Annotated in this window: 118 protein-coding genes and 1 pseudogene (2 of these 119 only partly in view); 75 read left to right on the top strand and 44 right to left on the bottom strand. The window is 60.6% G+C overall.

The window, feature by feature from the left end:
* On the bottom strand, window positions 1–762 hold the 5' portion of the coding sequence (sppA, locus tag HGP17_RS18185) for a signal peptide peptidase SppA (RefSeq protein ID WP_168811504.1). 195 nt of this gene lie to the left of the window's left edge; the window shows 762 of its 957 coding nt (coding positions 1–762); its start codon is at window positions 760–762; its stop codon lies off the left edge, out of view.
* Window positions 763–1,088: 326 nt separating this feature from the next.
* Here sppA and lptC point away from each other — a divergent pair, with 326 nt between their 5' ends.
* The 6 genes from lptC to ptsN all read left to right on the top strand — a co-directional run bounded on the left by lptC (window position 1,089) and on the right by ptsN (window position 6,386).
* The gene (lptC, locus tag HGP17_RS18180) at window positions 1,089–1,775 is read left to right on the top strand and encodes an LPS export ABC transporter periplasmic protein LptC (RefSeq protein ID WP_168811502.1); all 687 of its coding nucleotides are present in this window, start codon (window positions 1,089–1,091) and stop codon (window positions 1,773–1,775) included.
* Window positions 1,772–2,431 (top strand): LptA/OstA family protein, encoded by a 660-nt coding sequence (locus tag HGP17_RS18175; protein WP_168811500.1) that lies wholly within the window; start codon window positions 1,772–1,774, stop codon window positions 2,429–2,431. Before lptC ends, HGP17_RS18175 begins: the two co-directional genes overlap by 4 nt.
* A gap of 46 nt (window positions 2,432–2,477) precedes the next feature.
* Window positions 2,478–3,257, top strand: coding sequence for an LPS export ABC transporter ATP-binding protein (gene lptB, locus HGP17_RS18170; protein WP_168811982.1), 780 nt, complete (start codon window positions 2,478–2,480; stop codon window positions 3,255–3,257).
* A gap of 195 nt (window positions 3,258–3,452) precedes the next feature.
* Window positions 3,453–5,009, top strand: coding sequence for an RNA polymerase factor sigma-54 (gene rpoN, locus HGP17_RS18165; protein ID WP_168811498.1), 1,557 nt, complete (start codon window positions 3,453–3,455; stop codon window positions 5,007–5,009).
* A gap of 249 nt (window positions 5,010–5,258) precedes the next feature.
* Window positions 5,259–5,834, top strand: coding sequence for a ribosome-associated translation inhibitor RaiA (gene raiA, locus HGP17_RS18160; protein WP_168811496.1), 576 nt, complete (start codon window positions 5,259–5,261; stop codon window positions 5,832–5,834).
* Between the two features lie 87 nt (window positions 5,835–5,921).
* Window positions 5,922–6,386 (top strand): PTS IIA-like nitrogen regulatory protein PtsN, encoded by a 465-nt coding sequence (ptsN, locus tag HGP17_RS18155; RefSeq protein ID WP_068397686.1) that lies wholly within the window; start codon window positions 5,922–5,924, stop codon window positions 6,384–6,386.
* 190 nt (window positions 6,387–6,576) lie between these two features.
* Here the strand turns inward: ptsN and grpE are convergent, their stop codons facing one another.
* Window positions 6,577–7,218: a nucleotide exchange factor GrpE gene (gene grpE / locus HGP17_RS18150; RefSeq protein ID WP_168811494.1), complete on the bottom strand. Its 642-nt coding sequence runs from the start codon at window positions 7,216–7,218 to the stop codon at window positions 6,577–6,579.
* Between the two features lie 125 nt (window positions 7,219–7,343).
* Window positions 7,344–8,432 carry a heat-inducible transcriptional repressor HrcA gene (hrcA, locus tag HGP17_RS18145; protein ID WP_168811492.1) on the bottom strand — a complete coding sequence of 363 codons (1,089 nt, stop codon included), beginning with the start codon at window positions 8,430–8,432 and terminating at the stop codon, window positions 7,344–7,346.
* Window positions 8,433–8,603: 171 nt separating this feature from the next.
* On the opposite strand from hrcA, the gene rph reads away from it, so the two are divergent.
* Genes rph through hemW form a run of 4 tightly spaced genes read left to right on the top strand, consistent with a single transcriptional unit; the run spans window position 8,604 to window position 11,617 of the window.
* Window positions 8,604–9,320: a ribonuclease PH gene (gene rph / locus HGP17_RS18140; protein ID WP_168811490.1), complete on the top strand. Its 717-nt coding sequence runs from the start codon at window positions 8,604–8,606 to the stop codon at window positions 9,318–9,320.
* 12 nt (window positions 9,321–9,332) lie between these two features.
* Window positions 9,333–9,749: a VOC family protein gene (locus HGP17_RS18135; protein ID WP_168811488.1), complete on the top strand. Its 417-nt coding sequence runs from the start codon at window positions 9,333–9,335 to the stop codon at window positions 9,747–9,749.
* A gap of 11 nt (window positions 9,750–9,760) precedes the next feature.
* Window positions 9,761–10,405, top strand: a complete 645-nt coding sequence (gene rdgB / locus HGP17_RS18130) for an RdgB/HAM1 family non-canonical purine NTP pyrophosphatase (RefSeq protein ID WP_168811486.1) — start codon at window positions 9,761–9,763, stop codon at window positions 10,403–10,405.
* 36 nt (window positions 10,406–10,441) lie between these two features.
* Window positions 10,442–11,617: a radical SAM family heme chaperone HemW gene (gene hemW / locus HGP17_RS18125; protein ID WP_168811980.1), complete on the top strand. Its 1,176-nt coding sequence runs from the start codon at window positions 10,442–10,444 to the stop codon at window positions 11,615–11,617.
* 225 nt (window positions 11,618–11,842) lie between these two features.
* Here the strand turns inward: hemW and dnaA are convergent, their stop codons facing one another.
* From dnaA to mutM, 4 genes are all read right to left on the bottom strand, one after another.
* Window positions 11,843–13,393 carry a chromosomal replication initiator protein DnaA gene (dnaA, locus tag HGP17_RS18120; RefSeq protein WP_168811484.1) on the bottom strand — a complete coding sequence of 517 codons (1,551 nt, stop codon included), beginning with the start codon at window positions 13,391–13,393 and terminating at the stop codon, window positions 11,843–11,845.
* 876 nt (window positions 13,394–14,269) lie between these two features.
* Window positions 14,270–14,545: a 30S ribosomal protein S20 gene (gene rpsT, locus HGP17_RS18115; RefSeq protein WP_168811482.1), complete on the bottom strand. Its 276-nt coding sequence runs from the start codon at window positions 14,543–14,545 to the stop codon at window positions 14,270–14,272.
* Window positions 14,546–14,737: 192 nt separating this feature from the next.
* The gene (locus HGP17_RS18110; protein ID WP_168811479.1) at window positions 14,738–15,511 is read right to left on the bottom strand and encodes an enoyl-CoA hydratase; all 774 of its coding nucleotides are present in this window, start codon (window positions 15,509–15,511) and stop codon (window positions 14,738–14,740) included.
* Between the two features lie 16 nt (window positions 15,512–15,527).
* Window positions 15,528–16,418 (bottom strand): bifunctional DNA-formamidopyrimidine glycosylase/DNA-(apurinic or apyrimidinic site) lyase, encoded by an 891-nt coding sequence (gene mutM, locus HGP17_RS18105; protein WP_168811477.1) that lies wholly within the window; start codon window positions 16,416–16,418, stop codon window positions 15,528–15,530.
* Window positions 16,419–16,663: 245 nt separating this feature from the next.
* Here mutM and ubiE point away from each other — a divergent pair, with 245 nt between their 5' ends.
* From ubiE to HGP17_RS18055, 10 genes and pseudogenes are all read left to right on the top strand, one after another.
* Window positions 16,664–17,440 carry a bifunctional demethylmenaquinone methyltransferase/2-methoxy-6-polyprenyl-1,4-benzoquinol methylase UbiE gene (ubiE, locus tag HGP17_RS18100; protein ID WP_168811475.1) on the top strand — a complete coding sequence of 259 codons (777 nt, stop codon included), beginning with the start codon at window positions 16,664–16,666 and terminating at the stop codon, window positions 17,438–17,440.
* Between the two features lie 113 nt (window positions 17,441–17,553).
* Window positions 17,554–19,128: a 2-polyprenylphenol 6-hydroxylase gene (gene ubiB / locus HGP17_RS18095; RefSeq protein ID WP_168811473.1), complete on the top strand. Its 1,575-nt coding sequence runs from the start codon at window positions 17,554–17,556 to the stop codon at window positions 19,126–19,128.
* Window positions 19,129–19,342: 214 nt separating this feature from the next.
* The gene (locus tag HGP17_RS18090) at window positions 19,343–20,926 is read left to right on the top strand and encodes an aromatic amino acid lyase (protein WP_168811471.1); all 1,584 of its coding nucleotides are present in this window, start codon (window positions 19,343–19,345) and stop codon (window positions 20,924–20,926) included.
* Window positions 20,927–20,969: 43 nt separating this feature from the next.
* Window positions 20,970–22,355, top strand: a complete 1,386-nt coding sequence (locus tag HGP17_RS18085) for an amidohydrolase family protein (protein WP_047628384.1) — start codon at window positions 20,970–20,972, stop codon at window positions 22,353–22,355.
* Window positions 22,352–23,646, top strand: a pseudogene (locus HGP17_RS18080) (Zn-dependent hydrolase); the annotation flags it as partial. The gene HGP17_RS18085 and the pseudogene HGP17_RS18080, both read left to right, overlap by 4 nt.
* Window positions 23,630–24,730, top strand: coding sequence for a DUF917 domain-containing protein (locus HGP17_RS18075; RefSeq protein ID WP_168811467.1), 1,101 nt, complete (start codon window positions 23,630–23,632; stop codon window positions 24,728–24,730). The pseudogene HGP17_RS18080 and the gene HGP17_RS18075, both read left to right, overlap by 17 nt.
* 18 nt (window positions 24,731–24,748) lie before the next feature.
* On the top strand, window positions 24,749–25,078 hold the full coding sequence (locus HGP17_RS18070) for a TfoX/Sxy family protein (protein WP_168811465.1): 330 nt from the start codon (window positions 24,749–24,751) through the stop codon (window positions 25,076–25,078).
* A gap of 42 nt (window positions 25,079–25,120) precedes the next feature.
* Entirely contained in the window at window positions 25,121–26,782 is a 1,662-nt protein-coding gene (locus HGP17_RS18065) for a urocanate hydratase (RefSeq protein ID WP_168811463.1), read from the top strand.
* Between the two features lie 90 nt (window positions 26,783–26,872).
* Window positions 26,873–27,577: a DUF2185 domain-containing protein gene (locus HGP17_RS18060; RefSeq protein WP_168811461.1), complete on the top strand. Its 705-nt coding sequence runs from the start codon at window positions 26,873–26,875 to the stop codon at window positions 27,575–27,577.
* Between the two features lie 101 nt (window positions 27,578–27,678).
* Window positions 27,679–28,347 carry a hypothetical protein gene (locus HGP17_RS18055; protein ID WP_168811459.1) on the top strand — a complete coding sequence of 223 codons (669 nt, stop codon included), beginning with the start codon at window positions 27,679–27,681 and terminating at the stop codon, window positions 28,345–28,347.
* An 8-nt stretch (window positions 28,348–28,355) separates the two neighbouring features.
* Here HGP17_RS18055 and HGP17_RS18050 read toward each other — a convergent pair whose 3' ends face one another.
* The 5 genes from HGP17_RS18050 to HGP17_RS18030 form a co-directional block, all read right to left on the bottom strand.
* Window positions 28,356–28,760 (bottom strand): GFA family protein, encoded by a 405-nt coding sequence (locus HGP17_RS18050; RefSeq protein WP_168811456.1) that lies wholly within the window; start codon window positions 28,758–28,760, stop codon window positions 28,356–28,358.
* A 5-nt stretch (window positions 28,761–28,765) separates the two neighbouring features.
* A complete protein-coding gene (locus HGP17_RS18045) occupies window positions 28,766–29,248 on the bottom strand; it encodes an SRPBCC domain-containing protein (protein ID WP_168811454.1) in 483 nt (160 codons plus the stop codon).
* Window positions 29,232–29,573, bottom strand: a complete 342-nt coding sequence (locus tag HGP17_RS18040) for a metalloregulator ArsR/SmtB family transcription factor (protein ID WP_168811452.1) — start codon at window positions 29,571–29,573, stop codon at window positions 29,232–29,234. Before HGP17_RS18040 ends, HGP17_RS18045 begins: the two co-directional genes overlap by 17 nt.
* Before the next feature lie 91 nt (window positions 29,574–29,664).
* Entirely contained in the window at window positions 29,665–30,051 is a 387-nt protein-coding gene (locus tag HGP17_RS18035; protein WP_168811450.1) for a VOC family protein, read from the bottom strand.
* Window positions 30,052–30,065: 14 nt separating this feature from the next.
* Window positions 30,066–31,349 (bottom strand): MFS transporter, encoded by a 1,284-nt coding sequence (locus tag HGP17_RS18030; protein ID WP_168811448.1) that lies wholly within the window; start codon window positions 31,347–31,349, stop codon window positions 30,066–30,068.
* A gap of 95 nt (window positions 31,350–31,444) precedes the next feature.
* Here HGP17_RS18030 and HGP17_RS18025 point away from each other — a divergent pair, with 95 nt between their 5' ends.
* A complete protein-coding gene (locus tag HGP17_RS18025; RefSeq protein ID WP_168811446.1) occupies window positions 31,445–32,320 on the top strand; it encodes a LysR family transcriptional regulator in 876 nt (291 codons plus the stop codon).
* On the opposite strand, the gene HGP17_RS18020 is transcribed toward HGP17_RS18025, so the two are convergent.
* Complete coding sequence (locus tag HGP17_RS18020; RefSeq protein ID WP_168811444.1) at window positions 32,321–33,223, bottom strand: LysR family transcriptional regulator; 903 nt, start codon at window positions 33,221–33,223, stop codon at window positions 32,321–32,323. It lies immediately after the preceding gene.
* 119 nt (window positions 33,224–33,342) lie between these two features.
* Here HGP17_RS18020 and HGP17_RS18015 point away from each other — a divergent pair, with 119 nt between their 5' ends.
* Window positions 33,343–34,107, top strand: a complete 765-nt coding sequence (locus tag HGP17_RS18015; protein WP_168811442.1) for an SDR family oxidoreductase — start codon at window positions 33,343–33,345, stop codon at window positions 34,105–34,107.
* Between the two features lie 146 nt (window positions 34,108–34,253).
* Here the strand turns inward: HGP17_RS18015 and HGP17_RS18010 are convergent, their stop codons facing one another.
* Window positions 34,254–34,700: an ester cyclase gene (locus tag HGP17_RS18010; protein ID WP_205926041.1), complete on the bottom strand. Its 447-nt coding sequence runs from the start codon at window positions 34,698–34,700 to the stop codon at window positions 34,254–34,256.
* 213 nt (window positions 34,701–34,913) lie between these two features.
* Here HGP17_RS18010 and coaBC point away from each other — a divergent pair, with 213 nt between their 5' ends.
* Window positions 34,914–36,125, top strand: a complete 1,212-nt coding sequence (gene coaBC / locus HGP17_RS18005; protein ID WP_168811438.1) for a bifunctional phosphopantothenoylcysteine decarboxylase/phosphopantothenate--cysteine ligase CoaBC — start codon at window positions 34,914–34,916, stop codon at window positions 36,123–36,125.
* Here the strand turns inward: coaBC and HGP17_RS18000 are convergent.
* Complete coding sequence (locus HGP17_RS18000; protein WP_168811436.1) at window positions 36,112–36,927, bottom strand: class II glutamine amidotransferase; 816 nt, start codon at window positions 36,925–36,927, stop codon at window positions 36,112–36,114. The two genes, coaBC and HGP17_RS18000, sit on opposite strands and share 14 nt — an antisense overlap.
* Window positions 36,928–37,516: 589 nt before the next feature.
* On the opposite strand from HGP17_RS18000, the gene otsB reads away from it, so the two are divergent.
* Window positions 37,517–38,311 carry a trehalose-phosphatase gene (gene otsB / locus HGP17_RS17995; protein ID WP_168811413.1) on the top strand — a complete coding sequence of 265 codons (795 nt, stop codon included), beginning with the start codon at window positions 37,517–37,519 and terminating at the stop codon, window positions 38,309–38,311.
* Window positions 38,312–38,360: 49 nt separating this feature from the next.
* Window positions 38,361–39,737 (top strand): alpha,alpha-trehalose-phosphate synthase (UDP-forming), encoded by a 1,377-nt coding sequence (gene otsA, locus HGP17_RS17990; protein WP_168811411.1) that lies wholly within the window; start codon window positions 38,361–38,363, stop codon window positions 39,735–39,737.
* 10 nt (window positions 39,738–39,747) lie between these two features.
* Here otsA and HGP17_RS17985 read toward each other — a convergent pair whose 3' ends face one another.
* Window positions 39,748–40,650: a LysR family transcriptional regulator gene (locus HGP17_RS17985; RefSeq protein WP_168811409.1), complete on the bottom strand. Its 903-nt coding sequence runs from the start codon at window positions 40,648–40,650 to the stop codon at window positions 39,748–39,750.
* A 113-nt stretch (window positions 40,651–40,763) separates the two neighbouring features.
* Between HGP17_RS17985 and HGP17_RS17980 the strand changes: the two genes are divergently transcribed.
* The 3 genes from HGP17_RS17980 (at window position 40,764) to HGP17_RS17970 (ending at window position 43,607) form a co-directional block, all read left to right on the top strand.
* Window positions 40,764–41,696, top strand: coding sequence for a choline ABC transporter substrate-binding protein (locus HGP17_RS17980; protein ID WP_168811979.1), 933 nt, complete (start codon window positions 40,764–40,766; stop codon window positions 41,694–41,696).
* A 20-nt stretch (window positions 41,697–41,716) separates the two neighbouring features.
* On the top strand, window positions 41,717–43,231 hold the full coding sequence (betC, locus tag HGP17_RS17975; RefSeq protein WP_168811406.1) for a choline-sulfatase: 1,515 nt from the start codon (window positions 41,717–41,719) through the stop codon (window positions 43,229–43,231).
* 166 nt (window positions 43,232–43,397) lie between these two features.
* Window positions 43,398–43,607, top strand: coding sequence for a molybdopterin-binding protein (locus HGP17_RS17970; protein ID WP_168811404.1), 210 nt, complete (start codon window positions 43,398–43,400; stop codon window positions 43,605–43,607).
* Window positions 43,608–43,660: 53 nt separating this feature from the next.
* On the opposite strand, the gene tsaA is transcribed toward HGP17_RS17970, so the two are convergent.
* Window positions 43,661–44,191 (bottom strand): tRNA (N6-threonylcarbamoyladenosine(37)-N6)-methyltransferase TrmO, encoded by a 531-nt coding sequence (tsaA, locus tag HGP17_RS17965; RefSeq protein ID WP_168811401.1) that lies wholly within the window; start codon window positions 44,189–44,191, stop codon window positions 43,661–43,663.
* Window positions 44,192–44,213: 22 nt separating this feature from the next.
* Window positions 44,214–45,239, bottom strand: a complete 1,026-nt coding sequence (locus HGP17_RS17960; protein WP_168811399.1) for an ABC transporter substrate-binding protein — start codon at window positions 45,237–45,239, stop codon at window positions 44,214–44,216.
* A 303-nt stretch (window positions 45,240–45,542) separates the two neighbouring features.
* Between HGP17_RS17960 and HGP17_RS17955 the strand changes: the two genes are divergently transcribed.
* Both HGP17_RS17955 and HGP17_RS17950 read left to right on the top strand, forming a co-directional pair.
* Window positions 45,543–45,935: a nuclear transport factor 2 family protein gene (locus HGP17_RS17955; protein WP_168811397.1), complete on the top strand. Its 393-nt coding sequence runs from the start codon at window positions 45,543–45,545 to the stop codon at window positions 45,933–45,935.
* Between the two features lie 69 nt (window positions 45,936–46,004).
* Complete coding sequence (locus HGP17_RS17950) at window positions 46,005–46,832, top strand: helix-turn-helix transcriptional regulator (protein ID WP_168811395.1); 828 nt, start codon at window positions 46,005–46,007, stop codon at window positions 46,830–46,832.
* Between the two features lie 42 nt (window positions 46,833–46,874).
* On the opposite strand, the gene HGP17_RS17945 is transcribed toward HGP17_RS17950, so the two are convergent.
* The gene (locus tag HGP17_RS17945; protein ID WP_168811393.1) at window positions 46,875–48,458 is read right to left on the bottom strand and encodes a peptide chain release factor 3; all 1,584 of its coding nucleotides are present in this window, start codon (window positions 48,456–48,458) and stop codon (window positions 46,875–46,877) included.
* A 91-nt stretch (window positions 48,459–48,549) separates the two neighbouring features.
* Here HGP17_RS17945 and dut point away from each other — a divergent pair, with 91 nt between their 5' ends.
* Both dut and HGP17_RS17935 read left to right on the top strand, forming a co-directional pair.
* Complete coding sequence (gene dut, locus HGP17_RS17940) at window positions 48,550–49,020, top strand: dUTP diphosphatase (protein ID WP_168811391.1); 471 nt, start codon at window positions 48,550–48,552, stop codon at window positions 49,018–49,020.
* Window positions 49,020–49,916 carry a GNAT family N-acetyltransferase gene (locus HGP17_RS17935; protein WP_168811389.1) on the top strand — a complete coding sequence of 299 codons (897 nt, stop codon included), beginning with the start codon at window positions 49,020–49,022 and terminating at the stop codon, window positions 49,914–49,916. The genes dut and HGP17_RS17935 overlap by 1 nt, the downstream gene beginning before the upstream one ends.
* A gap of 31 nt (window positions 49,917–49,947) precedes the next feature.
* On the opposite strand, the gene HGP17_RS17930 is transcribed toward HGP17_RS17935, so the two are convergent.
* Window positions 49,948–50,412: an Lrp/AsnC family transcriptional regulator gene (locus HGP17_RS17930; RefSeq protein WP_168811387.1), complete on the bottom strand. Its 465-nt coding sequence runs from the start codon at window positions 50,410–50,412 to the stop codon at window positions 49,948–49,950.
* A gap of 109 nt (window positions 50,413–50,521) precedes the next feature.
* Here HGP17_RS17930 and HGP17_RS17925 point away from each other — a divergent pair, with 109 nt between their 5' ends.
* Together HGP17_RS17925 and HGP17_RS17920 are read left to right on the top strand one after the other, a co-directional pair.
* Entirely contained in the window at window positions 50,522–51,436 is a 915-nt protein-coding gene (locus HGP17_RS17925; RefSeq protein ID WP_168811385.1) for a DMT family transporter, read from the top strand.
* Window positions 51,433–51,735, top strand: coding sequence for an NIPSNAP family protein (locus HGP17_RS17920; protein ID WP_168811383.1), 303 nt, complete (start codon window positions 51,433–51,435; stop codon window positions 51,733–51,735). Before HGP17_RS17925 ends, HGP17_RS17920 begins: the two co-directional genes overlap by 4 nt.
* Before the next feature lie 2 nt (window positions 51,736–51,737).
* Here the strand turns inward: HGP17_RS17920 and HGP17_RS17915 are convergent, their stop codons facing one another.
* The 3 genes from HGP17_RS17915 to HGP17_RS17905 are packed head-to-tail and all read right to left on the bottom strand — an operon-like array spanning window position 51,738 to window position 53,584.
* Window positions 51,738–52,373: a hypothetical protein gene (locus HGP17_RS17915; RefSeq protein ID WP_246704138.1), complete on the bottom strand. Its 636-nt coding sequence runs from the start codon at window positions 52,371–52,373 to the stop codon at window positions 51,738–51,740.
* Window positions 52,370–53,002 (bottom strand): LysE family translocator, encoded by a 633-nt coding sequence (locus HGP17_RS17910; protein WP_168811381.1) that lies wholly within the window; start codon window positions 53,000–53,002, stop codon window positions 52,370–52,372. The genes HGP17_RS17915 and HGP17_RS17910 overlap by 4 nt, the downstream gene beginning before the upstream one ends.
* Window positions 53,003–53,026: 24 nt before the next feature.
* Entirely contained in the window at window positions 53,027–53,584 is a 558-nt protein-coding gene (locus HGP17_RS17905) for a cysteine hydrolase family protein (RefSeq protein ID WP_168811379.1), read from the bottom strand.
* 129 nt (window positions 53,585–53,713) lie between these two features.
* On the opposite strand from HGP17_RS17905, the gene HGP17_RS17900 reads away from it, so the two are divergent.
* The gene (locus HGP17_RS17900) at window positions 53,714–54,331 is read left to right on the top strand and encodes a LysE family translocator (RefSeq protein ID WP_168811377.1); all 618 of its coding nucleotides are present in this window, start codon (window positions 53,714–53,716) and stop codon (window positions 54,329–54,331) included.
* Between the two features lie 136 nt (window positions 54,332–54,467).
* On the top strand, window positions 54,468–55,436 hold the full coding sequence (cysK, locus tag HGP17_RS17895; protein WP_168811375.1) for a cysteine synthase A: 969 nt from the start codon (window positions 54,468–54,470) through the stop codon (window positions 55,434–55,436).
* 63 nt (window positions 55,437–55,499) lie between these two features.
* On the opposite strand, the gene HGP17_RS17890 is transcribed toward cysK, so the two are convergent.
* The 8 genes from HGP17_RS17890 to rsmI all read right to left on the bottom strand — a co-directional run bounded on the left by HGP17_RS17890 (window position 55,500) and on the right by rsmI (window position 62,475).
* A complete protein-coding gene (locus HGP17_RS17890) occupies window positions 55,500–55,952 on the bottom strand; it encodes a hypothetical protein (RefSeq protein WP_168811373.1) in 453 nt (150 codons plus the stop codon).
* Between the two features lie 103 nt (window positions 55,953–56,055).
* Complete coding sequence (locus tag HGP17_RS17885) at window positions 56,056–57,588, bottom strand: YifB family Mg chelatase-like AAA ATPase (protein ID WP_168811371.1); 1,533 nt, start codon at window positions 57,586–57,588, stop codon at window positions 56,056–56,058.
* 192 nt (window positions 57,589–57,780) lie between these two features.
* The gene (gshB, locus tag HGP17_RS17880; RefSeq protein WP_168811369.1) at window positions 57,781–58,728 is read right to left on the bottom strand and encodes a glutathione synthase; all 948 of its coding nucleotides are present in this window, start codon (window positions 58,726–58,728) and stop codon (window positions 57,781–57,783) included.
* Between the two features lie 124 nt (window positions 58,729–58,852).
* Window positions 58,853–59,356 carry a cupin domain-containing protein gene (locus HGP17_RS17875; protein ID WP_205926023.1) on the bottom strand — a complete coding sequence of 168 codons (504 nt, stop codon included), beginning with the start codon at window positions 59,354–59,356 and terminating at the stop codon, window positions 58,853–58,855.
* A gap of 200 nt (window positions 59,357–59,556) precedes the next feature.
* Entirely contained in the window at window positions 59,557–60,552 is a 996-nt protein-coding gene (locus HGP17_RS17870) for an endonuclease/exonuclease/phosphatase family protein (RefSeq protein WP_168811365.1), read from the bottom strand.
* 139 nt (window positions 60,553–60,691) lie between these two features.
* On the bottom strand, window positions 60,692–61,006 hold the full coding sequence (locus tag HGP17_RS17865) for a hypothetical protein (protein WP_168811363.1): 315 nt from the start codon (window positions 61,004–61,006) through the stop codon (window positions 60,692–60,694).
* A gap of 187 nt (window positions 61,007–61,193) precedes the next feature.
* Window positions 61,194–61,574: a YraN family protein gene (locus HGP17_RS17860; protein WP_168811361.1), complete on the bottom strand. Its 381-nt coding sequence runs from the start codon at window positions 61,572–61,574 to the stop codon at window positions 61,194–61,196.
* The gene (gene rsmI / locus HGP17_RS17855) at window positions 61,567–62,475 is read right to left on the bottom strand and encodes a 16S rRNA (cytidine(1402)-2'-O)-methyltransferase (RefSeq protein ID WP_168811359.1); all 909 of its coding nucleotides are present in this window, start codon (window positions 62,473–62,475) and stop codon (window positions 61,567–61,569) included. Before rsmI ends, HGP17_RS17860 begins: the two co-directional genes overlap by 8 nt.
* Window positions 62,476–62,727: 252 nt before the next feature.
* Here rsmI and dnaN point away from each other — a divergent pair, with 252 nt between their 5' ends.
* The 7 genes from dnaN to HGP17_RS17820 all read left to right on the top strand — a co-directional run bounded on the left by dnaN (window position 62,728) and on the right by HGP17_RS17820 (window position 67,750).
* Window positions 62,728–63,846, top strand: a complete 1,119-nt coding sequence (gene dnaN / locus HGP17_RS17850) for a DNA polymerase III subunit beta (RefSeq protein WP_168811358.1) — start codon at window positions 62,728–62,730, stop codon at window positions 63,844–63,846.
* A gap of 158 nt (window positions 63,847–64,004) precedes the next feature.
* On the top strand, window positions 64,005–64,598 hold the full coding sequence (gene pmtA, locus HGP17_RS17845) for a phospholipid N-methyltransferase PmtA (RefSeq protein WP_168811356.1): 594 nt from the start codon (window positions 64,005–64,007) through the stop codon (window positions 64,596–64,598).
* An 8-nt stretch (window positions 64,599–64,606) separates the two neighbouring features.
* Entirely contained in the window at window positions 64,607–65,194 is a 588-nt protein-coding gene (locus HGP17_RS17840; protein WP_168811354.1) for a histidine phosphatase family protein, read from the top strand.
* A gap of 1 nt (window position 65,195) precedes the next feature.
* Window positions 65,196–65,888, top strand: coding sequence for an orotidine-5'-phosphate decarboxylase (gene pyrF / locus HGP17_RS17835; RefSeq protein ID WP_168811352.1), 693 nt, complete (start codon window positions 65,196–65,198; stop codon window positions 65,886–65,888).
* A 28-nt stretch (window positions 65,889–65,916) separates the two neighbouring features.
* Complete coding sequence (locus HGP17_RS17830) at window positions 65,917–66,204, top strand: DUF1330 domain-containing protein (RefSeq protein WP_168811351.1); 288 nt, start codon at window positions 65,917–65,919, stop codon at window positions 66,202–66,204.
* Between the two features lie 112 nt (window positions 66,205–66,316).
* On the top strand, window positions 66,317–67,297 hold the full coding sequence (locus tag HGP17_RS17825) for a complex I NDUFA9 subunit family protein (RefSeq protein WP_168811349.1): 981 nt from the start codon (window positions 66,317–66,319) through the stop codon (window positions 67,295–67,297).
* A 288-nt stretch (window positions 67,298–67,585) separates the two neighbouring features.
* Window positions 67,586–67,750: a hypothetical protein gene (locus HGP17_RS17820; protein ID WP_168811347.1), complete on the top strand. Its 165-nt coding sequence runs from the start codon at window positions 67,586–67,588 to the stop codon at window positions 67,748–67,750.
* An 85-nt stretch (window positions 67,751–67,835) separates the two neighbouring features.
* Here the strand turns inward: HGP17_RS17820 and HGP17_RS17815 are convergent, their stop codons facing one another.
* The gene (locus tag HGP17_RS17815; protein WP_168811345.1) at window positions 67,836–68,633 is read right to left on the bottom strand and encodes an undecaprenyl-diphosphate phosphatase; all 798 of its coding nucleotides are present in this window, start codon (window positions 68,631–68,633) and stop codon (window positions 67,836–67,838) included.
* A gap of 151 nt (window positions 68,634–68,784) precedes the next feature.
* Between HGP17_RS17815 and HGP17_RS17810 the strand changes: the two genes are divergently transcribed.
* The 9 genes from HGP17_RS17810 to HGP17_RS17770 all read left to right on the top strand — a co-directional run bounded on the left by HGP17_RS17810 (window position 68,785) and on the right by HGP17_RS17770 (window position 79,282).
* Window positions 68,785–69,477, top strand: coding sequence for a glutathione S-transferase family protein (locus HGP17_RS17810; RefSeq protein WP_168811343.1), 693 nt, complete (start codon window positions 68,785–68,787; stop codon window positions 69,475–69,477).
* 86 nt (window positions 69,478–69,563) lie between these two features.
* The gene (queG, locus tag HGP17_RS17805; protein ID WP_168811341.1) at window positions 69,564–70,718 is read left to right on the top strand and encodes a tRNA epoxyqueuosine(34) reductase QueG; all 1,155 of its coding nucleotides are present in this window, start codon (window positions 69,564–69,566) and stop codon (window positions 70,716–70,718) included.
* A 2-nt stretch (window positions 70,719–70,720) separates the two neighbouring features.
* A complete protein-coding gene (locus HGP17_RS17800; protein ID WP_168811338.1) occupies window positions 70,721–71,593 on the top strand; it encodes an SDR family oxidoreductase in 873 nt (290 codons plus the stop codon).
* Window positions 71,594–71,991: 398 nt separating this feature from the next.
* Window positions 71,992–72,360 (top strand): septal ring lytic transglycosylase RlpA family protein, encoded by a 369-nt coding sequence (locus tag HGP17_RS17795; protein ID WP_168811337.1) that lies wholly within the window; start codon window positions 71,992–71,994, stop codon window positions 72,358–72,360.
* Between the two features lie 214 nt (window positions 72,361–72,574).
* Window positions 72,575–73,864 carry an RsmB/NOP family class I SAM-dependent RNA methyltransferase gene (locus tag HGP17_RS17790; RefSeq protein WP_168811334.1) on the top strand — a complete coding sequence of 430 codons (1,290 nt, stop codon included), beginning with the start codon at window positions 72,575–72,577 and terminating at the stop codon, window positions 73,862–73,864.
* A 327-nt stretch (window positions 73,865–74,191) separates the two neighbouring features.
* Window positions 74,192–75,478, top strand: coding sequence for an imelysin family protein (locus HGP17_RS17785; RefSeq protein ID WP_168811332.1), 1,287 nt, complete (start codon window positions 74,192–74,194; stop codon window positions 75,476–75,478).
* 45 nt (window positions 75,479–75,523) lie between these two features.
* Window positions 75,524–77,083: a di-heme oxidoredictase family protein gene (locus HGP17_RS17780; protein WP_168811974.1), complete on the top strand. Its 1,560-nt coding sequence runs from the start codon at window positions 75,524–75,526 to the stop codon at window positions 77,081–77,083.
* Between the two features lie 50 nt (window positions 77,084–77,133).
* Complete coding sequence (locus HGP17_RS17775) at window positions 77,134–78,192, top strand: imelysin family protein (RefSeq protein ID WP_246704150.1); 1,059 nt, start codon at window positions 77,134–77,136, stop codon at window positions 78,190–78,192.
* Between the two features lie 4 nt (window positions 78,193–78,196).
* Window positions 78,197–79,282: a DUF1513 domain-containing protein gene (locus HGP17_RS17770; protein WP_168811327.1), complete on the top strand. Its 1,086-nt coding sequence runs from the start codon at window positions 78,197–78,199 to the stop codon at window positions 79,280–79,282.
* A gap of 11 nt (window positions 79,283–79,293) precedes the next feature.
* Here HGP17_RS17770 and HGP17_RS17765 read toward each other — a convergent pair whose 3' ends face one another.
* Window positions 79,294–79,974 (bottom strand): GntR family transcriptional regulator, encoded by a 681-nt coding sequence (locus HGP17_RS17765; protein ID WP_168811325.1) that lies wholly within the window; start codon window positions 79,972–79,974, stop codon window positions 79,294–79,296.
* Window positions 79,975–80,236: 262 nt separating this feature from the next.
* On the opposite strand from HGP17_RS17765, the gene HGP17_RS17760 reads away from it, so the two are divergent.
* The gene (locus tag HGP17_RS17760) at window positions 80,237–81,034 is read left to right on the top strand and encodes an alpha/beta hydrolase (RefSeq protein ID WP_168811323.1); all 798 of its coding nucleotides are present in this window, start codon (window positions 80,237–80,239) and stop codon (window positions 81,032–81,034) included.
* A gap of 11 nt (window positions 81,035–81,045) precedes the next feature.
* Here the strand turns inward: HGP17_RS17760 and HGP17_RS17755 are convergent, their stop codons facing one another.
* Complete coding sequence (locus HGP17_RS17755) at window positions 81,046–82,122, bottom strand: DUF2252 family protein (protein ID WP_168811321.1); 1,077 nt, start codon at window positions 82,120–82,122, stop codon at window positions 81,046–81,048.
* A 161-nt stretch (window positions 82,123–82,283) separates the two neighbouring features.
* On the opposite strand from HGP17_RS17755, the gene HGP17_RS17750 reads away from it, so the two are divergent.
* The 6 genes from HGP17_RS17750 (at window position 82,284) to HGP17_RS17725 (ending at window position 87,109) form a co-directional block, all read left to right on the top strand.
* Window positions 82,284–82,733, top strand: coding sequence for a PaaI family thioesterase (locus HGP17_RS17750; RefSeq protein WP_168811319.1), 450 nt, complete (start codon window positions 82,284–82,286; stop codon window positions 82,731–82,733).
* Window positions 82,730–83,371 (top strand): 5'-methylthioadenosine/S-adenosylhomocysteine nucleosidase, encoded by a 642-nt coding sequence (locus HGP17_RS17745; RefSeq protein ID WP_168811317.1) that lies wholly within the window; start codon window positions 82,730–82,732, stop codon window positions 83,369–83,371. Before HGP17_RS17750 ends, HGP17_RS17745 begins: the two co-directional genes overlap by 4 nt.
* Window positions 83,372–83,488: 117 nt before the next feature.
* The gene (locus HGP17_RS17740; RefSeq protein ID WP_168811315.1) at window positions 83,489–83,839 is read left to right on the top strand and encodes a hypothetical protein; all 351 of its coding nucleotides are present in this window, start codon (window positions 83,489–83,491) and stop codon (window positions 83,837–83,839) included.
* A 131-nt stretch (window positions 83,840–83,970) separates the two neighbouring features.
* Window positions 83,971–85,533, top strand: coding sequence for a glutamine-hydrolyzing GMP synthase (gene guaA / locus HGP17_RS17735; protein WP_168811313.1), 1,563 nt, complete (start codon window positions 83,971–83,973; stop codon window positions 85,531–85,533).
* 63 nt (window positions 85,534–85,596) lie between these two features.
* On the top strand, window positions 85,597–86,313 hold the full coding sequence (locus HGP17_RS17730) for a hypothetical protein (protein ID WP_168811311.1): 717 nt from the start codon (window positions 85,597–85,599) through the stop codon (window positions 86,311–86,313).
* A 163-nt stretch (window positions 86,314–86,476) separates the two neighbouring features.
* On the top strand, window positions 86,477–87,109 hold the full coding sequence (locus HGP17_RS17725; RefSeq protein WP_168811309.1) for a dihydrofolate reductase family protein: 633 nt from the start codon (window positions 86,477–86,479) through the stop codon (window positions 87,107–87,109).
* Window positions 87,110–87,255: 146 nt separating this feature from the next.
* On the opposite strand, the gene HGP17_RS17720 is transcribed toward HGP17_RS17725, so the two are convergent.
* Window positions 87,256–87,696, bottom strand: a complete 441-nt coding sequence (locus HGP17_RS17720; protein WP_168811307.1) for a hypothetical protein — start codon at window positions 87,694–87,696, stop codon at window positions 87,256–87,258.
* Window positions 87,697–87,908: 212 nt separating this feature from the next.
* A complete protein-coding gene (locus tag HGP17_RS17715) occupies window positions 87,909–88,889 on the bottom strand; it encodes an AraC family transcriptional regulator (protein ID WP_348648965.1) in 981 nt (326 codons plus the stop codon).
* Between the two features lie 145 nt (window positions 88,890–89,034).
* Between HGP17_RS17715 and HGP17_RS17710 the strand changes: the two genes are divergently transcribed.
* The 4 genes from HGP17_RS17710 (at window position 89,035) to mug (ending at window position 93,430) form a co-directional block, all read left to right on the top strand.
* Window positions 89,035–90,033 carry an aldo/keto reductase gene (locus tag HGP17_RS17710; protein WP_168811303.1) on the top strand — a complete coding sequence of 333 codons (999 nt, stop codon included), beginning with the start codon at window positions 89,035–89,037 and terminating at the stop codon, window positions 90,031–90,033.
* A gap of 19 nt (window positions 90,034–90,052) precedes the next feature.
* Window positions 90,053–91,099, top strand: coding sequence for an aldehyde reductase (locus HGP17_RS17705; RefSeq protein WP_168811301.1), 1,047 nt, complete (start codon window positions 90,053–90,055; stop codon window positions 91,097–91,099).
* A gap of 165 nt (window positions 91,100–91,264) precedes the next feature.
* Window positions 91,265–92,764, top strand: coding sequence for an FAD-dependent monooxygenase (locus HGP17_RS17700; RefSeq protein WP_168811972.1), 1,500 nt, complete (start codon window positions 91,265–91,267; stop codon window positions 92,762–92,764).
* Window positions 92,765–92,875: 111 nt separating this feature from the next.
* Window positions 92,876–93,430, top strand: coding sequence for a G/U mismatch-specific DNA glycosylase (gene mug, locus HGP17_RS17695; RefSeq protein WP_168811299.1), 555 nt, complete (start codon window positions 92,876–92,878; stop codon window positions 93,428–93,430).
* 11 nt (window positions 93,431–93,441) lie between these two features.
* Here mug and HGP17_RS17690 read toward each other — a convergent pair whose 3' ends face one another.
* Window positions 93,442–94,428 carry a zinc-dependent alcohol dehydrogenase family protein gene (locus HGP17_RS17690; RefSeq protein ID WP_168811297.1) on the bottom strand — a complete coding sequence of 329 codons (987 nt, stop codon included), beginning with the start codon at window positions 94,426–94,428 and terminating at the stop codon, window positions 93,442–93,444.
* Window positions 94,429–94,530: 102 nt separating this feature from the next.
* Between HGP17_RS17690 and HGP17_RS17685 the strand changes: the two genes are divergently transcribed.
* Window positions 94,531–95,382 (top strand): LysR family transcriptional regulator, encoded by an 852-nt coding sequence (locus HGP17_RS17685; protein ID WP_168811295.1) that lies wholly within the window; start codon window positions 94,531–94,533, stop codon window positions 95,380–95,382.
* Between the two features lie 6 nt (window positions 95,383–95,388).
* On the opposite strand, the gene HGP17_RS17680 is transcribed toward HGP17_RS17685, so the two are convergent.
* Complete coding sequence (locus HGP17_RS17680; RefSeq protein WP_168811293.1) at window positions 95,389–95,937, bottom strand: NAD(P)H-dependent oxidoreductase; 549 nt, start codon at window positions 95,935–95,937, stop codon at window positions 95,389–95,391.
* Between the two features lie 64 nt (window positions 95,938–96,001).
* Between HGP17_RS17680 and HGP17_RS17675 the strand changes: the two genes are divergently transcribed.
* Window positions 96,002–96,481, top strand: a complete 480-nt coding sequence (locus tag HGP17_RS17675; RefSeq protein WP_348648964.1) for a MarR family transcriptional regulator — start codon at window positions 96,002–96,004, stop codon at window positions 96,479–96,481.
* Here the strand turns inward: HGP17_RS17675 and HGP17_RS17670 are convergent.
* Window positions 96,478–97,014, bottom strand: coding sequence for a DUF6622 family protein (locus tag HGP17_RS17670; RefSeq protein WP_348648963.1), 537 nt, complete (start codon window positions 97,012–97,014; stop codon window positions 96,478–96,480). The two genes, HGP17_RS17675 and HGP17_RS17670, sit on opposite strands and share 4 nt — an antisense overlap.
* Window positions 97,015–97,067: 53 nt before the next feature.
* On the opposite strand from HGP17_RS17670, the gene HGP17_RS17665 reads away from it, so the two are divergent.
* The 3 genes from HGP17_RS17665 (at window position 97,068) to HGP17_RS17655 (ending at window position 98,720) form a co-directional block, all read left to right on the top strand.
* Complete coding sequence (locus tag HGP17_RS17665; protein WP_168811287.1) at window positions 97,068–97,679, top strand: TetR/AcrR family transcriptional regulator; 612 nt, start codon at window positions 97,068–97,070, stop codon at window positions 97,677–97,679.
* A 97-nt stretch (window positions 97,680–97,776) separates the two neighbouring features.
* Window positions 97,777–98,151 carry a DUF4180 domain-containing protein gene (locus tag HGP17_RS17660; RefSeq protein ID WP_168811285.1) on the top strand — a complete coding sequence of 125 codons (375 nt, stop codon included), beginning with the start codon at window positions 97,777–97,779 and terminating at the stop codon, window positions 98,149–98,151.
* 17 nt (window positions 98,152–98,168) lie between these two features.
* A complete protein-coding gene (locus HGP17_RS17655; protein ID WP_168811283.1) occupies window positions 98,169–98,720 on the top strand; it encodes a GNAT family N-acetyltransferase in 552 nt (183 codons plus the stop codon).
* 34 nt (window positions 98,721–98,754) lie between these two features.
* Here HGP17_RS17655 and HGP17_RS17650 read toward each other — a convergent pair whose 3' ends face one another.
* Entirely contained in the window at window positions 98,755–99,318 is a 564-nt protein-coding gene (locus HGP17_RS17650) for a methylated-DNA--[protein]-cysteine S-methyltransferase (RefSeq protein WP_168811281.1), read from the bottom strand.
* A 137-nt stretch (window positions 99,319–99,455) separates the two neighbouring features.
* The gene (locus HGP17_RS17645; RefSeq protein ID WP_168811279.1) at window positions 99,456–99,593 is read right to left on the bottom strand and encodes a hypothetical protein; all 138 of its coding nucleotides are present in this window, start codon (window positions 99,591–99,593) and stop codon (window positions 99,456–99,458) included.
* Window positions 99,594–99,819: 226 nt separating this feature from the next.
* Between HGP17_RS17645 and HGP17_RS17640 the strand changes: the two genes are divergently transcribed.
* Window positions 99,820–100,431, top strand: a complete 612-nt coding sequence (locus tag HGP17_RS17640) for a 2'-5' RNA ligase family protein (protein WP_168811277.1) — start codon at window positions 99,820–99,822, stop codon at window positions 100,429–100,431.
* Between the two features lie 9 nt (window positions 100,432–100,440).
* Here the strand turns inward: HGP17_RS17640 and HGP17_RS17635 are convergent, their stop codons facing one another.
* Both HGP17_RS17635 and HGP17_RS17630 read right to left on the bottom strand, forming a co-directional pair.
* Entirely contained in the window at window positions 100,441–102,096 is a 1,656-nt protein-coding gene (locus tag HGP17_RS17635) for a SulP family inorganic anion transporter (protein ID WP_168811275.1), read from the bottom strand.
* A 95-nt stretch (window positions 102,097–102,191) separates the two neighbouring features.
* Window positions 102,192–103,064: a LysR family transcriptional regulator gene (locus tag HGP17_RS17630; RefSeq protein ID WP_168811273.1), complete on the bottom strand. Its 873-nt coding sequence runs from the start codon at window positions 103,062–103,064 to the stop codon at window positions 102,192–102,194.
* A 91-nt stretch (window positions 103,065–103,155) separates the two neighbouring features.
* On the opposite strand from HGP17_RS17630, the gene HGP17_RS17625 reads away from it, so the two are divergent.
* The 6 genes from HGP17_RS17625 (at window position 103,156) to HGP17_RS17600 (ending at window position 108,934) form a co-directional block, all read left to right on the top strand.
* On the top strand, window positions 103,156–104,130 hold the full coding sequence (locus tag HGP17_RS17625) for a quinone oxidoreductase (protein ID WP_168811270.1): 975 nt from the start codon (window positions 103,156–103,158) through the stop codon (window positions 104,128–104,130).
* A 252-nt stretch (window positions 104,131–104,382) separates the two neighbouring features.
* The gene (locus tag HGP17_RS17620) at window positions 104,383–105,564 is read left to right on the top strand and encodes an MFS transporter (RefSeq protein WP_168811268.1); all 1,182 of its coding nucleotides are present in this window, start codon (window positions 104,383–104,385) and stop codon (window positions 105,562–105,564) included.
* Window positions 105,565–105,656: 92 nt separating this feature from the next.
* Window positions 105,657–106,718 carry a succinylglutamate desuccinylase/aspartoacylase family protein gene (locus HGP17_RS17615; protein ID WP_168811266.1) on the top strand — a complete coding sequence of 354 codons (1,062 nt, stop codon included), beginning with the start codon at window positions 105,657–105,659 and terminating at the stop codon, window positions 106,716–106,718.
* Window positions 106,719–106,744: 26 nt separating this feature from the next.
* Window positions 106,745–107,101: an ArsC family reductase gene (locus HGP17_RS17610; RefSeq protein WP_168811264.1), complete on the top strand. Its 357-nt coding sequence runs from the start codon at window positions 106,745–106,747 to the stop codon at window positions 107,099–107,101.
* Between the two features lie 10 nt (window positions 107,102–107,111).
* Window positions 107,112–107,585, top strand: coding sequence for a Cys-tRNA(Pro) deacylase (gene ybaK / locus HGP17_RS17605; RefSeq protein ID WP_168811262.1), 474 nt, complete (start codon window positions 107,112–107,114; stop codon window positions 107,583–107,585).
* Window positions 107,586–107,680: 95 nt separating this feature from the next.
* Window positions 107,681–108,934 (top strand): aminopeptidase, encoded by a 1,254-nt coding sequence (locus HGP17_RS17600; protein WP_168811259.1) that lies wholly within the window; start codon window positions 107,681–107,683, stop codon window positions 108,932–108,934.
* 76 nt (window positions 108,935–109,010) lie between these two features.
* Here HGP17_RS17600 and HGP17_RS17595 read toward each other — a convergent pair whose 3' ends face one another.
* Window positions 109,011–109,557: the 3' portion of an NAD(P)H-dependent oxidoreductase gene (locus tag HGP17_RS17595; protein ID WP_168811257.1), read on the bottom strand. It continues 44 nt past the right edge of the window; the window shows 547 of its 591 coding nt (coding positions 45–591); the start codon falls outside the window, past its right edge; it ends in the stop codon at window positions 109,011–109,013.

Raw genomic sequence — 109,557 nt, 5'->3', positions numbered from 1 at the left:
GACCTTGCGTGTTTCAAGATAAGCCAGAATTTCATCTTCGCCGCCAAGCGTATCGATCAGCTTGTTCTGGAGCGCCTGGCGACCCGTGAAGATGCTGCCGTCGGCAAGCTTCAACACCTGATCGCGCGGCAGCTTGCGGCGGTCGGCAACGAGATCGACGAACCAGGCATAGCTGTCCATGACCATGTTGCGGATCATGTTCTTGGCGTCTTCGCTGGCGGGATGGAACGGAGAAGGCTCGGCCTTCAGCGGCGCCGATTTAATCTCGTCGAGAGAAACGCCGACCTTATCGAGCAGATCCTTGACCTGCGGATACTGGAAAATCACGCCGATCGACCCGGTGATCGACGTATCGCCGGCCACGATGGTATCGCCGGCCGTGGCGATCATATAGCCGGCCGAGGCCGCAACGGTGCGAATATCCGACACCACCGGCTTTTTGGCAGCAACGGCACGAATCGCCTTGAAGATGCGCTCGCCGCCATAAGTCGTGCCGCCCGTCGAGGAAATGGAAACGATCAGCGCCTTGACCTGATCGTTGTCGCGAATCTTCTTCAGGCGCTCCAGCAGTTCCGGATCGTCCTGGATCAGGCCGGAAATCTTGACGCGGGCGATTTGCGGGCCGCGGGCGTCAGGCAGATCGCCGGCGACAAAGCGATAAAGCGCAAAACCGAGTGCTACGAGTAGCAAAACAGCAATAATGCGCCAGAAACCGAGCTTGCGGCGTAATTGTCGCCGATCCGCGATTGCAGAACTGTCCATCACGCCTTATTTCTCCCTGCAACAAATTGAATGCGCGTTGAATTGGATGTATCAGACCTTGAAACCGGCACAATCCTCAGAGAAAAACTGTCCCCGTCTTCGATGTCGTCGGCGGAAGGTCGCTCTGCAAGACTACCAGATAGGGCATCGCCTCATCGGGTGAAACCGGCTTATGGCATATTTTTCTGCCAAAATTCCTTGGCTTCGGAAAAAAATCCATATTGGCAAGCCTATGCAATAATGCGAAACGATCCGATGGGCTTTTGAAACAGCCCCGCATGGCGTGAATGCGGTTTTCCGGATCAGACCAACGACGGACCTGTTGCATGCTCAATACGATCGAGACCCCAGGCGATACGATCCGCTCATTGCCGGAGAAAAACGCCTACAAGGCCGCAACCTTCCACTCCTCCCGGGTGCGAAGGCTCAAGATCATATTGCCGTTAGCGGCCATGATCGTTTCGCTCATCTTCATCGCCGTCTCTCTGGTGCGTGCCTATATGCCGGCCGAAATCCAGATCGAAGGCGCCAAGATCGAGGACGGCAAGGTCGTGATGGAGCGCCCTGCGATCTCCGGTCGCAACAAGGACGGCATCAATTACTCCCTGCTCGCGGAAAAGGCGCTGCAGGACATCAAGAACCCGAACATGATCACGCTCAAGACCATCAAGGCATCCATGCCGGTCAATACTGACGTGATCGCCCACGTGACGGCCCAGAGCGCGGATTTCGATCGCCAGGCCGACACGCTGAAACTGACCGAGCCTTTCACCATCGTCATGGACAATGGCCTGCGTGCCGAGTTCAAGACTGCCTTCCTGGACGTCAAGAAAGGCGACCTGTCCAGCCAGGATCAGGTTGCAATCCAGCGAGGCGGTATGTCGGTTGTTGCGCGTTCGCTCAAGATGACGGATAAGGGTAGCGTAATCGAACTCGACGGACAGGTTCAAGTGCATATCGAACCGTCCGCTCTTCACAATTCAGCTAGCGAAAAGAAGCCGGGCGGTTCATGATAAACGATTGGCCACATTCAATTTTTAAGTCCAGCCGGCGTAAGGCCGGTCTTCTCTGTGCTTTCAGCGCAATTGCTCTTATGTCGGCTGTCGGAGCATACGCTCAGACGACGACAAGCAAGATGACGGGCCTGACCCTTTCCCAGGATCAGCCGATCCAGATCGAAAGCGACAAGCTGGAAATCCACGACCAGGAAAGCCAGGCCGTGTTCACAGGCAACGTCAAGGTTGTCCAGGGCACCACGACCATGCAGGCCGGCAAGATGACTGTCTTCTATAAAAAGAAGCAGGCTGGCGATGCTGCAAAGCCGGCTGAGGAAAACCCGGTGGCCAAGGCTGCCAAGGCGCAGAACGAGTCGCTTGTCTCGGGCAATGCCAATATCGACCACATTCTGGTTTCCGACCGCGTCTACCTCGTTTCGGGAACGCAGACGGCAACCGCCGACGACGGCTCCTTCGACATGACCAACCAGCTTGCCATCCTGAACGGCAAGAAGGTGGTGCTGACGGACGGCCCGAACGTCTTCACCGGTTGCAAGCTCACCGTGCACATGGCGACGGGCGAGGCGCAGCTGGATGCATGTGGGGGGCGCGTCCAGATCCAGCTCGATCCGAAGTCGCAGCAAGTGCAGCAGCAACAACAAAAGAAAAACTGATACCGGCCCCCTCGTGACGACATCGACAACCACCACCATTCCCGGCTTGCCCGGGCCGTCTTCCGCTACATCCGGCTCACCGGCCGCGGATAAGGCGCGCTATCAGGGCACCCTGATCGCGCGCGGCCTCACCAAGACCTACGGCAGACGCCGCGTCGTCAACGGCGTCTCGCTCGTCGTTCGCCGCGGTGAAGCGGTTGGTCTGCTTGGGCCGAACGGCGCAGGCAAGACGACCTGTTTCTACATGATTACCGGGCTGGTGCCGGTTGACGAAGGTACGATCGAGATCGACGGCAACAACGTCACGACGATGCCGATGTACCGCCGCGCGCGGCTCGGCGTCGGCTATCTGCCGCAGGAAGCCTCGATTTTTCGCGGCCTGACGGTGGAGCAGAACATTCGCGCCGTGCTCGAAGTCCATGAAAAGGACAAGACCAAGCGCGAGCGCAAGATCGACGAATTGCTGGAGGAATTCCACATTCGCAATCTGCGCACGGTGCCGGCGATCGCGCTTTCGGGCGGCGAACGCCGACGCCTCGAAATCGCCCGCGCATTGGCGACCGACCCGACCTTCATGCTGCTCGACGAGCCTTTCGCGGGTGTTGACCCGATCTCGGTTGCCGACATTCAGAACCTCGTCCATCACCTGACGGCACGCGGCATCGGTGTTCTGATCACCGACCATAACGTTCGCGAAACACTGGGCCTCATCGACCGCGCCTACATTATCCACGCGGGCGAAGTGCTGACCCATGGCAGAGCCAACGATATCGTCAGCAATCCGGAAGTTCGCAAGCTCTATCTCGGCGACAATTTCAGCCTCTAAAGGCTGAAATTCGAACCGGGTAGACTTTAATATTTGGCGCAATCCGCCGGATGGCGGAAATTTACCTTCCCACCATAGTTCCGCTTGACCAAATCTTATAAAAAAGCAATTTTTGGGCCAATTGGAATTTCGCGAAGATTTTAGTGACTGAGAACGCGAGATCCCGAGGAGTTCAAGGGGAGTCCCGCGTCCACCATGGCACTATCGGCCAATCTTTTCCTGCGCCAAAGCCAAAGCCTGGTGATGACACCGCAACTGATGCAGTCGATTCAGTTGCTGCAGATGACCCATTTCGAGCTTACCCAGTTCATTTCCCAGGAAGTCGAAAAGAACCCGCTGCTGGAATTTGCGTCAAATGACGAGGATGTAGGCAGCTATGGCGATCGTGACGGCAAGGACGAATCCTTCGAAGCGGCAGGGGATGCGCGCGGTGACGATGGCTTCGAGAGTGGCGGCGATCTTCAAAGCGACTGGTACGAGAGTGACAATACGGGCCATGCCGACAGGCTGAGCAACGAACTCGACACCAATTTCGACAATGTCTTCTCGGACGATACCAGTCCCCAGCGCGCCGACGCGCCGGAACTGCTCAGCCAATGGAAATCCATGCCCGGCGGAGAAGCCGGCGAAAGCTACGATCTCGACGATTTCGTTGCAGGCCAGACATCACTGCGCGATCACCTCAACGAACAGATCCCCTTTACTCTGCCCGCCATCGGTGATCGGCTGATCGCACAGCATCTGGTCGACCAGCTCGATGAGGCCGGTTATTTGCGATCCGATCTGAGCGAGACGGCGGACCGCCTCGGTTCGGGTATCGGCGAGATAGAGCGTGTCCTTGCGGCCTTGCAGCTGCTTGATCCGCCAGGTGTTTTCGCCCGCTCTCTCAGCGAATGCCTGGAAATCCAGCTTCGCCAGAAGGATCGCTTCGATCCTGCGATGGAGCGGCTGATCGGAAATCTCGACCTTCTTGCACGCCGCGACTTCGCAACGCTGAAGCGGCTCTGCGGCGTCGATGAGGAAGACCTGCTCGACATGATGGCGGAAATTCGCCAGCTCAACCCGAAGCCCGGCAGCGCCTTCGAAACCAGTGTTTCCGAAGCGATCATGCCCGACATCGTGGTTCGTCCGTCGTCCGACGGCAGCTGGCTGGTGGAGCTCAATCCGGATGCGCTTCCCCGTGTGCTGGTGAGCCAAACCTATTTCGCCTCCGTCTCCAAGACCAGCCAGGACCACGCGTTTCTGTCGGAGTGCCTGCAAAACGCCAACTGGCTGACCCGAAGCCTCGATCAACGAGCCAAGACGATCATGAAGGTCGCGAGCGAAATCGTGCGCCAGCAGGACGCCTTTCTGATGCATGGCGTCGATCATTTGCGGCCGCTCAATCTGAAAACCGTGGCCGATGCGATCAAGATGCATGAGTCGACCGTCAGCCGGGTAACGTCCAATAAGTACATGCTGACGCCGCGCGGGCTCTTCGAATTAAAATATTTCTTCACGGTTTCGATCAGCGCCGTGGAGGGTGGCGACAGCCATTCCGCCGAGGCTGTGCGCCACAAAATCCGTGCGCTGATCTCGGGTGAAAGCCCGGATGCAGTGCTGTCGGACGACGACATCGTCGATACGCTGAAGAAGGGTGGCATCGAGCTTGCTCGCCGAACGGTTGCAAAATATCGCGAGGCGATGAACATCCCTTCGTCCGTACAGCGTCGGCGCGAGAAGCGCGCACTGGCAAAAGTCGCCGGTTTCTGACAGTCGAGTCTCTTCAACCCTGAGATGCGGATCTCCTAACAGTCCGTTAAGGCCCAGTTGACTTTCTAATGTGGCAAGGCTAGAAGCCCGCCGCAATCGCTGCAGGACAGCACGACATGAGACTTATCCCCATCATCCCGAGGGCGGTCGATATACGCAATTTGTCTTTGACCGCGTGAAGTGCTTGGATGAGCTTGAGGCTTGGCGTAAACTGGTACGCGCAATAACCACTACAAGAAGGGAAACTCCATGAGTGTGCGTGTCTCCGGTAAACATATGGAAATTGGTGACTCCTTCCGTCAGCGGATAGAGGACCAGATCGGTATGGCCGTGACCAAATACTTCGACGGGGGGTATTCGGGTCAGGTAACGGTGCATAAATCCAGCTCGCGCTTTGCGGCTGATTGCAAGCTTCATCTCGACAGCGGCGTCGTGCTGCATGCCGCAGGGGAAGCGATGGATCCGCAGCTTGCGTTCGACGCCGCGTCAGAGCGCATCGAAAAGCGCCTGCGCCGCTACAAGCGGAAACTCAAGGACCACCAAGCCGGCAATCATGCAAACGGCCACGTCGAAGTCGCTTACACCGTCATGGACGGCGTACCCGATGACGATGAGGAAGTGCCGCACGATTTCGCGCCGGTCATCGTTGCTGAAAGCACGAAGCAATTGAAGACCATGTCGGTCGCGACCGCCGTGATGGCGCTCGATATGACCGATGAGCCGCTGCTGCTCTTCCGCAGCCCCGGCAATGACCACCTGAACATCGTTTACCGTCGTCAGGACGGTAACATTGGCTGGATAGACGCAGCCAATATCAAAGGCTGAGAATAGAAGATAAGCGGCGGCTGTGCGGAACGCACCTGGCCGCCGCTTGCCCGTTATCGGTTCTCGGCGACACGAAGGATAAAGAGAATGGCATTGGCAGATTTGCTACACCAAGATGCGATCATCCCCGCCTTGAGGGCAAATTCCAAAAAACAATTGCTTCAGGAGTTGGCCGCCAAAGCTTCCAAGCTGACCGGATTGCCGGAGCGTGAGATCTTTGACGTCGTGCTGCAGCGCGAGCGTCTGGGTTCCACCGGCGTCGGCAACGGCATCGCCATTCCGCATGGCAAGCTTGCCAGCATCAAATCCATCGCGGGCATCTTTGCGCGCCTGGAAGCGCCCGTCGATTTCGAGGCACTGGACGACCAGCCCGTCGATCTCGTCTTTCTTCTGCTCGCGCCTGAAGGCGCTGGAGCCGACCATTTGAAGGCGCTCTCGCGCATTGCCCGCGTTCTACGCGACCAGGATCTGGTCGCCAAGCTGAGGGCCACAGATTCCGCCTCCGCCATTTATGCATTCCTCAACGAAGAGCAGGCATCGAACGCCGCCTAAAGCGGTTCAGCTTTTCACGGAATCCCCGAACCGCTCTATCTCTTTGTTTCCGCGCAATTCCGGACGGAAAACCGCTGCGCACTTTTCCTGGAATTGCTCTAAGGATTGGATTGCATCGGACCAAGGCAAAAATAAGAGCCGGGTGATCTGAGATCACCCGGCTCTTATTTTTTATCGATGCCTGAAAAGATCAGGCGTCTTTTTCATCCAGCGGGCTGTTTGCGCCCTGCTCGGCGTTTTCGACGATCTTCGGGCCACCCTTGGCGACGCCGACCATGGCCGGGCGCAGAACGCGGTCGCCGATGACGAAACCGGCCTGGACGACCTGAACAACCGTGTTGTTCGGCACTTCAGGATTGGGCACTTCGAACATCGCCTGGTGGAAATTCGGATCGAACTTCTGGCCAACCGGCTCGAGCTGGCGCACGCCATGGCGTTCCAGCGCCGAGAGCATGGAGCGCTCGGTCATCTCGACACCTTCGATCAGTGTCTTCAGGCCGGCATCGGCGATCTCGCGCGCCTCGGCCGGAATGGCGTCCAGCGTACGGCGAAGATTGTCGGCCACGGCAAGCATGTCGCGGGCAAAGCTTGCCACGGAATAGGACTTCGCATCCTTCACGTCACGCTCGGTGCGGCGACGGAGGTTGTCCATCTCGGCAGCGAGACGCAGGTAGCGGTCGCGCAGTTCGCCGTTCTCGGCCTTCAGCAGCTCGACCGGGTCCGGCTGCGACGGTTCTGCCGCATCGACGGTTTCCGCAGCCTCTTGCGCGAATTCCGCAGCAGCATCGGCCGCCGTGGCGTCAGGTCCGGTTTTCGTTGTTTCGTCGGTCATGACGGTCTCCGAATTGCATTGTCTTTTGGATGTGCCCGATATCGAGGTTTAGCCGGAAAAAATCAAGGCTTTGTCGAGAAGAACAGCCAATTCCCGGCGTTTGAGCGACAGGAAGGTGTCTTGGCTCAGATACCCGAACGGGACAGCCGGGAAATAAGCTGAGCGGTGTAATCGACCATCGGTACGATGCGGGCATAGTTCAACCGCGTCGGTCCGATAACGCCGACAGCGCCGATGATGCGGTCATCGTCGTCGCGATAGGGCGCGACGATCAGCGACGAACCCGAGAGCGAGAAGAGCTTGTTCTCCGAGCCGATGAAGATGCGTACACCTGGGCCGCTTTCGGCGAGGTTGAGGATTTCGATCAGACTATCTTTCTTTTCGAGATCGTCGAAGAGCAGGCGTAGCCGGTCCAGATCCTCGGCCCCACCAATCTCGGTCAAGAGATTGGCGCGTCCGCGCACGATAAGCTGCGTCGGCTTGCCATCATCCTCACCACCCGACCAGACTGCAATCCCGCGCTCGACCAGTTCCCTCGAGAGCGTATCCAGCTCGTGGCGCACACTTTCCTTCATTGTCTGCAGCTGCCGGCGCAGATCGGGCAGGGTTTGGCCGGTCATATGGGCGTTGAGGAAATTGGCCGCCTCCGTCAGCTGCGACGACGTAACGCCGGCTGGCAGCTCGATGATGCGATTTTCCACCTGATCATGATCGCCCACGAGCACGGCAAGCGCCTTTGTCGGCTCCAGCCGGATGAACTCGACGTGCTTCAGCACGGGGTCGTTCTTCGAGGTAATGACCAGCCCGGCGCCACGCGAGATGCCCGAAAGCATGCGGCTCGCCTCGGTCATGACCGATTCCATCGGCTGATCGCGATTGCTGCCGCGGACCTGCCGGTCGATGGTGGCGCGATCTTCGGCCGAGAGATCGCCAACCTGCATGAAGGCGTCAACGAAGAAACGCAGGCCAACCTGCGTCGGCAGCCGGCCGGCGCTGATATGCGGCGAATAGATGAGACCGAGCTCTTCCAGATCGCTCATCACGTTTCGCACTGATGCAGGCGATAAAGACATGGGAAGCAGGCGCGAGAGATTGCGGGACCCCAAGGGTTCACCCGTCTCCAGATAGCCTTCGACGATACGGCGGAAAACTTCCTTGGAGCGTTCGTCCAGTGCAGCAATGACATCCGAAACCGACGATGTCGTGAATACCATGTTGCCGTCGAATCCGTTCCGTTGAGCCTTAGCGAAAATATAATCATTCAGTTAGCAATGGCAAAAGGGAAAATGTTGTCGTCGTCGCGCTGGCAGTCTCTGACCTGCTTTTCCTTTGCAAAAGCGGGCTGTGGGTCGTAGAAGCGGTCAACGAACTTTCAGGAGAGTGGAATGCGGCCTTCAGGCAGAAAAACCGACCAGATGCGCAAGGTGTCGTTCGAGCGCAATTTTTCCAAGCATGCGGAAGGCTCCTGCCTGGTAAAATTCGGCGATACCCATGTGCTCTGCACGGCAAGCCTGGAGGACAAGACACCGCCATGGCTGCGCAACAGCGGCAAGGGCTGGGTCACGGCCGAATACGGCATGCTGCCGCGCGCCACCGGCGAGCGCATGAAGCGCGAAGCCGCTGCCGGCAAGCAGGGCGGCCGCACACAGGAAATCCAGCGCCTCATCGGCCGGTCGCTGCGCGCTGTCGTTGACCTCAAGGAACTGGGCGAACGTCAGATCACCGTCGACTGCGATGTCATACAGGCCGATGGTGGCACGCGCACTGCCTCGATCACCGGCGGCTGGATTGCTCTCTACGACTGCCTGAAGTGGATGGAAAGCCGCAACATGGTCAAGGTGGAGCGTGTTCTGAAGGACCACATCGCCGCCATTTCCTGCGGCATCTTCGCCAATCAGCCCGTCATCGATCTCGACTACCTTGAGGATTCCTCAGCCGAAACCGACGCCAACTTCGTCATGACCGGCAAGGGCGGTATTGTTGAAATCCAGGGAACGGCTGAAGGCGCACCCTTCAGCGAAGAGGAATTCGCCACGCTGATGCATCTTGCCAAAAACGGCATTGCCGAACTGGTGAATCTGCAGAAGCAGGCTATCGCCTGAGGATTTTTCGGAATGGCTGACCCGGCCCTTACAGGTGTCTTGGAAACCGCTCTTTATGCGGACGATCTCGATGCGGCCGAGGCCTTCTATGGTGGTATCCTTGGATTGCAGAAAATATCGCGTGGCGGAGACCGCCACGTTTTCTATCGCTGCGGACCGGGTGTACTGCTGATCTTCAACAGTGAGGAAACGGTCAAGCCGCACGACCCTGGTGCCCTGCCCGTACCGCCACACGGCACGAAGGGACACGGCCACGTCTGTTTCCGCCTCGACAACGATGACATCGAGGGCATGGCGCGGAAACTGAAGGCTGCCGGCGTCGATATCGAAGCCGATTTTCACTGGCCGAATGGCGGCCGATCGATCTATTTCCGCGATCCGGCCGGCAACAGCCTGGAATGCGCCGAGCCCCGTATCTGGGGCCTTTGACGGGACAAGACATGCGTAAACTCGATACGAAGACCATCGTCGTCGCCAGCCACAATGCCGGCAAGATCCGCGAAATACAGGATCTGATCGGCCCCTTCGGCTTTACCGCCAAATCGGCGGCCGAACTCAATTTTATCGAGCCGGACGAGACGGGAACGACCTTCGAGGAGAATGCAAAGATCAAGGCGCTGGCCTCGTCCCAGGCCTCCGGCCTGCCGGCTCTCTCGGACGATTCCGGACTGGTGATCGATGCGCTTGGCGGCGATCCCGGCGTCTACACCGCCAACTGGGCTGAGACGGCTGACGGCACGCGCGATTTCGCGATGGCGATGCAAAAGGTCGAGACCGCCCTTGAGAAAGCCGGCGCCACATCACCGGAGAGCCGTACGGCGCGCTTCGTCAGCGTGCTCTGCCTTGCCTGGCCTGATGGTCATACCGAGCTTTTCCGCGGCGATGTCGAAGGGACCGTCGTCTGGCCGCCGCGCGGCACGCAGGGCTTCGGCTACGACCCGGTTTTCAAGCCTGAAGGGTACGAGACCACGTTTGGCGAGATGAGCGCCGAGGAAAAGCACGGCTGGAAGCCGGGTGATCCGGAGGCGCTTTCGCATCGTGCCCGCGCCTTCAAGATCTTTGTCGAAACCTGCCTGGAGGCGTAAGCTAACCCCGTGGAAATCGTAGACACCCAGGACTTGATGCGCGGGGCGCAATTGCTACCGGATACCGGCGAACCCGGTTTCGGCATCTATGTGCATTGGCCCTTTTGCGCGGCGAAGTGTCCTTACTGCGATTTCAACAGCCATGTCCGGCACCAGCCTGTCGATCAGGAGCGGTTCGCTGCCGCCTTCCTGAAGGAAATGGCGACGATGCGGATGATCAGCGGGCCGAAGACCGTCACCAGCGTTTTCCTCGGCGGCGGCACGCCTTCGCTGATGAAGCCGGAAACAGTCGGCGCCGTTCTCGATGGCATCGCCAAGACCTGGCATGTGCCTGACGGTATCGAGATCACCATGGAAGCCAATCCCTCGAGCGTCGAGGCGGAGCGGTTCCGCGGCTATCGCGCCGCCGGAGTCAACCGCGTCTCGATGGGCGTGCAGGCGCTGAACGACCGCGACCTGAAGTTCCTGGGCCGTCTGCACAATGTCGAGGATGCGCTGAAGGCGATCAGGCTGGCGCGCGAGATCTTCCCGCGCATGTCCTTCGATCTCATTTATGCTCGTCCGAACCAGACCGTCGAGGAATGGGAACGCGAGCTGAAGGAAGCCATCTCCTATGCGGTCGATCATCTGTCGCTCTATCAGCTGACGATCGAGGAAGGCACGCCGTTCTATGGCTTGCACAGGGCCGGCAAGCTGATCGTGCCCGATGGCGACCAGTCGGCGTTGCTCTACGAGGCGACGCAGGAGATTACCGCGCGTGAGGGCATGCCGGCTTACGAGGTTTCCAACCACGCACGCCCTGGCGCCGAGAGCCGGCATAATCTCACCTATTGGCGCTATGGCGACTATGCCGGCATCGGCCCTGGCGCCCACGGCCGCCTGACCCGAGGGCCACAGAAACTTGCGACAGCCACCGAACGCAAGCCTGAAAGCTGGCTCGAGATGGTCGAGCGCGACGGTCACGGCATGGTCGATCAGGAAATGCTTGGCTTCGACGAACAGGCCGACGAATTGCTGTTGATGGGCCTGCGCCTGCGCGAAGGTGTCGACCTCGCCCGCTGGCAGGAGCTTTCCGGCCGTGATCCCGATCCGCAGCGCGAGGCCTTTTTACTGGAACACGGTTTTATAGAGCGGATCGGCAATTCCCGCCTGCGCTGTACGCCGGCCGGAATGTTGGTTCTTGACTCGGTCGTTGCCGATCTCGCCTGCTGAATTGACACGACGCGTTACTGCGCCTTAACCCGCCCCCTGCAAACACAAGCAGTTTTGTATTGATCGCAAAGGCCGCGCGTCATGCCAACGCGAAAGGTTCGTCGAGCTTTTCGTCACGGCTCTCAACAGCCCTTCTTTGTCGGCATCCGTGACTGGTCATGCAAATGAAAAACGGCCGGCGATAAAGCCGGCCGTGAAAGATAGATCGAATGCCGATCGCGCGGCTTATTCGTTGATCAGGCGCTTAAGCAGCTCGATCTCATGCGACAGCTTGCTATCGCCGGAAATCAGCTCTTCGATCTTGCGCACGGCATGCAGCACCGTGGTGTGATCGCGACCACCGAAGCGACGGCCGATTTCCGGGAAGGACCGCGGCGTCAGCGTCTTCGACAGATACATGGCGATCTGGCGCGGCTTGACGATGACGCGCGTGCGGCGGTTCGAGACCAGCTCCTGGCGCGATACATTGTAGTGGCGGGCGACGATGCGCTGGATGTCCTCGATGCGAACACGGCGCGGCTCGCCGGAGCCCACCAGATGTGCCAGCAGCTCATCGACGCGCTCCACCGTCAGGTTCGGCTCAAAGGAGCGGCGGAAGATCAACTGGTTGAACGCGCCTTCCAGTTCACGGCCGCTTGCCGTGACGTTGCGGGCGACGTGCGACAGAAGCTCTGCCGGGATTTCCAAAGACGGATCGTCCTGGCGGGCGGCATCGAGACGGCGCTTGAGGATTTCAAGGCGCATCTCGTAGTCCGGTGCCTCGACCTCGATCGCCACACCACCCTGCAGGCGGGACCGTACACGCGGGTCGAGCGATTCCAGCTCCCAGGGCGCGCGGTCAGCGGCGACGACAACCTGCTTGGCGCTGTCGAGCAACATGTTCAGCAGATGGCAGAATTCATGCTGGATCATCTTACCCTGCAGGAACTGCATGTCATCGATGATGAGCAGGTCGATATTGCGCAGCGAGTCCTTCAGCGTCAGCGCGTCATTGTCGCGGATCGCCGTTGCAAAGCGCCACATGAAGTATTCCGCGGTCAGATAAACAACGCGAAGGCCGCGCGGGTTCTGGACGGCGGCATTGGCGATCGCCTGCAGCAGGTGCGTCTTGCCGAGACCGACCGTCGCATGAACGAACAGCGGGTTGAAGCGCACGGCGCCGGCGCCGGCTTCGGCAATGGTCTTGGCAGCGGCAAGGCTGACGCGATTGGAGCTGCCTTCGACGAAGGTGTCGAAGGTGAAACGGGAGTCGAGCGGCGAACCGAACAGCGGCGCACCGGCCGTTGCCGGCCGTGCGGCGGCAGCCGCGCTCACGGCTTGGGCCGCGGCCTGGCTTGCCGGCTGAGCAATAGCGCGGCGGATCGGCGCGAGAGCGGCCTGATCCGGCACAACAGCCTGTTCTTCGGCGCCCGGCTTGGCGCCCTGACGGGTCGCGGTGCGCACCAGGATCTCAACCTTCAAGATCTCGGCGTCCTCGGCCTTGAAGAGACCGGTGATCATGTCGAGATAGCGATTGTTGATCCAGGACTTCAGAAAAGTCGTGGGAACGGTAAGGCGAACAACACTCTTGGAGACCGAATGCAGCTTCAGCCGGGCGAACCAGCTGGCGTAAACATCAGGACCGACTTGGGCTTTCAGGCGTGCGCTGACACGATCAAACAAGACATTCTGCGCCACGTCGCCCTTTTCCCCTGCCGCGTCTAGGCAAACCGCACCGAACGCCTGCGCATTGTCCCCATTCTCCAACGCACCCGTCGCTCTCGTATGTATCTGCATATAATGCCGCCTTCCGCAGTCTCTATTATGGGGCGAAAACAGCATTTCACCGCCGCCCCTGAGTCTTCGCCATGGCGTGACGTTCGCGCTCTTTATTTAAAGCTGCGCCGCACACCGGTTCATCAGCCGAGCCCCGCCAATGGGCCTTACAGGAACACTGTGGCGAAAACCGATCTTCAAAACGGCTTTCGTCTTTGCTTCCGTAACCGGAACATCAATCGGCCCTCGTATTCCGACTGGCTGTTCCAACGACTGTCAGTTTTTCTCCCCTCCCCGCGGCTGCGCCATCGACGTAAGCTGCAAAGGACAGACAAGCATCCTCGTTCCGCGAACGTCACCGTTCCCGGTCATAACTCGTCAACTGTTTGAAAAAACGGAACTGAACTGCTCCGTCACAAGAGACAAAACCACCCTCGCCGCCGTTAGTGACGGTGTTCGCCGAAGCCGTTTAAGGTGAGATCCGCGCCCCTTGTTGAAAAGCATTTAGGCAGGATCGTGGGCAGATATCAACGATGAATTTTACACAAAATTAAGAGGCGGCCATTGACTCAGGAAGCCATTTTTGACTGTCACAAGGCCTTCAAAAAAGAATCGCTGTTGAATCAACGAGATTCCCGTTCGGCGCGATTCCCACAGCTTTCAAAACAAAAAAAATAAAAATTCCCTTGACTCAGTTGTGAGCCGGCAATGCGTCACGCAGATCACATTACGCTGAGATATCCTGCCGCAAGTCATTGTTTTAAAAGGTATATTTCTGTCACGTCAATGACATGATCAAGCACCCAATTTTGGCAATACGGCATTTTTTGGGCTGAATCCAAAAAGCCCGGCGCAAAGACCGGGCTTAAGACTAACGATTCAATCGTTAAGAGAAAGTTAGGCGGTCGGGGCCGACAGAGCCTTAACACGCTTGGCAAGACGCGAGACCTTGCGGGAAGCGGTGTTGGCGTGAAGCACGCCCTTGGTCGCTGCACGGGCCAGTTCCGGCTGTGCTGCGAGGAAAGCTGCCTTGGCGAGACCTGCATCACCGGACGCGATGGCTTCTTCGACCTGACGGACGAAAGTGCGAACGCGCGAGCGACGAGCCTTGTTGACATCGGTGCGGCGTGCGATCTTGCGGGTCGCTTTTTTCGCCGAGGTAGTATTGGCCATGTATGCCTCTCTTAGAATTCGAACATAACTCCATCGTTGCAGCGCGGGCCCAGCGGCCACTTCATCCAGCAATGCGGGAGCAATTGCGGAAAACCAGAGCGGCTTTCCAAACTGTGGCGGGCATATAGCCGGAATGAGCCGCGGCGTCAACGCGGATTCTATCAAACCCGCGTAATTCCGGAATTCCAGCCCTCACCGGTTCTTGAAGGACGGCTTGCGCTTTTCGACGAAGGCCGCCATGCCCTCCTTCTGATCCTCCGTGGAGAACAGGCTCTGGAACAGGCGGCGCTCGAAACGCAGTCCTTCCCCGAGGGTCGTCTCCAGCGCGCGGTTGACGGCCTCCTTCGCCATCAGCACCGAAGGGCGCGAAAGCGAGGCGATCTTGGCGGCGGCGGCCAGCGCCTCGTCCAGCAGCCTGTCTGCCGGCACGACGCGAGCAACGAGGCCGGAACGCTCAGCCTCCGCTGCGTCCATCATGCGGCCGGTCAGCACCAGATCCATTGCCTTCGCCTTGCCGACGGCACGCGTCAGGCGCTGCGAGCCGCCCATCCCTGGAATTATGCCCAGCGTGATTTCCGGCTGACCGAACTTCGCCGTGTCTGCCGCGATGATGAAATCGCACATCATGGCAAGCTCACAGCCGCCGCCCAGCGCAAAACCGCCGACGGCCGCAATCACCGGCTTTCGGGCCTTGGCGATTTCATCCCAGCCGCCCAGAAAGTCGCCCGTGTAGACATCGACGAATTCAAGCGACTGCATTTCCTTGATATCGGCGCCAGCCGCAAATGCCTTTTCGGAGCCGGTGAGCACGATCGCACCGACGGCATCGTCCTTATGGAAGGCGGCATAGGCCTGCTTCAGCTCAGCAAGTACGGTGGAATTCAGCGCGTTCAGCGCCTGAGGTCGGTTCAGCCGGATCAGGCCGACCGCCCCTTGAGTTTCGACGATGAGGGTTTCGTAGGCCATTTCTCTCTCCCTTCGATCAATCTTGGCAAGTCGCGCAATAGAAAGACGAGCGCCCCGCCTGGACGATGCGACTGACCGTACCGCTGCAACCCGGCGTGCTGCAAGGCTGCCCTTCACGATCGTAGACGGAAAAGGAATGCTGGAAGTAACCCAGCGAGCCATCCGTCTGAATATGATCGCGCAGCGACGAGCCGCCCGCTGCAATCGCATCGGCAATGACAGCGCGGATCGCGTCGACCAGCGTCAACAGGCCGTCCCCGGGCTTACCGTCATCCGTCACCAGTGTGCCGGCGGCGCGCAACGGCGACAGGTGCGAGCGCCAGAGCGCTTCACACACATATATATTGCCAAGACCGGCAATGTTCTTCTGGTCGAGCAGCGCGCTCTTCAGCGGCTGCGCCTTGCCCGCGAAACGCTTTGCCAGATAATCGGCATCAAGTTCATTGCCCGTGGGCTCGGGGCCAAGGTCTCGAAAGAAGGGATGGCTGGCCATGTCGGTGCGCCTGACGAGATCCATGAAGCCGAAGCGGCGCGGGTCATTATAGATGACGCGCGCATCGCCTTTGCCGCCCGCCAGATGAAAGACGACGTGATCGTGCTTCTCGTCTTTCGAGCGGGGGTGATGAAAGTTTCCCGGTGTCTCCGCCACGGCTCGCTCCTCCACGCGAAACGAACCGGACATGCCGAGATGCGAGACGATCGTATTGCCGTCCTCCAGATCGATCAGCAGATATTTGGCACGGCGCGACAGCGACGCGATGCCGCGCCCCGCAACCGAGCGGGCGAAATCGGCGGGGAACGGAAAGCGCAGATCGTTGCGGCGCAGCTCAAGCGCTTGCAGAACAGCACCTTCCATGGAAGGCGCCAGCCCTCGCCTGACTGTTTCGACCTCTGGTAATTCCGGCATGGCTATCCATCTTTATGTTTCAACCGCTTATGATCTGGGCTATAGCCCAAGGCATTGCGGCTGGTGATCAGTTGATGAGATAGCGTGGCAAACGCGATTTCGCTATGGTCCGCCGCCGAATACTGCGTAATTCCTGAGATCGGGATCGATTGAGGGATAGAATTGTGCAGCGAGTTTAAAGTGTTACAGCGGCCATGGCGCGCCATAGATGACGCGCAGCACTGTAATGTAACGGAGTTGAGCCGATGGCAGACAGCCGCACCTCCGCCGATGGCGGCATGGAAACGTCCTATGGCTTCCGCGAAGTGGCCGATGGCGAAAAGCAGGGCCTCGTCAACGAGGTGTTCCACAAGGTTGCCAAGCGCTACGACGTGATGAACGACGTGATGTCCATGGGCATGCATCGCGCCTGGAAGGATGCGATGGTTGCGGCGCTCAACCCGCGCAAGGATCCGACCTACAAGCTGCTCGACGTGGCCGGCGGCACCGGCGACATTGCCTTCCGTATCGTGGAAGCATCGAACCGACTGGCGCATGCGACCGTGCTCGACATCAACGGGTCGATGCTTGCCGTCGGCGCCGAACGCGCCGAAAAGAAGAAGCTCTCCGACAACCTCACCTTCGTCGAGGCCAATGCCGAGAAACTTCCGTTCGAGCCGAACTCCTTCGACGCCTATACGATTGCCTTCGGCATCCGCAACGTGCCGCATATCGATGTTGCGCTCAAGGAAGCCTATCGCGTGCTGAAGCGCGGCGGACGACTGCTCGTACTCGAATTCTCCGAAGTCGACCTGCCGCTGCTCGACCGGGTCTACGACGCCTGGTCCTTCAACGCCATCCCGAAGTTCGGCAAGGCGATCACCGGCGACGCCGAACCCTATCAGTATCTGGTGGAATCGATCCGGAAATTCCCGAACCAGCAGAACTTCGCCGCGATGATCCGCGAGGCCGGCTTCTCGCGCGTGACTTTCACCAACTACACGGGCGGCATCGCCGCGCTGCACTCCGGCTGGAAGCTCTGAAGCATGATGTCGAGCCATGTGATGCCGCCGATGGCTTCCGCTCGTCGGGACGTTGAGGCGCTATCTTTTTGTTTTGACGGAAAGCCGCTACGCACTTTTCCTGGAATTGCTCCATGAGTGCTTTCGGCGCATATTTCGGCCTGATCCGGGTCGGCTGGGTGCTGGTGCGGGAAGGCGTCGTCATGGCGCTGCCATCGGAAGGCCTGCCGCCCTCCGTCAGTCTCGCCAAATCCTTCGTCAGCATCTTCGCGCGCAGGAAGGCTAAGAGCCAGGCCCGCAGCGATCGGCTGGCGCAGGCGGTCGAACGGCTCGGCCCCTCCTATGTGAAGATCGGCCAGTTTCTGGCGACCCGGCCCGACGTCGTCGGCGTCGACATGGCAAACGACCTGTCGAAGCTCCAGGACCGGATGGCCTTCTTCCCGCACGGCACGGCAACCGCCGCGATCGAAGCATCGCTTGGCCGGCGGATCGACGATCTCTATGTCAAATTCGGCGAGCCCATTGCCGCCGCGTCGATAGCACAGGTCCATCCCGCCGAAGTCGAAACGGCGGAAGGACGCAAGCGTGTCGCCGTCAAGGTCGTCCGGCCGGGCGTGCGCCAGCGCTTCACCAACGATATCAAGGCGATGTATCTCGTCGCACGGCTGCAGGAGCGTTTCATGCCCTCCAGCCGGCGCCTTCGGCCGGTGGAAGTCACAAAGACGCTGGAGCAGACCACGAAGGTCGAGATGGATCTGCGGCTTGAGGCCGCGGCCCTTTCCGAAATCGCGGAGAACACCGATAAGGATCCGGGCTTCCGGGTTCCGAAGGTCGACTGGGAGCGCACCGGCCGCGACGTTATCACCATGGAGTGGATCGACGGCGTCAAGATGTCCGATGTCGAGGCATTGACGGCAGCCGGGCACGATCTCAACGCACTCGCCGATACGCTGATCCAATCCTTCCTTCGCCATACGCTGCGCGACGGCTTCTTCCATGCCGACATGCATCCCGGCAACCTCTTTGTCGACCCCGCCGGTATGATCGTCGCCGTCGACATGGGCATCGTCGGGCGTCTTGGAAGGAAGGAACGCCGCTTCCTGGCAGAAATCCTCTACGGCTTCATCACCCGCGATTACCTGCGCGTTGCCGAGGTACATTTCGAGGCGGGCTATGTGCCGTCTCATCATAATATGGAGAGTTTTGCGCAGGCGATCCGCGCCATCGGCGAGCCGATCCATGGGCAGCCGGCCGAGACCATCTCCATGGGCAAGCTTCTCACCCTGCTGTTCGAAGTGACCGAGCTCTTCGACATGGAGACGCGGCCGGAACTGGTGATGCTGCAGAAGACCATGGTCGTGGTCGAGGGCGTATCGCGCATGCTCAATCCGCGCTTCAACATGTGGAAGGCTTCGGAACCGGTCGTCGGTGATTGGATTCGCACGAATCTCGGCCCGAAGCGGATCATGACCGATCTCAAGGATGGTTTGAAAGCGGCCGTGAAGCTTGCCGAAGCGGCACCGGAAATCGCCGCCAAGACAGAGAAATTCCATCACGAATTGCTGCATATGAGCGAGAACGGCCTGCGCTTCGACCCGCAGACTGCAGAAGCGATCGGCAAGGCCGAGGCCAAGCACAGCCGCTCCGGCCGCTTGGCGCTATGGGTGATCGCGCTGACGCTTCTCTATATCGCCTGGCATCTGAGCTGATCCGCAACGCCTATCGGCGGACTTCGGCAGGCAATGCCCGGCTAAAGGTATTTTTGACTTACCAAAGCGATAGACCCGCGCAAACATGGAGTTGCGCGCCGCACGCGCTCGCCGCAAGATCAGGCTGCCCCGCATAGATCAAGGTGTTCGCCATTTGGGATATCCCATTGGCGATAGGGCTCGCATAGCCTTGCGAAAAAGGAGAACAAAAGACATGGAGCGTCAGAGAGCCGGCATCGAACTCTCGGGGCAACCCCTGGGATTCAGCGACCTGGTGCGGATCGGGGCGGGCGTTGCCCTGCCTTCGGCATCGGAAAACGGCATGGCGCGCGTACGCTTAGCGCGCAGCGTTCTCGAAAGCACGATTCAATCAGGCATGCCCGTCTACGGCTCGACGACAGGTGTCGGCGCCATGAAGGATGTCGAGTGGTCTCCGGAAGACCTCGATGCATTCAATCTCGGCCTCGTGCGCGCCCACCATTTCGGCACAGGTGCTCCCTTCTCCATGTCGGTCGTGCGCAATGCCATGGCGATCCGGGTCAATACCGCGCTCACGGGCCAGGTCGGTTGCTCGCGCGAGCTGATCGAAGCCTATCTGCAGCTGCTCAGCGCCGACGTCATCCCCGTCGTCCGCCGTACGGGCTCGATCGGCTGCGCCGATATCGGCCTGATGGGCCAGATCGGCGCTGTGCTGACCGGCGTCGGCGAAGCCGTCTATCGCGGCCGCCGCATGCAGGCAGCCGATGCCTTCGATGCAGCCGGGATTGCCCCTGTCAGAATGGCGCCGCGCGATAGCCTGGCGTCGCTCAGCGTCAATGCCGTCAGCTTCGCCGCCGCCGCAGAAACCACCCGCAACGCCGCCTCGGCGATCCGCGTGCTGCTTGCGACTGGCATGATGGCTGCCGGCGCGCTTGGCGCCTCGCGCGATCCATGGATTGCGGTGCGCCATGTCGGCACCGCTCGCGAGGCCCTCATCGGCGCCTGGCTCTGCAACGCGTCGGACGAGTGGCCCTGGCCGGTCGCGACCCATGTGCAGGACCCGCTGAGCCTGCGCATGATCGCCCAGGTCTTCGGCGCCGTCATCGAAAATCTTCTCACAGCCGGCCACAAGATCCTTGCCGCGACTGGCCGTTCGGACGACAACCCCGTTATCGTCGACGGTCGCGTAATGACGTCAGGCGGGTCTCTGCCGCTCGATGTCACCGTTCTCCTCGAGGCGGCGGTCATCTGCATGGCCCATGCCGCGCGCAACGCCTTCAATCGCTGCGTCCTGCTCGGCAACGGCCAGCGTCGCGGTTTGCCGGTCAATCTCGTTCCGGAAGGCAAGATCGCGACCGGCTTCGGCCCGATCATCAAGCTCGCCGGCGAAATCTTCTCGCGCGTTTTGTCCATGTCCAACCCAGTCTCGGCACAGTCGCTGGTGGTGGCGGGTGGCATGGAAGACGAGGCAGCCTTCCTGCCCCTGGTCATCGAGCGTTTCGAACGGCAGATGCGCGCGCTGAAGCGCCTCGCCGCTCTCGAAGCCCTGCTTTCGGCACAGGCCATGGATATTCTCGGCGACAAGCCGGAAGGCGTTGCGAAGATGCTTTACGATGTCGTTCGCAAGCATGCCGATTTCTACGTGGTCGATCGTCCGCTTTCGGCCGAAGTCGAAGCAATCGAAGAGGAACTCGCTTCCGAGGCGTTCATTTCGGAAATGATCGCTCACAAGCCGATCCTTGCCTATGATGACTTCTTCGCGCTCGGCTCGCTGGAGCGGGTCGAGGAGCGGCTTTATCGCGACAGCGTCGCTATCTGAACCAACCAACCGACTGCACCAACCGACCGGCGGAGAAAAGCACATGGCCGATTTCGATCTAGTTCTGCAAGGCACCGTGGTTTTGCCCGAACGCATCGTGGAAGCCGGCTATGTTGCCGTGCGAGACGGCAAGATCGCCGAAGTGGGCATCGGCGTGCCCCCGGCTGCGCGCGAACGGCATCTGTTGGGCAAGGCGCTGATCCTGCCCGGCGCGATCGACGCGCAAACCCACTCGCTGTCCCAGAAGGATCAGGAGGATTTCATCTGGTCGACGCGTTCGGCAGCCGCCGGCGGCGTCACCACCATCGTCGACATGCCCTACGACGAAGGCAATCTCGTCTGCTCGGCTGCATCGGTGAAGAAGAAGGTCGACCACGCCGCACCGCAGTCGCGCGTCGATTTCGCCCTCTATGGCACGATCGACCCGGAAGAAGGCCCGGCACGCATCGCCGAAATGGTCGAGGCCGGCGTCGCCGCCTTCAAATTCTCCACCTTCGGCACCGATCCAAAGCGTTTCCCGCGCATTCCGCCCGCCCTACTCGACGCCTGCTTTGCCGCGATCGCGCCAACGGGTCTCACCGCCGGCGTCCACAATGAAGACGACGAAGCGGTTCGCACCTATATGGAACAGGTGAAGGCGAGCGGCGTCACCGACTACCGCGCCCACGGCCTTTCCCGCCCGCCGATCACCGAGCTTCTCGCCATGCACACGATCTTCGAGACGGGTGCGGATACCGGCTGCCCGGCCCATGTCGTGCATTGCTCGCTCGGCCGCGGCTATGACATCGCCCGCGCCTATCGCCGCGACGGCTTCGAAGCGACGGTCGAATGCTGCATCCATTACCTGACGCTCGACGAAGAAAACGATGTGCGGCGTCTCGGCGGCAAGGCGAAAATTAATCCGCCGATCCGCCCGCGCGCCGAAGTGGAAACCTTGTGGCGCAAGGTGGCGGAAGGCAATGTCTGGCTCGTCTCGACCGACCACGTCAGCTGGTCGGAAAATCGCAAAACCAATCCGGACATGCTGGCGAACGCTTCCGGCGTGCCGGGACTGGAGGTCATGGTGCCGCTCTTCGTCAAGGGTGCTCTGGAACGCGGCGTGCCGCTCACCTGGGCCGCGAAGCTGATGGCGGAAAACCCTGCCAAGCATTTCCGCCTCGACCACATCAAGGGCGCGCTGACGCCGGGCAAGGACGCCGATATCGTCGTGCTGGAGCCACGCGAAATGGTTTATGACGCAGCAGCGAGCGGCAACAACGTCGTCGGCTGGAGCCCCTATAACGGCATCCGCCTCCCCTGGACTGTGTCGGCCGCCTACCTTAGAGGCAAGCAGATCACCGAGGGACAGAAGGTGCTGGCCGAACCCGGCTCCGGCAGCTTCGTGCGTCCCTTGCCTCGCCAAGTTCTTGCCGGAGATGCAGCCCGATGACCGACCCCAAGCGCCACAACCTGCCCGTCAACGCCGACCGCATCGCAGAGGATATCGATGCGCTGGCCGGCATTACCGAGCCGGATCATCCCTGGACGCGCCGCGCCTTTTCTCCGCTCTTCCTGGAAGGGCGCGCCTATATCGAGGCGCGCATGAAAGCCGCTGGCCTCACGACACGCATGGATGCCGCCGGCAATCTGATCGGCCGGCGCGAGGGCGCCAAGCCGGGCCTCGGCACGATCCTTCTGGGATCTCATTCAGACACCGTTCCCGATGGCGGCCGCTTCGACGGCATCGCCGGTACGATCGCCGCGCTTGAAGTCGCGCGCTCCTTGAAGGATCGTGGCATCGAACTCGACCATGATCTCGAGATCGTCGATTTTCTGGCCGAAGAAGTCAGCATTTTTGGCGTCTCCTGCATCGGCAGCCGCGGCATGACCGGGCAAATCCCCGAGGCATGGCTTAGCCGCACGAGCGGCGACCGCACGCTTTCGCAGGGCATTGCCGAGGTCGGCGGCGATCCCTCTGTGCTACTTTCCCAGAAGCGGCCGGATCTCGCCGGCTTCCTCGAGCTGCATATCGAGCAGGGCCCTGTGCTGGAAGCCGAGAACAAGGATATCGGCATCGTCACCGCGATCGCCGGCATCACCCGCATCGAAATCACCGTGGAAGGCCGCGCCGACCATGCCGGCACGACGCCGATGGACCGCCGCGCGGATGCGCTGGTGGCAGCCTCGCAGCTGGTCCTCGACATTCGCCGACGCGCGGCTGAACAGGCAAAGACGCCGGGCCATTTCGCAGCCACCGTCGGAGAATTCCGCATCGAGCCGAATGCCGCCAATGTCGTGCCCTCGAAGGTCGTGCTGCTGATCGACGGCCGCGCCGAGATCCGCAGCGACATGGAAGATTTCCTGGCCTGGATCGACGGCGAGGTGAAGACCATTGCCGCCGATTTTGGCGTCACGATCAATACGCCCGTGCGCGTCTCCGACAACATGCCGACCCCCGGCGCGCCGGTGCTGCTCGAAACGCTCGAGCGCGCCTGCGAGACTGTCGGCGCCAAGCATCGCCGCATGGCTTCCGGCGCCGGCCACGACACGGCCTGGATCGCCAAGGTCGCACCTGCCGCCATGATCTTCGTGCCCTGCAAAGAAGGCCGCAGCCACTGCGCCGAGGAGTGGGCAGAGAATGACGACATCGCCATGGGCGCCGCCGTTCTTTTCGAAGCGGTGCGCGACATGGACAAGAACCTCAAACAGAACCGGGAGTAGTCAATGGGACGCGTACTCGTTGCCAAGGATGTGGAAGCGGCCGTCAAGGGCGGCTCCGTTTACGCCGCAGGCGGTGGCGGCTGGGCCGATCACGGCCGCATGCTCGGCTATGCGGCCGTCAATGTCGGCAAGCCGGAGCTGGTGTCGATCGACGAACTTGATGATAACGACTGGATCGCGACGGCAGCCGCCATCGGCGCGCCGGCCTCCACGACCCCCTGGGAAATGCAGGGCATCGACTACGTGAAGGCCGCGCAGCTGCTGCAGGACGAACTTGGCGAAAAGCTTTCCGGCCTGATCATCGGCCAGAACGGCAAGTCCTCGACGCTGAACGGCTGGCTGCCATCGGCCATTCTAGGAACCAAAGTAGTGGACGCGGTCGGTGACATTCGCGCCCATCCGACGGGCGATATGGGCTCGATCGGAATGGCCGGCTCGCCGGAGCAGATGATCCAGACCGCCGTCGGCGGCAACCGCGCCGAAAACCGCTATATCGAGCTGGTCGTGAAGGGTGCGACGGCGAAGATTTCGCCGATCCTACGCGCGGCGTCCGACCAGTCCGGCGGCTTCATCGCCTCCTGCCGCAACCCCTTGCGCGCTTCTTACGTCCGCACGCATGCGGCGCTCGGCGGCATCTCCATGGCGCTTTCGCTCGGCGAAGCGATCATCGAGGCAGAAAAGAAGGGCGGCAGCGCCGTCATCGACGCCATCTGCAAGACGACCGGCGGCCATATCCTGGCCGAAGGTACGATCACGAAGAAGGATGTCGTCTACACGAAGGAAGCCTTCGATATCGGCACCGTCACGGTCGGCTCAGGCGACAAGGCTGTCGTCATGCACGTGATGAACGAGTACATGGCCGTCGAAGATACCGGTGGCAAGCGGCTCGCGACCTTCCCCTCCGTCATCACCACGCTGTCGCCGGAAGGCGAGCCCTTGAGCGTCGGCCAGCTGCACGAGGGCATGAAGGTTTTCATCCTGCATGTGCCGATGGATATCATTCCGCTGTCTGCCAGCGTGCTCGACCCCACGGTCTATCCCTCCGTCGAAAAGGCGATGGGGATCGAGATCGCGAAATACGCGCTGGCCAGCAAGAAAGGCTGAGAAGCGCAGGAGGCTTGAATGGCCCGCGACGCCGGTCTCGAAGAATTGCTGAGAGAAGAGCTCGGGGAACAACCCGGGCTCAGCGAAAAAGCGATGTTCGGCGGCTGGGCCTTTCTTCTCAACGGCCACCTATTCTGCGGCGCCCGTGTCGACGGGATGCTGATCCGTCTCGGCAAGGGCAACGATAGCTGGGCGCTGGAGCAGCATGACGTCAGAACCATGTTGATGGGCGGCCGCGAGATGAAGGGGTGGCTGCGTGCCGGGCCGGAAGCCTATGGCAACGACATGCTGCGCAAGCGGCTGCTTCTGGCCGCGTTGGACTTCGTCGAAGGCCTGCGGCCGAAATAGCCGGGCTACCGAAACAACAAGGAAAACAGGGAAGGGAAATCCATGCCGAAAGCCAATCCACGTCACCCGAAATTCCCCATTCCGGGCGGCCCGGAGCTGCGTGCCAAGGGCTGGCGGCAGGAGGCCCTGCTGCGCCTGCTCGAAAACGTGCTCTCGGTCGGCGAAGATCCCGACAATCTCATCGTCTACGCAGCGCTCGGCAAGGCTGCCCGCAACTGGGCGGCGCATAAGGGGATCGTCAAGGCGCTGATCGAAATGGATGAGAACCAGACCCTGCTCATCCAATCCGGCAAGCCGATCGGCCTCATCCGCACGCATGACAAGGCGCCGCTCGTCATCATGGCGAATTGCAACATCGTCGGGCAATGGGCAAAGGCCGAGGTGTTCTACGAACTGCAGCGCAAGGGCCTGATCTGCTGGGGCGGCCTGACGGCCGGCGCCTGGCAATATATCGGCAGCCAGGGCGTGATCCAGGGCACCTATGAAATCTTCATGCGCATCGCCGAACGTCGCTTCGGCGGCGATCTCTTCGGTCGTTTCGTGCTGACCGCCGGTCTCGGCGGCATGGGCGGCGCACAGCCGCTTGCCGGCCGTATGGCGGGTGCCGCAATCCTCTGCGTCGATATCGATGCGGAGCGCGCCAGAAAGCGCCAGGAAATCGGCTATCTGCAGGAAATCGCCCCGGACCTCGATTCCGCGCTGGCGATGATCGACGCTGCGGTCAAGGAAAAGCGGGCACTTTCCGTCGGCCTCGTCGGCAATGCGGCCGAGATTTATCCCAAGATTGCACGCCGCGGCATCGTACCCGATATCGTTACCGACCAGACCTCGGCCCACGATCTCGTCTATGGTTACGTGCCGAAGGGCATGAGCCTCAGCCAAGTCAAGGACCTCCGCGACGACGGTCAGGGCCAGCTGATGGCCGCAAGCCGCGCCTCGATCGTCGAGCATGTGAAGGCCATGCTGGATTTCCAGAAAAAGGGCTCCGAAGTCTTCGACAACGGCAACCTGATCCGCACGCAGGCGAAGGAAGGCGGCGTCGCGAACGCCTTCGATATCCCGATCTTCACCGAAGCCTATCTGCGGCCGCTCTTCTGCCGTGCCATCGGCCCCTTCCGCTGGATGGCGCTTTCGGGCGAGGAAAGCGATATCGCCCGCATCGACGATCTGCTTTTGGAAATGTTCCCGGACAACAAGATCATCACCAACTGGATCAAGCTTGCCCGCGAGCACGTGCCGTTCGAAGGCCTGCCGGCGCGTATCGCATGGCTCGGCCATGGTGAGCGCACCGCACTTGCCCGCCGCGTCAACGAGCTTGTCGCAAGCGGCGAGCTGAAGGGTCCGATCGCATTTTCGCGCGACCATCTGGACGCCGGCGCCATGGCGCATCCGAACATCATGACCGAGGGTATGAAGGACGGCTCCGACGCCATCGCCGACTGGCCGCTGATCGACGCCATGATGCTCTGCTCGTCGATGGCCGACCTCGTCGTCGTCCATTCCGGCGGCGGCGGCTATGCTGGCTACATGACGAGCTGCGGCGTCACCATCGTCGCAGACGGCACGGCGGCTGCCGACGAACGGCTCGACCATGCGCTGACCAACGACACGGCGCTCGGCGTCATGCGCTATGCCGATGCCGGCTATGAGGAAGCGCTGGACGAAGTTGCGAAAAAGGATGTGCCCTATATCAGCTTGAAGTAAATTTCCAAATCTGCGTCCGCAGCCGCTTGCATTGTCACCAAGTGGCTGCGTTGCTATTTTCGAAATGGCACGGACAGTTGGAGACAAAATTTGCCTGATTGCCGCCGCGGAACGCTGGATGGAATTTACACCGCGTTCCTCAAATCATGGCGGCGGCAGTTTGGGAGCATCGAACTCGATGACCCTCGACCGATAGCAGATGAGGCGCCCTACACATTCTTTTTGCCTCTCGACGAGGAACTGGACGCCCTGAAGCCCGGGGACTTTGCCAAGCTTATTGTACGAAGTATCCCACCTAGCCCCATTTGTAGTGCTGAGAGGTTATGGGCCAGGATATCATCGATATCGGGCCTATCGATGACTGGGATAATAGACAATCATCCTTACGACATCCCGCAATTGAGCATTGGTGCCCAAATTGCCTTTGAGCGAGATCACGTCGTGGCGGTCGATTTTCTCGGCGATGGCCCCGTCATCGCTCCGGAAAGATCTCGTTGTGGGTATTGGGAACATTGTCTCGTTGACAAGAGCGTGATCGAAAAACGATCGCGTGTTCAGTTTCTCTATCGCGAGGAGCCGGATCTTATCCGTGAAAATGACCGATTTCCCGACAGCGGCTGGCGTATTCGCGGAGATGAGGCTTTTGGAGAGGAAGCAATTGCCGACACTGTCTCTTATGTGGCGCTCGGTGTCGTCCTGAATGCCGATAGCAGCTGGTTGCATCTTATCGATGCGCCGATCGGGAGTGTTTTTACTCGCGATGCAGTTACCAACAGCTTTGTGCCGGCTCCCTAAGTGCCACGACGCCGAAAGCTACGACGGATGGCTTAACGGACTATTCCGAACCGCCGATAGCCGTTAAGGTCCGAGGTCAGAAATGACCCTGAGAGTTGCCCGTGATCCCCTGGACGTTACTTGATACTGCGAAAATCCCCGGTGGTGGTGAGCTGCGGCTGAAGCAGCGCGGCCAGGAATTTTCCATCATGCTAGGTACCAACGAGCTGATGAACAGCCGCCTGAGCGGCTCCGAGCGCGCGCTTGCGACGCTTTCCTGTGAGAAAATCAAGGGCCGGAAGGCACCGCACATACTGATCGGCGGCCTCGGCATGGGCTTTACCTTGCGCGCGGCTTTAGGCGAACTCGACACGGACGCCAAGGTTACGGTCGCGGAACTGGTTCCGGCCGTCGTGACCTGGGCACGCGGGCCGATGGCGACGGTCTTTGATGGCTGCCTCGATGATTCTCGTGTGGCCATTCATGAGGGCGACGTGCGCCCCCTTATCCGTGCCCGCAAGGCGGCCTACGATGCCATCCTGCTCGACGTCGATAATGGTCCCGATGGCATTACGTCGGAGGCCAATGACGGCCTATACGACTATCAGGGCCTGAAGGCGGCACGCGATGCGCTTCGCCCCGGCGGCATTCTTGCCGTCTGGTCTTCAGGACCCGATGAGCGCTTCACGAAGCGCCTGCGCGATAGCGGTTTTGTGGCCGAGGTGGTCAACACGCGCGCCAACGGCAAGACAGGCGCGCGTCACGTCATCTGGTTGGCCACCAAGAGCTAAGCCTCGCGCTAAAGATAGCGCGTTTCCTCCGGCGCGCGATCGTAGCGATCGTCGCGGCCGTCGAAATAGCCCACGGGAAGCGAGGCGAGTTCCTCGTCGGTGGTGTCGTCCAGACAGCTGACGCTGATCGCGTAAAATTTGCCGCCGAGTGCGGGATTTTCCCCCTGGTTGAAGGAGCTGATGCCGCAGGTCTTGCAGAAGAGGTGATGCAGGATGCGCGGGCCAAATTGATATTCGCTGATGTTGCCCTCCCCCGAGGTCAGGCGGAAATCGGCGGGCGTGGCGACAGCCAGCCAATTGCGCTTCTTCCTGCAGATCGAGCAGTTGCACTTGAAGGTGCCGCCCTGCAGATCGAGATCAGCTTCGTAAGCGACGGCGCCGCAATGGCAGCTTCCATGATAGGTCTTCTTCATCACTCTCATCCTTCCCTTGAGGTGGCTTCCGCGTAGGCGACATATTTGTCGAGGGCCTGCTCCCAGCCGCCGGTCTGCAATCTCAGTTCGGTATCATCGGGCAGTTCGACCTTGCGGAAGACGAGGCGTGTCTTCTCGCCGAGCTCTTGAAACTCCACAGTCACCTGCATCGGGTGGCCGGGTTTTCCATCCTGGTTCTCCCAGGCAAAGGTAAAGACGAGGCGCTCGGGCGGGACGATCTCCAGATAGCGACCGTGGCTCCAATACTCCTTGCCCTCCTGCGTCAGAATGCAATGCCGCCAGGCGCCGCCCTCCCTCAGATCGACGGAGACCGATGAGGCCTTCGTGGTCTGCGGTCCCCACCAGCGCATCAGATGTTCCGGCTCGGTCCAGAGACGAAACAACAGGGCGCGCGGCGCGGCAATATCGCGGGTCAGCACGATCTCGCGCGGCGGCCGCATGCTGCCGCCCTCAGTTGCTGGGGTCATTCTTTCCTCCCTTTTGCAATAGCGCTGCATAGGCTTCCAGGCGATCGAGATTGTCGTTCCAGAACTGCCGGTAGCCTTCCAGCCAGTCATCCACCTGTCGCAGCGGCTTCGGCTCCAGCCGGCAGGGCCGCCATTGCGCCTCCCTACCCTTCGAGATCAGGCCGGCCTTTTCCAGCACCTTGAGATGCTTGGAGACGGCGACCAGCGACATGTCGAAAGGCTCGGCTAGTTCGGAAACGGATGCCTCGCCGGTCGCCAACCGCGCGAGGATTGCCCGGCGGGTCGGATCGGCGAGGGCCGAGAGGGTCATGCTCAAAGTATCCATGCGGATCATTAAACCATAAAGTTAATTAACTTATAGGTTTAATATAGGCCGTAATCATGCTCTGTCAAGAAGCGGCGGCTGGCGAGCAATCTCAGGAAATGATGTTGGATACTTCGATCAGATTCTGATCCGGATCTCGGAAATAAACCGAGAGAATCGGACCGGTTGCGCCGGTCCGGCGCACGGGGCCTTCCTCAATCGCGACGCCCTCGGTCTGCAAGTGAGCGATGATATCATCGAGCGGCGTGGCGCTGATGAAGCAGAGATCGGCCGAGCCCGGCGTCGGCCGTTCAGCTTTCGGCTCGAATTCGTGGCCGGCGCGATGCAGGTTGATCTTCTGGTTGCCGAAGGTCAGAGCCTTGCGGCCCTCCCCGAAGGTTTCGACACCCATGCCGAGAACGCGTGCATAGAAATCGCAGCTCTCATCGATGCTCGCGACCGTGAGGACCAGATGATCGAGATGGTCGATGCGGATCATGGCAGCCTCCGGCCTCAGCGACGCGCCAGCCTGGCAACGGCCAGAGCGCTGACGAGGCATAGTGCAAGCATGATGAGGATGAAGGCAACCACGGCATTCCAGCCATCGGCAAGCCAGAAGTAACCGCCGAGCGAACCGGCGATACTGGAGCCGAGATAATAGGCCAGCAGGTAGAGCGAGGAGGCGTGTCCCTTGAAGCCGCGGGCAAGCCGACCCACCAGTGCACTGGCGACGGAATGAGCCATGAAGAAGCCGATCGTCACCAGGACGATGCCGAGAATGATCAGCGGCAGCGAACTGGAAAGCGTCACTGCCGCACCGACCGCTGCGATGAGCACACCGATCGGCAGCACGATGAAATGGCCGATGCGATCACCGAGGAGGCCTGCGGCCCAGGAAGCGACGATGCCGAAGAGATAGGCGGTGAAGATCAGGCCCAGCTCGGTCTGGCTGAGATTATAAGGCGCGGCGACGAGGCGGAAGCCGGCATAATTATAGACCGTGACGAAAGAACCCATGACCAGAAAGGCGATGGCAAAGAGAAATGGTAGCGCCGCATTGCCGAAGTGACCGCCCCAGGCCTTTACGTGAAAGCCGGCATCGAAGCCCTTGCGCGGGGTGAAATTGCGCGACGGCGGCAGCAGGTAAAGAAAGCCGACGGCGGCGACCAGACCGAGAATGCCGACCGTTGCCAGCGCCGGGCGCCAACTCAGATATTCCGCGATCGTCCCCGTCACGACGCGACCGGCCATGCCGCCAAAGGCGTTGCCGGCGATATAGAGACCCATGGCGCCGCCAAGGCCGCGCGGCTCGATTTCCTCAGCCAGATAGGTCATGGCGACAGCCGGCACGCCGCCCAGAAGAAAGCCTTCGAGCGCACGGACGGCCAGCAGCATATGCCAGCTCGGAGACACCGCGCAGATGATCGTACAGATGGCCGCGCCGAGCAGCGAGACGAACATCAGACTGCGGCGGCCGAGACTTTCGGAAACGGCGGCGGCGCCGAAGATCGCAAAAGCCAGGAAGCCGGTGGAAAGCGACAATGACAGCGAGCTTGCGGCGGGCGTGACACCGAAATCCTGAGAGAAGATCGGCATCAGCGGCTGCACGCAATAGAGCAGCGAGAAGGTGGCAAAGCCCGAGAGAAAAAGCGCGATGGTGGCGCGGCGGAAGGCAGGCGTGCCGCGTGTCAGGAACTGGCGAGGCTCCACCGGCGGCTCGCTCTTGACGAGCGTCAATTCGGGACCTGACGGAACTTCGGAAGCAGTGATTTCCTGCTTGCCAACGGCGCGAGACATGGGGCACCCAACCTTTCTTTGTCTCAATCTAGTCAGATCGCCTCCATTAGTCCAATATATGGAACAGGCAATCTCAATAGCTTTTGGAGATAGCGTTGGAGCTACGTCATATCCGCTATTTTCTGGCGCTTGCGGAAGTGGGGAACTTCACCCGCGCGGCCGCCAATCTCGGCATCGGCCAGCCGCCGCTCAGCCAGCAGATCCGGGATCTGGAAAACGAGGTGGGCGCACAACTGTTCCACCGTGTGCCGCATGGTGCGGAACTGACGGCCGCCGGAGAGGCCTTCCTCACTGAAGCGAGAGCGGCTGTCGATGCGGCGGAAAAGGCAAAACTTGCCGCACAGCGCGCCAATCGGGGTGAGATCGGACGTCTTTCACTTGGGTTCACCGCATCTTCGGCCTTCAACACCATTGTCACGGCGACCATCCGCGAGTTTCGGGGACACTGGCCGGAGGTGCGATTGTCGCTGACCGAGATGAACACCAATGCGCTGATGGAACGGCTGATGCGCGGAGAGATCGACGCGGCTTTCATTCGCCCCGGCTTCGAAGATCCCAGAGATGTCCGGCTGAAGCGCTTTGCCGACGAGCCGATGCTGATTGCACTGCCGGCCCATCATCCGCTGGCAAGTCAGGAACGCGTCCCGATCGCGGCGCTCGCGGGCGAGCCTTTCATTCTCTTCCCACGCATGGTGGGTCTTAGCCTCTACGACGATATTGTCGGGGCCTGCCGCGAAGCCGGCTTCGACCTCGTGGTGACGCAGGAGGCGCCTCAGATCCCTTCAGTCGTCAATCTCGTCGCCGCCAATCTCGGCGTTTCCATCGTCCCGGCCTCCATCTCGCAGATCAAGCTCGATGGCGTCGCCTACCGGCCGATCGACGGACCGTCCGTCGTGGCGCGTCTCGGCCTTGCCAGCCTCAAGGCGCAGCGATCGCCCGTTATTGCCAATCTCATGAGCCTGATAGCGTAACTAGCCCCTCTCCCAATAGGGCGGATCGCCAAAGGCCTTCTTCAGATGATCGGCCATCGCGCGGAGTTTGGCCGAGGGGTTACGCCCCTCCGGATGGGCCATGAAGATGAATTCCGGCTCGGGCCGGTAACCGACATCGATTTCAACAAGCCGCCCCTGCTTGACCGAGGGGTCAGCGATGAAGGCCGGCAGCAACGCAATGCCGAGCCCGGCGATCGCTGCATCGTGAAGGACATCGCCGTTGTTGACCCCGAGTGCCAGCTTCGCACGAATGACGACAGCGCCATCCGGCCCCTCGAAACGCCAGTCGGCGACGCCGCGATTGGTATAAAAAATACCGCGGTGATCTTCGAGATCGGAGAGCGACGCGGGTTTGCCCTGACAGCTGAGATAATCCGGCGATGCCACGAGAAGACGGCGGCTGCGGGCGAGTTTCCAAGCGATGAGACGCGAGTCGGCAATCAGACCATGACGGATGATCGCATCATAGCCATCCGAGGCGGCATCGACCCGGCGATCGTCGAGATCGAGCGTCAGCTCGATTTCAGGATGCTCGGCAAGAAACGGATAGAGGGCCGGCCCCAGATGCAGGCGCCCGAAGGTGACGGGCGCGGCGATGCGCAGAGGCCCCATCAATGTGCCGCGCCGTTCTGCAAGATCGGCGGCTGCCTCGCGAACCTCCTGCGCGATGCGGGTCGCGCGCTGAAGGAAGGCGGCGCCATCCTCCGTGAGAGTCAGTTTGCGGGTCGTGCGGTGAAGCAAGGTTGCCCCCAGCGCCTTCTCCATTTCCGAGAGGCGCTCGCTGACGACAGATTTCGACAGGCGCAGACGCCGCGCCGCCTCGCTGATCGAGCCGGCCTCTGCTACGGTCACAAACGTCGCAATCCCTTCGATTTTCAACATCGTTCGGCAATTCCGAATTCGAATTCCATTATCTACAGACTAATCCGAACGATCGGAAAAGGCCATCTTCCACGTATCGGACAAACCGAAACATATGTCCTCACACAGGAGATGGAACAATGAACCGCTTGAATGGAAAAGTCGCAATCGTTACCGGCGCAAGCTCCGGCATCGGCCGCACCACCGCGAAGCTGTTTGCCGCTGAAGGCGCCAAGATTATCGTCGGTGCTCGCCGGGCGGCAGAGCTGGAAAGCCTTGTCGACGAAATCAAGGCTGCCGGCGGCGAAGCTGCCGCACTGGCCGGCGACGTACGCTCGGAAGATTACCACAAGGCGCTGGTCGCCCTTGCCGTCGAGAAATACGGCAAGCTCGATATTGCCTTCAACAATGCCGGCACGCTCGGCGAGGCCGGCCCAAGCACAGAGGTTTCGGAAGCAGGCTTTGCCGACGCATTGACGATCAACCTTACCGCATCGTTCCTGGCCGCGAAGCACCAGATTGGTGAAATGGTCAAGCACGGCGGCGGTTCGGTGATCTTTACGTCGACCTTTGTCGGCTACACCGTCAGCTTCCCCGGCGTTGCCGCCTATGCCGCCAGCAAATCCGGCCTGATCGGCCTCACACAGACGCTGGCAGCCGAATTTGGCCCGCAGAATGTGCGCGTCAACGCCGTGCTGCCGGGTGCCGTCGATACCGATATGTATCGCGAAATGAACGATACCGCGGAGAAGCAGGCGTTCATCACCAATCTGCATGCGCTGAAGCGCGTTGCCGGTCCTGAAGAAGTTGCCCGCTCAGTCTTGTACCTCGCTTCCGATGACGCAAGCTTCGTCAGCGGCACGGCTTCGCTCGTCGATGGTGGCCTTTCGATTACGCGCACCTGATTGCGGCTTGCCGACGCAACGATCGCGCCGGCCACTTCGGAGGATGGACATGATCCCGCAAAACATGAACTGGTTGCGGGATCAACCTGCCGGAACGATGTGAAAGGACAAGGACGGGCCACAGAACTGACGTGCGGCCGTTACCATCAGAACATCGTGTTGCTGTTCTTCGACGTCTCGGGGATCGGTTGCACCGAATCCCAGTGTTCCTGGATCTTGTTGTCCTCGACCCGGAAGATATCGACGATAGCGCTGCCACGGTCGCCGGGCTGGCGCACGGTATGGACTCGCAGGATCACATAATCGCCATCGACCATCACGCGCTTGATCTCGCTCTTCGACTGCGGATAGTTCTTCTTCAGGTACTCGAGGAAACCACGCAAGCCTTCAGGACCATCGGCGGCCATCGGATTGTGCTGGATGTACTTTCCGAGATATTGGGAGGCCGCGTCGAAATCCTTGTCGTTCAGCGCCTTCTGATAGAAATCCAGAACGATCTCCTTGTTCTTCTGCTCTTGCGGCGAGTAGGCACGCTCGGCGAAGGCCGGCATGGCGGCGGCCAGGATTGGCAGGGCGATCATCGCGACTTTCATCAGTTTCAAGGCGTTGCTCCTTTGGTCGTTAACGTGTTCACCTTTGTCGAGGCCAAGGGTCCGCGCAAATGACAAGGGCGTGAGGCCATCGTGAACTCTGCCGGAAACAGCGCGAAAGGACGGCCAACAACCGTATTGAAAGAATGCCGCGATTGCCTATGACACACCAAAGGCTTAGGCTAATCGACAAAAGAACAGGCGACGGGTTCAGGCATGGTTCTCGCAGGAAAGCGCATCCTTCTCATCATCTCCGGCGGGATCGCGGCTTATAAGAGCCTCGACCTCATTCGCCGATTGCGAGAGCGCGGCGCAAGCGTGCGGCCCGTCATGACTTCGGGCGCACAAGAATTCATCACGCCGCTTGCTGTCGGCGCGCTGGCGGCTGATCATGTCTTCACCGATCTGTTTTCACGTCAGGACGAGCAGGATGTCGGCCACATAAGACTGGCACGCGACTGCGATCTCGTGCTGATCGCACCGGCGACTGCCGATCTGCTCGCCAAAATGGCCAACGGGCTTGCGGACGATCTCGCCTCCACGATCCTGCTCGCGACAGATCGACCCGTGCTTGCCGCCCCCGCCATGAACCCGAAGATGTGGGCACATGCGGCGACCAGGCGCAACGTCGACACCTTGCGCGGCGATGGCATCGTTTTTATCGGCCCCATGACCGGCGAGATGGCCGAAAGCGGAGAAGCCGGCGCTGGTCGGATGGCCGAGCCACTCGATATCGTCGCGGCCGCCGAGAGACGGCTGGATGACGGCGCCAAGCCGCTTGCCGGCAAGAAGGTGATCGTCACGTCCGGGCCGACGCATGAGCCGATCGACCCCGTGCGGTACATCGCCAACCGTTCGTCCGGACGACAAGGCCACGCCATTGCGGCAGCGCTTGCAGGCCTCGGCGCCGATGTCACTCTCGTCTCCGGCCCCGTCACCATACCCGATCCGGCCGGCGTCAATGTCGTGCATGTCGAACGGGCGGACGAAATGCGCGACGCCGTGCTTGCGGCTCTTCCCGCCGATGTCGCCGTGATGGTGGCGGCGGTGGCGGACTGGCGTGTCGCCTCGGCATCGGACCAGAAGATCAAGAAGCATCCGGGCGAGTCGATCCCGACGCTGGCGCTCACGGAAAACCCCGACATTCTGAAGACCGTCGGCCATCACACGCAGCGACCGAAACTCGTCATCGGCTTTGCCGCCGAAACACAGGATGTCGAGAGCAATGCCCGCGCCAAGCTGGAGCGCAAGGGCGCAGACTTCATCGTTGCCAACGACGTCTCGCCCGCAACCGGCATCATGGGCGGCACGCGAAACCGCGTGAAGATCATCAGCCATGCCGGCGTCGAACAGTGGCCCGATCTTGACAAGGATGAGGTGGCGACCAGGCTCGCGTCCCTCGTCGCCACACGATTCAAGCAGGGATAGCCGTCACCGCTTCTCGCTCAACGCGCGCACGCTCTTGCGGCTGGAAAGGTGTCACGTGGACGCCGGTATCGTCGATCACGACAGCGCTGCCGTCGGGGATTTCGTGCCAGGCATCGACATCGTCGTTCAAGGGCTCTGAAACGATGCAATTGCCGGACCCGACAGGCGAGGCATAGAGCGTCGGCGCCTTGCGGTCTGTCGCGTAACGGATGGCGTACAGCGACTTGCCGTCGGAGAAGGCCGCCGTAAAGCGCACCAGCACCGAGTCGATCAGCTGCAGGGAAAGATCCTCGACGAAGCCGATGGTTTCGGCCATCGCGGAGATCGGGTTTGAAGCCATGCCGAAATGCAGTGCCAGCAGGAACAGGAGCTCGGAATCCGTCGTGCCGCTGCGAGCATGAAACAGCCGGTCATCGAGGATGGCTTCCATCGGCCGGCGCAGGCGGTCGAAATTGGAAATCTGGCCATTGTGCTGGAAGGACCAGTTCTCGAAGACAAAGGGATGGCAATTGTCGCGCCGCGTGCCGCCACCGGTCGCGGCGCGGACATGAGCGAGAAAGAGCGGCGAGCGGATCTGTCGCGCCAGGCTCTTTAGATTGCAGTCGGACCAGGCCGGCAGGATATCGCGGTAGCGCCCGGGCTCCGGCCGATCCCCATACCAGGCAATGCCGAAACCATCGCCGTTGGTGGCCGTTTTGGCGCGCGTGGCGCAGTGCGATTGCTCGACCAGGGAGTGGGCAGGCGAAGACACCAGCTCCTCCAGATAGAGGGGGTCTCCACGATAGGCTGCCCAGCGACACATGCGTCTTCTACTCCGATTCCCGCCGTGTTTCCTGTCCCGCGGGAGAATGGCAAATCTTGGACGATTGTTTATGCGAAATGGGTAATAAACTCTTAATTTTCCCAGCCGACGCAGGCAAGATGACAGATATTTGACGCTTCGTCCGATCACGTTTTGCATCGCAACATTTTCTTCGTGAATCCCGGCGCCATAGGGCTTTTCGTCCAGCTGTGCCGAGATGAGGTCGTCGATGCGACAATAAGTGCGAAGCTCTTCGGAAGTTAAGCCCTTGCATCGGCTCAGATTTGAGCTACGTTTATCTTGTCTGAAACGTAACGAAAGGAAGGTGATCCAATGTCTAGTGAGATTTCGGTCTTTGTATACGGCATGGAAATGGTTGTGAGCTTTGCGAGGCAGCCCTCGCACTAATCAACACCTTCCCGAAGCGCTTGCCGCTTCAGGCCAGTTACGGGCCAAAGCTCATGGGGGGTCGCTAGCGCGGCCCCTTTTGCATTTCAAGTTATCGTGGCTATTGATCGCTGCCGTACAGAGCTGCGGCAAATTCGTTTTTTTCCTTGCCGAATGAGATCAGCGCCTTAGCTAATGCAGCATGTCTTCTCAGGAACAGCCCGAACAGGGTGACGCCAAACCGGGGCCGCTGAAAGAGCCTGCCCTTACCGCACTCTCATTGTATCCGCAGGACTGGGCTCTGTTCCTCGACATCGATGGAACCTTGCTGGATCTGGCCGAAAGGCCGGAGGCGATCGTCGTGCCAGACCATCTTCCCGGCGCGCTTCACGCCATCTCTCGCCAACTCGGCGGTGCGCTGGCATTGGTGACGGGACGCGCCATCGAATTCGTCGACCCATTGTTCGCCCCGTTCCGCTTTCCCGTTGCAGGCCTGCATGGCGCGGAGCGGCGTGATGCGGGCGGACGGCTGCGGCGCGCGCATATTCCACCGGCTTTTCAAGAGATGAAGCAGGTCATCCAGCATGAAGCCGCAGCTTGGCCCGGCTCCATCGTGGAGGACAAGGGGGCCGCCGTTGCGGTTCATTTCCGGCATGCTCCGGCCTATCAGGCCGAGATCAATGAGGCCATGCAGCACCATCTGGAGGAAGCCGGTCCGGACTGGAACCTGCAGCACGGCAAGATGGTGATTGAAATCTGCCCATCTCACGCCAGCAAGGGGCATGCCGTCGAAGCATTTCTGGCCGAATCTCCTTTCGAAGGACGCCGCCCGATCGCGATCGGCGACGATGTAACGGACGAAACGATGTTCGCCGTCGCCAATCGTCTTGGCGGCCAGTCCGTGCGGGTCGGAGAGAACGACCGAAAAACGCTGGCGCGTGCATCCATTGGCTCGCCTGCGCGTTTAAGGGACGTGCTGGGAACGCTCATCAAGTAATACACCGATCATCCCGGTGTCTCCCCGGCCTTCTCGAAAGGAAAAATTCGTGAGTCGACTCATCATCGTTTCCAACCGCGTGTCCGTGCCCGACCATAAGGGCGCAGCAGCTGCCGGCGGCCTTGCCGTGGCACTGCAGGCTGCACTTGCCGAACGCGGCGGGATCTGGATGGGCTGGTCCGGCAAATCGAGCGGCGAGGCCGAGCCGGAACCGCTGCAGATGACGCAGGACGGCAATATCACCTATGCCCTCACCGATCTCACACAGACCGATGTCGAGGAATATTATCAGGGCTTTGCCAACCGCGTGCTCTGGCCGATCTGCCATTACCGGCTGGACCTTGCCGAATATGCCCGCAAGGAAATGACCGGCTATTTCCGCGTCAACCGCTTTTTCGCCCATCGGCTTGCGCCGCTGATCGAGCCCGACGACATCATCTGGGTTCACGATTACCATCTCATTCCGCTCGCCGCAGAACTCAGACAGATGGGCTTGAAGAACCGCATCGGCTTCTTCCTGCACATTCCGTGGCCACCGGCCGACGTGGTGCTGGCCATGCCGGTGCATGCGGAAATCATGCGCGGTCTTTCCTCATACGATCTGCTCGGTTTCCAGACGGATCACGATCTCGAAAACTTCGCGGGCTGCCTGAAGCGCGAGGGTATCGGCATCGAAAAAAGCCCTGGTCACTTTAGCGCTCATGGCCACGATTTCCGCGGCGGCGCTTATGCCATCGGTATCGAAACGGCGGCTTTCGCCAACTTTGCCCGCAAGGCAGCGTCGCACAGCATGGTGCAGAAGATGCGACAGAGCATCGAGGGCCGTGACCTCATCCTTGGTGTCGACCGGCTGGACTACTCTAAAGGCATCACCCAGCGCATCGATGCCTTCGAGCGCTTCATCACCAACAATCCCGCCCATCAACGGACCGTCACCTATCTGCAGATCACCCCGAAATCACGCTCGGAGGTGCCCGAATATGAGGCGATGCAGAATGCCGTCGCCGAGCAGGCCGGACGGGTGAACGGAGCCATCGGCACTGTGGACTGGGTGCCGATCCGCTATATCAACCGCTCAATCAGCCGTCCGATCCTGGCCGGTCTCTACAGGCTCGCCAAAGTCGGCCTGGTGACACCGCTGCGAGATGGCATGAATCTGGTGGCAAAGGAATATGTCGCGGCACAGGACCCGGAAAACCCTGGCGTGCTCGTGCTGTCACGGTTTGCCGGTGCAGCGCGAAAGCTCGACGGCGCTCTGCTGGTTAATCCCTATGATGTCGACGGCACGGCCAATGCCTTGGCGCGTGCGGTCAACATGCCGCTGCAGGAACGGCAGGAGCGCTGGCGCGGCATGATGGATTACCTGCTGGAAAACGACGTGTTGCACTGGTGCGAAACATTTCTTGCCGATCTTACGGCCGAGTAGGCGTTGGCGGCTAAACGACCGCCGCCTCCGAAAGCAGCCATTGCGCCAATTGCTCCGCCTCCGGATTTGCGGAGGCCGGCGGCAACAGCCAGTAACCGCGCTCCGGCGCCTCCAAGATCGGGCCGGCCGTCACCAGCGTGCGAGCGGCCAGCAGGGAATCGACTAGGCCCATCCAGCCGATGGCAACACCTTGCTCGCTGAGCGCCGCCTGCACGACCAGCGAATAGGTATTGAAGCGCAGATCGCCGCGGCCGGCATAGGCATCACGGGCGATGCCGAAGCCCGCAAAATAGCTCTCCCAGTCGAACCAGGGCGATGGTGTCTCCGAATCGAGATGGACGAGCGTCGTGGCCGCAAGCTGCGAGGGGCCGGTGAAAGGGCCGTGTCGCTCGGCAAATCCCTTGGTGCAGATCGGCACAACCTTTTCCGGCAGAAGCAGGGTCGCCGCAGCACCGAACTCGTCACGCGTGCCGAAGAAGACGGCAATATCTCCGCTTGCCGGTGCGCCGCGATCCAGCCGCTGCGTGGCGACGATCTGAATATCGACTTCGGGATGGAGCAGGCGGAACGCATGCATGCGCGGGATCAGCCACAGCGCGGAAAAGGCATAATCCGTGCGCAGGCGAACGGACGGGCGCTCCGCCTCCAGACGGAAACTGCGCACCAGATTGTCGACGCCGCCGACGGATTTCTCGACGATCTCGAAGAGCCGCTGCCCTTCCGGCGAAAGCTCGACGCCGCGATGCTGACGGAGAAACAAGGAGACACCCATCTGCTCCTCGATGCGACGAATCTGGTAGCTGACGGCGGGTTGCGTCAGCCCAAGCACCGATGCGGCGGCGGACAGACTGCCCGAACGCCCGACTTCCAAAAATATCCGCAGCCAGCCAAGATCGACCAAACGCTCAGCCATAAAATTTCCTTTTGGGATCCATCGAAAAATGCCTGCTTCACAAGCTCAACTCTAGTGATGTTCAATAAAATAATCCAATAACAAGAGGGAACATCGTCATGCGCATGTCTGCAATGGGTCGGCTCACCGCCGGCGCTCTTCTTTCCGTCTTTTCCTTTGCCGGCATTGCCCGGGCCGATGGCGACAGCTGCAAGACCATCCATATGTCGGACCCCGGCTGGACCGACATCACGTCGACCAATGGCGTGACCGGCGTCCTGCTGACCGCGCTCGGCTACGAGCCCGACATCAAGACACTCTCGGTGCCGATCGGCTACCAGGCCATGAAGACGGGCGAGGTCGACGTGTTCCTCGGCAACTGGATGCCGGCGCAGAAGGCCTTCGTTGACGATCTCAACAAGGCGAAGGCAGCCGAGGTGCTGAACCGCAATCTGCAGGGCGCGAAGTTCACGCTCGCTGTCCCGACCTATGTTGCCGACAAGGGCATCAAGGACTTTGCCGACCTGCAGAAACATGGCGATGATTTCGGCCGCAAGATTTACGGCATCGAGCCGGGTGCGCCGGCCAATGCCAATATACAGAAGATGATCGACGCCAACGACTTTGGCCTGAAGGGCTGGGAGCTTGTCGAGTCGAGCGAACAGGCCATGCTGTCGCAAGTCGAGCGCGCGTCCAAGGACAAGCAAGCGATCGTCTTCCTCGCCTGGGCGCCGCACCCCATGAACGAGCGCTTCAAGATCGCCTATCTCTCCGGCGGCGACGCCTATTTCGGCGCGAATTACGGTGGCGCCGAAGTCTATACGCTGGCACGCACCGGCTGGGCCGCCCAATGCCCGAATGCCGCCAAGCTCTTCCATAACCTGACCTTCGACATCGGCATGGAAAATTCGCTGATGGGCTCCATCCTCGGTGGCGACAGCGCCAAGGACGCAGCCACGGCCTGGCTGAAGGCGCATCCGGATGCCTTGACGCCTTGGCTTTCCGGCGTCACCACTATGGACGGCAAGCCCGGCCTCGATGCCGTCAAAGCGGCCATCGGCCTCTAATTTCTGCGAAAGACGTTCAGATGTCCCGTCCGAATATCCTCATCCTCATGGTCGATCAGTTCAACGGGACATTCTTTCCCGACGGCCCGGCCGAATTTCTGCATGCTCCGGTCCTGAAAGCTTTGGCAAAGCGCTCCGTGCGCTTTGCCAACAGCTACACGGCAAGCCCGCTCTGCGCGCCGGCGCGCGCCTCCTTTATGTCCGGGCAGTTGCCGAGCCGCACGCGCGTCTACGACAACGCCGCCGAATTCTGCTCTGATATTCCGACCTTCGCGCATCACCTGCGTACAGCCGGCTATCAGACGGCGCTTTCGGGCAAGATGCACTTTGTCGGCCCCGACCAGATGCACGGCTTCGAAGAGCGACTGACGACAGACATCTATCCGGCCGATTTCGGCTGGACGCCGGACTACACGAAGCCCGGCGAGCGCATCGACTGGTGGTACCACAATCTCGGCTCGGTGACTGGCGCGGGCACGGCCGAGATCACCAACCAGATGGAATATGACGACGAGGTTGCCTATCACGCCAACCGCAAGCTTTACGATCTCTCCCGCCGCCAAGATGAAAGGCCCTGGTGCCTGACGGTCAGCTTCACCCATCCGCATGATCCCTACGTCGCGCGCCGTCGCTTCTGGGATCTTTACGAAGATTGCCCGGCGCTCGACCCGCAAGTCGGCGAAATTCCCTTTAATCAGCAGGATCCGCATTCGCAGCGGCTGATGAAGGCATGCGACCACACCGCCTTCGACATCACGCCGGAGCAAATCCGCCGGGCTCGGCGCGGCTATTTTGCCAATATCTCCTACGTCGACGAGAAGATTGGCGAGATCCTGGAAACGCTCGAGCGCGGCCGCATGGCCGACAATACCATCGTCGTGTTCGTCTCCGACCATGGCGATATGCTCGGCGAGCGCGGGCTCTGGTTCAAGATGAACTTCTTCGAGGGCTCGGCTCGCGTGCCGCTGATGATCGCAGCCCCCGGATGGCAACCGAAGCGGATCGACCAGCCTGTGTCGACGCTCGACGTGACGCCGACCCTGGCAGCTCTCGCCGGGATCGACATTGCCTCGCTGCGCCGCTGGACCGACGGCGAAGACCTGACGCCTCTTGCTCTGAACACCGGAAGCCGCAGCCCTGTGCCGATGGAATATGCGGCCGAAGGCTCCGAAGCGCCGCTCGTGGGGCTGCGTGACGGCCGCTACAAGCTGACCCTTTGCGAGCTGGATCCGCCGATGCTTTTCGACATCGACGCGGACCCGAAAGAATTGACCAATCTCGCGCGCGATCCTGCCTATGCCGAAACACTCAATCGGTTGACGGCGCAGGCCATGGAGCGCTGGAACCTCGCAAACTTCGATGCCGCCGTGCGTGAAAGCCAGGCACGTCGATGGGTTGTTTACACCGCGCTGCGCAACGGCGCCTATTATCCGTGGGATTATCAGCCACTGCAGAAAGCATCGGAGCGGTACATGCGCAATCACATGGACCTCAACGTGCTCGAAGAGAACCAGCGCTATCCGCGAGGCGAATAGGATTTCGGTAGCCCATCGCCAGTTGAGGCGGTATGGTCGCGCCGGTTAGAGCGGTTCAGTTTTTCACGGAAACTCTGAACCGCTCTATCTCTTTGCTTTCACGCAATTCCGGACGGAAAACCGCTACGCGCTTTTCCTGGAGTTGCTCTAAAAAGGGAGAATATCCATGAAAATCAGCGCGAGAAACCGCCTCAAGGGCAAGGTCGTCGAAGTCACCAAGGGTGCGACTACGGCGCATGTCCGCATCGATATCGGCAACGGCTCGATCGTCACCTCTTCGATCACCAATGAGGCCGTCGACGAACTGGGCCTGACGGTAGGCTCCTCCGCCTATGCCGTCATCAAGGCATCCGACGTGATGGTCGCCGTCGACTAAAGCAATTCCGGGAAAACTGCGAAACGGTTTCCGGCTGGAATTGCGCGAACACTCTAAGCATCGCGCTTCTGGCAGTAATGCGCCGTCTCGCCGTCGCCGGTCTGGAAATCACCGGACTGCGGCGGCGCGATCGGTTTGAACAGAGTGCGATCCGGCTTCAGGTCGAGTAGCGGCGTGCCATCGAGGCAATCGAGACCGCGCACCAGCAACACATTCCCCTCGACAGCTTCCAGTTTCACGATGGATGTGCCGATGGGGTTGGGCCGCACCGGCGAGCGTAGCGAGAAAGTGCCATGCACCTTGCCGTTTCTGGCCGGGCTTTGCAGCACCAGATCCCGTCGGGACCGGTCCAGCCAATAAAGAACTTCAAGCCGCTCGAAAGCATCGACCCCGGTCAGGGCCAGCACCCAGGGCTCGAAAATCTCGATCCGGCAGATCGGGCCGTCATGTCGCCCCTGGCGCGGCGTTTCCATGCGCGATGTCCATGGCGTCGAAATACGGCCGATGAAGGCGAGCCCGGCGTCGGATGCCTCTGGCGCCTCGACAACCACCTCGTTTTCACGAATTTCGTTCTCCCGAACCATGATACCCCCCCGATTCCAGCTGTTACTTCACGCTCTTCAGCAGCGCCGCCAACTGATCGTTGGTGAGATCGACCTGGTAGAACAGCTTGTAAAATTCCTTCACATCGTCACTGAAATCGCTGCGGAAGAGCTTCGGGTAGAGCAGCTTCTCCATCCAGCGCACACCGAGCAACCTGTTGACACCGGGTGGGGAATCGAACCAGCCGAAGGGCAACGACGGCGGCACGAAGATCTTCCCGTCCTTGACGGCCTTGATGCCTGCCCATTGCGGATCGCTTCTCACCGAAGCGGCAAAAGCCGGGCTCTCCGCGATGATGATATCCGGATTCCAGCTCACGACCTGCTGCACGGTGACCTTGGCAAGGCCGCCCTTGCCGGCAGCGGCGGCAACATTCATCGTGCCGACGGCATCGAGGATTTCGAGATTGATCGAGCCGGAAAGCCCCGTCTCCAGCCCATCGTCACCGCGACCGTAATAGACGCGCGGGCGCGGATCGTTCGGCAATGTGCCGAGCTTGTCGTTCAGATCCTTGATCGCCGAATCGGCATAATCCGCCAGCTTGTTGGCGCGGTCCTCGACCCCGATCAGCGCCCCGACATCGCGAAGCGTATCGGCCGTGCGGGCAAAGCTGCCGTCCACAAGGATATAGGGGATATGCGTTTCGGCCTGCACCTTGTCGGCCAGCGCCTTATAGGTGGGATCCACCGTGCCGGCATCCAGGATGATGTCGGGCTTAGCGTCCATGACCGCCTGCGAGCTGATGGTTCCGTCCTTGCCCGTCAAGCGCCCAACCGTCGGAAGCGACCGTACCAACGGCATCAGATAGGCCTTGGCGGCATCATCGGGCGCATGGACCCAACCCACCAGTTTTTCCGGCGCCAGCACATAGACCAGCGCGGTTGCCGGCGGGCCGGCGACGAGAATACGGTTGATCTTGTCCGGCACGGACACCGTGCGTCCCGCCGCATCGGTGATGATTCGCGCCTCGGCTGCGACCGGCATCAGGCCAACGAAGGCCAGAGCAAGAACCGCAAGAAATCTCATCATGAAAGCTGCTCGTTCTGATCGAGGGGACCCCGGGGCGGCACTATGGCATAGCGCTATATCGGATGGAACATCGCGGAGACACTATTCCAAAATGAAACGCATCCGAACCGATCACGTCGGCTTGAAGCGCCATGGAGCCACTTTCATTACATCACATGTAATTGAGGCCAGCATGCGCCGTGGCGTATCTAAAGACCATCTTCTTGCAGGAAGAGCTTTTAGCCCTTCAACGAAAGAGAGCCCTCACCCGGCATGACGTCGATGGCCACGACATCATTCCAACGGTCGGCTCAGGAGAACTCCATGACGACCCTGTCATTCACCAAGAAAGACGCCCCGCAATGGCTGCTCGCCTTCTGGCGGGAAATCGACGACAAGACCTTCGGCGAAGGCTTTGATTGCCTGGCGGAAGACGCCACATGCAATCTCGGCATTGCCGACTGGAAGGGGCGTGAGACCATTCGTCAGAACCTGCGCGCCTTCATCGACACCGGCTTCACGGCATTGCATGATGTCACCGAATATTGGGATGCGGGATCGCTGAAGGTGTTCCGCGGGACGGTGACCATGACCCCAAACGACCGCACCCAGCCGGTGGTCAAACCGGTCATGACGCATTTCTTCTACATGGACGAGGCAGACCCGACGAAAGTACGCCATTGGTACGGCTCGGTCGGGCCGGTCGCTTTCTCATAACAACTGACGCAGGCGGGGCTGCCAAATACGGCCCCGCCACACCAAACGAACGAAGCGAGGCTTTGCAGGATGAGTTCCCTTCGCGCCGAACCGAGATTGTCGAACGAGCTCGGACCGCAGCTGCGCGCATGGCGCGACACACGCGGCAAGAGCCAACTTGAGCTTTCCCTCGACACCGGCATTTCGCAGCGGCAGATCAGCTTTATCGAAAGCGGCAGGAGCACGCCCGGCCGCCAGAATGTCCTGCGGCTCGCCGATGCCCTGGACGTGCCGTTCCGCGAGCGCAATACGCTGCTGCTCGCCGCCGGCTATGCGCCGATCTATTCCGAGGGAAGCTTTGACGATCAGGAGATGAAGGGCGTCAGCAACGCGCTCAAGCGCATGCTGAGTCAGCACGAGCCGTTTCCGGCCATCGTGATGGACCGCTACTGGAATGTCCTGATGACCAACGATGCGACGCTTCGCTTCTTCGGCCAGTTCGTCGATATGGCCGCACGCCCGAAACCGCGCAATCTCCTGCATCTCATGTTCGATCCCTTGGGCATGCGGCCCTTCATTCCGGATTGGGAGAAGACAGCCGAAAGCCTGATGGGGCGTGTTTTCCGTGAGTCCGTCGGTCGCGTCATCGACGGACGGACGAAGGAACTGATCGACAGCCTGCTCGCCTACCCCGATGTGAATGCCGAATGGCAGACATCACCGGCGGTCGAGAATGCGCCGGTGATTCCCCTGTCCTTCGTGGAGGACGGGCATGTTCTGCAATTCTTCTCTCTGGTGACGACGGTCGGAACGCCGCAGATGATCACGACCCAGGAGTTGCGGGTCGAATGCATGTTTCCGCTGGATGATGCCACGGAAGCGCGTTACGCGGCGCTGATGAACGCAGCTGCAGGGTGATGCGCCACAGGCCGATCGCCTGTGGCTGTAATGTCTCCGATATCAGGCCGCCTTGACGGCGTGATATTCCTTGATGGCAACCATCTTGATAGCCGGGTAACGCTCCGCCTCATAACGCAGTGAGAAGCCGTCCTGTGCTAGGAAGACCGGATCGCCGTCCAGGTCGCGGGCGATATCGCCGCGACGTGCGGTGACGAACTTCTCGAGATCGGCGGACTGGTCGGCCGAGATCCAGCGGCAGACGGAGAAGCGCGACATTTCGAAGGAAACCGGCAGGCCGTATTCGGCCATCAGCCGCTCCTTCAGCACGTCGAGCTGCAGGGCGCCGACCACGCCGACGATGGCGGGAGAGCCGTCTTCCGGCGAGAAGAGCTGCACGACGCCTTCTTCGGCCATCTGCTGCAGCGCTTCCTTGAGCTTCTTTGCCTTCATCGCGTCTTCGAGACGAACACGGCGGAGGATTTCCGGCGAGAAGTTCGGCACGCCCTGGAAGACCAGGGATTCGCCTTCCGTCAGCGTATCGCCGATGCGCAGCGTTCCGTGGTTCGGAATGCCGACGACATCGCCGGCATAGGCTGTATCGGCGAGTTGGCGCTGCGAGGCGAAGAAGAATTGCGGCGCGGTGAGACCGAGCTGCTTGCCGGTGCGCGACAGCCGCGCCTTCATGCCGCGCTCCAGCTTGCCGGAGCAGATGCGGGCGAAGGCGATGCGGTCGCGGTGGTTCGGGTCCATGTTGGCCTGGATCTTGAAGACGAAGGCCGTCATCTTGTCGTCAGTCGCGTGCACCGTCCTGATATCGGCGACCTGGTCGCGCGGCGGCGGCGCGAATGCACCGAGTGCGTTGATGAGATCGCGAACACCGAAATTGCGCAGCGCCGAGCCGAAGAAGACCGGCGTCATATGACCTTCGAGGAAGGATTCCCGGTCGAACGGGCGGCATGCCTCGATCGCCAGTTCCGTCTCGTCGATGAAGGCCTGACGCTCGTTTTCTGGCAAGCGGTCGGCGACGGCCTGCGGGCCGTTTACCTTGGTCGCCTCGACTTCGGTATCGGAACCGCGCACGGTATTGTCGGCAATATGATAGGAGCCGCAGAAGGTCTTGGAGCGCCCGATCGGCCAGGTGATCGGCGCGGTATCCAGCGCCAGCTTCTCTTCGACTTCATCGAGGATTTCGAAGGGATCGCGGCTTTCGCGGTCCATCTTGTTGATGAAGGTGATGATCGGAATGTCGCGCATGCGGCAGACTTCGAACAGCTTCAGCGTCCGCGGCTCGATACCCTTGGCGGCATCGATGACCATGACGGCGGCGTCGACGGCCGTCAGCGTGCGGTAGGTGTCGTCGGCGAAGTCTTCGTGACCGGGCGTATCGAGAATGTTGAAGACATTGCCTTCGTATTCGAAGGTCATGACGGAGGTCACGACCGAGATGCCGCGTTCGCGCTCGATCTTCATCCAGTCGGAGCGCGTCTGCATCCGATCCTTCTTCGCCTTGACTTCACCGGCGAGCTGAATGGCGCCGCCGAAAAGCAGCAGCTTTTCGGTGAGCGTCGTCTTGCCCGCGTCCGGGTGGGCGATAATAGCGAATGTGCGGCGGCGGGAGACCGCCTCGGCGAGACTTTCGGCCATGCGTGTAAATCCTGTGAATTGCGGCCGTATCTAGCGACTCAAAGCCCCAAATGCAATTGACCTCGGGCGTTCGCGCGCAAACTAATGCGCCATGACCATTCACACCGACATCAGCCCGATCCTCAATCTTGTTCGCCTGCCACATGGCGAAGGCATCGACCTACCATCTTATGAGACCAAGGGTGCCGCCGGCATGGACCTGCGCGCTGCCGTCGACGATGGTGCGACGCTGACGATCGCGCCCGGCAAGCGCGCGCTTGTTCCCACCGGCTTCATCTTCGAAGTTCCCGAGGGTTTCGAGGCGCAGATACGCCCGCGCTCCGGCCTTGCCCTCAAGAACGGCATCACCTGCCTGAACTCGCCCGGTACTGTCGACAGCGACTATCGAGGCGAAGTGAAGGTGATCCTGGCGAACCTTGGCGACGAGCCGTTCGAGATCACGCGCGGCATGCGCATCGCGCAAATGGTCATCGCGCCCGTCACCCAAGTGCGTGTCGCCGAGATTTCCGAGATCAGCGAAACCGCGCGCGGCGCCGGCGGCTTCGGCTCCACCGGCGTGTGATGGCGGATTTCGGCCGCGAGCATGGCCTAATGCTGCGACAGGACTATTTCGGCGATCCCTCCGCGTGGCAGGCGCTGGTCGACCTGCTGCAGGATACGTTCTCTATTGACGTCAACCTGCAGGCTTCATTCGGCGATCCGGACCCGACAAGCATGCCCTTCGGCTATTTCGATAGCGATGGACGCTGCGTCGCGAATTTTACCGTTTTCTCCATGCCGATGATGATCAACGGCCGCACCGTGAAAGCGGCCGGATACCAATCCGGCGCCGTCCGGCCGGAATGGCGCGGACGCGGGCTTTATCGCGATCTCATGCAGCGCGCCTTCGCCTGGGCAATCGCCGAAGGTTTTGAGCTTGATATGCTGCTCACCAGCAAGCCGGTCCTTTACGAAGGCTACGGTTTCAAAACCGTGCCGCAGCACGTCTTCGTCGCGACCAAGCCGAAGCCGGTGACGTCCTCTACCGTCGCGCGCACGCTTTCCTTGCAGGCTACCGACGACCTGCGGCTGATGAAAGCGCTTCTGGAACGCCGCAAACCAGTATCACGGCAATTCGCCGTCGCGCGCCAAATGGAGATGTTTCATCTCAACGCGTGCTTCGATCCCGCGATCCAGCTAACGGCCATATCCGACGATGCGATCGTTGTATGGACGATCGATGGCAATGTGTTTCGCCTTCTCGATATTGCCGCAACGGCCATCCCATCGCTGCAAACGATCTTATCGGCGCTCGACGTCGAGCCCGCACGCATCGAGATCTGCTTCCCGCCGGATCTGCTTGATTGCGGCGACATCGAGCTTGAGCCTTATGAAAGCTCCATACCGCTAATGGTGCGCGGCAAGGCGGCGAACGAAATCACAGGGCCGCTGATGCTTTCGCCTATGGCGGAATTCTAGAGCTCAACGGCCCTCATTCACTGGAAGGCGTCTAGCGAGACAGCGGCGGCAAGCGGCGCTTGACGGGGGTTGCCTTGACCATGGACGTATTGGTCTCGGCCCGCTCGGTGATCTTATCCAGGATTCCGTCAAGCTCGCTCATGGAACGGACCACCAACCGCCCAATGAAACAATCATCGCCGGTTACCTTATCGCATTCGATAAACTCGGGCATCTCCTGAATGATGCGCTCGACGACATGTAGCTGACCAGGCAGAGGCCTGATGCGTACGATCGCCTGAAGCGGATAACCAACTGCCTCTGGTGCGATATCCACCGTGAAGGCGGAGATGATGCCGCGCTCCTCAAGCCGACGAAGCCTTTCGGCCGCGCTCGGTGAGGACAGCCCCGCGACCTCAGCCAATTCTTTCAGCGAGATTCGGGCATTGCGCGCCAACGCCTCCAGAATCCGCTGGTCCGTTCCATCGAGATCGATGACTGCATTAGGCATACTCATACTCAAGCCTCTTTTAATTAGGTCACATCGCTATATCACCTTACTAAACCTATATCAGCGACGCCATCTCCGCAATATTATCACCGCCAATACATTGGAGCCAAAGGCGATGAACGAGATCAAACGCGGCACTATTGAAATGACAACGGCGATGCTGATTTCAGGGACAATCGGCTGGTTTGTGCTGACATCAGGCCAAACCGTGACCGGCGTGGTCTTCTGGCGTTGCTTCTTCGGCGCACTAACGCTGCTTGTCATCTGTGCGGCGATGGGCCTCCTGCACCCGGGCATCCTCAACCTGAAGGCATTCTGCATCGCGGTCGGCGGCGGTATTGCCATCGTTCTCAATTGGCTACTGTTGTTCGCTGCCTATTCCCACGCCTCCATTTCCATCGCCACGACGGTCTACAACACGCAGCCCTTCATGCTGCTGGGGCTCGGTGCGCTGTTTCTTGGCGAGCGGATTACCTTCACCAAGCTCTTCTGGCTGGCGCTTGCCTTTGCCGGCATGGTGATCATCGTGGAAAGCAAACCAGCCGAGGCGGCAGGGGCGGGAAGCTATGCCACCGGCGTCCTGCTTTCGCTGGGGGCTGCATTTTTCTATGCGCTGGCCGCTATCGCAGCAAAATGGCTGAAGGGCACGCCGCCGCATCTGATTGCGCTGATCCAAGTTTCGACGGGTATTCTCATGCTTGCGCCCTTCACCGATTTCTCGGCAGTTCCGCGGGATGCCGGCGGATGGTCGACCCTCGTCACAATGGGTGTGATCCACACCGGTCTGATGTATGTGTTGCTCTACGGCGCAATCCAGAAGCTGCCGACGCATCTCACAGGCGCGCTGTCCTTCATCTACCCGATCGCCGCCATCGTGGTCGATCGCTTCGCGTTCGGCCATATGCTCGGCATCGCACAGATCCTCGGCGCGGTCATCATTCTGGGCGCGGCGGCAGGCATGAATCTCGGCTGGACGCTCCCCTTGCTCCGGCATAAGAACATCAATTCTTTCAAGGAGTCCGCCGAATGATTACCTGCTATCTGCGATATGTCATCGATCCCTACAAGCTTGCCGAATTCGAACATTACGCCAAGCTCTGGATCCCGTTGGTCAACCGGCTGGGCGGCACGCATCACGGCTATTTCCTGCCGCATGAAGGTGCCAACAACATTGCTTTGGCACTGTTCAGCTTCCCGAGCCTTGCTGCCTATGAAAACTATCGAAAGCAAATGGCGGATGATGCGGAATGCCGTGCCGCCTTCGCCTATGGCGAGGAGACGCGCTGCATCGTCAGCTACGAGCGCAGCTTCATGCGGCCCGTTTTCTGAGATTACTTAGCCGGCTGCGGGCATACCTGCGGCTGGCCATCGAGGCCTTCGGCCATTTGCTCGAAGGTCGCGGCCGGCTTTGTGCCTTTTGCGCTGATATGCAGGACGTAGAGACTGTCGAAATCCTTGCCATGCCATTTTGGCACCGCCTTTTCATCGCCCCCATTCTCGCTCATCAGCTGACGTGCGAGATCGACGATCTGCTTGTGCTCCCAGGCGACAAAAATCAGCTTGCCGGCATAGTCTGGCTTCTTCAGCTCGGCCTTCAGACCATTGATGTCATCATAGCCGAAGCTGGTATCGACCGGCAGTCCGAGCGCGATCGCCGTCGGCTCGATGGTGGCGAGCGGCCGGATATAATCGTAGGAAACGCCGGAATCGTCCTTTCGCTTCGACGGATCCGGCGCAAAGATCGCCGCAGGCTTGCCGAAGAGCTTCGTCAGCACCGGCGGAAGCGCCAGAGCCCGGTTGAGACCCTGGCAGCTGAGCTGGCCCAGACCAGCCTCCGGCTTCTCTCCATGGCGCATCAAAACGATCGTCTGTGTGCTGTCAGCCGCCGAGGCGACGGGCGCAAAGCCCGATAACGAAGCGACTACATAGAAAACCGCGGTGGATGACTGCAAAGCACGCCGCATCATCGCTGCGCCTCGAAGGCCATGCGCATGGCAAGACCTGCCAGCACGGTGCCCATCAGCCAGCGCTGCACCAAGGCAAAGGACGGCCGGCGCATGAAGAACATGGCCACAGAGCCGGCTGTCAGCGCGAAAATAGCGTTGAAGGTCAGGCTGACCGCGATGTGGACGAAGCCGAACACGATGGATTGTACGAAAACACTGCCGAGTGCCGGATCGATGAACTGCGGCAGCAGCGAGAGATAGAGAACGGCAACCTTCGGGTTCAGCAAGCTTGTCACCAGCCCCATTGTAAAGAGCCGACGATTGCTGTCCTTCGGGAGTTCGCGCACCTGAAAAGCAGACCGGCCGCCGGGCTTCAGCGCATTCCAGGCGAGCCAGCCGAGATAAGCGGCCCCAGCCAGCCGCAATGCGTCATAGGCAAAGGGAACGGCAAGGACGATAGCGGTAATGCCGAGCGCGGCAGAGAGCATATAGAACAGAAAGCCGCAGGCGACGCCGCCGAGCGAAATCAGCCCTGCCGCCGGCCCCTGCGAGATCGATCGAGACACCAGATAGATCATGTTGGGACCCGGCGTCAGCACCATGCCAAGCGCAATCAGGGCAAAGGCGATCATGCTCGTCACATGCGGCATCGGAGGCTCCAGGGGCGGGATACTTCAAAAGGCAATTTCTGCGGATGCGGTCAGCTTGATGTGATGCGGCCCGGCATCAAAGCCGTCAAGAACCATATTGTGATGGGTGACAATGTCTTCGAAGCTCAGCCTGCCCATGTCGGCTGTCGTGTGGCCATCGGAAATGAGCGTGACGTCGAAACCCAGAGAGACAGCGCGGCGCGCCGTGGTGTCGACGCAGAATTGCGTCATGCAACCGCCGATCAACAGGTGGGTAATGCCGCGCGCACAGAGCTTTGTCTCCAGATCGGTTTCGAAGAAGGAATCGCAGCTTGTTTTATGCACCACGACATCGCCGGCCTCCGGCGCAATTTCCCGGCGCAACTGCCAGCCTTCGCTGCGCTTCACCAAACGGTGGCCGGGATTGCCGTCATGCTGGACGATAAAGGTCGGGACACCGGCAGCACGCGCCTTGTGTTTCAACGCCGCGAGCTTGGCGACAACCTCCTCCAAAGCGGCGTCGATGGCCGGTTGCCGGCCAGGCGTGCCAAGGCCGGTAAGGATGGCATTCTGAAGATCGATCAAGAGCAATGCAGAAGACATGATATCCTTGGGCAAAGCAGTTTCGACGCGCTACTCATCTCTAGGTAATATGTTCGTGACGCCGGCGCAATCGCTTGAAAAGACAAAGACAGGGCGATAGATCAAGCCTCAGCTGACAGGAAAATAAACATGACGCTCGCACCTCTGCTCGCCTATTGCGGCGCTCTTTTCATCGCCGCGATAATTCCGGGTCCGGGTGTCACAGCGATTGTGGCACGCGCCCTCGGTTCCGGCTTCCGCGAGACGTTCTTCATGGCGCTCGGCATCGTGCTGGGTGACATGACGTACCTGACGGCCGTCATCCTCGGTCTCGCCTTCGTGGCGCAGACTTTCGCCGAGGTTTTTATCGTCATCAAGATCGCCGGTGCGCTTTATCTCGGCTATATCGCCTGGAAGCTCTGGACCACCGGCCTGATCAGCGCCGATATCAAGGCGAAGAAATCCACCAGCGCGGGGATGTCCTTTATCTCCGGATTGCTCCTGACACTCGGCAACCCGAAAACCATGCTCTTCCATATCGCGCTTGTGCCGACGGTGATCGACATCAACAGCATCGGCCTGCATGAATATCTGCTTTTGCTCGCCGCCACCTTCGTCGTGCTTCTGGCGGTTCTCTTGCCCTATGCGCTGCTGGCGTCGCGGGCGCGGGCTTTTCTCAAGAAGCCGAAAGCCCTGCAGACTCTGAACAGGTCCGCCGCCAGCATTCTCGCCGCGACGGCCGCCTTCATTGCCGTTCGGGCAGCCTGAAATAAACTTTCGCTAACGCGGCAATTTGGAGATTCTTTTCTCATGGGCCGCGAGGCGGTAGAGTGCGCCTACTCTGGTTTCCGCAGACGTTTGATCCTATTGTCACTTCAGAATTCAAATGTAGGGAGAGTTACCCATGTCCGACACCCGCAAACCCGGCCGCGGCCGCGTCTACGCCTCGATCACCGAGACCATCGGTGACACGCCGATCGTCCGCCTCGACAAGCTGGCGAAGGAGAAGGGCGTCAAGGCCAACCTCCTGGCAAAGCTCGAATTCTTCAACCCGATCGCGTCGGTGAAGGACCGTATCGGCGTCGCCATGATCGAAAGCCTGGAATCACAGGGCAAGATCGCCCCCGGCAGAACCGTGCTGATCGAGCCCACCTCCGGCAATACCGGCATCGCGCTTGCTTTCGCCGCTGCTGCCAAGGGCTACCGACTGATCCTCACCATGCCGGAGACCATGTCGATCGAGCGCCGCAAGATGCTGGCGCTGCTCGGCGCCGAGCTCGTGCTGACGGAAGGGCCGAAAGGCATGAAGGGCGCAATCGCCAAGGCAGAAGAACTCGCCTCGAGCCTGCCTGACGCGATTATTCCGCAGCAGTTCGAAAATCCGGCGAACCCGGAAATCCACCGCAAGACGACGGCTGAGGAAATCTGGAACGACACCGAAGGCAAGGTCGATATCTTCGTATCCGGCATCGGTACGGGCGGCACGATCACCGGTGTTGGGCAGGTACTGAAGGCGCGCAAGCCCGACGTCAAGATCATCGCCGTCGAGCCAACGGACTCCCCGGTTCTCTCCGGCGGCAATCCCGGCCCGCACAAGATCCAGGGCATCGGCGCCGGCTTCGCGCCGAAGGTCCTCGACACCCACGTCTATGATGAGGTTGTGACCGTGACCAACGACGAGGCGTTCCAGCATTCGCGGCTTGTCGCCAAGCTCGAAGGCGTGCCGGTCGGCATCTCCTCCGGCGCGGCTTTGGCTGCCGCCATTAAGGTCGGCCAGCGGCCCGAAAACGAGGGCAAGACGATCGTCGTCATCATCCCCTCCTTCGCAGAGCGCTACCTGTCGACGGCGCTGTTCGATGGCCTGGGCGGCTAACGCTCTCCACGAGATCCAACTTGGAAAGGGGTGCTGCGGCGCCCCTTTTCTATGCCCGCGAACCTATGACTTGCGATAGCTGACACCGTGGCTGGCGGAAAATCCTTTCGGATCGAACCTGCTCCAGACCGTGCCCCAGGGAAAACTGAATGCACCATCCGTCAGCTCCATGCGGAACATGGCGGTCAGAACGCGACGGACGAACTTAATTTCCTGGTTGATCGCCTGTTGGGTCGGCCAGCCCTCCTCCATCGCAGCACCCGGCAGAGAAACACCCCAATGCGCGCTGATCAGCCGATGTTCGTGAAGGCAGAGCGAAGCACCGGCCGGTTGCTTGCCGAACGTCAGGCCGCGAAGCTGCAGCCATTCATAGCTGTTGTGAAGATCACGCGATCCGCCAAGCCACTCGGAGGCAAGCGTCTCGATACCAGTCTTTTCCTGTGATGCAACGAGGCGAAGCTGGCCGCCGATACAGATCGCACCATCGCTGGGATCGATTGTCAGTTCTGCAGTCATGCGGGCCGAGGCGCTCCGTTTTGATCGAAGTTTCGCAGTCATGCCGCGTCAGAGTTGGGTACACAAGCCGGATACGGCCCAATGCCATCTGAACCATGCATTTTCAGGCGTGCGCGGTCAGTCGTTCTCCTGCGATACGATAGGAGATGGCTTCCGCCAGATGGATGCGTCCGACAGTGCGCTTATCGTCCAGATCGGCAAGCGTTCGCGCGACCTTGAGAATGCGGTGATAACCACGGGCGGAAAATTTCATCTTTTCAGCAGCATCGCGCAGCAATTGCAGACCGGCCGCATCCGGCTCGGCGATGGTTTCGATCATCGCGGTCGAGCAGCGGGCGTTGGTGCTGACATTTTTCATGCCGGCCCGTTCGAAACGCTCGCGCTGCCGTTCGCGCGCACGGCCGACGCGAAGTGCGACATCAGCGCTGCTTTCCGCTGAAGTCGGCCGAATGAGATCGGCGGCGGAGACCGCCGGCACATCGATACGAATGTCGATACGATCAAGCAGCGGACCGGAAATACGGCCCTGATAGTCGGAGGCGCAACGCGGCCCGCGGGCACAGGTATGCCCCGGCTCCCCAGCCATGCCGCAGCGGCACGGGTTCATCGCCGCCACAAGCTGAATACCTGCCGGGTAGGCGACGCGATGGTTCGCTCTGGCAATGACGCATTCGCCGGTTTCCAGCGGCTGGCGCAGTGCATCGAGCGCCTGCGGTGAAAACTCCGGCAGCTCGTCAAGGAAGAGAATGCCGTGATGGGCGAGCGACACCTCGCCCGGCCGGGCGCGCAGCCCGCCGCCGACGAGCGCGGCCATGGTAGCGGAGTGATGCGGCGCGCGATAGGGCCGCCGATCCGAGAGTTTGCCTCCTGAAAGCTGGCCGGCGATCGAATGGATCATCGACACCTCCAGCAACTCGTTCGTCGACAAGGGCGGCAAGATCGACGGCAGGCGCGAGGCGAGCATCGACTTGCCCGAACCGGGCGGCCCGACGAAAAGCAGATTGTGGCCACCGGCGGCCGCCACTTCCAATGCGCGCTTGGCGCTTTCCTGCCCCTTGATATCGGCAAGGTCAGGCAAATTGGCAGCGGCTGCGCGAATGGACGGGTCCGGCCGCGACAGGACCTGCGTGCCGCGGAAATGGTTGGCGAGCGCGATCAGGCTGCGCGGTGCCAGAATATCGATCTCCTTGCCGGCCCAGGCGGCTTCCGGCCCGCTTTCGGCCGGGCAGATCAGCCCCTTGCCCATGGCATTGGCGGCAATCGCCGCGGGCAGTGCACCGGCAACGGGCGCAATCGTGCCATCGAGATTGAGTTCGCCGATGACGGTGTAGGATGACAAGGCATCGGCTGGAATTGCGCCAAGCGCCGCCATCAGGCCGAGCGCGATCGCAAGATCGAAATGACTGCCCTCCTTGGGCAAATCCGCCGGCGCCAGATTGACGGTGACCTTCTTCGGCGGCAGTGCGAGGCCGGAAGCATGCAGCGCCGCCTGGACCCGCTCCCGGCTCTCGGCAACAGCCTTGTCCGGCAGGCCGACGATGTGCATCAGCACCTTGCCGGGCGCGATCATCACCTGCACTTCGACGGGTACGCCCTCAATGCCCTGAAACGCCACCGTACTGACGCGCGCTACCATCTCTTGTCCCTTATCCCCAGACTTGCAGGCCGCTAGCCACCCAGATCAGCAAACCTCGGGTTGCAATCTGGCACAAAGAAAGGAATGAAACAAGAACAATGATCGAACAAAAATTTCACCCCGCATATCGGGATTGTCGATATGCGGGGCGACTATTTGTATTCGACTGAAAGCGCAATCGGCCGCAGCCGATCAGACCCGCTTGGTTTCGATCGCATCCCAGAGCAGGCTGGCGATATCGGCGCCGCCAAAGCGCTTGACTTCGCGGATGCCGGTCGGCGAGGTCACGTTGATCTCGGTCATGTAGTCGCCGATGACGTCGATGCCGACGAGCAGGAAGCCGCGCGCCTTCAGAGCCGGTCCGATGCGGGCGCAGATTTCCTTCTCGCGCGCAGTCAGCTCCGTCGCTTCGGCGCGGCCGCCGACATGCATGTTGGAGCGGGCATCATGCTCGGCCGGCACGCGGTTGATTGCGCCCACGGCTTCGCCATCGATGAGGATGATGCGCTTGTCGCCCTTGCGAACGTCAGGCAGGTATTGCTGGGCAATGAACGGCTCGCGGAAGAGCTGGCCGAACATTTCCAAGAGAGACGAGAGATTGCGGTCGTCACGCGTCGAATGGAAAACGCCGGCGCCGCCGTTGCCGTAAAGCGGCTTCAGGATCATATCGCCCATCTCATCGCGGAAGCGGCGGATTTCAGCCGGATCACGGGTAATCAGCGTCTTCGGCATGAGATCGGCGAATTCTGTGACGAAGATCTTTTCAGGCGAGTTGCGCACCCAGGCCGGATCGTTGACGACGAGCGTCTTCGGGTGAATGCGCTCAAGCAAATGCGTCGATGTGATGTAGGCCATGTCGAATGGCGGGTCCTGGCGCAGCAGCACGACGTCCATGGTCGAGAGATCGACGCGCTCGGCCTCGCCGAGTTCGAAGTGATCGCCCTTCACGTCGCGCAGGATCATCGGCTCGACGGAGGCATAGACCTTGCCGTCACGCATGCTCAGTCGCTCTGGCGTGTAGTGGAAGAGCTTGTAACCCCGGTTCTGCGCCTCAAGGCTCATGGCGAAGGTCGAGTCGCCCGTGATGTTGATGCTCCGGACATGGTCCATCTGGACCGCAACATTCTTGATACCAGCCATAGTCAGCCCTCGCTCGGATTTGCGGACAGATGTAGGTCGGCCCGCCCGCAAACGCAACGGCTATTCAAGGGCTTCCGTCAAGGATGTCTTCGTCCGGAACGTCTTTCGCGAGGGCCGGCCGCGCTCAGGCGGCAAGGCCCTGCGTGTTGCCTTGCCGAACCAGGTTGCGCAGGCGATAGGCCATCGTGAGCGGCTTCGGGAACGGCTTGCGCAGAAAGGCGACCTTGCGCAGATAGCGGTCGATGCGCCATGTCGCCCAGGTGCCGCCGGCGAAATAGGCGACATCGCCGGCATGCAGCGTGCGCTCGACACCGTCTTCCGTGGTGATATGTACTTCGCCCTCAAGGATCATCACCGTTTCGTCCCAGCCGAAATACCAGCGGAACTCGCCTGCGGTGCAATCCCACAAAGCGGTCATTGCGGCGTCATCGTGCCCGCGTGAATGCTCCGCAATACGGGCAACCGGATCGCCCGATAGAATCCAGGATCGCTCGATCGGCGACGGCTTCATTTCCATTTCGTCGCTGGCGCCCGCTACGAAGTTCCGTGACGGCGGCATCGCGACAACGACCGGGACGGCACGCGCGGCAAAGGCCGCCATGCTCGCCAACATCAGTTTCAAGACCATGCAATCCCCCAATTCCATGCGCGTCTGCCATCTCATCGCATGCGAGAGGTAAGGGCAGAGTTCATGAAATCCGGAGCATTTTAACGATTGCAGCGATTAAAGCGCATCGCGATCTTTCAGATTCGCTTCTCGCGCTTTAACCTTTTGATTTCATGCATGTCGTTGTCGCAAAACCGCCGCACACTTTTGCGCGACGTGCACTAGGATGAAAAACCTTCGATTGTGCAAACGACCATGTCGTGATCGGAGAGCGGCTTGTCTTCTCCGTTGAGAGAAGAGACGAGATGGCTTTCACCAATCTTCAGGCCGCGAGTGATGAACCAGTCGAGCTTCATGGCGCGATCGGGGAAGCGTGTAATCAGGCTCGGACGCGTGCTGGTCTGGTCGAGCGGGCCGCCATGGCATTCGAAGCCACGACCCTCGGCCATGGCGAACAGCGTATCGGTTGAGTAATCGCCGCCGGTATGGTTGCCGGTGTTGAGATCGCCGCCGATCAGCATCGGCAGACCGGGCGCGAAGGCCTCGACAGCATCGATCAACGCCGCCATCTGACGCTCACGATAGGCAGCGGTCGCAACACTTTCGAGGTGCACGGAAACCGCAACCATGGGGCCAGCCTCGGTCGTAACGATGGCGCCGACGGCGCAGCGATCGCCGATGCGCGGCTGCTCGTTGCTGTCGTTGAACCAGACGGCGTCGCCCGGCAGGCGGATCATGAAAGCATCTTTCAGCGCGACCGAGGCCATCAGCGCGTTGCCGTGAAAGCCCTTCTCGTTGAAATCATCGCGGCAGTAGGAGCGCTCGATTTCCGAACCGAGGCTGAGCTCCAGGAACTCGACGCCATAGGCATGGTTCATGCCGAGTTCGTCGGCGACGATAGCTGTGGGGTCGCGCTGTTCGGTGCGGGCCATGCCCAGATCCATTTCCGACAGCAGCACAAGCGGCGCGCCGGTTTCCCGCAACTTGGCAGCACTTTCCTCGGGAAACAGGCAGCGCTCGAGGTTCCAGGCAGCGACCGCAAACGGGAAGGACAAAGCTTCGACCTCTGCATCCGCCCCACCGATGCGCACCGCATTCAGGCAGGCTAGCGATGCGAGCTTCTCGGCATGAACGGCCGGGATCTTCTCGAGAGAGACAAAGCTCTTTCGCTCCTCCTGCGAGGGAACGGTGAATGCGGGAACATGGATGGTAATCATATTAGACGCTTGCCTGAAGGATAATTATGAAATCGCACCGGCAGTAAAGGCGCTTTATGACATCACTGTGAATAGCCCTACTCAGCGCGCCTTTGTCCCGCACTGCGTCATATCAATGAAAGCGACATCCGTTGACCGGTTACTTTTGGCTTTTGTAACAGGTGAGTTGAATTTGGTTGGCAAACTCCTGAACCGCAGCAGACTGCATCGCCTCGGTAGAATATTGCGGCGTATCGTATGCCATCATCACCAAATTCCGCAGAACTGAACCTTCTGGTCTTCCGCTGTCTGCAACCTTCATCATGTCCGACATGTTTACGCCTATCTGTCGGTTCTGCATTACACCCTTTGCCAGCTCCCCTAACTGTTGACAGAAGGCATCATCTGCACGGGCGATGGTGGCTCCTCCCATCAAGGTAGATAAGGCAATCATACACCCCAATATCAATCGCATTTTTCACCCCCAACTTACCCGTTACATCGTCCTTAGCACACCTCTGAATGCACGCTAAAGCTGATCGAAAACGTTAGTCCATCTATCCGCAGTAAGGGCGAGTTGACAAGATGTGTCGAGACGGCTGAGCCAGGAATGAAGCGATGGCGTCGAATTGGAAAGCACCTCTTTCGCTCTCCGAACACCATCAAAACGCATCGGGAAAATGCTGCGGCCAGCGACCCGGCAGCATCGCGACAATATCATAACGTTGCGAAAGGCGAGCAAAATCCGGCTGGCGTGCAAGCCAGAGATCGCTTGCGGCACGGATACGGTTTTGCGACGAGAAGGAAACGGCGTCGATTGCCTGTTGAGCACCGCGCCTCGATTTGACCTCGACGAAAACGGCGAGATCACCCTTGCGGGCAATAATGTCGATCTCGCCGAGCTTGGTGCGATGACGGATCGCGAGGATGCGATAGCCCTTGAGCATCAGAAAGGCTGCGGCGAGGTACTCGGCGACATGACCACGACGCCATGCCTTTTGCCGTTTGAGCTTTTCGCCACCCTGAAACCCTGGCTCAGGCATGGCGCTCCTTCATGTCGAGCAAGCGCTGATACAGCTCCTTGCGCGGCAGGCCGGTGAGACGCGCCGCTTCCGTTGCCGCCTTGGCGGTCGGCATTGTCCCTGAGAGATCGGCCAGAATGGCGTCGACATCGGCTTCCGTCGCGACGCTTTCGGCGGGCGGACCGACGAGCCAGACGATCTCGCCCTTCACATTCTCAACGGCATCATAGAATGCGGCAAGTTCAGACAGCGTGCCGCGGCGGAATTCCTCAAAGGTCTTCGTCAACTCGCGGCAGACGGCGCCCGCGCGCTCGCCGCCTAGCACATCGGCAGCAGCGGCAAGGGTCGCGGCGATGCGGTGCGGCGATTCAAAGAAGATGAGGGTCGCGGGAACGCTCGCGACTTCGGCAAGCCTGTCTCGGCGGGCCTTGTCCTTGGTGGGCAGGAAGCCGGCGAAAAAGAAAGCGTCGTTCGGCAGGCCGGAGCCGACGAGCGCTGCAAGCGGCGCAGAAGCGCCGGGAATGGGAACGACCTTGTATCCCGCCTCGATCGCCTGCACCGCGAGACGATAGCCCGGGTCGGAAACAAGCGGCGTGCCGGCATCGGAAACCAGCGCTACCGACCGCCCTGCTTCCAATGCCTGCAGCAGCCGGGGGCCGGCCTCGTCGGCATTGTATTCATGATAGGCGTAAGGCTTGTTCTGGATGCCGTAGCGGTCGAGCAGGACACGGGTCACGCGCGTATCTTCGCAGGCGAGCACGTCGGCGCCGGCCAGCGTTTCGAGCGCTCGCAACGTGATATCGCCGAGATTGCCGATGGGGGTCGCCACAAGATAGAGCGCCGGATCGAGCGGGCGGGCCGGAATCTGTGTGTTGTGCAGGCGGAAACTACGCGCTCCACCGCTTGTTTGGTCTTCGTTCATGCCGGTCCTGAATTCGCCTCGTATTCACCGCCTTTATGGGCGAGGCGCGGACGGACGGCAAGAGCGGCGCAAATCCTGTGGAGCATTGTCACCCAAATGTCGAATTGCCACTTGGCAAATCGCCTAAGCCTCTTGCATTCGGATGGAGAAGTCTGCCAAGTTGCCCGTCCAATCTTTCGGGCCTCGTCCGAAAACATGTCGCTCGGGCGCCTCGGGCCGCCCGGCAAGTCACGGTCGAAAGCGGTAGCATCCATGCGTATTACAATTGAGCGGTCGAACCTCCTGAAGTCGCTGAACCACGTGCATCGCGTGGTCGAGCGTCGCAACACGATCCCGATCCTGTCCAACGTGCTGCTGAAGGCCGAGGGCACGAGCCTCGACATGAAGGCAACCGACCTCGATCTCGAAATCACCGAGGCGACGCCTGCAAACGTCGAGCAGGCCGGCGCCACCACCGTACCGGCGCACCTGCTTTACGATATCGTGCGCAAGCTGTCCGACGGATCGGAAGTTCTGCTTGCCACCAACACCGACGGCAGCTCGATGACGGTCACGTCTGGGCGCTCGAAGTTTTCGCTGCAGTGCCTGCCGGAATCGGACTTCCCGGATCTTACGGCCGGCAGCTTCAGCCACTCCTTCAAGCTGAAGGCGGCTGACCTCAAGATGCTGATCGATCGCACCCAGTTCGCGATTTCGACCGAAGAAACCCGCTACTACCTGAACGGCATCTTCTTCCACACGATCGAAAGCGATGGCGACCTGAAGCTTCGCGCTGTCGCGACCGACGGTCACCGCCTTGCCCGCGCCGACGTCAGCGCGCCCTCCGGCTCCGAAGGCATGCCCGGCATCATCATTCCGCGCAAGACGGTCGGCGAATTGCAGAAGCTGGTGGATTCGCCGGATGCGATCGTCACGGTCGAAGTATCCGACGCGAAGATCCGCCTGACGATCGGCTCCATCGTCATGACATCGAAGCTGATCGACGGCACCTTCCCCGACTATCAGCGCGTCATACCCACAAACAACGACAAGGAAATGCGCGTCGATTGCCAGAGCTTCGCGCAGGCAGTCGACCGCGTTTCGACGATCTCGTCGGAGCGTGGCCGCGCCGTCAAGCTGGCGCTGTCCGACGGTCAGCTGCTTCTCACGGTCAACAACCCGGATTCGGGAAGCGCGACGGAAGAAGTCGCTGTCGGCTACGAAATGGACCCGATGGAAATCGGCTTCAACGCGAAGTACCTGCTCGACATCACCGCCCAGCTTTCGGGCGATTCCGCCGTGTTCCTGCTGGCAGATGCCGGCTCGCCGACACTCATTCGCGACACGGCCGGTGACGACGCGCTTTATGTGCTGATGCCGATGCGCGTATAAGAAACCAAAGCGCCCTGTTATGCGTTTGATTACGCAAGGGCGCTTTTATTTGGTCCTTTGTGGATTGCGACATTTTCTCTCGTTATTGCGTCATCGCATTGCAAGATCAGAGAAGAGCGATATGTAAGTCGTGACCGTAACATTTGGTGGGGGAGAGCATGGCGCTGCGTCTCAAGGAACGGCTTGGCAAGAAGTTCGACGAAGAGATCCGTTTCTTCAAAGGCATGATGCAAGGACCCAAAACCGTCGGGTCGATCGTTCCCACCTCATCGATTACAGCGCGCAAGATGGCTAGTGTCATCAACCTGCAATCCGGTCTGCCCGTGCTGGAACTCGGGCCGGGCACAGGCGCCATTACCAAGGCTATTCTGGCGCGCGGCGTCGAACCGCAAAATCTCGTCGCCATCGAATACTCGACCGATTTCTACAGTCATCTGGTCAAGCTTTATCCCGGCGTCCATTTCATCAATGGCGACGCCTTCGATCTCGATGCAACGCTCGGCGTTCTGCGCGGACAGACATTCGATTCCGTCGTGTCAGGCATCCCGCTGCTGAACTTCCCGATGGCGACGCGCGTCGCACTGCTCGAAAGTCTGCTCGACCGCATGCCGCCTGGACGCCCGATGGTGCAGATTTCCTACGGCCCGGTTTCGCCGATCATCGCCAATCCGGATCGCTATCATATCCGTCACTTCGATTTCATCGTTCGCAATATTCCGCCGGCCCAGCTCTGGGTCTATAGCCGCGGCTGAGACGATCCATGTTCGCTCTTTACATTACGCATCCGCAGGTGCGCATCGACCCCGACGTTCCCGTGCCGCAATGGGGGTTGTCGGAAGTGGGCGCAGCACGCGCGCGGGAAGCGGCAACAAGACCCTGGGCTCGCCAACTGGGCCGGATCGTCTCCAGCGGCGAGCGGAAGGCGATCGAAACGGCGGAAATTCTGGCGGCAGAGTGTGGGGTGCCGATCGACATCGTCGAAGCCATGCACGAGAACGACCGCAGCGCTACGGGCTTTCTCGCGCCGCCAGATTTCGAGAATGCCGCAGACTGGTTCTTCGCCAATCCCTACCAAAGCTTCAAGGGTTGGGAGCGCGCGATCGACGCCCAGATGAGGATCATCTCGAATGTCGAGGCGGCATTGTCGCGCCACGATCCGCAAATACCGATCGCTTTCGTCGGCCATGGCGGCGTCGGCACGCTCCTGAAATGCCATCTTGAGGACAAGCCAATCGCGCGCCAGGGCGATCAGCCGCCCGGTGGCGGCAATCTTTTCTGTTTCGACCTTGCGAACCGTGCCATCTCATGCGACTGGACACCCATCGAAGACTGGAAGGGATGGGCTTGATATGACCGCACGCGACCGCTTGATCGTTGGACTCGATGTTCCAAACCTTCAGGAGGCCGAGAAAGTGGTCGGCGCCCTCGGCGACGATATCCTCTATTACAAGATCGGTTATCAGCTCGCCTTTGCCGGCGGTCTCGAATTCGCGCGCGACCTGGCCGCCAGCGGCAAGAAGATCTTTCTCGACATGAAGCTGCTCGACATCGACAACACGGTGGCCTCCGGCGTGGAGAACATCGCGAAGATGGGCATGTCGATGCTGACACTGCACGCCTATCCGAAGGCGATGAAGGCGGCTGTCGAAGCCGCCAAGGGCTCCGACCTTTGCCTGCTCGGCGTGACCGTGCTGACGTCGATGGACGAACAGGACCTCATCGCCGCAGGCTATGAATACGATCCGCATACGCTGGTGCTGCGTCGGGCTGAACAGGCGCATCTGGCCGGCATGGGCGGCATCGTCTGCTCGGCGGAAGAGTCTGCCGCAGTCCGCAAGATCATCGGACCCGACATGGCCCTCGTTACCCCGGGCATCCGCCCGGCCGGCAGCGACAAAGGCGACCAGAAGCGCGTAATGACACCCGCCGACGCCATCAAGGCCGGCTCGAGCCATCTCGTCGTCGCTCGGCCGATCGTCAAGGCCGCCGATCCGAAGGAGGCGGCCCGCGCCATCCTCGCCGAGATGGACGCCGCACTTTAAACCACGACAGCAATCAAGGGAGGCAAGCATGCCAAAGGGATATTGGATCGCGCGCGTGGATGTCCGCGACCTCGAGAACTACAAGGACTATGTCGCAGCCGCGAAGCCTGCCTTCGAAAAATACGGCGCGAACTTTCTTGCTCGCGGCGGTGCTTACACGCCTCTCGAAGGCCCGGCGCGCGGCCGTAACGTCGTGATCGAGTTTCCGTCGCTGCAACACGCCGTCGACTGCTACAATTCGCCGGAATATCAGATCGCCGCCAAAATTCGTCAGCAGGTGGCGGATGCCGAAATGGTCGTTGTCGAGGGCATTTAAACCCTTTGAAAAGGTGACGCTGCAATGCAGCGCGATTGCACTTCACCTCCGCGCTCGGATCGGCTAAGACGAAACGATATAAGCCCAAACCAAGCCTTTCGAGGAGCCTGCCATGACCCTGTCCAACCTCCCGCCGCTCGTGACCGTGTTCGGAGGATCAGGCTTCATCGGGCGCCACGTGGTGCGTGCGCTTGCCAAGCGCGGTTACCGCATCCGTGTCGCCGTGCGCCGTCCCGATCTTGCCGGCTTCCTGCAGCCGCTCGGCAATCTCGGCCAGATTTCGATCGTTCAGGCCAATGTGCGCTATCGTAATTCCATCGACCGCGCCGTCGAAGGTGCTCAGCATGTCGTCAACTGCGTCGGCATCCTGGCGGCAAGCGGCCGCAATACCTTTGAAGCCGTGCAGGAATTCGGAGGCAAGGCAATCGCGGAAGCCGCACGCGGCGCCGGCGCTTCGCTGACGCACATTTCGGCTCTTGGCGCCGATGCCAACTCGCCTTCGGCCTATGCCCGCACCAAGGCGCGCGCCGAAACCGCAATCCTGTCGATCAAGCCGGACGCAATCATCCTGCGCCCCTCGATCGTCTTCGGACCGGAAGACGAGTTCTTCAACAAGTTTGCCGACATGTCGCGCACGGCGCCGTTCCTGCCCTTGATCGGCGGTGGCAAGACGAAGTTCCAGCCGGTCTATGTCGAAGATATCGCCGAGGCCGTCGCCCGCAGCGTCGATGGCAAGCTCAAGGCCGGCACCACCTATGAACTCGGCGGCCCGGAAGTGCTTTCCTTCCGCGAATGTCTCGAGACCACGCTGTCTGTCATCAACCGCAAGAAGGCGCTCATCTCGCTGCCTTTCGGCTTGGCGTCCCTCATCGGCTCGGTTGCCTCGCTGGTGCCGCTCATCAAGCCGCCGATCACGGCAGACCAGGTAACCCTGCTCAAGAGCGACAATGTCGTTTCCAAGCAGGCGGAAGCGGAAGGACGCACATTGAAGGGCATCGGCCTGCTGCCGACGCTGCTCGTTTCGGTCCTGCCGTCCTACCTCGTGCGCTACCGTCCGCAGGGCCAGTTCACCGGCTCCGGCAAAGCTGCCTGACGATTCGGTCAGCCGATGAAATCAAAGCGCCGCCCGGCCCTGCCGAGCGGCGCTTTTTGTTGCCTGCAAAAGACAGAATGAGCCTTTAACGTACGGGCAAAACGCCTTCATTCACAGCTCAGCGTTGCTCAAAAGACGCAGTCTGGAAATAGTAGCATTAACGTCAAATTTAAGATGAACATTTATTGCTATTCATCATTTCACTGACTAACACAGCCGCGCGTCTCAGGCTTGGACAATGAACCGGTCGGCGACGCGCTTCACACTTCTGCGGAAAGGCATTCTTCGATGGGCAAGTCTATCGCGCTTCTGTTTGCGTGCGCGGCACTGGTGATTCTTGCAGGCTCCTTCGTAGCCCGCGGCAGCATCGCCTCGGTAAAGGGCGAATGTGCGCCGACCTACGGCGTCGATCCCTGCACCACGGGTTCCATCGACGCTTCTACCCAAAACTGATCGGGTATGAAAAAGGCCGGTTTTCACCGGCCTTCATTTTATCGGTCGTCGTGATCGCAACCGCCCCTTGTCGGGTGGTCGCGCATCAGCCGAAGTAAAGTGCGATCAGGCCGACCGTGCCGACGGCAATACGCCACCATGCGAAGGGGGCGTAGCCACGGCGAGACACGAAGTCGAGCAGCGCCCGCACCACGAACAGTGCCGAGATAAACGCCATGACGAAGCCGATGACGATCAGCAGGCCCTGGTCCATGCTGAGATCGTGACGGCTCTTCCAGAGATCCAATGCGAAAGCGCCTGCCATGGTTGGCATGGCAAGGAAGAAGGAAAACTCGGCGGCCGAGCGCTTGTCGGCGCCAAGAACCAGGGCACCGACGATGGTGGAACCGGAACGCGACGTTCCCGGGATCATGGCAAGGCACTGGAAGAAACCGATCTTGACTGCCATCGGCCAGGAAAACTCATAGGCGCTGGTGTATTTCGGCTTGAACTTGATCTTGTCGATGACAAGCAGAACGATGCCGCCGAGGATCAGCGAGATACAGACCACCTTCGGCGAATCGAAAAGCACGGTCTTGATGAAATCATGCGCGATGGCGCCGATGACGGCAGCCGGCAAAAAGCCGAACAGGACGGCCAGCACGAAGTGACGCGCCTTGACACTGACGGGCAGCGCCTTGGCGATCTGAACGAGACGATTGAAATAGACAAGCAGGATGGCGAGAATCGCACCGAGCTGGATCAGAACGTCGAAAGTGGCGGCTTCCTTGAAGCCGAGAAAATGTCCGAGCAATATCAGATGGCCGGTGGAAGAGACGGGAATGAACTCCGTAAGCCCCTCCACAAGGCCTAAAACCAGCGCGATAATAATTTGTTCAGCCATATCGTGTCCTTTGTCAAACGGCAGGGCGGCCCGATTCGCTTGTGCAAACTAGGCCAAGATCCTATAGCTTCAACCGATGACAAATGACTAGGGCCGCAAGATCGCGACCCAAAAAGACTCCTTAGCATCAATCAGAAACACCCGAGTACCAATGCCGACGCTGTATCACCACCCGATGTCATCCTCCTCACGGTTCGTTCGCCTGATCCTGACCGAGTACGGCTATCAGACCGAATTGATCGAGGAACAGACCTGGGAGAAGCGCCGCGACTTCCTCGCGCTCAATCCCGCCGGCACCCTGCCTGTCTATGTCGACGACAGCATGCGGGCGCTCTGTGGTGCGGCAGTCATTTCCGAATATCTCGACGAGACCCACGGCGTGCTGAAGCGCGACCGCCGGCTTCTGGCCGAAGACCCCTTCCAGCGCGCCGAGATTCGCCGGCTGACGGAATGGTTCATGCAGAAGATGGAACAGGACGTCACGCGGCCGCTGACGCGCGAGCGCGTGTTCAAGCTGCAGATGACCGCCGAACAAGGCGGCGGCGCCCCGGATTCCAAGGTCATGCGCATGGCGCGCGGCAATATTCGCCAGCACATGAAGTATCTCTCCTGGCTCGCCGGCTCCCGGCAGTGGCTTGCGGGCGAGCGCCTCAGCTACGCCGATCTCGCCGCAGCGGCCTCGGTTTCCGTACTGGACTATCTCGGCGAAATCGACTGGACGGAATCGCCGATCGCCAAGGAATGGTATCAGCGGCTGAAGTCGCGCCCGTCCTTCCGTCCGATCCTGGCGGAGCGCGTGCGCGGTGTCACCCCGGTTTCGCACTACGCGGATCTGGATTTCTAAAGCGCTTTCGTTTTTCTTCGAACGGCGATAGCTCTCTATCTCTCTTCTTCACGCTGTTCCTGGAATTGCTCTGACGAGGGCTCGATATGCCCGTTGATCGCGAGGCCGAAAAAGCTGACAAGCAACGACGAGCGCTAACCGCGTTTCTGCGGGAGGAGGCTCGCGCCCAGGGTTTCGATCTCTGTCGCATCACAAAGCCCGACGCCATTCCCGAGGCGGCGGTGCGGCTCGGCCAGTTTCTCGACAAGGGCCATCACGGCACCATGGGCTGGATGGAGGAAACACGCGACCGGCGGGGCGATCCCCGCGTTCTCTGGAGTGAAACCCGCTCCATCGCCGTCTTCGGTTTGAACTACGGTCCAGACGAAGATCCGCGCGGGATTCTCGACAAGAAGGACAAGGCGGCGATCTCCGTCTACGCGCGCAACCGCGATTATCACGACGTCATCAAGGGACGGCTCAAAGAGATCGCGACACGTTTTGCCGCGCGCTCGAAGGAGGACGTCAAGGTCTTCGTCGATACAGCGCCTGTCATGGAGAAGCCGCTCGCCGGTGCGGCCGGCCTCGGATGGCAGGGCAAGCACACCAATCTCGTCAGCCGCGCCTTCGGCTCCTGGCTCTTCCTCGGCTCGATGTTCACCACCGCCGATCTCGAGCCGGATCAGACGGAGATCGACCATTGCGGCTCCTGTCGCGCCTGTCTCGACGCCTGCCCGACAGCGGCCTTTCCCGCGCCCTATCAACTCGACGCGCGCCGCTGCATCTCCTATCTGACGATCGAGCACAAAGGCCCGATCGAGCCGCACTTCCGGCCGATGATCGGCAACCGCATCTATGGCTGCGACGACTGTCTTGCCGCCTGCCCCTGGAACAAGTTCGCGAGCAGCGCTTCGGAGATGAAGCTCGTTGCGCGTGAAGATCTCAAGGAGCCGTCGATCGCGTTTCTGCTGACATTGGATGACGCGGCCTTTCGCACATTCTTCAGCGGCTCGCCGGTCAAGCGCATCGGCCGCGACCGTTTCATCCGCAATGTGCTGATCGCCGCCGGCAATTCCGGTGAGCGCTCTCTGATAGAGAGATGCAGTCAGCTGACACTCGATCCTTCGCCGGTGGTGCGTGGCATGGCCGTCTGGGCGCTCTCGCGGCTGATGACGGCTGGCGAACTCAGCGCATTTGCGGCACAAAGGGGCGACGAGGCGGACGAAGAGGTTCGCGCAGAATGGACATTGGCGGGGGTATAATAATGCATGTGATGATTTTCGGCTGTGGCTTTTCCGGAACGGCCATCGCCAAGACCTTCGCCGCCCCCGGCATTCGTATCACCGGCACGACCCGCTCCGCCGACAAGGCGGCTCTATTGGAGAAAGAAGGCATCGAAGCCTTCGTCTTCGACGGCGAAACGATCGATCCGGCTTTGGCGGAAGCGATGAAGTCCGCGACGCATCTCGTCCAGTCCATTTCTCCCGGCAAATCCGGTGATCCGCTGCTACGGCTGGCACAGCTCAATCTGAAGGCGTTGATGCCGAAGCTGGAATGGGTTTGCTATCTCTCCACCGTCGGTGTCTACGGCGACCATAAGGGCGCCTGGATCGATGAGCAGACCTCGCTGCATCCGATCGCCGAGCGCTCGGTCGAGCGGGTCGAGGCGGAGGACGGCTGGCTGCGCGTCGGCGTCAGGCTCGGCCTCCCCGTTGCCGTGCTGAGGCTCTCCGGCATTTACGGGCCTGGCCGCAACGCTTTCTGCAATCTGGAAAGGGGTACGGCGCGTCGGCTCATCAAGGCGAACCAGGTCTTTAATCGCATCCGCGTCGAGGATATCGGCAGCTGCGCCCGCTTCCTGTCGCATCGTCAGCTGGGTGGCATATATAATGTCACCGACGACGAACCGGCGCCGCCGCAGGATGTGGTCGTCGAAGCCGCACGCCTGATGGGTATCGAGCCCCCACCGGAACAGCCTTTCGAAACCGCGGAACTGACGCCGATGGCGCGCTCCTTCTACGGCGAGAACAAGCGCGTTTCCAACGCGAAACTGCGGGCGCTCGGCTTCGTCTTCGCTTACCCGGAATACCGTATGTCGCTCGCAGAACTCTGGTCCTCCCGCCGGTGGCGCGGCTAGGAAAAGTCGCCGGCACTCGACCCGAAATCGCATGAAAATTCCTACTTAGCCGGCTGGCTTAGTTCAATTTACTCCGCATTTATGGTTAATGACCTCTGAATTTGCACAAATGCGGCAGCAATTATGGCAAAGCCGGAAAATTATTTTTTCAGATTTCGTGATCTTTTGCATTGCAGCAAGGATGCGAGAAAAATCATTCGATTTTTAACTGATTTTATTAGGTTTTTTTCAGAACCGAGCAAAACCACTAAATAGTCATAGTATTGGATTTTAATCACGAATGTTACAATCTGTAATATTCCGTGATATCAAATGGCACGTTTTCGCCACTTTTGGCCGGATTTAAGCCCCGCCGCCTACCCAAGGCGCAAGTTCAACAGCTTGAGGGAAAACCCGGTTTGAATAAAGTAACGCGTTCTCTGGCAATCGCCGCAACTATATCCGCCTCCTTGGCTCTCCTTTCGACTGAGGCTTTTGCCTCGAATGGATGCGGTGGCGCTTCATGGTACGGGGGAAGCTCCAGAACTGCTTCAGGGGAACGCATGAGTTCCGGAAATCTTACTGCAGCCCATCGCTCGCTCGCCTTCGGTACGCGCCTTCGGGTCACCAACAAGCACAATGGCCGCAGCGTCGTCGTCCGCATCAACGACCGTGGACCTTTCATTCGGGGGCGTGTTCTCGATCTCTCCCGCGCAGCAGCCCAGGATATCGGCATGGTTGCCTCCGGCACCGCCAGCGTCTGCTACGAGGTTGTAGCCTCGAAGTAATCGGTCAATGAGGCCGGAAGCATCCAGCATTTCGGCACAACGCTTGCTCTCTCCGTCAATCGCGGTTACCACGCGGTTGGGACGTCTCAATAATCCGCCGCCACGTGCATTATTCGTGCGGATTGCTGAGGTGTCGGCGACATTTTGAAAGCGCATAAAGAGTTCCGATCAACTCAGCCAAGATTCGGAGCCACGCGCAAGCAGGAGAGTGTGAATGCGTTTAGGCGGCCGACTGCAGGGGGCCATCGAAGTTCTTGCCGATATCGAAACGCGCAAGCGACCGGTGGCCGATGCCCTGAAGGATTGGGGGCTCGCCCATCGCTTTGCCGGCTCCGGTGATCGCGCTGCGATCGGCAATATCGTCTATGACGCCTTGCGCATGCGGCTTTCCCATGCCTGGCTGATGGAAGACGACAGTCCTTCGGCGCTGGCGCATGCGGTTCTCTTCCGCCAATGGGGCCTGACGCCGGAAGCTCTGGCCGCCGAACTGGACGGTGATAAATTCGCACCGGAAGCACCCAGCGCCGAGGCCCTGTCCGCCTTCGGTAGCCGCAAGCTCGAAGATGCGCCCCGCCATATTCAAGGCGATATTCCGGAGTGGGTCGAGGACTCGTTCCAACGTGCCTTCGGGGACAGCTGGCTTTCCGAGGCACAGGCCCTTTCCGAACGACCGACGCTCGACCTTCGCGCCAATGCGCTGAAAGCCGATCGTGCCAAGGTGGTCAAGGCGCTCGAGCGTGCCGGTGCGCAGGCCTCCAAGATCGCCCGTTACGGCATTCGCATTCCCGCTGGCGAAGGCGCGTCCCGTCTTCCTAACGTGACCGCCGAGCTTTCGTTCCAAAAAGGCTGGTTCGAAGTACAGGACGAAGGCTCTCAGATCGTGGCCGATCTCGTGCTCCCTGAAGATGGCGATCAAGTCCTGGACTATTGTGCCGGCGGCGGCGGCAAGACGCTCGCCATGTCGGCCGCCATGCACAACAAGGGTCAGGTGCACGCCTATGACACCGATCGCCGACGCCTTGCGCCGATCATCGAACGGCTGAAGCGGGCGGGAACACGCAATGTTCAGGTCCATGACGAACGCAATGCCTTGCTGGCGCTGCGCGGCAAGTTCGACAAGGTTCTCGTCGATGCGCCTTGCACTGGGACAGGCACATGGCGTCGTCGACCCGACACGAAATGGCGCCTGACGCAGAAGAACCTCGACGAACGCACCAGCCAGCAACAGGAAGCTTTGGCCCAGGCCGGCGAATTTGTCCGACCGGGCGGTTCGCTGCTTTACGTCACCTGCTCCGTTCTGCCGGAGGAAAACGAGGCTCAGGTCAACCGCTTCGCCGCTCAGAATCCGGGCTTCGACGTGGTGGAAACCCTGAGCTCCTGGGAAAAGTTGTTTGGCAAGGACACGCCGCGGCCCCTTTCCTCCGATGGCAAGACCATCACGCTGACCCCTGCCTCTACCGATACGGACGGTTTCTTCTTCTGCCGTCTGCAGCGCAAGGGATAGAGCAAGATCAGAGCGCCTTCGCGCAAACACCGCGCCGGCTCTATGGGTCAAGAGCGCGAGCGACATGGGGACATGCCGCTCACGCTCTTACAGAACAGCTTTGGTTTTCGCACCAGCATCGGCTTAACCGGCAAAATCGAGCAATGCGCCTTTCGACGCTCATCCACCGTCTTCCCAAGTAAATCCACGGACCTTCCGGGTTGAAGCCCATGGTTTAGTCGCTTAAAACCATTCTAAACTAGAGCGTTTGACACAAGTTTATTTTTCATACATGACACAAAACGCCAAGTTTTTGACGGTGCCCCCACCGTCATCAGGAGAGGGAACATGAAACTCAAGATCAATTTTGGCGCCGTGCTCGCGGTAGCCGTTGCTACGACTGCCTTGTCCGGCCTGCCCGCCCTTGCTGCCACTCCCGAGCCGGCAGCTGTCCTCAAGCATTATGCGGAAGTTGCGCATGCCAAGTATCAGGACTCCCTGACCTTGGCGGAGAAGCTCGACAAAGCCATCGATGCTCTTCTCGCCAACCCCAATGACAAGACGCTGAAGGCGGCACGCGCGGCTTGGATCAAGGCTCGCGTTCCCTACGCACAGACGGAAGTCTATCGCTTCGGCAACTCGATCGTCGACGATTGGGAAGGCAAGGTAAACTCCTGGCCGCTCGATGAAGGCCTGATCGACTATGTCGACGCCTCCTACGGCACCGAAAGCGACGAGAACGCGCTTTATGTCGCCAACGTCATCGCCAACAAGACGATCAAGATCAACGGCAAGGATGTCGACGCTTCGCATCTGACGCCGGAATTCCTGTCGGGCACCCTGCATCAGGCAGGCGGCGTCGAAGCCAATGTCGCGACCGGCTATCACGCCATCGAATTCCTGCTCTGGGGCCAGGATCTGCACGGCACCAAGACTGGCGCAGGCGAGCGCCCGGCCAGCGACTACGATCTGAAGAATTGCACGCACGGCAATTGCGATCGCCGCGCCGAATATCTGAAGTCCGCTTCGAGCCTGCTCGTTGCCGACCTCAAGGACATGACGGACAAGTGGGCGCCGGAAGGCGAAGCCACCAAGCACGTCGAAGCCGATCCGAAGGCTGGTCTCACCGCCATCCTGACCGGCATGGGCTCGCTTTCCTACGGTGAACTCGCTGGCGAACGCATGAAGCTTGGCCTGCTGCTGCATGATCCGGAAGAAGAGCAGGATTGCTTCTCCGATAACACCTACAACGAGCACAATGGCGACGCCATCGGCATCGCCGCTGCCTATACCGGCAACTACACCCGCGCCGACGGCACCAAGATGAAGGGCCCGTCGCTGCATGATCTGGTCAAGGCCAAGGACGCAGCGCTCGACAAGGAAATGGAAGGCAAGCTCGACACGACGCTTGCTGCCATGAAGGCGCTCGTGCATCGCGGCGAAACGGTCGAAAAGTACGACCAGATGATCGGCGAAGGCAACAAGGAAGGCAACGCGACGGTTCAGAAGGCCATCGACGGCCTGCTCGACCAGACGAAGAGCATCCAGCGCGTTATCGCCGCTCTTGATCTCGGCACGATCAAGCTTGAAGGTTCGGACAGCCTGGACAACCCGAACGCCGTCTTCAAGAAGTAACAAGGGATGGTGGCAGCGCGACATCGCGCTGCCACTCCGCTCCTCATGACAAGCATTCCGGCCAAACGCGCCCTCTTGCCCGCCATCGCTGCGGGTTTTTTGGTTTTTTCAATCACCTTGGCCGTAGCCGGCATTCTCGATTTCCCAGAGGCACGCACCGATCTGACGCCCGAACAGCTGAAGCGGGTGCATGACGTCACGCGCGCTGCGACGGACTTTTCCAAGGCCGAGCCATACGAGGCGATGCAGGGCGGCGCGCTGACTTCGATCGACCCCGTCAGCCGCGATATCTTCTCGCAACCATCCGCCAATCTCAGCTCGGAACACGGCCAGGATTTTCATCTCGGCAACGCTCTCTTCCGCAAGCTTTGGGTCTCCGCTCCCTCCTCGACGCAGGCTTCCGACGGGCTGGGACCGCTCTTTAACGCACGCTCCTGTCAGAGCTGCCACATCCGCGATGGCCGCGGCCATCCGCCGGAGACCGCGGGCGCGGCGGCGACCTCCATGGTCCTTCGACTGGCGCGGCCAGCCGCCACGCCCGAAGAGGAGCAGGCGGTCAAGGACTATCGCGCCCTCAACTTCCCGGATCCGACCTACGGCGCGCAACTGCAGGATCTCGCCGTGCCGGGCCTTGCCGCCGAAGGCAAGGTGACGGTCACCTACAGCGAGGAAAAGGTAACGCTTGCGGGGGGCGAGATCGTGACTCTGAGCAAGCCGCATTACGGGGTAACCGATCTGGCCTACGGGCCGCTCGACCCGGCAACGACGTTTTCGCCACGCATCGCACCGCCCATGACCGGTCTCGGGTTGATAGAGGCAATTCCGGATGCCGACATCCTGGCCAATGCCGATCCGGACGGCAAGAACGTCACCGGCATTCACGGCCGCCCGGCGATCGTCCGCGATCATCGGACGGGCAAGATCGCACTTGGACGGTTCGGCTGGAAGGCTCAGAATGCGACCGTGCGCGATCAGGTTGCCGACGCCTTCTCCATCGACATCGGCATTTCCACGCCGGACAGACCGAACGCTTATGGCGATTGCACCGCCAAGGAGCCTCGGTGTCTCGCCATGCCGAACGGGGTACAAAAGCGCCTGGGCGATACGGAAGCGCCGGATCCCATTCTTCCGCTCGTGACCTTTTATTCCGAAAATCTCGCCGTACCTGCCCGCCGCAAGGCGAGCTTTCCCGACGTCCTGCACGGCAAGGACATGTTCTACCGCGCCGGCTGCGCCGCCTGCCATACGCCGAAATTCGTGACCCGGGATGACCTCAAGGGCAGCGACGGCAAGGATTCGCCGCAAGCCTTTCAGCTGATCTGGCCCTATTCCGACTTCCTACTGCACGATATGGGCGAAGGCCTGTCGGACGGGCAGCAGGTCGGTGTGGCATCGGGTCGCGATTGGCGCACGCCGCCGCTCTGGGGTATAGGCCTTACGCAAACGGTGAGCGGCAGACAGGCCTATCTTCATGACGGCCGCGCCCGCACATTGACCGAAGCCATCCTCTGGCACGGAGGAGAAGCGGAAAAGACCCGCAATGCATTCGCCGATCTTTCGAAAGACGATCGGCAAGCCCTCATCAACTTTCTGGAGTCTCTCTGATGCGCCACTGGAAACGCCTCGCAGCCAGCCTTCTTCTCACCGTTGCGGCCATGCCCGCGCATGCCGAAGACGCGGCCACCAATGGCGCCGGCCTGAACGAGGCGGCGGTCCCGGCAACGCTGCAGAAGGCAGTCGATGACGTCATCCGCCCCGGCTACCGGAACATGCATGACTCCGCCGCAAAGCTCACCACAGCGATGAAGGCGCTTTGCGCCGATCCCTCTGCCACGACGCTTGCAGACGCCAAGACGGCTTTCGGCGACACCGTGAAGAACTGGTCGCGCATCGAGATCGTCGACACCGGCCCGATCATCGACAAGAACCGCTTCGAGCACATTCTGTTCTACCCAGACCGCAAGGGTGTGGGCCTCAAGCAGGTGCAGGCCCTGATCGCCAAGGCGGATGAACATGACACGACGGTCGAAGCCATCGCCGGCAAGAGCGTGGCTCTCATGAGTATGACGGCACTGGAATATGTGCTTGCCGGAAACGGCTCGGACGTGCTCGGCAAGGACAAGCAGAGCTTCCGTTGCCGCTATGGCGCAGCAGTTGCCGGCAATATCGAGAACACCGCCAAGGAAATCGCCGACGAATGGGATGCGCCTGACGGCGTGCAGAAATCCTGGAAGTTTCCGGGCAAATCCAGCAATGATTTCATGGACAACAAGGAAGCCGTGACGGCATTGCTCGGCATTCTCGTGCACGGCGCCGCCAACGTTCGCGACCAGCGGCTGGAAACTTTCTACAAGGGCGATGCCGCGTCGGCGCGCCCGAAGATGGCGATCTACTGGCGCTCGGCCAACACCTGGACCTCCTTTACCGGAAATATCGAGGGCCTGAAGACGCTGTGGGAAAAGGGCGATATGGCGAGCCTTCTGCCGTCAGGCAAGCGTGACGTCGCCACCAAGATCGACACGATGCTGAACGAGCTCTCGACCATCGCCCCGACGATCAATCCCGATATCGAAAAAGCCCTCGGCGATGATGCAGAACGCGCCAAGATCGACAAGCTGCTTGCCGTCAGCCGTGATCTCACCACCGCGTTCAGCGACGAATATGGCGGCGCCATCGGCCTGTCGGCCGGCTTCTCCTTCGCCGACGGGGATTGAGGCAATGCGAAGCGGGCTGATCGATCGCAGAGCCTTCGTCAAGGCGGCGGGGTTGAGCTTCCTCGCAGCCCTGAAGCCCGGCGCGCTGATGGCTCTTGAACGCGCGGACGCCGTGTATGCGTCGGGCATACGCGCGGCCGACGGCTCCTTTGCCGTTGCGACAGTGACAGAACAGGGGCGGATCGTCGATCAGGTCGCCCTGCCCGCCCGCGCCCACGGCATGGCCTTTTCAAAGGCGACCGGAAAAACCGTCGCTTTCGCTCGCCGGCCGGGGACGTTCGCGATGATTTTCGACCCATGGAACAAGGGCGAACCGATTGTCATCACCGCCAAGGAAGGGCGCCACTTCTATGGCCACGGGACGTTTTCACCCGAGGGCAACCTGCTTTACGCCAGCGAGAATGATTTCGACAGGAATCGCGGCATCATCGGGCTTTATGATGCCCGAAACCGCTTTGCGCGTATCGGCGAGTACGAGACCTATGGCGTCGGCCCGCATGATATGACGGTTTCGGATGATGGCAGGGTTCTCATCGTCGCCAATGGCGGCATCGAGACCCATCCGGATTTCGGACGTACCAAACTCAATCGCGATCACATGGAACCGTCGTTGACACTAATCGACGCCGCCAGCGGCCATCTGATCGAGAAACACGTTCTGCCGCCGGAATATGCCCAGGTGTCGACCCGGCACGTCGATATCGATGCCAGCGGCCGGGTCTGGTTCGCCTGCCAATATGAGGGGCATCGCAACGATCTGCCGCCTCTGGTCGGCCATTTCTCCAAAGGTGAAGACCTGACGTTCGTCTCGCTGCCCGATGACACGACGCGGGCGCTCGGCAACTATGTGGGTGCGATCGCCGTCAATCGCGCCGAAAATCTCGTGGGCGTCACCTCGCCGGTCGAGGGAACGTCGGTGACGCTGGATGCGAAAACAGGCAAAGTGCTGAAGGTCGAGAATGTCCCCGATGCGGCGGGCATTGCCGCGGCCCAGCATGGGTTCGCCGTATCCTCCTATGACGGCGACTTTCTAAGCGAACACAGCGACGTCGCCTGGGACCAGCATATCGTCCGCATCGTTCGCGGCTGATCTTTCGAAGATCAATCCGCTTTGCTGGCTTCGATGAAGCGCCGTAGCGCCGTCGCCGCGTTCAGCATATGGGCACGCATCCGGCGCGCGGCCAATTCTCCATCGCCTTCGGCAATTGCCTGCATGATGGCCTCATGCTCCGCTCTCGACCGGTCGAGACGCTCCTGCTGTTGCAGCTGAGCGCGGCGGAAGGCCATGAGCCTGCCGTGAATGGCGATCGCCTGCTCCGCCAGAAAGCTGTTGTGCGTCGCATGATAGATCGCCTCGTGAAAGGCGCGGTTGAACGCATCGTAGGCATCCAGATCGCCTTTCTTCACAATGGCCGCCGAGGCGTCATGAAGCTCGATCAGGTGGCTGCGCTCCAAAGGCGTCATGCGATAGGTGGCAAGCCTCACGCACATGGCCTCGATCTCCGCCACCGTCTCGAACATCTCCATGATGCGCTCCGGTGTCATGCGGGCAACGACGACGCCACGTCTTGGCCGCATCTCGACGAGACCGCTCACCGCAAGCTGCCGCAGCGCCTCGCGAACGGGGGTGCGAGATGCGCCAAAGCGATCGGCGAGCTGCTGCTCGTCCAGCGCCGCACCGGCTTCGAAGCGCCCCATCGCGATATCATCGGCAAGCGCGTTTCGAATGCGATCGGACAGCAGCTCGCGGTCGTCTTCACCATCCTCAAGCTCATCCATCATTTCTCGATCTCCCGACTTATTCGGCCGCCCCGTATGCGACAGCCTCTTATTTCAAGCATCTTGCATGCAGTGCTGGCATCACACAACTGTTACGTATCCAATCATTGACGATTTTCCACACTAGGAATACAAAAATTCTCGACGCGGCCGATCCTGCATACACAGAGCGGCCGAATTACCAGATTGAAATGCATAACAGGGCGTATTCGTAGCCGCCTCGGACTAACGCCCAATCAACCATCCTATTCAAGGGATCAGGATCATGATGCTCACCAGACGGAATTTCTCGGCCGCACTCGTTGCCGGCGCTGCCGCCTCCCTCGTTTCCACAGGCAGCAAGGCCGCGAGCGCGCCCACTGCGGCTGCGCCGAAAGCCGCGGCGCAAAAGGCCAACAACATCGTCTTGGTTCATGGTCTCTTTGCCGACGGCTCCTGCTGGTCCGAGGTCATCGCGCGGCTGCAGGCCAAGGGGTTGAACTGCACGGCGGTGCAGAACCCGCTGACGACGCTACCGGACGCTGTCGCCTCCGCCCAGCGTGTGCTCGACCGTCAGGACGGCCCGACCGTGCTCGTCGGTCACTCTTTCTCGGGCATGATCGTCACCGAGGCAGGCATGCACCCCAAAGTTTCGTCACTGGTTTATGTCGCGGCGCGCGCACCCGATGCCGGCGAGGATTACACGGCACTCGCCAAGACCTATCCGACGCCGCCCGCCTCGGCCGGCATCGTCTTCGATGGCGATGAGGGCCGCCTCAGCGAAGAGGCCTTTTTACGCGACTTCGCCGGCGACCTGCCGAAAGCCAGGGCCAAAGTGCTTTATGCCGTTCAGCAGCCATTCCACAAGGAACTCCTCACCGGCAAGACCAGCGCTGCGGCCTGGCATACGAAGCCGAGCTGGTATGCCGTGTCCACCGAAGACCGGACGATCAATCCGGATCTGGAACGCTTCATGGCCAAGCGCATGGGCGCAAAGACCATCGAGGTGAAGGCCAGCCATCTTGCGCTGATCTCGCATCCGGACACGATCGCCCGGATGATCCTTGAGGCAGCGGGCCACTAAGCGGCGCCCGCTTAGCCCTTCCTGGCAAACACGGCCTGCTCACCATCAATAGCAACAGCGGCCGCCCTGGCCGCTGTTCTCAGCCAATCAGAGCCGCGCTTGTCGAGATCGGCAAGAATGCCCGGAAGGCGCGAGGCGTCATCGGCATGGCAGTTGGCAATTTCGAACCCCATCAGATCGAGCATGGCGGGCGACAGCAACATCGCGATGTCATCCTCAACCTCGATCTTGCGGCTATTGGGCGACAGGCGGCGCACGAGCAGCCTGCCGCTGACCTGATAGCGGAGATCGGGCGAACGGGCACGTCCGGCAGCGATAACGCCGGTTTGGATCGCCTCGTCGGAAGGATCGTGCTTGAGCGACCAGCCGGATTGCAGCAGCGCCTTCACCTCACGCAGGACCGGACCTCCGCGCCATTCGACATAGGCGACAAAGCGCGGACGACCGAGGCTGCCAGTGCCAGCCGTGCGCGGCCGTGCCTCAAACTGCGTCGTCGGATCCGGCAATGCCCTGCGCAGCGCGCGAATATAGGGATCCGGCACCGGAACTTTCGACGCCGGCAGCGTGCGATACTTTTCCCAAAAATCCTTGCGCTCGGCATTCGACAACAGAACCGCATTTCGCAGCCATTTATAATCCCGCTCAAGGACGATAGGCGATGGTGTCTGCAAGCCGCGGCGATAGCCACCGAGAATGGCGTCGGCGACAGCGCGCGGTGTGGGGCCATCGTCGCCCCGCGCCAGGATCGCGCTGGCGGCCAGGCGCACCAGATCGAGCGCATAGGGCATGACGGCCGCCTCATCGAAATCGTTGGCGCCCCAGATCAGCCGCCCCTCCTCGTCGCGCCAGGTGCCGAAATTTTCGAGATGCGTATCGCCGATGGCGAGCAGCGGCGGCGCGCTCTTGAGATCGGGGCAGATGTCGAGGATCGTTTCTGCCCAGCGCCAATAGGTGCCGCGCAGGAAGGAAAAGCTGTCCTTCTTCATCAGCTTGTGCTTTTTCGCCAGCCCGGCCTCTACGAGATCGGCACCGAGCTGCGCGCGCATCCAGGCCTCATAGGCCGCCACTGATTGCAGGATCGTTGTCATGATCACCCTCGTCCTACGCTTACGCCAATCCGATAGCATGGGCGCATGACAGAGCAAATCGATGTCGGAAGGCAAGACGCAACGGCCTCTCCTTTTCCACCGGATAACCCTTGTCCAAACGGCCTCTCCATGCCAATTTCGCACCCGCGAAAGGGGACGGCATGACTGAGGCAGACAACGGCGATTTTCGAGCCCGTATCCGAACGAATTTCGAACGGCAGGCGGCGATGGCGACCATCGGTGCGGAATTGACCCGCGTGGAACATGGGTCGGTCGAGATCGAGCTGCCATTCGACGTCAAGCTGACGCAGCAGCACGGCATCCTGCATGCCGGCATCATTGCCGCCGCGCTGGACTCGGCCTGTGGGTTTGCGGCCTACAGCGTCATCGACCCCGATGCATCGATTCTGACGATTGAATTCAAGATCAACCTGATGTCGCCAGGGCGCGGCGAGCGCTTCCTGTTTCGGGGCGACGTCACCAAGCCCGGCACGACGATCATCGTCGCAGACGGGCGCGGTTATGCGATCGGCGACGGGCCGGCCAAGCTGATTGCCTCGATGACAGGAACGATGATGGTGATCCGGGGCAGAGAGGGAATTAGCGGATGAAATTCGAACTGAAGCGCGTATCAGGCAAATCGATCCTGTTCGTCATGGCAGCCGAAGCAGAGTACGGGCCTTTCCTGCGCTCACGTATCGATCCGCTGATGACCGGCGTCGGCCCCGTCGAAGCTGCGATTTCACTGACCCGCACTTTTGCGCAGCTCGAAGCACAGGACGATCTTCCCGATCTCGTGGTGTCGCTCGGTTCGGCCGGGTCCGCCAAGCTGGAGCAGACGGAGGTCTATCAGGTGACCTCGGTTTCCTACCGTGACATGGATGCCTCGCCGCTGGGCTTCGAAAAGGGCCGCACCCCGTTCCTAGACCTGCCGGCGACGATCGAGCTGCCGCTGCGTATCCCGACCATTGCCGAGGGCAGCCTTTCGACAGGCGCCAATATCGTGTCCGGGACGGAAGCCTATGAGCGCATCGGCACCGACATGGTCGATATGGAAACCTTCGCGGTGCTGCGCGCCTGCCAGACCTACAGCCTGCCGTTGATCGGCCTGCGGGGAATTTCCGACGGCAAGGTGGAGCTGCAGCACATTTCCGACTGGACGGAATATCTGCATGTGATCGACCGCAAACTCTCCTACGCTGTCGACGGCCTGTTTACGGCGCTGGAAGACGGGGTATTCTGGTTCTGAACGAGAGTTTTGTCTTTCAACAAACCGCTCTTTATAATGCTTCCCATGGCCTCAAAGATACTACTTGCGTTATAAGACAAAAGTAGCCGCTGGCACTCTGTCATTCGGGAGGGGATAATGGAGACGCTCAAATTACTGCTAGAACGCGCGGATGCTGTAAATAAATACTGGAATTTATATATAGTCGTTTCGTTGGGCGTTATCGGTGTTTCTCAGGCCTTCAAAGGCGATGGAAGCTTTTCAACGTTGCGGATTTTGTTGGCACTCGGATTTGTTATTTTTGCGATTTCGAATCTTTTAGCGATCCGCGCGATCAACACGCAGCGTGTGCAGATATCGATGCTCGTGGAAGATCCGTATAAAAATATCGCCATTTTAGGTCGCCCGCCGTCAGAATTCGTATTTCTATGTTTCCACGCTAGTATCGACGTGGCGGTTGTTCTGAGCATTCTACTTCTTCATGGATAATCAGAGAAATCCGGTTGAAAACTCCCATGAAGGCGAGGCAAGGTCCCAAATAAGACAATCGGGACAATAAAATCGGCTTCGGCTCGATTTGCCCGATTGCCAGGGAAAGCGCTTTTCATTAAAGGCTCGCCATGACCCAGACAGCACATCCAGACACCGTTCTCATCGTCGATTTTGGCAGCCAGGTGACGCAGCTCATCGCGCGGCGTGTGCGCGAAGCGGGCGTCTACTGCGAAATCGTTCCCTTCCAATCCGCTGAAGCCGGCTTCAAGAGGCTGCAGCCGAAGGCCGTGATCCTCTCCGGCAGCCCGGCCTCGACCGTGGACGAAGGCTCGCCGCGAGCGCCGCAGATCATTTTCGACAGCGGCATCCCGGTCTTCGGTATCTGCTACGGCCAGCAGACCATGTGCATGCAGCTCGGCGGCAAGGTCGAGAGCGGCCACCATCGCGAATTTGGCCGCGCCTTCCTCGAAGTCGACAAGGATTGCGCCCTCTTCGAAGGACTTTGGTCGAACGGCTCGCGCCATCAGGTCTGGATGAGCCACGGCGATCGCGTCACCGCGCTGCCTGATGGCTTCGAGGTGGTCGCCACCTCTTCGAACGCACCTTACGCCTTCATCGCCGACGAGAAGCGCAAATATTACGGCGTGCAGTTCCACCCGGAAGTCGTGCATACGCCCGATGGCGCTAAGCTGATCGGCAACTTCATCCATAACATCGCCGGCATCAAGGGCGACTGGTCGATGTCGGCCTACCGCGCCAAGGCGGTTCAGGCGATCCGCGATCAGGTCGGCGACAAGCGCGTCATCTGCGCCCTGTCAGGCGGCGTCGATTCCTCCGTCGCCGCGCTTTTGATCCACGAGGCCGTCGGCGACCAGCTGACCTGCATCCTCGTCGACCACGGCCTGATGCGCAAGGACGAGGCGGCCAACGTCGTCGCCATGTTCCGCGAACACTACAATCTGCATCTCCTGCATGTCGACGCTTCCGAGCGCTTCATCGGCGAGCTGGAGGGTGTTTCCGACCCCGAGACCAAGCGCAAGATCATCGGCCGCCTCTTCATCGAGACCTTCGAAGAAGAAGCCAAGAAGCTCGGCGGCGCCGACTTCCTCGGCCAGGGCACGCTTTATCCCGACGTTATCGAGAGCGTTTCCTTCACCGGCGGTCCCTCGGTCACCATCAAGTCGCACCACAATGTCGGCGGCCTGCCCGAGCGCATGAAGATGCAGCTCGTCGAGCCGCTGCGCGAACTCTTCAAGGACGAAGTGCGCGCGCTCGGCAAGGAGCTCGGCCTGCCCGACAGCTTCATCGGCCGCCACCCCTTCCCAGGGCCTGGCCTTGCCATCCGCTGCCCGGGCGGCATCACCCGCGAGAAGCTGGAGATCCTGCGCGAAGCCGATGCCATCTATCTCGACGAAATCCGCAAGGCCGGCCTCTATGACGCCATCTGGCAGGCATTCGCCGTGCTGCTTCCGGTCCAGACGGTCGGCGTCATGGGCGATGGCCGCACCTACGAATTCGTCTGCGCGCTGCGTGCCGTCACTTCCGTCGACGGCATGACGGCGGATTTCTATCATTACGACATGGAATTCCTCGGCCGCGCTGCGACCCGCATCATCAACGAAGTCCGCGGCATCAACCGCGTGGTCTACGACGTCACCTCGAAGCCGCCCGGCACGATCGAGTGGGAATAAGAATAAGGCGACAGCTCCCGGAGTCATCCGGGAGCCGCTAAAGCCTATGCCCAAGGGGATTTCATGACGTCGGCTGCAAATGAATTTCCATGGAAGGATGATCAAGACGCGGTAGCCTGCAATCTCGCGCTCGGCCATCTCGTCAACAATCTTCCCGGCCGCCTGATGATCGATGGCGGCGTCCACGCCGAAACCTATATTTCCGCCGTCGGCGCAATTGCGGGCTATGCCGCACAGCGCACGCTATTTGCCGAAAAGCCGCCGGTTGCGGGCGCCAATATCAATCGTGTCGGTGTGGCGTCCGGCGAACAATATTGGTTCGGTGACACGCTGAACAACATGCTGGTGCCCCAGACAGAAGCCGATCTGAACCGTTGTGTGTGGTCGTTGGCGGCGGGCGGCGCGATCGGTGCCGGGCTGCAGCCTGAACAACTGCCGAAGCTGGAAGCCATGTTCCAGCACATCTCCGCGACAATTGGCGGAGAAAATGAGGGTAAATCGTCCGTTCCCGCTGAACATCAGGCTCAAATCGCGGCACGTGATCTTCTGAAGATAGTTTGGCCTATGGCCATGACATGCTTTTCAGGAAAATTCCCGGGATCCACTCACGACTTCGGCGCGGCTCCAGTTGCCTGGTGGTCCGCCATCGCGGCGACGGCGTCGAGCCGTCCGATCCAGGATGTCAGAGGCGTACTGGCGCCGGATATCGCCCTGACATTGCTGATGGAAACGGCGATCTATTGCAGCAAGCTTGATCAAGCGGTCGTCGAAACCGCATAGGCTTGCAAGCCATAACCAGGCTCACCGACGTCATCTTCAGATCGATGTTCGTCCACGAACGATAACTCGCCGATATCGGCTGTCTGCCGAAAAATAATCGCACGCTGTCGGAAGTTGCTACTCTCGCCCGTCCTTGGGTCGGAACCGCAATGAGGAGAAAGCCGTGAGAGACCTGATCTTGAAGATGTCGATGTCCGTCGATGGGTTTGTGAGTGACCTGGAGGGGACAAACAGATGGATGTTCGGCGCCGATCCGGAAGCAAAGGCCTGGAGCGTGGAGACCATATGGAGCGCCGGTCTGCACATCATGGGCAGTCGCAGCTTCCGCACCATGGCAGCCTGGTGGCCGACGTCGACCGATATCTTCGCAGCGCCGATGAACCAGATTCCCAAGGCTGTCTTCTCGCGGCAGGGACGGGCGATCCTGAGCGATGTCGCTCCGGCCGCCGAACTCGATCAGGCCCGCGCCATCGCAGGACATACGCAATCGGCCGAACGGCAACCCGGCGCGGACAGTTGGGCAGCCGCCTATGTGGCCAGCGGCGATCTTGCGGAGGAAATAGCAAAGTTGAAGGCGCAGGACAGCAAGCCGATCATGGCGCATGGCGGCGTCAGCTTTGCACGCAGCCTTATTGCCGAAAACCTGGTCGATCAGCTCATTTTGGGCGTGCATCCGATCGCGCTCGGCAAAGGTCATCCGCTGTTTTCGGAGCTCGCTGCGCCCATGCCTCTCAAACTGACGCAATCCAGGGCTTTCCCTGGAGGGGTCGTGGCGCAAATCTATCGGAGGGCGTGAATTCATCGCCGATCACGCGACCATTATGCTCATGAAAAAAAGCCGCCCACGAAATGCGAACGGCTTTTCCGGATCAATTTTTCGAAACACCCAACTCCCGCACGGGCCAACTGCCGCACGGGCAATCAGGCTTGTCCTCAAACGTCTTACTTGACCTTGATACTCATGCCGCTGATATCGGCATTGACCTGCAGGCCGACCTGCTTGCCGGTAAGCTCGAGCTGGGCGCCCTTGTCATTGGTCATGACGATCATCTGAGCGCCCTTGCCAATTGCGCCGCCGCCGCCGGCTGCACCGTAGACGCCGGTCACGTCCTGAGCACGGCGAATGTGGCTCACAGTACCCTGGAAGTACGTCTTGGAAGCACCGAAAGCCAGGCCGCCCGAAATACCACCGATCGTGATCGGGTAACGGCGACCATGGAAGGTCAGCGTGCCCTCGCCACCGGAGCCACCGACGAAGAAGGCCGCCTTGTAAACGGCGAAACGGATGGTTCCGCTGTCAGCATGCGCAACACTGGCAAAGCCAATTCCTGCGGTGGCGATTGCGGCAACCGCGACTGAACGAAATCCAGACGAAATCTTCATGATGAGCTATTCCTCAAGAGCGCCGCTTACCCAGCCGGCCGGGCACGACATCAGCGTCGTATAAAACTTACAGATGAACGGCTTTGCGCGAGATTGGTTCCAAAGCGCGCTAAATAACAACGCGTTAGAGCAAGTGATCGATGACAGGAGGGTTCCGGCTCCGGCATGCCGCAGCGCAAGGGCGGTGCCTGCCGATCGGCGATCGCAAGCTGTTAGTCGAAAACGTCGCTCGACGGCGCGTGTGCAAGCGATGGTCCGGCAAGACGCTTCTCGGCGCGGCATGATTTTGGTGATTTCCCGGTGACGCGCTTGAAGGCATTGCTGAAGGCGCTTTCGGAGGAGTAACCGAGTGACTGTGCAATAGCCGCCAAGGGAGCGCCCGTCTCTCTCAGCGTCTGCCCGGCAAGTCGCATGCGCCATTCGGTCAGGTAGGTCAGAGGCGGCACGCCGGCCACCATTCTGAAGTGCGCCGCGAATGTCGTTCTCGACATGCCGCAGGCTTTCGCCAGGGGATCCAGGCCCCAGGAGCGCTCCGGATTGCCATGCATCAGGCGCAGCGCAGGCGAAATGCGCGGATCGGCTGATGCCCGGAGCCATCCGGCCGGCAGCAGGCTCGATGACCTCAGATGCGCACGCAATATCTGCACAAACAAAAGCTGGGTCAGTTGAGCCGATGCAAGCTGCGAGCCTGGCTGATGCCCGGCCCTCTCCTCGACCAATTGCGCCAGAAGCGATCGAAACGCAGCCGCTTCCGGTGCGTTTGCGCGGATATGAATCCAGGGCGGCAACACGGTCGCCAACAGCGAGCCCTGCGCCTGATCGAGCAGCACATGGCCACCCAGATGTTCGAATTCACTGCCGTCGCCGATCGTCGCCGTCACGCGGCCTGAGCCGGAGAACAGCGTGACGGCATCAACGGCCACCACGTCAGGCTTGCTTGCCAGAACGAAGGAACGTTGCACAGCCAACAGGCCGACATCGCCCGTTTCAAACTTGACCCATTCCTCCTCTCCTTCAAACCGGCCCCAGCATTCGCCCTTCACAACCGCGAAAAACTTGATCTTGTCCCGTGCCGGGAAGTGAATGGCCCAGGGACCCCCAGCCGAAAAGCCGCCGGTGACGACAGCGTTCGCCTTTACAAGCGTCAGGAAATCGGAAAGCGGATCGATAGTCATTTCCGTACTTTTGCTCATGTAATCCGCATTATCAAGCATTCATCGTACGGAAGAGCCGGCTTATAAATCTCCAACAATTCAGCCGCCGCCTGTTTGGACATTGGCGGCGGCAAGCAAGCAAACAGTGCCAGCCATAGTAGCGGCCAGCCATCGGAGATGAGCCATGACGAAAATCAGTGAACGCCAGCTGGGCAAAATTGGCCCGCGGGTCGGTGCGATCGGCCTGGGCTGCATGGGAATGAGCCAGTCTTACGGGCCGGCCGACGAGAGCGAATCCATTGCCACCCTTCATCGGGCTGTCGAGCTCGGATGTAATTTCTTCGATACTGCGGAAGGATACGGCCCTTACGCGAACGAGGAGCTGCTGGGCCGCGCCTTCCGCGACCGGCGCGACAGCGTGGTGCTTGCCACCAAATTCGGCTTTCGCTTCGAGAATGGACGCCAGCTCGGCGCCGAGACCGACAGCAGCCCGGCCAGCATCCGCCGCGCCGTCGAAGGTTCGCTAAAGCGGCTGCAGACGGATCATATCGATCTGCTCTACCAGCACCGGATCGACCGCAAAGTGCCGATCGAGGATGTTGCCGGCACCGTCGGCGAGCTGGTCGAGGAAGGCAAAGTCAAGTTTTTCGGTCTCTCGGAAGTCGGTGTCGCGACCCTTCGCAAAGCCCATGCTGTCCACCCCGTGACGGCATTGCAGAGCGAATATTCGCTGTGGGAACGCAATCTCGAGCCTGAGATCATGCCGGTCCTGCAGGAACTGGGTATCGGTCTGGTGCCGTTTGCGCCGCTCGGCCGGGGTTTCCTCACCGGAGAGGTCAAGCGCGCCGAGGACTATCCGGAAGGCGATACGCGCCGGAACGACCAGCGCTACCAGGGCGAAAACTACGATGCCAATGTCGCGGCAGCCCGGATCGTCTTCGATATCGCTCGGGATAAGGGCGCCAAGCCTGGCCAGATCGCACTCGCCTGGCTCATGCACAAAGGCGACATGATCGTGTCGATCCCGGGAACCAAGCGCCGCAGCTATCTTGAAGAGAATCTTGGCGCGACATCCATCGAACTCGACATGTCCGAGCTGAAGAAACTCGACGATGCCTTGGCGCCCGGCAAGATCGCCGGCCAGCGCTACCCCGACTGGGTCATGGCGACCATCGATCGCTGAGCGACCAAAGGAGATTGTGATGAACGACGAGATCGTCCTCGTAACCGGCGGAACCGGCTTTATCGCGCAATATTGCATTCTCGCGCTGCTCGATCGTGGCTTTAGAGTGCGAACGACCGTCCGCAATCTGGCGCGGGAAGCGGAGGTGCGTGCACACCTGAAAGCCGGGGGCTCCGAACCCGGTGAGCGCCTCAGCTTCGCCGAAGCCGATCTCAGCGACGATCGCGGCTGGGCCGTTGCTGCCGCCGGATGCAGCTATGTGCTGCACGGCGCCTCCCCCACCCCGTCAGGCGACCAGGTGAGCGTTGAGGACTGGGTGAAGCCCGCGGTCGACGGCAATCTTCGCGTCCTGCGCGCTGCGCGCGATGCCGGGGTCAAGCGCGTGGTGCTCACCTCCGCTTTCGGCGCAATCGGCGTCGGGCACAAGCCGAGCTATCGGCGGCCGTTCAACGATGCGGATTGGAGCGACCTGAGCGGGAACGTCGCGCCATATCAGCGCTCCAAAACGCTTTCCGAAAAGGCCGCCTGGGACTTTATCGCCCGCGAGGGCCATGGCCTGGAGTTGGCGGCGGTCAATCCGGTCGCCGTGCTCGGGCCTGCCCTCGGCGCCGATTACTCCCATTCAATCCGGATGATCAAGAACATCATGGATGGGCAGCCGGGAATGCCGAAGATCAATACCGGCGTCGTCGACGTCCGCGATGTGGCCGACCTGCATGTCCGCGCCATGCTGGATCCTGCCGGCAAGGGTGAGCGCTTTCTCGCAACCGCAGGCCCGAGTCTATGGATGGCCGATATCGCCCGCGTCATTCGAAATCGGCTGGGCGCATCCGCCGGCAATGTTTCGACGCGGGTTCTGCCGAACTGGCTGGTGCGCCTTATCGCCCTCGTCAATCCGGCGATGAAGGGCGCGACGCCGATCCTTGGCGTGAACATGGATGTGACGAGCGCGAAAGCCATTCGGCTGCTCGGATGGGCACCACGGTCGAGCGAGGATGCAATCGTCGCCACAGCCGAAAGTCTCGTCAGGCTCGGTTTGCTGAAAGGGGCAAAGTCGACAGCGTGAGCGCGCGCATCATTCGCATGTCTGCCGCAATCGCCGGCGGGAATCGGCGATCACGCTTCCCTCTGGTAGATATATGTGGCGCACAGGGGACTTGCGTCAAGACCAGGCACCTCCCGTATAACCCTTGGCCTTAGCCAGAATGGGAGTGCTGACATGATCGAACAGATCAGGAAACATGCAGTCGTCATCGCCGGTGGAGGCCCGACCGGGCTGATGCTGGCGGGCGAATTGGCCTTGGCAGGCGTGGACGTCGCCATCATCGAACGGCGTCCAAATCAGGAGCTTATCGGCTGGCGGGCGGGTGGGTTGCACGCGCGCACGATCGAAATTCTCGATCAGCGCGGCATTGCCGATCGGTTTCTCTCGCAGGGACAGATAGCCCAGGTTGCCAGCTTCGCCTCGGTCCGCCTCGATATCAGCGATTTCCCGACCCGACACAATTACGGGCTGGGGCTGCGCCAGAAACATATAGAGCGCATCCTCGCCGATTGGCTCTGCGAACTCGACGTGCCGATCCAGTACGGCATCGAGGTCATCGGCTTCTCGCAGCATGATGATGGCGTCGATGTCCAGCTATCCGACGGCACGACGCTGCAGGCATCCTATCTCGTCGGATGCGATGGCGGCCGCAGCCTGATCCGCAAGGCGGCCGACATCGACTTCCCCGGATGGGATGCGACTGTCAGCAATCTGATCGCCGAGGTCGACATGGCCGAAGAGCCTGAGTTGGGCATTCGCCATGACACGCTGGGCATGCATTCCCTCGGCAGGTTCGAGTACGAAATCCGCGATAGCAAGATCATTTACGCGAATGAGGGTCCAATCGGGGTGATGGTGACCGAGCGGCAACTGCGCACCTCGGGCGAGCCGACGCTCGACGATCTTCGCAACGCTCTCATCGCCGTGTACGGTACAGACTACGGCGCCCATAACCTCCGCTGGATTTCACGGTTCACCGATGCAGCGCGACAGGCGGCAGCCTATCGCAAGGGGCGCATATTGCTTGCCGGGGATGCCGCGCATGTCCATCCGCCGGATGGCGGTCAGGGGCTCAATATCGGTGTTCAGGATGCCGTCAATCTCGGATGGAAGCTTGCGCAGGTGATCAAGGGGATATCGCCGGACCACCTGCTGGATAGCTACCATGCCGAACGCCATCCGATTGCCGCTCGCGTGCTGCGCAACACCATGGCCTCGGTGGCGCTTCGCCGCCCCGACGACCGCACGAAGGTGCTGCGCGACACGGTGGCCGAACTCCTCGAGATGGAAGAGCCACGCAAACGCTACGCGGGCATGATGTCCGGCCTGGATATTTGCTACGACTTCGGCGAGGGACATCCGCTACTCGGACGCCGCATGCCCGATCTCGATCTCCTCACGGCGCATGGACCGCAGCGGCTCTTCACGCTGCTGCACGGAGCCAAGCCTGTGTTGCTCAATCTCGGCGAGCCCCGCGGCTTCCATGTCGCGCCGTGGAAAGATCGGATACAGCTGATCGACGCCCGCTATGCTAGTCCGTGGGATCTTCCAGTCATTGGCGCGGTCGACGCCCCCAGCGCGGTATTGATCCGGCCGGACGGGTATGTGGCCTGGGTGGGAGGCGTAGCCCAGACAGGACTGATCGAGGCGCTGACCACGTGGTTCGGCCCGGCCGCTGCCTCCTGACAGAACACCGATGTCTGGCTGACACGGGGTTTATCGGCTAGCGTGGTGGAGGCGTCGAACCGGCGCTTCCATTCTCGCGAAGACGTTGCCGGAAAATATCTAGGCCACACCATGGATCAGCAAACTGAAATCACGGAACAGCCCAGCGGGCTGGCGGAAATCCTGGCGCCAGGCCTTTCCGTGGTTTTCTGCGGCCTGAACCCTGCCCTCACGGCCCATCGCGACGGGCACAACTTCTCGAACCGCAGCAACCGCTTCTGGCGGGTGCTGCATCTTGCCGGCTTTACGCCCCGCCTGCTGCGGGCGGAGGAAGAACGCGAGATGCTGGATTTTGGGCTGGGTCTGACTTCAGCCGTCTCACACCCCACCAAAAGTGCAAACGAGCTGACGAAGCAGGATTACATCACCGCCGCGCCGGTGCTGGAAGAGAAGATAAGGCGGCTTGCGCCCGGCAATCTGGCGTTTCTCGGCAAAGCCGCCTATGCGGCGATCAGCCTTCGTCCCCAGATCGAGTGGGGCAGACAGCCGGATGCATTTGCCGGCGCTGACGTCTGGGTGCTGCCCAACCCGAGCGGCCTCAACAGGGCCTTCGATCTCGCGAGACTGACGGAGCATTATCGCGAGATGAAGTTGGCGGTGGATGGATCGACTGTTGCCGACGGATAGGCGGCTGCCCCTCAGCGAGGGTCAGCAGCGCTCACATCGACGACGACCTTGCCGCGGGACAAGCCATCACGCAGCAGTGCATGGGCATCGCTGGCCTGATCGAGAGAAAATCTCCGATCATCCAGACGCGGCGTTAGCTTGCCGGCTTCCGCCAGCCTGGCTGCTTCCGCGAGAATATGCCCATGTGCTTCGCGACCCTCACCGGTCAAAAGCGGCAGCAGGGTGAAAACGCCGCTATAGCTGGCTGCGCGGAAGGAAAGCGGTGCCAGCGAGTGCGTGCTCCAGCCCAGGGAGCTGGTCACGCGGCCAAAGCGGCGAACCGCAACGAACGCATCGTCGAGCGCGCCGACGCAATCATAGACAACATCGAAACCGCTACCATCGGTCATCTCGCGCACGTAGTCCGCGACCGGGATCTTGCGATCGATGGGGGTGGCACCGATCGAGCGCAGATAGTCTGCTGCTTCGGCCCGATCAACGCCGAAAGTCTTGGCGCCCCGCGCCTTCGCTAGCTGAAGCGCAACATGACCGACACCACCGGCGGCACCAATCACGAGAACGGTTTCGCCTTCCTGGACATCGACGCGATCGAACATGCCTTCCCAGGCAGTGATGACGGCAAGCGGAAGGGCCGCGGCCTGCCGCATCGACAGACTTGCGGGCTTGTGCGCGATCAATCTGGCATCGACGGCGGCGTATTGCGCCAGGGAACCCTGCACGCCGCCGACACCGCCGGTCATACCATAGACATCGTCGCCTACTGCAAACGTCTCGACGTCGGCGCCGACGGCTTCGACCGTGCCTGCCATGTCTATCCCCAAAGTTGCCGGCAGCGGATGACGCGCATGCGCGGCGGCACCGGCCCAGATTTTGGTATCGAGCGGATTGACGCCGCTTGCATGAATTTTGACGAGGACTTCGCCCGCGCCCGGCACCGGTGTCGGCAGATCCTTCAGCACGAACGGACCGGCGGCATTCTCAACAACTATCGCTTTCATCGGATCATCCTTTCCAATCTGGTCAAAGGATGCTCTTTTCTTTTTTGCATGAAAATCATAAGTTTCGTTCGGATTTCATGCAATTTTGTATGGACTAGATGAATGGAATGGAGCGATCTTCGTATTTTTCTGGCCATAGCGCGCGAAGGCACTCTTGGCGCGGCGGCACGGTCTCTCGGACAGACGCAGCCGACCATGGGGCGACGGCTAAAGGCGCTGGAGGAAGCGATCGGCCAGACATTGTTTCAGCGCACCAGCGACGGTTTCGTGCTGACCGACGAGGGGCAGGCCGTGCTTGCTCACGCCGAAAGAATGGAACACGAGGCAATCGCCATCAGACGGGAGCTGGCTGGTGCCGAGGCTGGACTGAGCGGGCTTTTGCGGGTTTCCTGTTCGGATTGGTTCGGCGTCGTTATGCTGACGCCGGTGCTGGCCGAATTTGCACATCTCCACCCAAAGGTCGTCGTGGAGCTATTGACCGATGCGCGCCTTTACAGCCTGCCGCGACGGGAAGCCGATCTTGTGTTCCGCATCAAGCCGTTCGACGAGCCGGAAGTCGTCTCGCGACGGCTGATGCATATTTCATACGGCGCCTACATTCGAGCTGGTGAACGACATCCCGAAGCCGGCAATGGCGCGGGCTCTCGCCTCGTCGTCATGGACACGGCCTTCGGCGGCATGCCCGATGTCGCCTGGATCCAGCAGACATTGCCGAATGCGTCCGTGATCAGCCGCAGCAACAACAGAGAAGTGCAAGCCCGTCTTTGCGCTGCGGGTGCCGGCATCGCCGTATTGCCGCGGCCCTTGGCCGAGGCGACGACCGGGTTGGAAATGGTCGACCTCGGAGAACCACCACCCGGCCGCGATACCTGGATCGGCTATCATCGGGACATGCGCCGCATGCCGCGCCTGCGCGCCTTTCTCGATCTCGTCATCGAGCGGCTCGGCGCCTAAGCCGCGTCAGTTACGTCCGAGTTCGGCAAACGCCTGTTCAAGCGCCGGCCGCCATTCGGCAAATTCCGTCGCCGGGTCTACCTCGCCGGCGTTTGCTTCGATGCGGGTACGCGACAGGGTGAAGCCGGGCATGGTTTCGATAGGCTTCATCTTCAATCCCGTCAGCACCTGGTGAAGCTGGGCCGCGCATTTATTGCCGCCATGGCCGCCATAGGTGACGATCATCGCCGGTTTTCCAGCCCATTCCCGATAGAGATGATCAAGGGCATTCTTCAACACGGCCGGGTAGCCCCAATTATATTGCGGACTGACGAAGACGAAGGCATCGCCGCTTGCGATCTTTTCGCTCCAGGCCTTGGTGAGATCGGTGCGATAATCTCCGGTTGCCGGAATGCTCGGTTCGCCATCCATCGGCAGCGGCCAATCCCTAAGATCGATTAGTTCGAACGCTGCGGGCAGGATTTCGCGTCCGATCGATGCCACCCATTCGGCGACGGCGGGGCAAATACGGTTCGGCCTGACACTGCCGATAATGACGTGGATTCTGGATGGCATGGCATGGCGCCTTGTTCAATTGCGTGTATAATACACTTAAATCAAGATAGTGGGATCTGTAAAGGTGCAAAATACACATATTCTCGACGAGCTGGCCGGCGGCCTGCTCGACATCGTCAATTTTCTGAATGCGCCGCAACGCGACGAAGCCTTGCTGCGCGCCGCCGGTGTGCAGCTCGACCGCGCGCTATTCCCGCTGCTGGCGCGGCTGGGTATGCAGGGGCCGCTCGGCGTTGCCGAACTCGCCGAGCAGGTTGGCCGCGACTATACGACTGTCAGCCGTCAATTGGCGAAGCTGGAGAGCATCGGGCTCGTGAGCCGCAGCCCCGATAGCGATGATCGGCGTCGCTCGATCGCCGAGATCACCGCCGAAGGGAATATCCGCTTCAAAGCCGTGCGCGAGGCACGCAGACGAGCCTTGACACACGCGCTTGCGGACTGGAGCGAAGAGGATCGGCAATCCCTCACGCGGCTCATCCGCCGCTTCGCCGATGCCCTTGGCGACTTGCCGTTACCGGCGGACGCTCCGGTCGATGCATCCTAGCGCGCCTGGTCGGCAGGTTGAGCCGGAACGCTCATATAGCGGGAGATGAGATGCAGGTTGCGGCCGAGCGACATGCCGACAAACCCGGCCCAGACGAGAGCGGCAAGCGGCGGGACGAAGGACGCGGAAAACCAGGCGGCATGGCTCGCGGCGGCGGCATGCAGCAAAAATTCGAAGGCGAAGGTCGCCAGGATGATGACCAGCATCATGATATCGCCGGGCAGAGAGAGCGATCGTTTCGCCTTCTCGACCGCTATCCTCCAGCCGCTGACATGCCGCCAGCCAACCGCAGCACCGATACCAAGTCCTGCGAGGGCGAAGATCATATCAGCGACGCTCGCATGCACGAAAAGCCCATCGAAGCCGCGTGCCCCCATGATGGCCATGAGAACCGGCATGATCGCGAGACGCTCCAGCCGGACCCTCCGCGGCCGGCATTGCGACAGGCCCATCCATATCAGCAGTAGAAACAACACATAAACATAAAGCGGAACATGGGTCATCGCCGCAACTCCGAGCCGGCAGGATTGCAATCCGGCAAGAAATAGACCAGAATCTTAACGCCGTAAAGATTGGAGAAAACCGATTGCCTGAAGATAAGGCCGCCCCTGCCCCGCGCTATCATCATGGCGATCTGCGCAACGCCTTGCTCGAAGCGGGGCGCGTGTTGCTGGAAGAGGGTGGCCCGACCGCACTCAGCATTCGGGAGATCGCGCGCCGCGTCGGCGTATCGGCGCCGGCCGCCTATCATCACTTCTCCGGGCTGGACGACATCGCAGTGGCACTGGCCGAACGCGGCTTCGCCGAACTTGCCGAGCGCATGCGCGTGGCGCCAAGAAATGCCAGAGGTCAGCTGGCGCCGACGGGCATGGCCTATATCGGCTTTGCGCGCGACAATCCCGGGCTTTACCGGCTGATGTTCGGCGAGGGCTTTCACACGGCCTTTGCCGCCGACGACCGGATCCGTTCATTGCGCTCGGCTGCTTACGGCGTCCTCAAGTCGGGCCTTTCGAAACGCCTGCCGCCGGAAGAGATCGGCACGGCGGCGCTTTTCCTGTGGTCGTTGACACACGGTCTCGCGCTTCTGATGATTGACGGCCAGTTCGACCCCGGCGCGGATGCCGACGCATTGATTGCCGCAGTCCTCAGACTTTCCGGCAAAGGGCTGCCGACATCGGGAAACGATCACGCACAGTAGCTCTGGGAGCCCGCCGCCCTACATGATAGGCGTCGAGTGACCATCACACGGGATAATAGCAGATCCGCATAGATCAACAGAAGCAAAGTCGAACAGCATGCATACAATCAAGGAATTCGCCGGCCAAAAGGTCGTCATCGGCAATGACAGCGGTCCAGTTCTCGCCAGCGAGAAGGACGTGAACGATTGGCTCAGCGCCGCGTGGGACGCCGAGGCCACGATAGTGGTTGTGCCGATATCGCGGCTGAACGAGGACTTCTTCCAACTCTCGACCCGAATTGCCGGCGGCATCATTCAGAAGTTCGTCAATTATCGTTCCCAGCTCGTCATTATCGGCGACATCTCCCGCTGGGTCGCAAGCAGCAATGCGCTGCGCGATTTCGTTTATGAATCGAACAAGGGACGCGAGGTCTGGTTCCTGCCCGATCTGGATGCGCTCGAGCAGCGTCTGCAGCCAACACCACAACGCTAGATCCGAAGGTCTGCCCGATGGAACCAACGTTTTCTCCACCAAGACTGGAAACCGAACGCCTCATCCTCACCGGGCATACCATCGACGACTTCGAGCCGCTGGCGGGCATGTGGAGCGATCCGTTGGTCGTCAAGCACATCTTCGGCACCGTCGTCTCCACCTCTCGAGAGTCGTGGATGCGGATGCTGTCTTACCATGGGCTCTGGCCGCTGCTCGGCCATGGCTATTGGGCCGTGCGGGAAAAGTCCTCAGGCCGCTATGTCGGGGATCTTGGCTTTGCCGATTTCCATCGTGTCATCGAACCACCGATCAAGGGTATACCCGAAGCGGGCTGGGCGTTTGCAGCATGGGCGCACGGCCAAGGCTTTGCAACTGAGGCACTCGCCGCTGCCGCAGCCTGGCTCGACAAAGACGCGCGATTTGACCGCAGCGTCTGCCTGATCTCGCCGGAGAATACGGCTTCGATCCGCGTCGCGCAAAAGGCAGGTTACGGCAATCCGCAGCCGATCCGCCTCAACAACAAGGACACTCTGCTATTTTCCCGCATGCGGCAGGCACCGAAAGAATAGAGCTAGCGGAAGATCGCTCGCCCTCCCCGATCGCCTAGAATGCCAAAGACTGCTGGACGGGCTTCGGCGGTGCGAGCTGAACGCCTTCCAGCTCCAGCATGTGCGCCTTGGCGTTGGAGCCGCCAGGTGCGGAAAAGCCGCCAATCTTGCCACCCGCAGCCAGAACGCGATGGCAAGGGATGATCAGCGCCACCGGGTTCTTTGCCATGGCCTGTCCAACGTCGCGCGCGGCTTCAGGCCCCGCACCAAGCTGCTTGGCCAAGGTGCCGTAAGTGGTCGTATGGCCCCACCCGACTTGCCGGGCTGCATCATAGATCTGCTTGAAGAACGTATCCTGATCACCAAGGTCGAGCGCCACGCCGGAAAAATCGATCTCTTCGCCGGCGAAATAACGTTTCACCTGCTCGATCACATTCGCCACCTCGGGGCCCGGCGTGCCGGGCTGCGCATTGGGCAGGCGACGCAGGAGTAGACGTTCCGTCGCTCCCGCATCTCTCGTCGGCAATTGAAAGCGCACGATGCCGATATCGTTCCAGGCGATACCGCAAAAGCCGCCGGCGGTTTCGAAGATCAGATAATTCTGCCCTGTCGCATTCATGACGAAAGCTCCTGAGTTTCCACTTGTCATGAAAATCGTCTCAGGGAGCGTCGAATTCAACCCGATTCTTGCAAAGATCGAAACTGGCCACCGTTTTGATGATGAAATATCGCGCCAGGGCTGGCCCGGCGCCGTTCTCAATAACCGCCGCCGGAGGGGGCGGAATTCTGGGTCATGCTATTGCCTGAGGCGCTGTTGCCCGTGCTGGAGCATGAGGCGATGCCGAGGCCGACAAGAGCGAGGACCATGGCAGAAAAGACTGTTTTCGCGAACATAGATCATTCCTTCTTTGGAGGACCGGGCATGAAACCCGAGCGTGGAATGAACGGCCCAACCCGGCATTTTATTCGATGCTTTTTTGAAATGAGCTTGTCGGCGCCTGGGTATTCTTAAGCAAAATATATGTTCTTGTTTTGTTCTTGATTAAAGAATCACCTGATCGTATGATTTCCAGCTTGAGGAACTTGAGGAGGCAAAGCCAGGACGGCTTTGAGTAAAGCCATGCAGCACAATGACCAGATGTCATTTGATCTCGGCAAACCGACAGTTCAGCGCAAAAACAAGAAGCCAACTCAGCGCGGTCAAGCTCTCTATTTTGCGGCATTGCCGAACTCTGATATCGCCAAGCTGGCCGCTGAAATGACCGTGAGTCTAAGCCAGCAGAACGGATTGAAGCGCAAACCGCGAAAGCCCGATCTCTACCACGCCACCATTTACCCCATCGACATTGTCTCGCGATCGCAGGAAGAGGCCACCTTTGCTGCTTTGGGAGCCGGATCGACCATCTGCCTGAAATCGTTTCCCTTGCTGTTCGACCGGGTAAGTACCTTCGGAAACGGCGACAATCGTCAATATGTACTCTGGTGCAGAGAGGGAAATGAGGGGCTAACGACACTCCGTCAAGAATTGGATGCAGGCATGCAAAGCATGGGTTTTGAAAGCGGCGTACCCAAATCGTTTCAACCGCACATGACGCTGTTCTATTGCGACCAGATACTTCCTGAATTGCGATTGGACCAGCCGATTGGCTGGACGGTCGAAACGTTCACGCTCGTCAACAGTTTTCGCGGCGACGGTGAGCATGGCCACGTCTGGCACTGGCCGCTGTTCTAGGCATTCTGCCTACACTTGACGAGGCATGCTGGCGTTCGGGCCAGATGCCGCCAACACCGCTGCCACCGCATCATCGACGCTGAAGCTGCAGCGGCTACCGACATCGGTCACGCCGGCTGTCGTCATGAGATCGCGAACGCGATCATGCACGCGGGCGAATTGCACGCGAATGCCGGCGCGGCGCATCGCGCCCTCGAATTCCGTCAGGGCATCCATGGCCGTGCTGTCGAGATCGAAGCTCTCTTCGAGGCTGAGGATGACGGCGCGCAGGCCCGCTTCGCTATTGCTGCGCGCCAGGATTTCTCCGAAGATCGTGTCGGCATTGCCGAAAAACAACGTTTCACCCGGACGCCAGATCGCGATGCCTGCTGTTTGCGAAGCGTCGCTATGGCGGCTGACATCCACGAAATTATGGCTGTCGCCGAGCCGGCCGAGGCGGGCGACATAGGGCGATGCCAGGCGGTGCATCATGGCGGCCAACGATAGAGCGATGGCCAGCAGCATGCCGTTGAGAACGCCCAAGGCAAGCACGCCGAGCGCGGCGCCCACCGCCACATAGAAATCGCGATGCAGGCGGCGCAGATGCAGGATCGGACTTGGATCAAGGGCATGCGTGAGAGCCGCGATCACGACCGCGGCCAGCACAGGCTCGGGCAGAAGCGCCACGAGCGGCCCGGCACAGGCGATCAGGATCGCAAGGCCAATCGCAGCGAAAACAGTCGTTGCCCTTGTCTTTGCGCCGGCCGCCTCGCTGGCGAAGCCGGCGGAAAACCCGGCGCCAACTGGCATGCCCTGGGCGAGCGCACTGGCGATATTGGCAGCCCCAAGGGCACCGAGCTCGCGATTGACCTCCAGCGTCTCGCCATACCGCAGGGCCAGCCCGCGCATGGTCCCCCAGGATTCGGCAAAGAGAATAAGGACAAGCGGCACGGTGAACTGTACCAGCCGCGAATAGGTGGCCCATCCCGCCTCCGGCAAGGACGGCCATTGCGGCAGGATCTCAATGGCGCCAACCAGCTTGACGCCATGCGCCTCCAGGCCGAACAGATAGGAGGCCAGAATTCCCGCTGCGAGCACAAGAAAGGCGCCGGGTACGCCGGGCAACCGCTTCAGCAGCAGCAAGGCCACCAGCGCCACCAGGCCGACCGCGACACTGATCGGATTCCATTGCAAAACCGCAGCGAACAAAGCCGCCGCATATGTGATGATGTTCGAGCCCTGTACGGGAACGCCTACCAGGATCGGCAACTGATGCAGGATGATGGTGATCGCCAACCCAAGCGCAAAGCCGCGCAGCACGGGTCGCGAGATGAAGCCGGTGATGCCGCCGAGGCGCAATAGCGCGGCGATGACGAACAGGCAGCCGGCGAGCGCGACAGCAACCGTGGCCAGGCCGGCCTTCACGGTTGCGTCACCCGGCACGACCGCAAGCGTCGCGGCCAGAATCGCGGCGGAGGACGATGTCGGCGAAACGATCGCGAAACGGCTACGGCCGAAGACGGCATAGACAAGACATCCGGCGATGCCGGCAAGGATTGCGCGGTGCGGCGGCAGCCCGGCGATGCCGGCATAGGCAACGGCTTCGGGCAACATCAGCCCGGCGACCGATATGCCCGCGATGAGATCCGCCTTGTCCACCACGAACCAACTGCTCAGCTTCGTCATCGATCACCGACCATGGGGATGGTTCACTCGCCTATGGATAGACATTCGCGGTCAGGCTGCAACAGGAAAAAATGGCAGTGCCCCCCTTAAGCATCTCAAGCCGCATCGTCCCTTATGGGGCAATTCCGGCCGATCACATCGCAGACGAAGTCCATGACGGCGCGGACGGCCGGAGAGCGTCGCCGATCCGGATAGGCCACAAGCCAGAGATCGCGCGCGGGTGACGGCACGGCAGCCGGAAGGCGTGTCAGCGAGGGTTCGTTGTCCCCCAGAAAAGTCGGGAGCACGAGCGCGCCGATACCGGCCCGCGCAGCTTCGAGCTGACCGAAAATATCGGTGGCGCGAAATACGATCGGCCGACCGGCCAGGAGACTGCGCAGCCAGGTTTCTCGCGTCAGATGTTCGAGCGCCGCGTCATAGCCGATGAAGACCCAATCTTCCTCGGGCATTTCGGCGATCGACGGAATGGCATAGAGCCCAAGGCGCATCACGCCGATACGCCGGACCAGAAGATCGCTTTCCTCCGGCCGCGTCGTCCTGACGGCGATATCCGCCTCGCCATGGTCAACGACGGCACGCCGCGTGACACCTGCAACTGTCAGGGTGATATCGGGATGATCGACACGAAACAAAGCCGCTTTGGGCGCAAGAAGATGAGTGGCGATCGAAGGCGGCGCGCTGATCTTGACGGCGGCGGACAAGCCGGCCACAGCGCTTTTCGAATAACGTCTGATCGCCTCGACATTCTCGTCGATGCGACCCAGCAATTCGGCAATGGCGCGGCCATCCGCCGTCAAGGGCGATGTCCGTGGCCGGCGGTCTATCAGCCGCAGATCCAGCGAACGTTCCAGCGCCGCGATACGGCGACCGACGGTTGCGTGATCCACGCCGAGCTCACGCGCGGCCGCTGAAAGCGAGCCTGTCCGTGCCAGCGCGGCGAAATGGTGAAGGTCCTGCCAATCGATCATCTGTGCATTATTGCACAGATACGGTGAGCTCATACCGAATTTATTCAAGCGAATGTTTGTGGTCAAAGATCTCCGTAAAGGAGAATTTGCAATGCCCCTAGCGATTGCCGTCAACGGCCCCGGCGGCCTCGAGGCCATGGAGGCCGTTGACCTTCCGGTCATCGACCCCGGCCCTGGCCAGGCAAGAATCCGTCAAAGCGTTTCCGGCGTCAATTTTGTCGACATTTACGTGCGCACGGGACTGTATCCCCTGCCTCCGGGCCAGACTGTTCTCGGCTTTGAAGGCGCTGGCGTCGTGGAAGCCCTGGGTGCGGATGTCGATGGATTGAAGGTGGGCGATCGGGTGGCATATGTCGGCCATCCGCTGGGAAGCTACGCTGAGGTGCGAACCCTGCCGGTGGAGCGGCTGGTGAAATTGCCCGACGATGTCAGCGAACGCGTGGCCGGCAGCCATATGCTGCGCGGGCTGACCGCGCATATGCTGCTGCAGAAAGTCTATCCGGTGAAGCCGGGCGAGTGGGTTTTGGTGCACGCGGCGGCAGGCGGCGTCGGTCAGCTCGTCACCCGTCTGGCGAAACATCTTGGCGCGAATGTCATCGCGACCGTCGGCTCGGAAGCAAAGGCTGGCTTTGCCTACGAAGCGGGAGCCGATACGGTTCTCCTGCACACATCGGACGACTGGGTGGAGGAGGCGCGCCATATCGCTGACCGGCGCGGCGTCCATTTCGCCATCGACGGAATTGGCGGCGCGATGTTGTCACAAACACTTGCCTCGGTCCGTCCCTTCGGCATCGCCGCAAGCCTCGGCCAGGCGGCAGGCCCGATCCCGCCCATCGACATCGTCGAGTTGAGCGCGCCTCGGGCGATCGGTCTCATACGCCCAAGCGTGCTGACCTATGCCAAGGACCCCGACCTCTATCGTGAGGGAACAAAGGCAGTCATGGAGTATCTGCAGGCGGGTCTGATCAATCCGATCGGCGCGGAATACGAGCTGAAGGATGCCGCCCGGGCACACGCGGACCTTGGAGCCGGCCGGACCACGGCCAACGTCATACTGACGATGTAATCCTCATAGGAGCGGGTCATCTCCCCGCTCCCATGCCTGCCTTCGGCCGCAACGCATATTCGCCCCATGCCGTCAATGACTTTTGCTGCACAGCAGCAATTCGTTGACCTCGCCCGCGTTTGCCTGATACCGGTGGTGCGTGGCGACGCGCGGCCATTCGGCTATCGCCGCCATGTCTATCCGATACGAACCCCGATCTTTCGTGGCAAACCATATGGATACCGCTCCTCCGGTGTCCGCAGGCGATATTCCGTGAACACTGCCTCCCAGACCGTCCAGTCGAATTCGACGCTCGCCCTCATTTCCATCGTTGCGCTGACATTCTTCGGCTACATCGCCATCGGCCTGCCGCTCGCGGTTCTGCCGACTTATGTCGACAGTGGCCTCGGCTTCGGCGTCATCTGGGCCGGCATCGCCGTCAGTACGCAATATGTCGCGACCATCATCAGCCGCGCGCAGGTGGGTCGTCTCTGCGATCAGTATGGGCCTCGCCGCTCCGTTCTGCTCGGCTTCCTTGCCTATGCTCTCTCCGGCATTCTGACGCTGGCCTCGACCTTCACCGCCCATGTTCCCACCGCAAGCCTGTCCCTGCTGCTTGCTGGACGTCTTGCGCTAGGAATCGGCGAAAGCTGGGTCAGCACGGCGGCAATCACCTGGGCCATCGGCCTGATGGGATCGCGCGAAACCGTTCGCATCATTTCCTGGAACGGCATCGCCACCTATGGCGGCATCGCGCTGGCGGCACCTTTTGGCGCGTGGCTGCAGGGGCAATACGGCTTCTTCGCCATCGGCGCGGTGACGATCGTTCTTGCCGTTGCCGGGCTGATGCTTGCGCAATCGCGGCCGCCCGTCCCCGGCGTGCGGAAAAAAGGCATTGGCACCGGCCAGGTGCTCAGCCGCATCGCACCGTTCGGCGTCGCACTTGCGCTTTCGTCCAGTGGGTTCGGCGTCGTCATGGCCTTCGTCGCCTTGTTTTTCCAGAGCCGCGGCTGGGAAGGCGCATCCTTTGCGCTCAGCGCCTTCGGTCTTGCCTTCATGGGCGTGCGCCTCGGCCTTGCGCAGGCTGTCGCCCGGTTCGGCGGTCTGCCGCTGACACGTATTTCGCTGGTCGTGGAAATGATCGGCCTGCTCGCGCTGGCATTTGCCTGGTCCCCGACCGTCGCCATCATCGGCGCGGCCCTTGCCGGCGCCGGCTTCGCACCGGTATTCCCGGCGCTTGGCAACGAGGCGATGGAGAGAATTCCGCCGCAGAATCGCGGCGTCGCACTAGGCCTTTATTCGATCTTTCTCGACGTTTCCCTCGGCACGACCGGTCCGATCGCCGGCCTTTTCGCCGATCATCTCGGCTATGCCGCACCCTTTTCCTTTGGTGTCGGCGCCGTATTGCTCAGCCTCGTGCTGAGCCTCGTCCTGCGGCGGCACCCCAACGCCTGACGGGCATCGGCGCGCTCAACAGCCAGAATGGTTGCAGGAGACGGCAATGGCTTGATAAGGGTCTCCGATCAAAATCATGAGGAGGCCCTTGCATGCACATCACCGAAATCGTCATCGAGGGCGATACTCCAGGGATCGCGTGGCGGCTGCCGGTTCTGCATTTTGCCGGTAGCAAGCCGGATGCGCCGAAGATCTACATCCAGGCCGCATTGCATGCCGGCGAGCTGCCGGGAACGGCACTCGTGCATTTCCTTTGCGAGCGACTGCGCCAGGCGGAAGCGGACGGCGCCATCCTGAGCGACATCGTCGTTGTGCCGCATGCCAATCCGATCGGTGCGGCGCAATCGCATTTTGGCGAGATGCAGGGGCGCTTCGACCTTGGAACACGCACCAATTTCAACCGCGATTTCCCGCTGATCTCGCTGCGCGACCGTGATCTGCTGATCGAGGGTCTGGATCGTTATCCCGCCGTTGACCGGTTGAAGCGCCAGCTGATCCATATGGCGCTCGGCGCCGATCTGGTGATCGACCTCCATTGCGATGATGAATCCCTGCAATATGCCTATATCGACGATGCCTTCTGGCCCGAAGCCGCCGACCTTGCAGCGGCGTTGAAGATGGATGCCGTCTTGTTGTCGGACGGCGAAAGCTCAGCCTTCGAGGAGGCGGTAAGCTTTGCTTGGAAATACGAGGTGCCGGGCGAGAAGAGGGCGCATCTGCCCGGCAAGCTTTCGGTCACCGTGGAACTGCGCGGAACCCGCGACGTCTATCCCGAGATGGCGAGAGAGGACGCAGCCGGCCTCTGGCGCTTCCTCGCCGCCCGCGGCGCGGTCCACGACGAGACCGTCCTGCTTGGCGCATTCGAGGGACCGGCCGTGCCGCTCGACAATGTCGAGATGATCCGCGCACCACAGGCAGGCACCGTGCTCTTCCATCGCAATATCGGCGAGCGGATCGAAGAAGGCGATCTGCTGGCGACGATCATCACCGCACCCGGCATGCCGGATGGGACCATCGAGGTTCGCGCGCCGCAAGCCGGCCTCATCGTGACCCGTGTTTCGGACCGGCTGGTGCGCCGGCGCGGCGATCTTATGAAGATCGGCTCCGACAAGCCAAGCTCCGTTGCTCGCAAGCCGGGAACGCTGGAAGATTGATTGAGAGATAAGAAAACGGATTTGACATGACGATCACCATTTACGGCATCAAGAACTGCGACACGATGAAGAAGGCGCGGACCTGGCTCGAGGGCCATGGCATCGCCTATGATTTCCACGACTACAAGGCGGCTGGCATCGACAAGGATCACCTGGAGCGTTGGACGAAGGAAGCCGGCTGGGAAGTGGTGCTCAACCGCGCCGGCACCACCTTCAAGGCACTGCCGGAAGCGGATCGCACCGATCTTTCGAAGGACAAGGCCATCGCGCTGATGATGGCGCAGCCTTCGATGATCAAGCGCCCTGTGCTTGAGGCAGACGGCAAATTGCTCATCGGCTTCAAGCCCGATATTTATGCGGCTGCATTCGGCAAGGCCGCCTAGAGATAAGTCCATGTCCAAAACCACCCGCGCGACACAAGTGCTGACCCAGGCGAAGGTCGCCTTCACCGTGCATGCCTATGAGTACGATCCGAATGCGGAGCGTGTCGGGTTGCAGGCGGCGGAGGCCCTTGGCGAGGAGCCGCATCGCGTGCTGAAAACGCTGATGGCGGAGGTGGACGGCAAGCCCGTCTGTGTCGTCGTGCCCTCCGACCACGAAGTCAGCATGAAGAAGCTCGCCGCAGCCTTCGGCGGCAAGTCCGCCGCCATGATGAAGCCGGTCGATGCCGAGCGTCTGACGGGCTATCATGTCGGCGGCATCAGTCCCTTCGGCCAGAAAAAGATCGTGCCGACGGCGATCGAGGCGCAGGCGATGACCGAGGCATACGTCTATATCAATGGCGGCCAGCGCGGGCTGCAGGTGCGCCTCAATCCACACGATGTCTTGACCGCGCTCAAGGCCAAAGCGGCACCGCTGATTGCCTGACGATCTTCAGGATCGGACAAAGCGCCTTCAATTTCGCCGCAAAGCGGTCTAAGTCTTGAGACCGTTCTTTCGATATCAGCCAAGCAGGTTTTGTCATGACATCAGCCTCCCCCAACCATCATCCCGTCGATCACGCCAAGCTGGAAAAGCTTGCGGAAGTGGCCGTAAAGGTCGGGTTGCAGCTGCAAGCCGGCCAGGATCTGCTGATGACGGCGCCGGTTGCGGCGATGCCGCTGGTGCGGCTGATCACGCGCGAGGCCTATAAGGCCGGCGCGGGTCTCGTCTCGACCTTCTATTCGGATGAGGAAACGACACTCGCCCGCTACGAACACGGTCACGATGCGAGCTTCGACCGCGCCGCGACATGGCTCTATGAAGGCATGGCCAAAGCCTTCTCCAGCAACACGGCACGCCTCGCCATTGCCGGCGACAACCCAATGCTCCTGTCGAACCAGGACCCGAACAAGGTTGCTCGCGCCAACCGCGCCAATTCGGCCGCCTACAAGCCGGCGCTCGAAAAGATCTCGAATTTCGACACCAACTGGAACATCGTTTCCTATCCGAACCCGTCCTGGGCGAAGCTGGTCTTCCCGAACGACCCGGAGCCGATCGCGGTTGCCAAGCTTGCCAAGGCGATCTTTTCCGCTTCGCGCGTCGATGTCGAAGATCCGATCGCGGCCTGGGCCGAGCACAATGCCAATCTGCATAAGCGTTCAGCCTGGATGAACGGCAAGCGCTTCGCCGCCTTGCATTTCCAGGGCCCGGGCACCGATCTCACGGTCGGTCTCGCAGACGGCCATGAATGGCATGGCGGCGCGTCCACAGCCAAGAACGGCATCACCTGCAACCCGAACATTCCGACGGAAGAGGTCTTCACCACGCCGCATGCGCTGCGCGTCGAAGGTCATGTCTCCTCCACCAAGCCTCTGTCGCATCAGGGAACGCTGATCGACAATATCCAGGTGCGCTTCGAAGGCGGCCGGATTGTCGAGGCCAAGGCGACGCGTGGCGAGGAAGTACTGAACAAGGTGCTCGACACCGACGAAGGCGCGCGCCGGCTCGGCGAAGTGGCGCTGGTGCCGCATTCCTCGCCGATTTCCGCGAGCGGCATCCTGTTCTACAACACGCTCTTCGACGAAAACGCCTCGTGCCACATCGCGCTCGGCCAGTGCTATTCCAAGTGCTTCATCGACGGCGCCAAGCTCAGCCAGGATCAGATCAAGGCGCAGGGCGGCAATTCCAGCCTGATCCACATCGACTGGATGATCGGCTCCGACAAGGTCGATATCGACGGCATCAATGCGGATGGCGCGCGCGTACCCGTCATGCGCAAGGGCGAGTGGGCCTAACAAGGCCCTGACATTTGAGCGCAATCGTGCCGTGGCAACCTTGCCGCGGCATCCTTTGTTGGCAAAAACGACGGGATCAGATCGCCGCCAACGCTCGCTTGACGCGTTCGAGATGCGCCTTGCGTCCGGCATCGGTGACGCGATCCATATCGTGCAATGCCAGCATGCGGAAATTCAGCCGCTTGGCACAGAAGGCGGCGATGCCGCGCTTCAGCAGGCGCCGCACCGGATTGCCCATATAAAGATGCACGACCCACCAGGGCGAGCCGGTTGTTGTCAACGCCCAGAACAGACGGATATTGGTGAGTTTCGGCACGATGCGTCCGCCGGCGGGGTCGTGGGTGAAGGCGACGCCGGGCGCAAAGACGCGATCGAAGAAGCCCTTCAGGATCGCCGGAAAATTGAACCACCATTGCGGAAAGACCAGGATCAGGCCGTCGGCAGCCCGCAGCCGCGCGACGATGTCGTCGACACCCGACGTATCATAGGGCTGGTCGAAATAGCCGCGCCGTTCCACCTCCGAAAGACGCGGGTCGAAGCCTTCGCGATACAGATCGAGCAGATCGACCTCATGGCCGCCGCCGGCGAGCGTCTCCTGTGCGAGCCTCGCCACGGCGGCGGCG

The sequence above is a fragment of the Rhizobium sp. P38BS-XIX genome (genome assembly GCF_012641435.1).
Taxonomy (GTDB): domain Bacteria; phylum Pseudomonadota; class Alphaproteobacteria; order Rhizobiales; family Rhizobiaceae; genus Rhizobium.
Note: the sequence above shows the minus strand (reverse complement) of the source record. Positions and strands in the feature narration are given on the sequence as shown.

What these genes read in the sequence shown, in the direction of transcription:
- lptC (WP_168811502.1), top strand. Translation starts at nt 1,089, where the DNA reads ATGCTCAATACGATCGAGACCCCAGGCGATACGATCCGCTCATTGCCG.
- HGP17_RS18175 (WP_168811500.1), top strand. Translation starts at nt 1,772, where the DNA reads ATGATAAACGATTGGCCACATTCAATTTTTAAGTCCAGCCGGCGTAAG.
- rpoN (WP_168811498.1), top strand. Translation starts at nt 3,453, where the DNA reads ATGGCACTATCGGCCAATCTTTTCCTGCGCCAAAGCCAAAGCCTGGTG.
- raiA (WP_168811496.1), top strand. Translation starts at nt 5,259, where the DNA reads ATGAGTGTGCGTGTCTCCGGTAAACATATGGAAATTGGTGACTCCTTC.
- ptsN (WP_068397686.1), top strand. Translation starts at nt 5,922, where the DNA reads ATGGCATTGGCAGATTTGCTACACCAAGATGCGATCATCCCCGCCTTG.
- grpE (WP_168811494.1), bottom strand. Translation starts at nt 7,218, where the DNA reads ATGACCGACGAAACAACGAAAACCGGACCTGACGCCACGGCGGCCGAT.
- hrcA (WP_168811492.1), bottom strand. Translation starts at nt 8,432, where the DNA reads ATGGTATTCACGACATCGTCGGTTTCGGATGTCATTGCTGCACTGGAC.
- rph (WP_168811490.1), top strand. Translation starts at nt 8,604, where the DNA reads ATGCGGCCTTCAGGCAGAAAAACCGACCAGATGCGCAAGGTGTCGTTC.
- HGP17_RS18135 (WP_168811488.1), top strand. Translation starts at nt 9,333, where the DNA reads ATGGCTGACCCGGCCCTTACAGGTGTCTTGGAAACCGCTCTTTATGCG.
- rdgB (WP_168811486.1), top strand. Translation starts at nt 9,761, where the DNA reads ATGCGTAAACTCGATACGAAGACCATCGTCGTCGCCAGCCACAATGCC.
- hemW (WP_168811980.1), top strand. Translation starts at nt 10,442, where the DNA reads ATGCGCGGGGCGCAATTGCTACCGGATACCGGCGAACCCGGTTTCGGC.
- dnaA (WP_168811484.1), bottom strand. Translation starts at nt 13,393, where the DNA reads ATGCAGATACATACGAGAGCGACGGGTGCGTTGGAGAATGGGGACAAT.
- rpsT (WP_168811482.1), bottom strand. Translation starts at nt 14,545, where the DNA reads ATGGCCAATACTACCTCGGCGAAAAAAGCGACCCGCAAGATCGCACGC.
- HGP17_RS18110 (WP_168811479.1), bottom strand. Translation starts at nt 15,511, where the DNA reads ATGGCCTACGAAACCCTCATCGTCGAAACTCAAGGGGCGGTCGGCCTG.
- mutM (WP_168811477.1), bottom strand. Translation starts at nt 16,418, where the DNA reads ATGCCGGAATTACCAGAGGTCGAAACAGTCAGGCGAGGGCTGGCGCCT.
- ubiE (WP_168811475.1), top strand. Translation starts at nt 16,664, where the DNA reads ATGGCAGACAGCCGCACCTCCGCCGATGGCGGCATGGAAACGTCCTAT.
- ubiB (WP_168811473.1), top strand. Translation starts at nt 17,554, where the DNA reads ATGAGTGCTTTCGGCGCATATTTCGGCCTGATCCGGGTCGGCTGGGTG.
- HGP17_RS18090 (WP_168811471.1), top strand. Translation starts at nt 19,343, where the DNA reads ATGGAGCGTCAGAGAGCCGGCATCGAACTCTCGGGGCAACCCCTGGGA.
- HGP17_RS18085 (WP_047628384.1), top strand. Translation starts at nt 20,970, where the DNA reads ATGGCCGATTTCGATCTAGTTCTGCAAGGCACCGTGGTTTTGCCCGAA.
- HGP17_RS18075 (WP_168811467.1), top strand. Translation starts at nt 23,630, where the DNA reads ATGGGACGCGTACTCGTTGCCAAGGATGTGGAAGCGGCCGTCAAGGGC.
- HGP17_RS18070 (WP_168811465.1), top strand. Translation starts at nt 24,749, where the DNA reads ATGGCCCGCGACGCCGGTCTCGAAGAATTGCTGAGAGAAGAGCTCGGG.
- HGP17_RS18065 (WP_168811463.1), top strand. Translation starts at nt 25,121, where the DNA reads ATGCCGAAAGCCAATCCACGTCACCCGAAATTCCCCATTCCGGGCGGC.
- HGP17_RS18050 (WP_168811456.1), bottom strand. Translation starts at nt 28,760, where the DNA reads ATGAAGAAGACCTATCATGGAAGCTGCCATTGCGGCGCCGTCGCTTAC.
- HGP17_RS18045 (WP_168811454.1), bottom strand. Translation starts at nt 29,248, where the DNA reads ATGACCCCAGCAACTGAGGGCGGCAGCATGCGGCCGCCGCGCGAGATC.
- HGP17_RS18040 (WP_168811452.1), bottom strand. Translation starts at nt 29,573, where the DNA reads ATGGATACTTTGAGCATGACCCTCTCGGCCCTCGCCGATCCGACCCGC.
- HGP17_RS18035 (WP_168811450.1), bottom strand. Translation starts at nt 30,051, where the DNA reads ATGATCCGCATCGACCATCTCGATCATCTGGTCCTCACGGTCGCGAGC.
- HGP17_RS18030 (WP_168811448.1), bottom strand. Translation starts at nt 31,349, where the DNA reads ATGTCTCGCGCCGTTGGCAAGCAGGAAATCACTGCTTCCGAAGTTCCG.
- HGP17_RS18020 (WP_168811444.1), bottom strand. Translation starts at nt 33,223, where the DNA reads ATGTTGAAAATCGAAGGGATTGCGACGTTTGTGACCGTAGCAGAGGCC.
- HGP17_RS18015 (WP_168811442.1), top strand. Translation starts at nt 33,343, where the DNA reads ATGAACCGCTTGAATGGAAAAGTCGCAATCGTTACCGGCGCAAGCTCC.
- HGP17_RS18010 (WP_205926041.1), bottom strand. Translation starts at nt 34,700, where the DNA reads ATGAAAGTCGCGATGATCGCCCTGCCAATCCTGGCCGCCGCCATGCCG.
- coaBC (WP_168811438.1), top strand. Translation starts at nt 34,914, where the DNA reads ATGGTTCTCGCAGGAAAGCGCATCCTTCTCATCATCTCCGGCGGGATC.
- HGP17_RS18000 (WP_168811436.1), bottom strand. Translation starts at nt 36,927, where the DNA reads ATGTGTCGCTGGGCAGCCTATCGTGGAGACCCCCTCTATCTGGAGGAG.
- otsB (WP_168811413.1), top strand. Translation starts at nt 37,517, where the DNA reads ATGTCTTCTCAGGAACAGCCCGAACAGGGTGACGCCAAACCGGGGCCG.
- HGP17_RS17985 (WP_168811409.1), bottom strand. Translation starts at nt 40,650, where the DNA reads ATGGCTGAGCGTTTGGTCGATCTTGGCTGGCTGCGGATATTTTTGGAA.
- HGP17_RS17980 (WP_168811979.1), top strand. Translation starts at nt 40,764, where the DNA reads ATGGGTCGGCTCACCGCCGGCGCTCTTCTTTCCGTCTTTTCCTTTGCC.
- betC (WP_168811406.1), top strand. Translation starts at nt 41,717, where the DNA reads ATGTCCCGTCCGAATATCCTCATCCTCATGGTCGATCAGTTCAACGGG.
- HGP17_RS17970 (WP_168811404.1), top strand. Translation starts at nt 43,398, where the DNA reads ATGAAAATCAGCGCGAGAAACCGCCTCAAGGGCAAGGTCGTCGAAGTC.
- tsaA (WP_168811401.1), bottom strand. Translation starts at nt 44,191, where the DNA reads ATGGTTCGGGAGAACGAAATTCGTGAAAACGAGGTGGTTGTCGAGGCG.
- HGP17_RS17960 (WP_168811399.1), bottom strand. Translation starts at nt 45,239, where the DNA reads ATGATGAGATTTCTTGCGGTTCTTGCTCTGGCCTTCGTTGGCCTGATG.
- HGP17_RS17955 (WP_168811397.1), top strand. Translation starts at nt 45,543, where the DNA reads ATGACGACCCTGTCATTCACCAAGAAAGACGCCCCGCAATGGCTGCTC.
- HGP17_RS17950 (WP_168811395.1), top strand. Translation starts at nt 46,005, where the DNA reads ATGAGTTCCCTTCGCGCCGAACCGAGATTGTCGAACGAGCTCGGACCG.
- HGP17_RS17945 (WP_168811393.1), bottom strand. Translation starts at nt 48,458, where the DNA reads ATGGCCGAAAGTCTCGCCGAGGCGGTCTCCCGCCGCCGCACATTCGCT.
- dut (WP_168811391.1), top strand. Translation starts at nt 48,550, where the DNA reads ATGACCATTCACACCGACATCAGCCCGATCCTCAATCTTGTTCGCCTG.
- HGP17_RS17935 (WP_168811389.1), top strand. Translation starts at nt 49,020, where the DNA reads ATGGCGGATTTCGGCCGCGAGCATGGCCTAATGCTGCGACAGGACTAT.
- HGP17_RS17930 (WP_168811387.1), bottom strand. Translation starts at nt 50,412, where the DNA reads ATGAGTATGCCTAATGCAGTCATCGATCTCGATGGAACGGACCAGCGG.
- HGP17_RS17925 (WP_168811385.1), top strand. Translation starts at nt 50,522, where the DNA reads ATGAACGAGATCAAACGCGGCACTATTGAAATGACAACGGCGATGCTG.
- HGP17_RS17920 (WP_168811383.1), top strand. Translation starts at nt 51,433, where the DNA reads ATGATTACCTGCTATCTGCGATATGTCATCGATCCCTACAAGCTTGCC.
- HGP17_RS17915 (WP_246704138.1), bottom strand. Translation starts at nt 52,373, where the DNA reads ATGATGCGGCGTGCTTTGCAGTCATCCACCGCGGTTTTCTATGTAGTC.
- HGP17_RS17910 (WP_168811381.1), bottom strand. Translation starts at nt 53,002, where the DNA reads ATGCCGCATGTGACGAGCATGATCGCCTTTGCCCTGATTGCGCTTGGC.
- HGP17_RS17905 (WP_168811379.1), bottom strand. Translation starts at nt 53,584, where the DNA reads ATGTCTTCTGCATTGCTCTTGATCGATCTTCAGAATGCCATCCTTACC.
- HGP17_RS17900 (WP_168811377.1), top strand. Translation starts at nt 53,714, where the DNA reads ATGACGCTCGCACCTCTGCTCGCCTATTGCGGCGCTCTTTTCATCGCC.
- cysK (WP_168811375.1), top strand. Translation starts at nt 54,468, where the DNA reads ATGTCCGACACCCGCAAACCCGGCCGCGGCCGCGTCTACGCCTCGATC.
- HGP17_RS17890 (WP_168811373.1), bottom strand. Translation starts at nt 55,952, where the DNA reads ATGACTGCAGAACTGACAATCGATCCCAGCGATGGTGCGATCTGTATC.
- HGP17_RS17885 (WP_168811371.1), bottom strand. Translation starts at nt 57,588, where the DNA reads ATGGTAGCGCGCGTCAGTACGGTGGCGTTTCAGGGCATTGAGGGCGTA.
- gshB (WP_168811369.1), bottom strand. Translation starts at nt 58,728, where the DNA reads ATGGCTGGTATCAAGAATGTTGCGGTCCAGATGGACCATGTCCGGAGC.
- HGP17_RS17875 (WP_205926023.1), bottom strand. Translation starts at nt 59,356, where the DNA reads ATGGTCTTGAAACTGATGTTGGCGAGCATGGCGGCCTTTGCCGCGCGT.
- HGP17_RS17870 (WP_168811365.1), bottom strand. Translation starts at nt 60,552, where the DNA reads ATGATTACCATCCATGTTCCCGCATTCACCGTTCCCTCGCAGGAGGAG.
- HGP17_RS17865 (WP_168811363.1), bottom strand. Translation starts at nt 61,006, where the DNA reads ATGCGATTGATATTGGGGTGTATGATTGCCTTATCTACCTTGATGGGA.
- HGP17_RS17860 (WP_168811361.1), bottom strand. Translation starts at nt 61,574, where the DNA reads ATGCCTGAGCCAGGGTTTCAGGGTGGCGAAAAGCTCAAACGGCAAAAG.
- rsmI (WP_168811359.1), bottom strand. Translation starts at nt 62,475, where the DNA reads ATGAACGAAGACCAAACAAGCGGTGGAGCGCGTAGTTTCCGCCTGCAC.
- dnaN (WP_168811358.1), top strand. Translation starts at nt 62,728, where the DNA reads ATGCGTATTACAATTGAGCGGTCGAACCTCCTGAAGTCGCTGAACCAC.
- pmtA (WP_168811356.1), top strand. Translation starts at nt 64,005, where the DNA reads ATGGCGCTGCGTCTCAAGGAACGGCTTGGCAAGAAGTTCGACGAAGAG.
- HGP17_RS17840 (WP_168811354.1), top strand. Translation starts at nt 64,607, where the DNA reads ATGTTCGCTCTTTACATTACGCATCCGCAGGTGCGCATCGACCCCGAC.
- pyrF (WP_168811352.1), top strand. Translation starts at nt 65,196, where the DNA reads ATGACCGCACGCGACCGCTTGATCGTTGGACTCGATGTTCCAAACCTT.
- HGP17_RS17830 (WP_168811351.1), top strand. Translation starts at nt 65,917, where the DNA reads ATGCCAAAGGGATATTGGATCGCGCGCGTGGATGTCCGCGACCTCGAG.
- HGP17_RS17825 (WP_168811349.1), top strand. Translation starts at nt 66,317, where the DNA reads ATGACCCTGTCCAACCTCCCGCCGCTCGTGACCGTGTTCGGAGGATCA.
- HGP17_RS17820 (WP_168811347.1), top strand. Translation starts at nt 67,586, where the DNA reads ATGGGCAAGTCTATCGCGCTTCTGTTTGCGTGCGCGGCACTGGTGATT.
- HGP17_RS17815 (WP_168811345.1), bottom strand. Translation starts at nt 68,633, where the DNA reads ATGGCTGAACAAATTATTATCGCGCTGGTTTTAGGCCTTGTGGAGGGG.
- HGP17_RS17810 (WP_168811343.1), top strand. Translation starts at nt 68,785, where the DNA reads ATGCCGACGCTGTATCACCACCCGATGTCATCCTCCTCACGGTTCGTT.
- queG (WP_168811341.1), top strand. Translation starts at nt 69,564, where the DNA reads ATGCCCGTTGATCGCGAGGCCGAAAAAGCTGACAAGCAACGACGAGCG.
- HGP17_RS17800 (WP_168811338.1), top strand. Translation starts at nt 70,721, where the DNA reads ATGCATGTGATGATTTTCGGCTGTGGCTTTTCCGGAACGGCCATCGCC.
- HGP17_RS17790 (WP_168811334.1), top strand. Translation starts at nt 72,575, where the DNA reads ATGCGTTTAGGCGGCCGACTGCAGGGGGCCATCGAAGTTCTTGCCGAT.
- HGP17_RS17785 (WP_168811332.1), top strand. Translation starts at nt 74,192, where the DNA reads ATGAAACTCAAGATCAATTTTGGCGCCGTGCTCGCGGTAGCCGTTGCT.
- HGP17_RS17780 (WP_168811974.1), top strand. Translation starts at nt 75,524, where the DNA reads ATGACAAGCATTCCGGCCAAACGCGCCCTCTTGCCCGCCATCGCTGCG.
- HGP17_RS17775 (WP_246704150.1), top strand. Translation starts at nt 77,134, where the DNA reads ATGCCCGCGCATGCCGAAGACGCGGCCACCAATGGCGCCGGCCTGAAC.
- HGP17_RS17770 (WP_168811327.1), top strand. Translation starts at nt 78,197, where the DNA reads ATGCGAAGCGGGCTGATCGATCGCAGAGCCTTCGTCAAGGCGGCGGGG.
- HGP17_RS17765 (WP_168811325.1), bottom strand. Translation starts at nt 79,974, where the DNA reads ATGATGGATGAGCTTGAGGATGGTGAAGACGACCGCGAGCTGCTGTCC.
- HGP17_RS17760 (WP_168811323.1), top strand. Translation starts at nt 80,237, where the DNA reads ATGATGCTCACCAGACGGAATTTCTCGGCCGCACTCGTTGCCGGCGCT.
- HGP17_RS17755 (WP_168811321.1), bottom strand. Translation starts at nt 82,122, where the DNA reads ATGACAACGATCCTGCAATCAGTGGCGGCCTATGAGGCCTGGATGCGC.
- HGP17_RS17750 (WP_168811319.1), top strand. Translation starts at nt 82,284, where the DNA reads ATGACTGAGGCAGACAACGGCGATTTTCGAGCCCGTATCCGAACGAAT.
- HGP17_RS17745 (WP_168811317.1), top strand. Translation starts at nt 82,730, where the DNA reads ATGAAATTCGAACTGAAGCGCGTATCAGGCAAATCGATCCTGTTCGTC.
- HGP17_RS17740 (WP_168811315.1), top strand. Translation starts at nt 83,489, where the DNA reads ATGGAGACGCTCAAATTACTGCTAGAACGCGCGGATGCTGTAAATAAA.
- guaA (WP_168811313.1), top strand. Translation starts at nt 83,971, where the DNA reads ATGACCCAGACAGCACATCCAGACACCGTTCTCATCGTCGATTTTGGC.
- HGP17_RS17730 (WP_168811311.1), top strand. Translation starts at nt 85,597, where the DNA reads ATGACGTCGGCTGCAAATGAATTTCCATGGAAGGATGATCAAGACGCG.
- HGP17_RS17720 (WP_168811307.1), bottom strand. Translation starts at nt 87,696, where the DNA reads ATGAAGATTTCGTCTGGATTTCGTTCAGTCGCGGTTGCCGCAATCGCC.
- HGP17_RS17715 (WP_348648965.1), bottom strand. Translation starts at nt 88,889, where the DNA reads ATGAGCAAAAGTACGGAAATGACTATCGATCCGCTTTCCGATTTCCTG.
- HGP17_RS17710 (WP_168811303.1), top strand. Translation starts at nt 89,035, where the DNA reads ATGACGAAAATCAGTGAACGCCAGCTGGGCAAAATTGGCCCGCGGGTC.
- HGP17_RS17705 (WP_168811301.1), top strand. Translation starts at nt 90,053, where the DNA reads ATGAACGACGAGATCGTCCTCGTAACCGGCGGAACCGGCTTTATCGCG.
- mug (WP_168811299.1), top strand. Translation starts at nt 92,876, where the DNA reads ATGGATCAGCAAACTGAAATCACGGAACAGCCCAGCGGGCTGGCGGAA.
- HGP17_RS17690 (WP_168811297.1), bottom strand. Translation starts at nt 94,428, where the DNA reads ATGAAAGCGATAGTTGTTGAGAATGCCGCCGGTCCGTTCGTGCTGAAG.
- HGP17_RS17685 (WP_168811295.1), top strand. Translation starts at nt 94,531, where the DNA reads ATGGAATGGAGCGATCTTCGTATTTTTCTGGCCATAGCGCGCGAAGGC.
- HGP17_RS17680 (WP_168811293.1), bottom strand. Translation starts at nt 95,937, where the DNA reads ATGCCATCCAGAATCCACGTCATTATCGGCAGTGTCAGGCCGAACCGT.
- HGP17_RS17660 (WP_168811285.1), top strand. Translation starts at nt 97,777, where the DNA reads ATGCATACAATCAAGGAATTCGCCGGCCAAAAGGTCGTCATCGGCAAT.
- HGP17_RS17655 (WP_168811283.1), top strand. Translation starts at nt 98,169, where the DNA reads ATGGAACCAACGTTTTCTCCACCAAGACTGGAAACCGAACGCCTCATC.
- HGP17_RS17650 (WP_168811281.1), bottom strand. Translation starts at nt 99,318, where the DNA reads ATGAATGCGACAGGGCAGAATTATCTGATCTTCGAAACCGCCGGCGGC.
- HGP17_RS17645 (WP_168811279.1), bottom strand. Translation starts at nt 99,593, where the DNA reads ATGTTCGCGAAAACAGTCTTTTCTGCCATGGTCCTCGCTCTTGTCGGC.
- HGP17_RS17640 (WP_168811277.1), top strand. Translation starts at nt 99,820, where the DNA reads ATGCAGCACAATGACCAGATGTCATTTGATCTCGGCAAACCGACAGTT.
- HGP17_RS17635 (WP_168811275.1), bottom strand. Translation starts at nt 102,096, where the DNA reads ATGACGAAGCTGAGCAGTTGGTTCGTGGTGGACAAGGCGGATCTCATC.
- HGP17_RS17630 (WP_168811273.1), bottom strand. Translation starts at nt 103,064, where the DNA reads ATGATCGATTGGCAGGACCTTCACCATTTCGCCGCGCTGGCACGGACA.
- HGP17_RS17625 (WP_168811270.1), top strand. Translation starts at nt 103,156, where the DNA reads ATGCCCCTAGCGATTGCCGTCAACGGCCCCGGCGGCCTCGAGGCCATG.
- HGP17_RS17615 (WP_168811266.1), top strand. Translation starts at nt 105,657, where the DNA reads ATGCACATCACCGAAATCGTCATCGAGGGCGATACTCCAGGGATCGCG.
- HGP17_RS17610 (WP_168811264.1), top strand. Translation starts at nt 106,745, where the DNA reads ATGACGATCACCATTTACGGCATCAAGAACTGCGACACGATGAAGAAG.
- ybaK (WP_168811262.1), top strand. Translation starts at nt 107,112, where the DNA reads ATGTCCAAAACCACCCGCGCGACACAAGTGCTGACCCAGGCGAAGGTC.
- HGP17_RS17600 (WP_168811259.1), top strand. Translation starts at nt 107,681, where the DNA reads ATGACATCAGCCTCCCCCAACCATCATCCCGTCGATCACGCCAAGCTG.